Origin of the sequence: Sphaerisporangium sp. NPDC051011 (assembly GCF_040653595.1) — a bacterium.
Taxonomy (GTDB): domain Bacteria; phylum Actinomycetota; class Actinomycetes; order Streptosporangiales; family Streptosporangiaceae; genus Sphaerisporangium.
Map to the genome: position 1 here is coordinate 1 of NZ_JBFAGG010000005.1, position 115343 is coordinate 115343.

Annotated in this window: 109 protein-coding genes, 1 tRNA gene and 1 riboswitch (1 of these 111 running past the window's edge); of the genes, 36 read left to right on the plus strand and 74 right to left on the minus strand. The window is 70.5% G+C overall.

What is annotated here, in order from left to right; all coding sequences use genetic code 11:
• Positions 1-148: 148 nt before the first annotated feature.
• The 6 genes from AB0H21_RS12845 to AB0H21_RS12870 form a co-directional block, all read right to left on the minus strand.
• Positions 149-1543, minus strand: coding sequence for an FAD-dependent oxidoreductase (locus AB0H21_RS12845; RefSeq protein ID WP_358515438.1), 1395 nt, complete (start codon positions 1541-1543; stop codon positions 149-151).
• An 84-nt stretch (positions 1544-1627) separates the two neighbouring features.
• Positions 1628-2479 (minus strand): ABC transporter permease, encoded by an 852-nt coding sequence (locus AB0H21_RS12850; protein WP_358515441.1) that lies wholly within the window; start codon positions 2477-2479, stop codon positions 1628-1630.
• Positions 2476-3330, minus strand: a complete 855-nt coding sequence (locus AB0H21_RS12855) for an ABC transporter permease (protein ID WP_358515443.1) — start codon at positions 3328-3330, stop codon at positions 2476-2478. The genes AB0H21_RS12850 and AB0H21_RS12855 overlap by 4 nt, the downstream gene beginning before the upstream one ends.
• Positions 3331-3334: 4 nt before the next feature.
• Positions 3335-4591 carry a spermidine/putrescine ABC transporter substrate-binding protein gene (locus tag AB0H21_RS12860; RefSeq protein ID WP_358515446.1) on the minus strand — a complete coding sequence of 419 codons (1257 nt, stop codon included), beginning with the start codon at positions 4589-4591 and terminating at the stop codon, positions 3335-3337.
• Positions 4588-5751, minus strand: coding sequence for an ABC transporter ATP-binding protein (locus AB0H21_RS12865; RefSeq protein WP_358515449.1), 1164 nt, complete (start codon positions 5749-5751; stop codon positions 4588-4590). The genes AB0H21_RS12860 and AB0H21_RS12865 overlap by 4 nt, the downstream gene beginning before the upstream one ends.
• 62 nt (positions 5752-5813) lie before the next feature.
• The gene (locus AB0H21_RS12870) at positions 5814-7247 is read right to left on the minus strand and encodes an aminobutyraldehyde dehydrogenase (RefSeq protein ID WP_358515452.1); all 1434 of its coding nucleotides are present in this window, start codon (positions 7245-7247) and stop codon (positions 5814-5816) included.
• Positions 7248-7463: 216 nt separating this feature from the next.
• Here AB0H21_RS12870 and AB0H21_RS12875 point away from each other — a divergent pair, with 216 nt between their 5' ends.
• Positions 7464-7967, plus strand: a complete 504-nt coding sequence (locus AB0H21_RS12875) for an Lrp/AsnC family transcriptional regulator (protein ID WP_358515455.1) — start codon at positions 7464-7466, stop codon at positions 7965-7967.
• Between the two features lie 129 nt (positions 7968-8096).
• Here the strand turns inward: AB0H21_RS12875 and AB0H21_RS12880 are convergent, their stop codons facing one another.
• A complete protein-coding gene (locus tag AB0H21_RS12880; RefSeq protein ID WP_358515458.1) occupies positions 8097-9104 on the minus strand; it encodes a DivIVA domain-containing protein in 1008 nt (335 codons plus the stop codon).
• A gap of 111 nt (positions 9105-9215) precedes the next feature.
• On the opposite strand from AB0H21_RS12880, the gene AB0H21_RS12885 reads away from it, so the two are divergent.
• The 3 genes from AB0H21_RS12885 to AB0H21_RS12895 all read left to right on the plus strand — a co-directional run bounded on the left by AB0H21_RS12885 (position 9216) and on the right by AB0H21_RS12895 (position 11599).
• Positions 9216-9962: an ABC transporter ATP-binding protein gene (locus AB0H21_RS12885; protein WP_358515460.1), complete on the plus strand. Its 747-nt coding sequence runs from the start codon at positions 9216-9218 to the stop codon at positions 9960-9962.
• Positions 9959-10642, plus strand: coding sequence for a hypothetical protein (locus AB0H21_RS12890; RefSeq protein ID WP_358515463.1), 684 nt, complete (start codon positions 9959-9961; stop codon positions 10640-10642). The genes AB0H21_RS12885 and AB0H21_RS12890 overlap by 4 nt, the downstream gene beginning before the upstream one ends.
• Positions 10643-10798: 156 nt before the next feature.
• Positions 10799-11599: a methyltransferase domain-containing protein gene (locus AB0H21_RS12895; protein ID WP_358515465.1), complete on the plus strand. Its 801-nt coding sequence runs from the start codon at positions 10799-10801 to the stop codon at positions 11597-11599.
• A 75-nt stretch (positions 11600-11674) separates the two neighbouring features.
• Here the strand turns inward: AB0H21_RS12895 and rnhA are convergent, their stop codons facing one another.
• On the minus strand, positions 11675-12154 hold the full coding sequence (gene rnhA / locus AB0H21_RS12900) for a ribonuclease HI (RefSeq protein WP_358515468.1): 480 nt from the start codon (positions 12152-12154) through the stop codon (positions 11675-11677).
• 369 nt (positions 12155-12523) lie between these two features.
• Between rnhA and AB0H21_RS12905 the strand changes: the two genes are divergently transcribed.
• Positions 12524-12778, plus strand: a complete 255-nt coding sequence (locus AB0H21_RS12905; RefSeq protein WP_358515471.1) for a hypothetical protein — start codon at positions 12524-12526, stop codon at positions 12776-12778.
• Between the two features lie 35 nt (positions 12779-12813).
• On the opposite strand, the gene rlmN is transcribed toward AB0H21_RS12905, so the two are convergent.
• Entirely contained in the window at positions 12814-13917 is a 1104-nt protein-coding gene (gene rlmN, locus AB0H21_RS12910; RefSeq protein ID WP_358515474.1) for a 23S rRNA (adenine(2503)-C(2))-methyltransferase RlmN, read from the minus strand.
• A gap of 107 nt (positions 13918-14024) precedes the next feature.
• On the opposite strand from rlmN, the gene AB0H21_RS12915 reads away from it, so the two are divergent.
• The gene (locus AB0H21_RS12915; RefSeq protein ID WP_358515476.1) at positions 14025-15062 is read left to right on the plus strand and encodes a suppressor of fused domain protein; all 1038 of its coding nucleotides are present in this window, start codon (positions 14025-14027) and stop codon (positions 15060-15062) included.
• A 7-nt stretch (positions 15063-15069) separates the two neighbouring features.
• Here the strand turns inward: AB0H21_RS12915 and AB0H21_RS12920 are convergent, their stop codons facing one another.
• The 7 genes from AB0H21_RS12920 to AB0H21_RS12950 form a co-directional block, all read right to left on the minus strand.
• Complete coding sequence (locus tag AB0H21_RS12920) at positions 15070-16044, minus strand: phosphatidate cytidylyltransferase (protein ID WP_358515478.1); 975 nt, start codon at positions 16042-16044, stop codon at positions 15070-15072.
• A gap of 245 nt (positions 16045-16289) precedes the next feature.
• Positions 16290-16847 (minus strand): ribosome recycling factor, encoded by a 558-nt coding sequence (gene frr, locus AB0H21_RS12925; RefSeq protein WP_358515481.1) that lies wholly within the window; start codon positions 16845-16847, stop codon positions 16290-16292.
• Positions 16848-16856: 9 nt separating this feature from the next.
• The gene (gene pyrH / locus AB0H21_RS12930; protein WP_358516535.1) at positions 16857-17555 is read right to left on the minus strand and encodes a UMP kinase; all 699 of its coding nucleotides are present in this window, start codon (positions 17553-17555) and stop codon (positions 16857-16859) included.
• 136 nt (positions 17556-17691) lie between these two features.
• On the minus strand, positions 17692-18525 hold the full coding sequence (tsf, locus tag AB0H21_RS12935; RefSeq protein ID WP_358515484.1) for a translation elongation factor Ts: 834 nt from the start codon (positions 18523-18525) through the stop codon (positions 17692-17694).
• Between the two features lie 118 nt (positions 18526-18643).
• On the minus strand, positions 18644-19591 hold the full coding sequence (gene rpsB / locus AB0H21_RS12940; RefSeq protein ID WP_358515487.1) for a 30S ribosomal protein S2: 948 nt from the start codon (positions 19589-19591) through the stop codon (positions 18644-18646).
• Positions 19592-20023: 432 nt separating this feature from the next.
• Entirely contained in the window at positions 20024-21244 is a 1221-nt protein-coding gene (locus AB0H21_RS12945) for a CoA transferase (protein ID WP_358516537.1), read from the minus strand.
• Positions 21245-22399: 1155 nt separating this feature from the next.
• Positions 22400-22606, minus strand: a complete 207-nt coding sequence (locus AB0H21_RS12950; protein ID WP_358516564.1) for a hypothetical protein — start codon at positions 22604-22606, stop codon at positions 22400-22402.
• Between AB0H21_RS12950 and AB0H21_RS12955 the strand changes: the two genes are divergently transcribed.
• On the plus strand, positions 22532-22876 hold the full coding sequence (locus AB0H21_RS12955; RefSeq protein WP_358515490.1) for a M23 family metallopeptidase: 345 nt from the start codon (positions 22532-22534) through the stop codon (positions 22874-22876). The genes AB0H21_RS12950 and AB0H21_RS12955 overlap by 75 nt on opposite strands.
• A gap of 105 nt (positions 22877-22981) precedes the next feature.
• Here AB0H21_RS12955 and AB0H21_RS12960 read toward each other — a convergent pair whose 3' ends face one another.
• Positions 22982-23428 (minus strand): nitroreductase/quinone reductase family protein, encoded by a 447-nt coding sequence (locus AB0H21_RS12960; RefSeq protein WP_358515493.1) that lies wholly within the window; start codon positions 23426-23428, stop codon positions 22982-22984.
• Positions 23429-23508: 80 nt separating this feature from the next.
• Positions 23509-23739 (minus strand): hypothetical protein, encoded by a 231-nt coding sequence (locus tag AB0H21_RS12965; protein ID WP_358515496.1) that lies wholly within the window; start codon positions 23737-23739, stop codon positions 23509-23511.
• A 536-nt stretch (positions 23740-24275) separates the two neighbouring features.
• Between AB0H21_RS12965 and AB0H21_RS12970 the strand changes: the two genes are divergently transcribed.
• Genes AB0H21_RS12970 through dprA form a run of 3 tightly spaced genes read left to right on the plus strand, consistent with a single transcriptional unit; the run spans position 24276 to position 27697 of the window.
• Entirely contained in the window at positions 24276-24629 is a 354-nt protein-coding gene (locus AB0H21_RS12970; protein WP_358515498.1) for a YraN family protein, read from the plus strand.
• Positions 24630-26177 (plus strand): YifB family Mg chelatase-like AAA ATPase, encoded by a 1548-nt coding sequence (locus AB0H21_RS12975; protein WP_358515500.1) that lies wholly within the window; start codon positions 24630-24632, stop codon positions 26175-26177.
• The gene (gene dprA, locus AB0H21_RS12980; protein ID WP_358515503.1) at positions 26174-27697 is read left to right on the plus strand and encodes a DNA-processing protein DprA; all 1524 of its coding nucleotides are present in this window, start codon (positions 26174-26176) and stop codon (positions 27695-27697) included. The genes AB0H21_RS12975 and dprA overlap by 4 nt, the downstream gene beginning before the upstream one ends.
• A 424-nt stretch (positions 27698-28121) precedes the next feature.
• On the opposite strand, the gene AB0H21_RS12985 is transcribed toward dprA, so the two are convergent.
• The 14 genes from AB0H21_RS12985 to AB0H21_RS13050 form a co-directional block, all read right to left on the minus strand.
• Positions 28122-28445, minus strand: a complete 324-nt coding sequence (locus tag AB0H21_RS12985; RefSeq protein ID WP_030511723.1) for a DUF2469 domain-containing protein — start codon at positions 28443-28445, stop codon at positions 28122-28124.
• A gap of 39 nt (positions 28446-28484) precedes the next feature.
• Positions 28485-29180, minus strand: coding sequence for a ribonuclease HII (locus AB0H21_RS12990; RefSeq protein WP_358515508.1), 696 nt, complete (start codon positions 29178-29180; stop codon positions 28485-28487).
• A gap of 478 nt (positions 29181-29658) precedes the next feature.
• Positions 29659-30471: a signal peptidase I gene (gene lepB / locus AB0H21_RS12995; RefSeq protein WP_358515510.1), complete on the minus strand. Its 813-nt coding sequence runs from the start codon at positions 30469-30471 to the stop codon at positions 29659-29661.
• Between the two features lie 386 nt (positions 30472-30857).
• Entirely contained in the window at positions 30858-31739 is an 882-nt protein-coding gene (lepB, locus tag AB0H21_RS13000; protein ID WP_358515513.1) for a signal peptidase I, read from the minus strand.
• 225 nt (positions 31740-31964) lie between these two features.
• Complete coding sequence (gene rplS, locus AB0H21_RS13005; RefSeq protein ID WP_358515515.1) at positions 31965-32330, minus strand: 50S ribosomal protein L19; 366 nt, start codon at positions 32328-32330, stop codon at positions 31965-31967.
• Positions 32331-32497: 167 nt separating this feature from the next.
• Complete coding sequence (gene trmD, locus AB0H21_RS13010) at positions 32498-33283, minus strand: tRNA (guanosine(37)-N1)-methyltransferase TrmD (protein WP_358516539.1); 786 nt, start codon at positions 33281-33283, stop codon at positions 32498-32500.
• Positions 33284-33392: 109 nt separating this feature from the next.
• Entirely contained in the window at positions 33393-33908 is a 516-nt protein-coding gene (gene rimM, locus AB0H21_RS13015; RefSeq protein WP_358515518.1) for a ribosome maturation factor RimM, read from the minus strand.
• Positions 33909-34033: 125 nt separating this feature from the next.
• Positions 34034-34276 carry an RNA-binding protein gene (locus AB0H21_RS13020; RefSeq protein WP_114028904.1) on the minus strand — a complete coding sequence of 81 codons (243 nt, stop codon included), beginning with the start codon at positions 34274-34276 and terminating at the stop codon, positions 34034-34036.
• Between the two features lies 1 nt (position 34277).
• A complete protein-coding gene (gene rpsP / locus AB0H21_RS13025) occupies positions 34278-34742 on the minus strand; it encodes a 30S ribosomal protein S16 (protein ID WP_358515521.1) in 465 nt (154 codons plus the stop codon).
• A gap of 348 nt (positions 34743-35090) precedes the next feature.
• Positions 35091-36647 carry a signal recognition particle protein gene (gene ffh, locus AB0H21_RS13030; protein ID WP_358515524.1) on the minus strand — a complete coding sequence of 519 codons (1557 nt, stop codon included), beginning with the start codon at positions 36645-36647 and terminating at the stop codon, positions 35091-35093.
• A gap of 118 nt (positions 36648-36765) precedes the next feature.
• A complete protein-coding gene (locus AB0H21_RS13035) occupies positions 36766-37326 on the minus strand; it encodes an ATP/GTP-binding protein (RefSeq protein WP_358515527.1) in 561 nt (186 codons plus the stop codon).
• A 10-nt stretch (positions 37327-37336) separates the two neighbouring features.
• Positions 37337-37720 (minus strand): DUF742 domain-containing protein, encoded by a 384-nt coding sequence (locus AB0H21_RS13040; RefSeq protein ID WP_114029192.1) that lies wholly within the window; start codon positions 37718-37720, stop codon positions 37337-37339.
• Positions 37721-37725: 5 nt separating this feature from the next.
• Positions 37726-38139 carry a roadblock/LC7 domain-containing protein gene (locus AB0H21_RS13045; RefSeq protein ID WP_204070212.1) on the minus strand — a complete coding sequence of 138 codons (414 nt, stop codon included), beginning with the start codon at positions 38137-38139 and terminating at the stop codon, positions 37726-37728.
• Positions 38140-38144: 5 nt separating this feature from the next.
• Complete coding sequence (locus tag AB0H21_RS13050; protein WP_358515529.1) at positions 38145-41276, minus strand: nitrate- and nitrite sensing domain-containing protein; 3132 nt, start codon at positions 41274-41276, stop codon at positions 38145-38147.
• 433 nt (positions 41277-41709) lie between these two features.
• Between AB0H21_RS13050 and AB0H21_RS13055 the strand changes: the two genes are divergently transcribed.
• From AB0H21_RS13055 to AB0H21_RS13075, 5 genes are read left to right on the plus strand one after another with little or no spacing between them, the layout of a single operon-like run.
• Complete coding sequence (locus tag AB0H21_RS13055) at positions 41710-42690, plus strand: ABC transporter substrate-binding protein (protein WP_358515532.1); 981 nt, start codon at positions 41710-41712, stop codon at positions 42688-42690.
• Complete coding sequence (locus AB0H21_RS13060) at positions 42687-43463, plus strand: ABC transporter permease subunit (protein WP_358515535.1); 777 nt, start codon at positions 42687-42689, stop codon at positions 43461-43463. The genes AB0H21_RS13055 and AB0H21_RS13060 overlap by 4 nt, the downstream gene beginning before the upstream one ends.
• Positions 43460-44305 (plus strand): ABC transporter permease, encoded by an 846-nt coding sequence (locus AB0H21_RS13065; RefSeq protein WP_358515537.1) that lies wholly within the window; start codon positions 43460-43462, stop codon positions 44303-44305. The genes AB0H21_RS13060 and AB0H21_RS13065 overlap by 4 nt, the downstream gene beginning before the upstream one ends.
• Positions 44306-44321: 16 nt before the next feature.
• Complete coding sequence (locus AB0H21_RS13070; protein WP_358515539.1) at positions 44322-45116, plus strand: ABC transporter ATP-binding protein; 795 nt, start codon at positions 44322-44324, stop codon at positions 45114-45116.
• Positions 45117-45162: 46 nt separating this feature from the next.
• The gene (locus AB0H21_RS13075; protein WP_358515541.1) at positions 45163-46170 is read left to right on the plus strand and encodes a methyltransferase; all 1008 of its coding nucleotides are present in this window, start codon (positions 45163-45165) and stop codon (positions 46168-46170) included.
• A 50-nt stretch (positions 46171-46220) separates the two neighbouring features.
• On the opposite strand, the gene AB0H21_RS13080 is transcribed toward AB0H21_RS13075, so the two are convergent.
• The 6 genes from AB0H21_RS13080 to AB0H21_RS13105 form a co-directional block, all read right to left on the minus strand.
• Positions 46221-46817, minus strand: a complete 597-nt coding sequence (locus AB0H21_RS13080) for an ATP/GTP-binding protein (protein ID WP_114028915.1) — start codon at positions 46815-46817, stop codon at positions 46221-46223.
• Positions 46798-47259, minus strand: coding sequence for a DUF742 domain-containing protein (locus AB0H21_RS13085; RefSeq protein WP_358515543.1), 462 nt, complete (start codon positions 47257-47259; stop codon positions 46798-46800). Before AB0H21_RS13085 ends, AB0H21_RS13080 begins: the two co-directional genes overlap by 20 nt.
• Positions 47260-47282: 23 nt before the next feature.
• The gene (locus AB0H21_RS13090) at positions 47283-47696 is read right to left on the minus strand and encodes a roadblock/LC7 domain-containing protein (RefSeq protein ID WP_214413570.1); all 414 of its coding nucleotides are present in this window, start codon (positions 47694-47696) and stop codon (positions 47283-47285) included.
• Between the two features lie 5 nt (positions 47697-47701).
• Entirely contained in the window at positions 47702-50752 is a 3051-nt protein-coding gene (locus tag AB0H21_RS13095; RefSeq protein ID WP_358515546.1) for a nitrate- and nitrite sensing domain-containing protein, read from the minus strand.
• A gap of 326 nt (positions 50753-51078) precedes the next feature.
• Complete coding sequence (locus AB0H21_RS13100) at positions 51079-52500, minus strand: aminobutyraldehyde dehydrogenase (protein WP_358515548.1); 1422 nt, start codon at positions 52498-52500, stop codon at positions 51079-51081.
• A 119-nt stretch (positions 52501-52619) separates the two neighbouring features.
• On the minus strand, positions 52620-53912 hold the full coding sequence (locus AB0H21_RS13105; protein ID WP_358515551.1) for a glycosyltransferase: 1293 nt from the start codon (positions 53910-53912) through the stop codon (positions 52620-52622).
• Between the two features lie 134 nt (positions 53913-54046).
• Between AB0H21_RS13105 and AB0H21_RS13110 the strand changes: the two genes are divergently transcribed.
• Positions 54047-54661, plus strand: a complete 615-nt coding sequence (locus tag AB0H21_RS13110) for a TetR family transcriptional regulator (RefSeq protein WP_358515561.1) — start codon at positions 54047-54049, stop codon at positions 54659-54661.
• 47 nt (positions 54662-54708) lie between these two features.
• Here the strand turns inward: AB0H21_RS13110 and AB0H21_RS13115 are convergent, their stop codons facing one another.
• Genes AB0H21_RS13115 through AB0H21_RS13130 form a run of 4 tightly spaced genes read right to left on the minus strand, consistent with a single transcriptional unit; the run spans position 54709 to position 58662 of the window.
• Positions 54709-55773: an ABC transporter ATP-binding protein gene (locus AB0H21_RS13115; protein ID WP_358515564.1), complete on the minus strand. Its 1065-nt coding sequence runs from the start codon at positions 55771-55773 to the stop codon at positions 54709-54711.
• On the minus strand, positions 55770-56543 hold the full coding sequence (locus AB0H21_RS13120; RefSeq protein ID WP_358515567.1) for an ABC transporter permease: 774 nt from the start codon (positions 56541-56543) through the stop codon (positions 55770-55772). The genes AB0H21_RS13115 and AB0H21_RS13120 overlap by 4 nt, the downstream gene beginning before the upstream one ends.
• Entirely contained in the window at positions 56536-57486 is a 951-nt protein-coding gene (locus AB0H21_RS13125) for an ABC transporter permease (protein ID WP_358515570.1), read from the minus strand. The genes AB0H21_RS13120 and AB0H21_RS13125 overlap by 8 nt, the downstream gene beginning before the upstream one ends.
• Before the next feature lie 33 nt (positions 57487-57519).
• Positions 57520-58662, minus strand: coding sequence for a spermidine/putrescine ABC transporter substrate-binding protein (locus tag AB0H21_RS13130; RefSeq protein WP_358515573.1), 1143 nt, complete (start codon positions 58660-58662; stop codon positions 57520-57522).
• 209 nt (positions 58663-58871) lie between these two features.
• On the opposite strand from AB0H21_RS13130, the gene AB0H21_RS13135 reads away from it, so the two are divergent.
• Both AB0H21_RS13135 and AB0H21_RS13140 read left to right on the plus strand, forming a co-directional pair.
• On the plus strand, positions 58872-59945 hold the full coding sequence (locus AB0H21_RS13135; protein WP_358515576.1) for a hypothetical protein: 1074 nt from the start codon (positions 58872-58874) through the stop codon (positions 59943-59945).
• Positions 59942-60919 (plus strand): iron dicitrate transport regulator FecR, encoded by a 978-nt coding sequence (locus tag AB0H21_RS13140; RefSeq protein ID WP_358515579.1) that lies wholly within the window; start codon positions 59942-59944, stop codon positions 60917-60919. The genes AB0H21_RS13135 and AB0H21_RS13140 overlap by 4 nt, the downstream gene beginning before the upstream one ends.
• Before the next feature lie 75 nt (positions 60920-60994).
• Here the strand turns inward: AB0H21_RS13140 and AB0H21_RS13145 are convergent, their stop codons facing one another.
• From AB0H21_RS13145 to AB0H21_RS13195, 11 genes are all read right to left on the minus strand, one after another.
• Entirely contained in the window at positions 60995-61585 is a 591-nt protein-coding gene (locus AB0H21_RS13145) for an ATP/GTP-binding protein (protein ID WP_358515581.1), read from the minus strand.
• Entirely contained in the window at positions 61566-61925 is a 360-nt protein-coding gene (locus AB0H21_RS13150) for a DUF742 domain-containing protein (protein WP_114028927.1), read from the minus strand. Before AB0H21_RS13150 ends, AB0H21_RS13145 begins: the two co-directional genes overlap by 20 nt.
• The gene (locus AB0H21_RS13155) at positions 61925-62338 is read right to left on the minus strand and encodes a roadblock/LC7 domain-containing protein (protein WP_358516541.1); all 414 of its coding nucleotides are present in this window, start codon (positions 62336-62338) and stop codon (positions 61925-61927) included. Before AB0H21_RS13155 ends, AB0H21_RS13150 begins: the two co-directional genes overlap by 1 nt.
• Positions 62339-62343: 5 nt before the next feature.
• The gene (locus AB0H21_RS13160) at positions 62344-65469 is read right to left on the minus strand and encodes a nitrate- and nitrite sensing domain-containing protein (RefSeq protein WP_358515584.1); all 3126 of its coding nucleotides are present in this window, start codon (positions 65467-65469) and stop codon (positions 62344-62346) included.
• A gap of 174 nt (positions 65470-65643) precedes the next feature.
• Positions 65644-68001, minus strand: coding sequence for a [protein-PII] uridylyltransferase (locus tag AB0H21_RS13165; RefSeq protein ID WP_358515586.1), 2358 nt, complete (start codon positions 67999-68001; stop codon positions 65644-65646).
• Positions 68002-68008: 7 nt separating this feature from the next.
• Complete coding sequence (locus AB0H21_RS13170; RefSeq protein WP_358515589.1) at positions 68009-68347, minus strand: P-II family nitrogen regulator; 339 nt, start codon at positions 68345-68347, stop codon at positions 68009-68011.
• Entirely contained in the window at positions 68344-69657 is a 1314-nt protein-coding gene (locus AB0H21_RS13175) for an ammonium transporter (RefSeq protein WP_358515590.1), read from the minus strand. The genes AB0H21_RS13170 and AB0H21_RS13175 overlap by 4 nt, the downstream gene beginning before the upstream one ends.
• 367 nt (positions 69658-70024) lie before the next feature.
• Positions 70025-70966, minus strand: coding sequence for a sigma-70 family RNA polymerase sigma factor (locus AB0H21_RS13180; protein WP_358515593.1), 942 nt, complete (start codon positions 70964-70966; stop codon positions 70025-70027).
• Between the two features lie 245 nt (positions 70967-71211).
• Positions 71212-72561 carry a formimidoylglutamate deiminase gene (locus AB0H21_RS13185; protein WP_358515596.1) on the minus strand — a complete coding sequence of 450 codons (1350 nt, stop codon included), beginning with the start codon at positions 72559-72561 and terminating at the stop codon, positions 71212-71214.
• A gap of 100 nt (positions 72562-72661) precedes the next feature.
• The gene (locus AB0H21_RS13190) at positions 72662-73357 is read right to left on the minus strand and encodes an SDR family oxidoreductase (RefSeq protein ID WP_358515599.1); all 696 of its coding nucleotides are present in this window, start codon (positions 73355-73357) and stop codon (positions 72662-72664) included.
• Between the two features lie 253 nt (positions 73358-73610).
• Positions 73611-74501: a MurR/RpiR family transcriptional regulator gene (locus tag AB0H21_RS13195; RefSeq protein ID WP_358515602.1), complete on the minus strand. Its 891-nt coding sequence runs from the start codon at positions 74499-74501 to the stop codon at positions 73611-73613.
• A gap of 446 nt (positions 74502-74947) precedes the next feature.
• Between AB0H21_RS13195 and AB0H21_RS13200 the strand changes: the two genes are divergently transcribed.
• On the plus strand, positions 74948-76678 hold the full coding sequence (locus tag AB0H21_RS13200) for an ABC transporter ATP-binding protein (protein WP_358515604.1): 1731 nt from the start codon (positions 74948-74950) through the stop codon (positions 76676-76678).
• A 21-nt stretch (positions 76679-76699) separates the two neighbouring features.
• On the opposite strand, the gene AB0H21_RS13205 is transcribed toward AB0H21_RS13200, so the two are convergent.
• The 3 genes from AB0H21_RS13205 to AB0H21_RS13215 all read right to left on the minus strand — a co-directional run bounded on the left by AB0H21_RS13205 (position 76700) and on the right by AB0H21_RS13215 (position 79076).
• On the minus strand, positions 76700-76906 hold the full coding sequence (locus AB0H21_RS13205) for a hypothetical protein (RefSeq protein ID WP_358515607.1): 207 nt from the start codon (positions 76904-76906) through the stop codon (positions 76700-76702).
• Between the two features lie 179 nt (positions 76907-77085).
• Positions 77086-77820, minus strand: coding sequence for a MerR family transcriptional regulator (locus AB0H21_RS13210; protein ID WP_358515610.1), 735 nt, complete (start codon positions 77818-77820; stop codon positions 77086-77088).
• A 2-nt stretch (positions 77821-77822) separates the two neighbouring features.
• On the minus strand, positions 77823-79076 hold the full coding sequence (locus tag AB0H21_RS13215; protein ID WP_358515613.1) for an MFS transporter: 1254 nt from the start codon (positions 79074-79076) through the stop codon (positions 77823-77825).
• Between the two features lie 144 nt (positions 79077-79220).
• Here AB0H21_RS13215 and AB0H21_RS13220 point away from each other — a divergent pair, with 144 nt between their 5' ends.
• Together AB0H21_RS13220 and AB0H21_RS13225 are read left to right on the plus strand one after the other, a co-directional pair.
• Positions 79221-79493, plus strand: a complete 273-nt coding sequence (locus AB0H21_RS13220; RefSeq protein ID WP_358515616.1) for a hypothetical protein — start codon at positions 79221-79223, stop codon at positions 79491-79493.
• 10 nt (positions 79494-79503) lie between these two features.
• On the plus strand, positions 79504-80172 hold the full coding sequence (locus AB0H21_RS13225; RefSeq protein ID WP_358515618.1) for an alpha/beta hydrolase: 669 nt from the start codon (positions 79504-79506) through the stop codon (positions 80170-80172).
• A 53-nt stretch (positions 80173-80225) separates the two neighbouring features.
• Here the strand turns inward: AB0H21_RS13225 and AB0H21_RS13230 are convergent, their stop codons facing one another.
• The 3 genes from AB0H21_RS13230 to AB0H21_RS13240 form a co-directional block, all read right to left on the minus strand.
• Positions 80226-80351 carry a hypothetical protein gene (locus tag AB0H21_RS13230; protein WP_358516565.1) on the minus strand — a complete coding sequence of 42 codons (126 nt, stop codon included), beginning with the start codon at positions 80349-80351 and terminating at the stop codon, positions 80226-80228.
• On the minus strand, positions 80312-81109 hold the full coding sequence (locus tag AB0H21_RS13235; protein ID WP_358515621.1) for a hypothetical protein: 798 nt from the start codon (positions 81107-81109) through the stop codon (positions 80312-80314). The genes AB0H21_RS13230 and AB0H21_RS13235 overlap by 40 nt, the downstream gene beginning before the upstream one ends.
• Positions 81110-81231: 122 nt before the next feature.
• On the minus strand, positions 81232-81957 hold the full coding sequence (locus AB0H21_RS13240; RefSeq protein WP_358515623.1) for an FCD domain-containing protein: 726 nt from the start codon (positions 81955-81957) through the stop codon (positions 81232-81234).
• Positions 81958-82106: 149 nt separating this feature from the next.
• Between AB0H21_RS13240 and AB0H21_RS13245 the strand changes: the two genes are divergently transcribed.
• The 7 genes from AB0H21_RS13245 (at position 82107) to AB0H21_RS13275 (ending at position 89643) form a co-directional block, all read left to right on the plus strand.
• Positions 82107-83453, plus strand: coding sequence for a glutamine synthetase family protein (locus AB0H21_RS13245; protein WP_358515625.1), 1347 nt, complete (start codon positions 82107-82109; stop codon positions 83451-83453).
• A 1-nt stretch (position 83454) separates the two neighbouring features.
• Positions 83455-84798, plus strand: a complete 1344-nt coding sequence (locus AB0H21_RS13250; protein WP_358515628.1) for an aldehyde dehydrogenase family protein — start codon at positions 83455-83457, stop codon at positions 84796-84798.
• Positions 84799-84863: 65 nt separating this feature from the next.
• Positions 84864-85628, plus strand: coding sequence for a 3-oxoacyl-ACP reductase (locus AB0H21_RS13255; RefSeq protein WP_358515631.1), 765 nt, complete (start codon positions 84864-84866; stop codon positions 85626-85628).
• Positions 85629-85637: 9 nt separating this feature from the next.
• Entirely contained in the window at positions 85638-86333 is a 696-nt protein-coding gene (locus AB0H21_RS13260) for a gamma-glutamyl-gamma-aminobutyrate hydrolase family protein (RefSeq protein ID WP_358515633.1), read from the plus strand.
• A gap of 81 nt (positions 86334-86414) precedes the next feature.
• Positions 86415-86512, plus strand: a riboswitch (glycine riboswitch).
• A gap of 134 nt (positions 86513-86646) precedes the next feature.
• Positions 86647-87738 carry a glycine cleavage system aminomethyltransferase GcvT gene (gcvT, locus tag AB0H21_RS13265; protein WP_358515636.1) on the plus strand — a complete coding sequence of 364 codons (1092 nt, stop codon included), beginning with the start codon at positions 86647-86649 and terminating at the stop codon, positions 87736-87738.
• Positions 87735-88124, plus strand: a complete 390-nt coding sequence (gcvH, locus tag AB0H21_RS13270) for a glycine cleavage system protein GcvH (RefSeq protein WP_358515639.1) — start codon at positions 87735-87737, stop codon at positions 88122-88124. Before gcvT ends, gcvH begins: the two co-directional genes overlap by 4 nt.
• A 142-nt stretch (positions 88125-88266) precedes the next feature.
• Positions 88267-89643, plus strand: a complete 1377-nt coding sequence (locus AB0H21_RS13275) for an L-serine ammonia-lyase (RefSeq protein ID WP_358515642.1) — start codon at positions 88267-88269, stop codon at positions 89641-89643.
• On the opposite strand, the gene AB0H21_RS13280 is transcribed toward AB0H21_RS13275, so the two are convergent.
• From AB0H21_RS13280 to AB0H21_RS13300, 5 genes are all read right to left on the minus strand, one after another.
• Complete coding sequence (locus AB0H21_RS13280) at positions 89630-91234, minus strand: integrase (RefSeq protein WP_358515644.1); 1605 nt, start codon at positions 91232-91234, stop codon at positions 89630-89632. The genes AB0H21_RS13275 and AB0H21_RS13280 overlap by 14 nt on opposite strands.
• 627 nt (positions 91235-91861) lie before the next feature.
• Entirely contained in the window at positions 91862-92104 is a 243-nt protein-coding gene (locus AB0H21_RS13285; protein WP_358515647.1) for a DUF397 domain-containing protein, read from the minus strand.
• On the minus strand, positions 92094-92291 hold the full coding sequence (locus tag AB0H21_RS13290) for a DUF397 domain-containing protein (RefSeq protein ID WP_358515650.1): 198 nt from the start codon (positions 92289-92291) through the stop codon (positions 92094-92096). The genes AB0H21_RS13285 and AB0H21_RS13290 overlap by 11 nt, the downstream gene beginning before the upstream one ends.
• Complete coding sequence (locus AB0H21_RS13295; RefSeq protein ID WP_358516543.1) at positions 92281-93087, minus strand: helix-turn-helix transcriptional regulator; 807 nt, start codon at positions 93085-93087, stop codon at positions 92281-92283. The genes AB0H21_RS13290 and AB0H21_RS13295 overlap by 11 nt, the downstream gene beginning before the upstream one ends.
• Before the next feature lie 438 nt (positions 93088-93525).
• Positions 93526-94209, minus strand: coding sequence for a hypothetical protein (locus tag AB0H21_RS13300; RefSeq protein WP_358515653.1), 684 nt, complete (start codon positions 94207-94209; stop codon positions 93526-93528).
• Positions 94210-94388: 179 nt separating this feature from the next.
• Between AB0H21_RS13300 and AB0H21_RS13305 the strand changes: the two genes are divergently transcribed.
• Together AB0H21_RS13305 and AB0H21_RS13310 are read left to right on the plus strand one after the other, a co-directional pair.
• A complete protein-coding gene (locus tag AB0H21_RS13305) occupies positions 94389-95918 on the plus strand; it encodes a hypothetical protein (RefSeq protein WP_358515656.1) in 1530 nt (509 codons plus the stop codon).
• Between the two features lie 112 nt (positions 95919-96030).
• Complete coding sequence (locus AB0H21_RS13310) at positions 96031-97218, plus strand: amino acid deaminase/aldolase (RefSeq protein ID WP_358515659.1); 1188 nt, start codon at positions 96031-96033, stop codon at positions 97216-97218.
• A gap of 33 nt (positions 97219-97251) precedes the next feature.
• On the opposite strand, the gene AB0H21_RS13315 is transcribed toward AB0H21_RS13310, so the two are convergent.
• From AB0H21_RS13315 to AB0H21_RS13345, 7 genes are all read right to left on the minus strand, one after another.
• Complete coding sequence (locus tag AB0H21_RS13315; RefSeq protein WP_358515662.1) at positions 97252-98430, minus strand: LLM class flavin-dependent oxidoreductase; 1179 nt, start codon at positions 98428-98430, stop codon at positions 97252-97254.
• Entirely contained in the window at positions 98427-99782 is a 1356-nt protein-coding gene (locus tag AB0H21_RS13320) for an NtaA/DmoA family FMN-dependent monooxygenase (protein ID WP_358515665.1), read from the minus strand. The genes AB0H21_RS13315 and AB0H21_RS13320 overlap by 4 nt, the downstream gene beginning before the upstream one ends.
• A 108-nt stretch (positions 99783-99890) precedes the next feature.
• On the minus strand, positions 99891-101528 hold the full coding sequence (locus tag AB0H21_RS13325; RefSeq protein ID WP_358515668.1) for an ABC transporter substrate-binding protein: 1638 nt from the start codon (positions 101526-101528) through the stop codon (positions 99891-99893).
• A gap of 35 nt (positions 101529-101563) precedes the next feature.
• Entirely contained in the window at positions 101564-103297 is a 1734-nt protein-coding gene (locus AB0H21_RS13330; protein ID WP_358515671.1) for an ABC transporter ATP-binding protein, read from the minus strand.
• Positions 103294-104211 (minus strand): ABC transporter permease, encoded by a 918-nt coding sequence (locus AB0H21_RS13335; protein WP_358515674.1) that lies wholly within the window; start codon positions 104209-104211, stop codon positions 103294-103296. Before AB0H21_RS13335 ends, AB0H21_RS13330 begins: the two co-directional genes overlap by 4 nt.
• A 10-nt stretch (positions 104212-104221) precedes the next feature.
• Positions 104222-105166, minus strand: coding sequence for an ABC transporter permease (locus AB0H21_RS13340; RefSeq protein WP_358515677.1), 945 nt, complete (start codon positions 105164-105166; stop codon positions 104222-104224).
• Positions 105167-105363: 197 nt separating this feature from the next.
• Complete coding sequence (locus AB0H21_RS13345) at positions 105364-105693, minus strand: DUF3618 domain-containing protein (protein WP_358515680.1); 330 nt, start codon at positions 105691-105693, stop codon at positions 105364-105366.
• Positions 105694-105842: 149 nt separating this feature from the next.
• Here AB0H21_RS13345 and bcp point away from each other — a divergent pair, with 149 nt between their 5' ends.
• The 6 genes from bcp (at position 105843) to AB0H21_RS13375 (ending at position 112141) form a co-directional block, all read left to right on the plus strand.
• Positions 105843-106316, plus strand: a complete 474-nt coding sequence (gene bcp, locus AB0H21_RS13350) for a thioredoxin-dependent thiol peroxidase (RefSeq protein WP_358515683.1) — start codon at positions 105843-105845, stop codon at positions 106314-106316.
• A gap of 53 nt (positions 106317-106369) precedes the next feature.
• Positions 106370-106442: transfer RNA gene (locus AB0H21_RS13355), tRNA-Leu, on the plus strand.
• 340 nt (positions 106443-106782) lie between these two features.
• Entirely contained in the window at positions 106783-107964 is a 1182-nt protein-coding gene (locus AB0H21_RS13360) for a sensor histidine kinase (RefSeq protein ID WP_358515686.1), read from the plus strand.
• A 60-nt stretch (positions 107965-108024) separates the two neighbouring features.
• Positions 108025-108705 (plus strand): response regulator transcription factor, encoded by a 681-nt coding sequence (locus AB0H21_RS13365; protein ID WP_358515689.1) that lies wholly within the window; start codon positions 108025-108027, stop codon positions 108703-108705.
• A 162-nt stretch (positions 108706-108867) separates the two neighbouring features.
• Positions 108868-109629, plus strand: coding sequence for an ABC transporter ATP-binding protein (locus tag AB0H21_RS13370; RefSeq protein ID WP_358515692.1), 762 nt, complete (start codon positions 108868-108870; stop codon positions 109627-109629).
• A 1-nt stretch (position 109630) separates the two neighbouring features.
• Positions 109631-112141, plus strand: a complete 2511-nt coding sequence (locus AB0H21_RS13375) for an FtsX-like permease family protein (protein ID WP_358515695.1) — start codon at positions 109631-109633, stop codon at positions 112139-112141.
• Between the two features lie 120 nt (positions 112142-112261).
• Here AB0H21_RS13375 and AB0H21_RS13380 read toward each other — a convergent pair whose 3' ends face one another.
• The 3 genes from AB0H21_RS13380 to AB0H21_RS13390 form a co-directional block, all read right to left on the minus strand.
• Entirely contained in the window at positions 112262-112540 is a 279-nt protein-coding gene (locus tag AB0H21_RS13380; protein ID WP_358515698.1) for a hypothetical protein, read from the minus strand.
• A gap of 43 nt (positions 112541-112583) precedes the next feature.
• Positions 112584-113486 carry a toxin glutamine deamidase domain-containing protein gene (locus tag AB0H21_RS13385; protein ID WP_358515701.1) on the minus strand — a complete coding sequence of 301 codons (903 nt, stop codon included), beginning with the start codon at positions 113484-113486 and terminating at the stop codon, positions 112584-112586.
• Positions 113487-113702: 216 nt separating this feature from the next.
• Positions 113703-115343, minus strand: partial view of a molybdopterin-dependent oxidoreductase gene (locus tag AB0H21_RS13390; RefSeq protein ID WP_358515704.1) — the 3' portion only. It continues 72 nt past the right edge of the window; the window shows 1641 of its 1713 coding nt (coding positions 73-1713); its start codon lies off the right edge, out of view; it ends in the stop codon at positions 113703-113705.

Genomic DNA, 115343 nt, shown 5'->3' on the forward strand with positions numbered 1-115343 from the left:
GCGAAGCTGGGGGAGCTGGTGGGCGGGCACCCGGCGCTGGTGCGCCCTCGCGGGCAAGGGATCGTTCCTCACCCTTGCCCGCGAGGACTCCAGAACACCGCCGCGCCCCGAACAGCACTTATGACCGCGCCTCCGGCACGGCGGGTTCTCAGGAGTCGAAGCCGAGTCCCAGCCGGTCGAGCGTGCGCAGCCACAGGTTGCGCCGCCCCTGGTGGGCGTCCGCCTGGGCGATCGACCACCGGGTGAGCTGGATGACGCCCGAGCGGATCGGCTCCGGCGGGAACGGTATCGGCTTCTCGCGCACCATGCGCAGCTCGGTGCGCTCGGTCGGCTCACCCTCCAGCAGGTCCAGCATGACGTTGGCGCCGAACCGCGTCGCGCCCACGCCCATCCCGGTGTACCCGACCGCGTAGGCGAGCCGCCCCTTGTGCGCCGTGCCGAAGAACGCGCTGAAGCGGCTGCAGGTGTCGATCACCCCGCCCCAGCGGTGCGTGAACCGCACTCCGGCGAGCTGGGGGAAGGTGGTGTAGAAGTGCGCGGCCAGGGTCGCGAACGTCGCGTCCCTCTGCTCGTACTCCTGCCTGACCCTGCCCCCGTTGAAGTACACCGCGTCGTACCCGCCCCACAGGATACGGTTGTCCGTGGTGAGCCGGTAGTAGTGGAACTGGTTCCCGCCGTCGCCGACGCCCTGCCGGTTGTGCCAGCCCACCGACGCGAGCTGCTCCGGCGTGAGCGGCTCGGTCATCAGCGCGTAGTCGTACACCGGAACCAGGAAGTTGCGCAGCCGTCCGAGCAAGGGCGGGAACACCCCCGTGCCGAGCGCGACCCGGGCCGCCCGCACGCCACCGTGCGGGGTGATCAGCTCCATGGTCGTGCCGTCGTCGCGCAGCGAGCGCACCGGGCTGCGCTCGTAGATGCGGACGCCCAGCGACAGGCATGCCTCGCGCAGCCCCCACGCCAGGCGGGCCGGGTCCAGCATCGCGCAGCCGTCCCGCTCCCACTGCCCTCCGACGTAGGTCGGCGAGTCGACCTCGGCGCGGACCTGCTCGGCGTTGAGCAGGCGCATGTCCAGGCCGAGCTCGCGGGCGATGCCGGTCTCCTCCGCCATCGCGTCGAGCTGCCACGGCTCGGTGGCCACGTGCAGCTCGCCGGTGCGCTCGAACGCGCAGTCGATGCCGTACTTGGCGACCGTCCCCTCGATCTCGTCGAGGTTCTCCGCGCCCAGGCGAACGAGCGTGGAGACCTCGCGGGGCCAGCGGCTGAGGCCGTTGCCGAGCCCGTGGGTGAGGCTCGCGACGCAGAAGCCTCCGTTACGGCCGGAGGCCGCCCAGCCGACGCGCCTGCCCTCCAGCAGGACGACGTCGAGCGAGGGGTCGCGTTCCTTGGCCATCAAGGCCGCCCAGAGGCCGGAGAAGCCGCCGCCGACCACGGCCAGGTCGGCGGTCGTGCTGTCGAAGAGCCGCGGTAGCGGCTCGGGTTTGTCCGGACTGTCCAACCAGTACGGCTTACGCTCCGCGTCAGCCAGTGCTTTCAGCGGATCCACACATTTCACGTCCCAACGAACAGCGTCGTTTTTCCCTGGGCCGGGAACGCCGTGTTCCCGGTGCCAGGCGGGTGTTTCCCGTCTCTAGGTGCGGCGGCGCGAGGTCAGGGTGTTGATGACCGCGATGACCACGCCCACCGCGAAGATGAGGGTGCCAAGGATATTGACCTGCGGGGGCACGCCGATGCGGACCGCGCCGTAGATCCACAGGGGGAAGGTGATCGTCGCCCCGCTGGTGAACTGCGTGATGACGAAGTCGTCGATCGACAGGGCGAAGGCGAGCAGCGCGCCGGAGACCACGCCCGGCAGGATCATCGGGAACGTGACCCGCCAGAACGTGATCCAGGCGGAGGCGCCGAGGTCGCGCGCGGCCTCCTCCACCGACCCGTCCAGGCCGACCACGCGCGCCCGCACGGTCACCGCGACGAACGACACCGAGAACAGCACGTGCGCCAGCACGATCGTCGCGTACCCCGTCTGCACGCCGAGGCTGATGAACAGCGACAGCAGCGAGGCGCCCATGACCAGTTCGGGCGAGGAGATCGCGGCGAACATCACCAGGTTGGTCGGCCCCTGCCCGCGGAAGCGGTAGCGGCCGAGGGCGATGCCCATCAACGTGCCGAGCACGGTGGTGATGAGCGTGGCCAGCAGCGCGATGCTGATCGAGTTCGTGACGGCGGTTGTCAGGTCGGGGTAGTCCCCGAGCCGGCCCCACCACTTGAAGGTGAACCCCTGCCAGCTCACGTTCGACTTGCTCTTGGTGTCGTTGAAGCCGAACGCGATCATCACCGCGATGGGCGCGAACAGCCAGAGCAGGACGAGCCACGTGTAGCCGTACAGCAGCCGGTCGCCCCACCGGGCGCGCGGGCGCCTCGGCACGCCCACGTGCGCCTGCCGTGCCTCGGCGGGCAGGGCCGGGCTGAGTGAACCGCTCATCGCGCCGCCGCCTCCAAGACGTTCTCGGTGCCGAGGGCCTTGGCGTAGGCGAAGATGCCGATGAGCATCGCCGCCATGAGGATGAACGACAGCGCCGCGCCAGCCGGATAGTCGTTGTTCACGAGGTACTCCGTCTGGATGATGTTACCGATCATCGTATTCGCCGGGCCGCCCAGGATCGAGGCGTTCACGTAGTCCGCCGTCATCGGGACGAATGTCATCAGGACGCCCGCGAACACCCCGGGCAGCGACAGCGGCAGCACGATCCTGAGGAACGAGTCGCGGCGCGTCGCGTACAGGTCCTGGGCCGCCTCGACGACCCGCGGGTCCACGCGCTCCAGCGCCACGTAGATCGGCAGCACCATGAACGGCAGGTAGTTGTACGTCAGCCCGCCGATCACCGCCACCGTCGTCTGCAGCACGTGGAAGTCCGCGGGCAGCAGCCCGGCGTCCTTCAGCGGCTGAAGCAGGATGCCGTCGTCGGCGAGCAGGAACTTCCACGACACCGTCCGCAGCACGAACGAGACGAAGAACGGCAGCAGCACCAGCAGCAGGTACGTCGACTTGCGCGCGCCCGCCTTGAAGGCGATCCAGTAGGCCACCGGGTAGGCGAGCAGGATGGTGAGCACCGTCCCCGCCAGCCCGTACCCGGCCGAGCGCAGGAACTGCGTCTTGTACTCGCCGAGCGCGTCGCCGAAGTTCGCCAGGTGGAAGGTCTGGACGAAGCCGTTGACGACGTCGCCCTCCTGGGTGGAGACCGACGCCATGAAGACCAGCGGCACCACCAGGAAGCACAGCAGCCAGAGCCCGCCCGGGAGGATCAGCAGGTACGGCGCGATCTTCTGTCTCATGGCGTCAGCCCTGCGTGATCGGCTGGAAAATCCCCTCGAAGGCCTTCTCCTCGGCCGTGGTCAGGGACTTGTAGGAGCGCAGCCTGGCCATGTCGGACTCGGCGGGGAAGATCAACGGGCTGGTGGCGGCCATCTCCAGGGCCTTCTTGTCGTCCCCGCTCGCCTTGGCGGCGTCGGCCTTGATGATCTCCTGCGCCGAGGGCACGGGGGTGATGTAGGTGATGTACTCGGCCAGGTGCGCGGCGATCTCGGGCTTGTAGACGTAGTCCATCATCGCCAGCGCGTCGACCGGGTTCTGCGCGGTCTTGGGGATGCACATGTTGTCGGTCCAGATCGTCGCGCCCTCCTTGGGGACGACGAACTTGAGGTCCTGACCCTCGGCGTTCTGCTGGTAGATGTCGCCGGACCAGGCCATACACATCCAGATGTCCCCGCGGACCAGCGCGTCCACGTAGTCGTTCTCGTAGTACTTGCGGACGAGACCGGCGTCGCGCTGCTGCTGGAGCTTCTGCCCGGCCTTCTCCCAGTCGGCCTGCACGGACTTGTCCGGGTCGATGCCCAGCGCGAACAACGCGAAGTTCGCGATCTCCTGGGTGTCGATCATCATGCCGACCTTGCCCTTGTACTTGGGGTTCCACAGCTCCTCGATGCTGGTGATGTCCCCGTCGACGTACTTCGGGTTGTACGCGATGCCCGTCAGGCCCGACTGCCAGGGCACGGTGTAGGTGTTGCCCGGGTCGTAGGACGGGTTCTTGTACTTGGCCCCCACGTTGGCGTTGAACGTCGGCAGCTTGGAGTGGTCGAGCGGGACCAGGTAGCCGAGCGCCATGGCCCGGCCGAGGTGGATGCCGTTCGTGATCACCATCATGTCGAAGCCGATGTCCTGCCCGGCGGCGAGCTGCGGCTGGATCTTGCCGAACCAGGTGGAGTTGTCCTGGATGGCCTCCTGGTAGGTCACCTGGATGCCGGTGTCCTTGGTGAACGCCTCCAGGGTCGGGTAGGAGTTCCCCTTCTTCTCCATGTACAGCGGCCAGTTGGCCCACCGCAGGACGCCGTTCTTCTTCTTGTCCGCCCAGTACCCGGCGGCGGCGCTCGCTTTCGGAGGCTCGACCTTCTTCCCCTGGACTCCGCACGCGGCCAGGCCCAGCGCGGCGGCGGACAGCCCTCCGAGGCGCAGCGCGTCACGGCGGGTGAGGGAGGATCGGGTGCGGCTCTGCGTCAGGCCGCGCAGGAACGCGAGATCACGTGGAGGGCTGGTCATGAGGTGGTTCGACTTCCAATCGCGTACGAGTGCTGCGGCTGCCATGACAACCAGACGGATTCACCGCGCTCCGCCGTGATGCTGCTGTCCCGGGCGTTCTGCTCGAACACCGTGAATTCTGCACCGCTCGAAAGGTTGACGGCGTAGCTGTTGTAGGTGCCGAGATAGACCACCTCGGACACGACGCCGCGCACCGCGCTGACGTCCGCGGCCGGCTCCTCGCGGGAGATCCGGATCTTCTCCGGGCGGACGGTGACCTCCACCTGGCCGCCCTCGCGGGTCTGGCCGCCGACCGGCACCAGCACGCGCTCACCCTCGGCGACGCGGATCACGGCAGTGCCTCCGCTGACGTGGTCGGCCGTGCCGCTGAGCAGGTTGGACGTCCCGATGAAACCGGCGACGAACGTGGTCGCCGGGCGCTCGTAGATCTCCCTCGGCCCCGCGAGCTGCTCGACCAGGCCGTCGTTCATGACGGCGATACGGTCGCTCATGGTGAGCGCCTCGTTCTGGTCGTGGGTCACGTACACGAAGGTGATGCCGACCTCGCGCTGGATGCGCTTGAGCTCCATCTGCATGGCCTGGCGCAGCTTGAGGTCGAGGGCGCCGAGCGGCTCGTCCAGCAGCAGGGCCCGGGGGTTGTTCACCAGGGCGCGGGCGAGCGCCACGCGCTGCTGCTGGCCGCCCGACATCTGCCGGGGCCGGCGGTTCTCGCGGCCGGTGAGGTCGACGATCTCCAGCATCTCGCCGACCCGCCGCTTGATCTCCTGCTCGGGGACGCGCTTGCGCCGGAGCCCGAAGGCGACGTTCTCCCACACGTTCATGTGCGGGAACAGCGCGTAGGACTGGAACACCATGTTCACGTCGCGCTTGTTGGGCGGCACGTTGGTGACGTCCTGCCCGTGCAGGCGTACGGTCCCCCGGGACGGGTCCTCGAACCCGGCGATCATCCGCATGGTGGTGGTCTTGCCGCAGCCCGACGGTCCGAGCATGGAGAAGAACTCTCCCTCGGCGATCGACAGGCTCACGCCCTTGACCGCCTGCACGACCTCACCGTGCGCGTGGTACTCCTTGACGACTCCGTCGAGTTCGATGGCGGGCACCGGGGAGATGTCGGAGGCGGCCGGAGCGGCCGCCTCCTTGCCCGCCTGGATATCGGTCATTCCAGGCTATCCCTCATCTGAAATCTGAATCCGTGCACCGATACGGCGCGCGGGGCAGGTGGTCATTCACCGATGTAGTGCATGACGTGCTTCACGCGGCTGTAGTCGTGCAGGCTGAAGACCGACAGGTCCTTGCCGTAGCCCGAGTGCTTGAAGCCGCCGTGGGGCATCTCCGAGACGAACGGGATGTGGGTGTTCACCCAGACCACGCCGAAGTCCAGCCGCCGGGACAGGCGCATCGCCCGCCCGTGGTCGGACGTCCACACCGACGCCGACAGGCCGTACTTCACGTCGTTGGCCTTGGCGAGCGCGTCGGCCTCGTCGCTGAACGTCTGGATCGTGATGACCGGGCCGAACACCTCGGTCTGCACCATCTCGTCGTCCTGCCGCAGGCCGTCCACGACGGTCGGCTCGAACAGGTAACCCTTCTCCCCGATGCGCCTGCCCCCGGTGAGGACCTTCGCGTGGCCGGGGACGCGCTCCAGGAACCCCTCGACGCGGGCGAGGTGGGCGGCGTTGTTGAGCGGGCCGTAGTACGCGTCCTCGTCGCCGTAGAGGCCGGTCTTGGTGGCCGCGGCCGCCTCGGCCAGGGCCGCCGCGAACGGCTCGTGGATGCTCTCGTGGACCAGCACGCGGCAGGCCGCCGTGCAGTCCTGGCCGGCGTTGTAGAGGCCCGCGCCCGCGATGGCCTCGGCCACGGCGGCGACGTCCTTGACGTCCTCGAAGACGACGACGGGCGCCTTGCCGCCGAGCTCCAGGTGCACGCGCTTCACGTCGTCGGCCGCGGACCGCGCGACCTGCACGCCCGCGCCCACCGAGCCCGTGATCGCGACCATCGACGCGGACGGGTGGCCCACGACCAGGGCGCCGGTCTCGCGGTCCCCGGCGACGACGTTGAAAACGCCCGCGGGGAGGACCTCGCCGACGATCTCGGCCATCTTCAGGGTCGAGACCGGCGTGGTGTCGGACGGCTTGAGCACCACCGTGTTGCCCGCGGCGAGCGCCGGGGCGATCTTCCATACCGCCATCATCAGCGGGTAGTTCCACGGGGTGACCTGCCCGATCACGCCGATCGGCTCGTGGCGGATCACCGAGGTGTGGTCGGCCAGGAACTCGGCCGAGCTCGGGCCCTCCAGGGTGCGCACGGCGCCCGCGAAGAAGCGGAAGTGGTCGGCGGCGGGCGGGATCTCGTCCTCGGCCATGCGCGCCCGCGGCTTGCCGGTGTTGAGGCACTCCGCCTCGACGAGCTCCTCGGCCCGTGCTTCTATGGCGTCGGCGATCTTCAACAAGTACCCGGCACGCTCACCCGGCGTCGTCTGCCCCCACGACTCGAACGCGGCGACCGCCGCGGCGTAGGCTGCGTCAACGTCCTCCTGACCGGAGACCGGCGCCTGAAGGTAGGCCTCCCCCGTGCTCGGATCGATCACATCGGAAAACCGACCGCTCTTGGCATCCACGAGCTCGCCATTGATGAAGTTCTGGAGACGGGTGGTCAAAGCTCGACCTCCTCGTGAGTGGGCTGAGTTGTCGCGACTCTGACAGAGGTCGGACGCCACGACAAGGGATTTCGTCGCGAATATATCAAATTGCTACGAAATCGCTTGACAGGGCGCGGTGAGCTGACAACATGTCGCACCAGGACGGCAACATCATCGGAACGGCCACGTAATCAGCTTGCTGTAGCCGTCCGGTCGCAGGGAGGACGCACGGAGATGACCACGCCGCCGAAAGCGCGACGGGACAACAACCACAACGACGCCAGGCCGGGGCCCGTGGTTCTGGACGATATCTCCAAGCGCATCATCGAGGAACTCCAGGAGGACGGGCGCAAGCCCTACGCCGCCATCGGCAAGGCCGTCGGACTGTCGGAGGCCGCCGTGCGCCAGCGCGTCCAGCGGCTCCTCGACGCCGGGGTGATGCAGATCGTCGCCGTGACCGACCCGCTCACCCTCGGCTTCCCCCGCCAGGCGATGATCGGCATCAAGTGCGAGGGCGACCTGGAGACGGTGGCCGACAACCTGTCGTCCATCGACGAGATCGACTACGTCGTGCTCACCGCGGGATCGCTGGACATCATGGTCGAGGTCGTCTGCGAGGGCGACTCCCACCTGCTGGAGATCCTCGGCAAGATCCGCGCCATCCCCACCGTCCGTGCCACCGAGACGTTCGTCTACCTCAAGCTCCGCAAGCAGTCCTACTCCTGGGGCACCCGCTGACCTCCTTCCTCCAAGCGCCTCGCGGTGGCCCGGGTCACCCCGCTGACCTGCCCTGACGCCTTCGCCGGCCAGGCTACCCGGCCCGCGAGACGGCTCGGACGCGCGGCGGCCCGGGACGCCCGGCCGGCCTCAGACGCGCTGCGCCCGCTCTGCCGTCAGGACGTCGCGGCGGTCCAGGATGTCGGCCACCTCGGCGAGGAAGGCGTCCACCTGGGGCACCGCGTACCCTGCCCTGAACAGGACCGTCGCGAACCTGGCCGCCCTGACCTGGTCCCCCGTGAGCGGAAGATCGGTCGTGCCGCGCAGGGTGGCCACCACGCGGTCCAGGAAGATGTCGACCTGGCCCTCGTGGTATCCCGCTCCGAAGCGTCCCCGGCGGAAGAGCATCCGCTCGACCTTCGCCGCCTGGGCCTCCAGCCAGGCCGCGGCGAGCGCCTCGTCGGCCGACGGCGCCTCCTCGGCCGACTGGCCGACGTGGAGGCTCCGCACGGCCTCCGGCTCCGGAGGGCCGTACCCGGCGCGCGCCGGGGTCCAGGGCACCCGCTCGTTGCGTCCCAGGGGATCCCAGGCGCCCGCCACGGGCGCGACGACGTCCTGCGGGTGGAGCGGCCTGCCCTCGGCGGCGGCGATCCGCCGGCCTCCTCCCTCTGAGCGCACCGCGGGCATCCCGGGCAGCGTCGGGGCCTCCTCCTCTTCTTCGTCCGGTTCGTCCGTCAGCCCCGCGCTCGTCCCGCCGTAGGCGAGTTCGGACGCGGGCACCGGCGCGGCGTGGAACGTCTGCCCTCCCGGGTACCGGCGAGGCTCCGGGATGCCGGGCAACCTGGCCAGGCCGCCATCGCCGGGCCCTGCCGTCGCCGCCGTCGTCATGGCGGTCCCGGCGGCCCCGGCGGTCATCGCGGGACGAAAGGGCAAGGTCTCCACGGCCACCACGAAGGCGTCCAGCGCGTAGTCGACCGCCATCTCGTTGTAGCCGCCGCGTTTGGCGCCGAAGCCCGCCATGCGGATCTCGTCCGCCGTCACCGGAGGGCCCTCCAGCGCGCCCCGGCCCAGGGTCGCCTCGATCCGCCGGATGAGAGCATCGACCTGCCCGGGGTCGTATCCGGTGCGTAACGCAAGTACACGTGGAAAGCGGTTCAAACCGCGTCCTCCCGGTTCACAGCCCCCGCATACGTATCCTCTTTACCATTCTTATTGGATGACTTAAGGAAATCCAGGCAGTCAGCCCTAGGGGAGTAAGCTTCCTGATCTATGCGGCTCGCGAACCTCTCATTCCGCTACGCCCGCCGCGCCCCCTGGGTGCTCCACGACGTGCGTCTCGACCTGCCGCCCGGCACGGTCGCCGAAGTCACCGGCCGCAACGGCGCCGGCAAATCGACCCTCCTGAGACTCCTCGCCGGCACGACGCGCCCGACCCGGGGCACGATCGCCGACCGCCCGCCGATCGTCGGATACGCGCCCGAGATCTTTCCCGTGGGCCAGCCGTTCACGGTCGCCGCCTACCTCGCCCACATGGCCGCCGTCCGGGGCGTGTCCACGTCCGCCGTCGCGCCGTGGGCCGAGCGCCTCGGCATGACATCCCTGCTGGACATTCCGCTCGGCGACCTCTCCAAGGGGAGCGCGCACAAGGTGGGGCTCGCGCAGGCCCTCCTCGCGCCGCCCGGCCTGCTGGTCATGGACGAGCCCTTCTCCGGCCTGGACGCGCAGACCCGCGCCGAACTGCCCAGGATCATCGAGGAGGTCGCCGCCGCCGGGGGCATCGTCGTCGTCAGCGATCACCAGAGCGGCCTGGCGGACCACCCCGGCCTCACCCGCCTCGCCGTCGAGAACAACACCGTCCGCCTCATCGCGCCCACCGACCGCGCCCTGACCGATATTTCCGATATATCAGGCAAAGCCGTGATCGAGGTCCTGGTGGAAGCGGACGAGGCGGACACGGTGGCCCAGAAACTGCGCGCCGACGGCTACGACGCCCACATCCGAGGAGTGCCAGGATGAAGCCGACCTTGATGCTCGCGCGGTTCAAGACCGCCGCGTACCTGCGCTCCCACCGGATCGTCCAGCCGTTCGTGGGACTGCTGGCCATCCTGATCATCCTGTACTCGACGCGCGTCCTGGCCGGCCACGAGCTCTCCTCGTACGGCGACTCCGCCGCCCTGCTGGTCCCGGTCTTCGCCTGGGCGGCGCGGGGCCTGCTCGATACCGAGCCGGACGTCCAGCGCCTCCTCTCGGTGACGGCCTCCGGACGTCCCGGCCGCGAGGTGACGGCCGGCCTGCTCGCCTCGGCCGCGGTGAACGCCGTCCTCGCCTGCCTGGCCGTCCTCGCCCCCCTCGGCATCGGCTTCGCCGTCACGCCGGGCGGGGCGGTGGTGGCCGGCGGGCTGGCCCTGCACGTCCTCTCCCTGCTCACCGGCACCGCCCTGGGCGCGCTGTCCAGCCGCCCGATCCTGCGCGACCAGGCGACGTCCACGCTCGTCATGCTCGGCGCCTACGTCGCGATGCTCCTGATCAGCCTGGCCCCCGTCACGTGGCTGACCGTCCCGCTGATCAGCTGGATGCGCGACGCCGGGCGACCGGCCTTCCTGACCTCCGCCCTCCCCGGCCTCGCCGCCATCACCCTCGCGTGGTGCACGCTGGCCTTCCTCACGTACACCTACCTACGCCGCACCCGCCCGTAGCCCTTCCTTCCGAGACCGCCTCCTCGCCGGGACGTCCCGTCGCGAGGGGGCGGCGCCGTTTCGGCTTGGTCATCTCGAAATGCGAGACATACTCGCTCGTATCGTGGACACCAGCGTAGGCTGGCAGCGGTTCGGATCCCAGAGGAGTTGATCGGCATGTCCGCCGTCTACACGCACGGTCACCACGAGTCGGTGCTGCGCTCGCACACCTGGCGCACGGCCGCCAACTCGGCCGCGTACCTGCTGCCGCACCTGCGGTCCGGAATGTCCCTGCTCGACGTCGGGTGCGGGCCGGGGACGATCACGGCCGATCTGGCGGAGGTGGTGGCTCCGGGGCAGGTCACGGGGATCGACACCGCCGAAGGAGTCCTGGCGCAGGCCAGGGACGTCGCGGCGGGGCGTGGGCTGCGGAACGTCGTCTACGAGGCCGGGGACGTGTACCGGCTGGAGTACCCGGAGGGGTCGTTCGACATCGTCCACGCCCACCAGGTGTTGCAGCACGTCGCCGACCCGGTCGGCGCGCTGGTCGCGATGCGGCGCGTCTGCAGGCCCGGCGGCATCGTCGCCGCGCGCGACTCCGACTACGCCACCTTCACCTGGTATCCGCAGGTGCCCGCCCTGGACGAGTGGCAGGACCTGTACCACCGGGTGGCGCGCGCCAACGGGGGCGAGCCCGACGCGGGCCGTCGCCTGCTGTCCTGGGCTCGCCAGGCCGGGTTCAGCGACATCACCGCCTCCGGCGCGGTGTGGTGTTTCGCCACCCCGGCCGACCGCGCGTGGTGGAGCGGCCTGTGGGCCGAGCGCATCACGTCCTCGGCCATGGCCGAGCAGATCGTCTCGTACGGCTTCGCCACCCGCCCCGATCTGGAGCGCATCGCGGACGGCTGGCGCGCGTGGGGAGCGTCCGACGACGGCTGGTTCACCGTCCTGCACGGAGAAATCATCTGCCGAGCCTGACGGACCACACGGCCCCCGACCCTCAGCCGGGGCCGCCGGCTGTCACCAATGCAATGACTCGTACAGCTGATCCGCTCACCTGGAGGCGTTAAGGACCTGCTCGAGGCCGCGGCGCGCGAGGGCATCGGCGCGTTCGTTCTCGGGGTGGCCCGCGTGGCCCTTGACCCAGAGCCACTCGACGGTGTGCCGAGCGGCCGCCACGTCGAGGCGTTGCCAGAGGTCCATATTCTTGACCGGCTGCCTGCCGGCCGTCTGCCAACCGTTGCGCTTCCAGCCGTGTAGCCACTGGGTGATGCCATTGCGGACATATGTGCTGTCGGTGTGCAGGCGGACGGTAACCGGCCGGGTGAGGATCTCCAGGGCCATGATGGCGGCCATGAGTTCCATGCGGTTGTTGGTCGTACCGACCTCACCGCCGTAGATCTCCTTCTCTGTGTGGCGGTAGCGCAACACCGCCCCCCAGCCGCCTGGGCCCGGGTTACCCCTACACGCGCCGTCGGTGTATATGTCCACGACCCGACCGGCCACCTGCTCCTGGCCCTCCACAGCCGGCACGTCCTCCTACTCCATCGGTCTCGCGGTCAGCGCCTGTCATGCCATTATGCGGCCTGAACATGAGTCAAGGGCCGCCTCACACTGCCCCTTGCCGCTCGAGAAGAAATCGCGTTCGAGTATCCGGACGACCCTATAGACATTCATCTCAATCAGTGACCAACAACTCGCATCTGCGGCACGTCGACCAAAAGGGTAATACGACTATACGACCACAGTTCATCCGCAAAGCCGCAAATGGTGAACAATTATATGGATACACAAATCTAGGCACACGGCAAAGCAGGCTCAAATTATGTTTTCTCTGCCGAGCCAGTCGACCGTGCAATAACTTTGGGAGCCGAACGCCCTCTCCCCAGGCAGGAGGCCTCCATGGACAGCCCCGACGGGCGTGTGCTGATCATTGTGATCGTCGCGACGATTCTGTTCGTCGTGGGTCGTAATTTCCAGCGGACCGTGGACACCTGGGCGGGCTGGGGCAAAGCCATCCAAACCGCCAAAGAGGCCGCGGACAAAATCCCCGGAGCGAAATCCTCGGCCTGGGCGGCGGTGCGGCGCATGATTTTCATCGGCGCGGTGACGCTGGCCCTTCTGGCCCTGATCGTCAACGCCTTCAGATACATCTGAGGCCGGCACCTCCGCGATCGGATGTGCCGGCCAGGCTAGGACTCCGGGGTGGCGGCGGCGAGCTGGCCGCAGGCGCCGTCGATCTCGCGGCCGCGCGTGTCACGGACGGTGACGGCGACGCCGTGGGACTCCAGGCGACGGACGAACGCGCGCTCGTCCTCGGGCCGCGAGGCGGTCCACTTCGAGCCCGGGGTCGGGTTGAGCGGGATCAGGTTGACGTGGACGAGCTTGCCCTTGAGCAGGCGGCCCAGCAGGTCGGCCCGCCACTCGTGGTCGTTGATGTCCTTGATCAGGGCGTATTCGATGGAGACGCGGCGCTTGGTGATGGCCGCGTAGTTCCAGGCCGCGTCCAGGACCTCGGCGACCTTCCAGCGGGTGTTGACCGGCACCAGCGTGTCGCGCAGCTCGTCGTCGGGGGCGTGCAGGGAGACGGCGAGCGTCACGGGCAGCCCTTCGTTCGCGAGCTTCTCGATCGCCGGGACGAGCCCGACCGTCGAGACCGTGACCCCCCGGGCGGAGATGCCGAGCCCCTCGGGGGCGGGTTCGGTGATGCGCCGGACGGCGCCGATGACCGCCTTGTAGTTGGCGAGCGGCTCCCCCATGCCCATGAAGACGATGTTGCTCACCCGCCCCGGACCTCCGGGCACCTCATCGCGGGCCAGCGCGCGGGCGCCCGCGACGACCTGCTCGACGATCTCGGCGGTCGACATGTTCCGGGTCAGCCCGGCCTGTCCCGTGGCGCAGAAGGGGCAGTTCATGCCGCATCCTGCCTGGGAGGACACGCATATGGTCACCCGGTCGGGATAGCGCATCAGGACCGACTCGACCAGGGCGCCGTCGAAGAGCTTCCACAGGGTCTTCCGGGTCGTGCCGCCGTCGCAGGTGATCTCTCTGACCGAGGTGAGCAGGCCGGGCATCAGGCTCGTCACGAGGCGGTCGCGGGACGCGGCGGGGAGGTCGGTCATGTGCGCCGGGTCGGTGGTGAGCCGCTCGAAGTAGTGCCGCGAGAGCTGCTCGGCGCGGAACGGCTTCTCCCCCAGCTCGGCGACGGCCGTACGCCGCTCGGCCATCGTCAGGTCAGCGAGGTGGCGGGATGGTTTCGCACGCCGGGGGGCGACAAAGGTTAGCTCGGCGGACATGTCCTTCTCTTAACAGTTTGCCGGAAGCTGCACTACACAGCCCCTTGTTGTGATCTATTGCGATCCACGGCCGAACGGGAGACGTACACCGGAAAGGCGGATAGGCGTTGGGCACCACCGATGTCGTCCTCACCGACACCAGCCCTTATGGCAGTCGCATGGTGACCGTCGAGTACGAGGGGGCGTCCTCGGTAGCTTACCTGCGCGGCGCCGACGGCGGGATCCACGGCGCCGTGTGGCTCGCCAACCATGGACAGGCGCCACCCTTCGTCGACATGGACCAGATCGGCCGGGGCCACGCTCCCGTCATGCCCGTGGCCAACACGCGCCTCCCGGAGGGCACAGCGCCGTTCACGGCCGCCGAACTGGAGGTGCTCTGGTTCGAGGAGGGCGACGGGGCGGCCCTGTTTCGCAACGGCGATCTCCTGGCGGTCATTCCCGGCTGGGCGGACCTGGAGCGCGGAATGCCCGGATACGCCAGGGACGCGGTCGGCGAGTCCCCGTTCGCGTGGTCCCTGGACGAGGCCCTGGAGGGGCTGGCGCCGCGGATCGCCAAGGCCCGTTCGTACTGGGAATGGCGGCACGGCGACGGCGCGTGGCAGTCGTTCCAGCAGTTCGTCATGAGCCACCTGGACACGCGGGTCGGCCCGCCGGCGCGGTACTGGGACATCGGCGGGGACCGGCTCCCCACCGTGGGCATCACCGAGCGCCCGCAGAACGGCTACACGGTGCTGTCGACGGTCGGGATGAGCTGCCAGCGCATGCCGACCGTGGAGCAGTACATCGACCGGCCCGACGCCTACGCCCGCATCGAACTGGCCATCGCCACCCGGGGAGAGCCCGCGGAGGCGGCTCAGGTGTTCCTGTGGCTGGCGCGGTACCCGTGGCACTCGATCACCTGGCTCGGGCATGGCCACACCGCCCGCTGGTACGGCGCCCCGGCGACCTTCCCGCTCGGCCGCGGCTACGAGGGCGTGCTGATGCTGGACACCATCCCCGGGCTGCCCGATCTGTCGGGGTTCACGTTCGGGGGCGACGAGGTGCGCTGGCTCTGGCTGATCCCGCTGACCGACCACGAACTGCGGATCGCCGCCGAACGCGGGCACGAGGCCCTGTCGCTGTCGTTGCCCGGGCGGATCCTCTGAAGCCCTCTCAGCCCGGCAGGAAGGCCGCCAGGAGCAGCCAGATCGGGACGAGCGTCGCGAGCAGGGAGTCCAGGCGGTCCATCAGGCCGCCGTGCCCGGGGAGCAGGCTGCCCATGTCCTTGATGCCGAGATCGCGCTTGATGACCGACTCGACCAGGTCGCCGAGGGTGGCGCACACGGCCGCAACGACACCGATGATCGCGCCCTGCCAGTACTGGCCGTCGAGCAGGAACCGCATCAAAAGCGACCCGCAGATCACACAGGCGAGGATGGACCCCGCGAAACCCTCCCAGGTCTTCTTCGGGCTGATGATCGACATCTTGTGCCTGCCGAACAGGATGCCCGCGAAGTAGCCGCCGATGTCGCTGGACACCGTGACGGCGATGAAGAGCACCACGCGGTCGGCACCGTCCGGCTTGGCCAGCATCAGCGGCACGAACCCGGCGATCAGGGAGGGGTACACCGAGGTAAGGACGCTTCCCGCGGCGTCCCTGACGTAGCCGTCCACGCCCTTGAACATCCGCTCGCAGAGCATGATCAGCACGGTGATCGTGAACGCGCCCAGCAACCAGATCGGGCCGCCCCAGTACGCCCCGGCGAGCATCGCGGCCAGGCCCGTCAACTGGAGCTTCAGCGGCACCTGGATGTCCCGCACGCCGAACGCGCGGATCATCTCCACCACGCCGATGCCGACGGCCGCGCCGATCACCAGGAGGAAAAGGGCCTTCTGCGTGTAGAGGGTGCCGAGGACGGCGGCCCCCAGCGCTAGGCCCACGCCGATCGCAGCCGGGAGGTTGCGGCCCGTACGAATGCCGTTCGGCTTTCCGGCCGCCGGGACCGGGCCGTGGTCCCCAGGGTCGCCCACTCCATCGTCGTGGGCGGTGCCGTTGGCCTGCGCCCGCACGAGCCCCGCCGGGCCGGAAGCCCCGATGTCGCCGCCTCCCGCGGAGGAGGTGTCGGCGCCCCCCTCAGGGCCTTCCACACGGCCGCCTGGAGCCGCGGGCGGACGCGCCCCGGACCGCCGACCTGGTGCCGGCCCGGTACCGTCCGCCGTCGTACCTTCCACAGTTTCCCACCCTCGTACCGCCGGCCACGCTCGACGGCCCACTACGCCTGGCCCGCCGCGACGGCGGGGAGGGAGCGCGATGGGCCCGGCGCGGCGAGGCGCCCCACCCGCGGCAGGCACCGGAGTGGCAGCGCCCCTACCTGACCGTGGCTGATGCGCGCTCAGACCTCGAGCAGCTCGGCTTCCTTGTGCTTGAGAAGCTCGTCGATCTTGGCGACGTGCTTGTGCGTGAGGTCGTCGAGCTCCTTCTCGGCGCGGCGGACCTCGTCCTCGCCCGCCTCGCCGTCCTTGACCATCTTGTCGAGGGTCTCCTTGGCGTGGCGGCGGATGTTGCGCACCGAGACCCTGCTGCTCTCGGCCTTGTTCCGCGCGACCTTGATGTACTCGCGGCGGCGCTCCTCCGACAGCTCGGGGAACACCACGCGGATCACCGCGCCGTCGTTGCCGGGGTTCACCCCGAGGTCGCTGTCACGGATGGCCTTCTCGATGGCGCCCATCGAGCCCTTGTCGTAGGGCTGGATGATGACCATGCGGGCTTCGGGGACGTGGAACGAGGCCAGTTGCTGCACCGGCGTCGGAGACCCGTAGTAGTCAACATTGATCTTGTTGAACATCGACGGGCTGACCCGGCCGGTGCGGATCGCCGCGAAGTCCTCCTTGGCGACCGCGACCGCCTTGTCCATCTTCTCCTCGGCTTCGAAGAGGGTTTCGTCGATCACAGCGGCTCCCTATTTCCCTGCCGGACTCACCAGCGTGCCGATCTTTTCACCGCGGACCGCCCGCAGGATGTTGCCCTCGCCCATGAGGTCGAAGACCACGATGGGCAGGCCGTTGTCCATGCACAGGCTGATCGCCGTGGCATCCATCACCCCGAGGCCCCGCGTGAGGACCTCGCTGTACTCGAGCTGGTCGAAGCGGACGGCGTCGGGGTTCTTTCGGGGATCGGAATCGTAGACCCCGTCGACCTGGGTGCCCTTGAGCAGCGCCTCGGCACCGATCTCCAGCGCGCGCTGGGCGGCGCAGGTGTCGGTGGAGAAGAACGGCGAGCCGAGGCCCGCACCGAAGATCACCACACGCCCCTTCTCCAGGTGGCGGATCGCCCGCCGGGGCAGGAAGGGCTCGGCGACCTGCTGCATCGTGATCGCGGTCTGGACGCGGGTCTCGATGCCCCGCTTCTCCAGAAAGTCCTGCAGGGCGAGACAGTTGATGACCGTGCCCAGCATGCCCATGTAGTCGGCGCGGGCGCGTTCCATGCCGCGCTCGGACAGCGCGGCGCCGCGGAACATGTTGCCGCCGCCGACGACGACGGCGACCTGGACGCCCTCGCGCACCGCCTCGGCGACCGAGTCGGCGAGCTTGGCGACCACCACGGGGTCGATTCCGAGCGGCTCGGCGCCCGCGAACGCCTCACCGGACAGTTTCAGCATGACGCGCTTCCAGCGAAGCGGCCAGTTGTACGACTTGAACGACGAAGCCGCCGACGTAGCGGGTCGTTGGTTCTCCTGCACGGCGGCGGCCTCCTCGTTGACGGTTCTCAGCTGGTCAGCTTCCTTTGGGCTAAGCCTATGCCTGACCGACCTTGTAGCGGGCGAAGGCCAGGACCTTCACACCCGCCTCAGACGCGTACTTGCCGATCGTCTTCTTGGGGTCCTTGACGAACGACTGCTCGACCAGCGTGAAGTCCTTGTACCAGCCGTTGATGCGGCCGTCGACGATCTTGGCGATCGCGGCCTCCGGCTTGCCTTCCTCGCGGGTCATCTGCTCGAAGACCGTGCGCTCCTTCTCGACCACGTCGGCCGGGACGGCGTTCGGGCTGAGGTACTTCGGAGCCATCGCCGCGGTGTGCTGGGCGATGTCCTTGGCGACGTCGGCGTTCGAGCCGTCGAGCTGGATCAGCACGCCCACGGCCGGGGGAAGCTGCGGGTCGGTCTTGTGCATGTAGGACACGATGTAGCCGCCGTCCAGCACCGTGAACCGGCGGATCTCGATCTTCTCGCCCAGGGCCGCGTTGGCCTCGTCGAGGTGCTCCTTGACGCTCTTGCCGTCGATCTCGGAGTCGAGCAGCGCCGGCACGTCGGACGGCCGGGCGGCGAGGATGTGGCCGACGACGAGGGCGGCCAACTCCTGGAAGCGCTCGCCCTTGGCGACGAAGTCCGTCTCGCAGTTCAGCTCAAGGAGGGCGGCGAGGGAGTCGCCCTCGTGCTTGACGGCGATCAGGCCGTTGGAGGCGGTGCGCGTCTCGCGCTTGCCGACGTCCTTGGCGCCCTTGACGCGAAGGAAGTCGACGGCCTTGTCGAAGTCGCCGTCCGACTCCTCCAGGGCCTTCTTACAGTCCATCATTCCGGCGGCGGTGAGCTCACGAAGCCGCTTGACGTCGGCCATGTTCACGGAAGCCATTGTCTTTTCCTCGTCGAGATGTCGTCGTGGATCGGGTGGGTGCGCCGCGTCAGGCACACCCACCCGGAAGGAGCCTTGCCGGCCGGGCGGACGATTCCCGCACGACCTGAGGCGAGACTCAGCCCTGCTGGTCGGTGCCCTCGGCGGGCGCGGCGGCCTCGGCGGCGGCCTCCTGCACCGGAGCCTCGGCGGCGGCCTCCTGCGCCGGAGCCTCGGGGGCCTCGGCGGCGGCCTCCTGCGCCGGAGCCTCGGCGGCGGGCGCGGCGTCCTGAGCGGTGGCTTCCTCGTCCGAGCGCGCGAGCAGCTCGCGCTCCCACTCGGCCAGCGGCTCGGCGGCGGCACCGGACGGCTTGTCGTCACCGCGCGTCGCACCGGCACGGGCCATCAGGCCGTCGGCGACCGCGTCGGCGATCACGCGGGTGAGCAGGCTGACGGCGCGGATCGCGTCGTCGTTGCCCGGGATCGGGTAGTCGACCTCGTCGGGGTCGCAGTTGGTGTCGAGGATCGCGACGACCGGGATGCTCAGCTTGCGGGCCTCGCTGATCCCGATGTGCTCCTTCTTGGTGTCGACGACCCACACCGCGCTGGGGACGCGGGACATGTCGCGGATGCCGCCGAGGGTGCGCTCGAGCTTGTCCTTCTCGCGGCGGCGCATCAGGAGCTCCTTCTTGGTGAGCCCGGAGCCTGCCACGTTGTCGAAGTCGAGCTCCTCGAGCTCCTTCAGACGCTGAAGCCTCTTGTGGACGGTGGAGAAGTTGGTGAGCATGCCACCCAGCCAGCGCTGGTTGACGTACGGCATGCCGACCCGCGCGGCCTGCTCGGCGATGGCCTCCTGGGCCTGCTTCTTGGTGCCGATGAACAGGATGGTGCCGCCGTGGGCGACCGTCTCCTTGACGAAGTCGTAGGCGCGGTCGATGTAGGACAGCGACTTCTGCAGGTCGATGATGTAGATGCCGTTGCGCTCCGTGAGGATGAAGCGCTTCATCTTCGGGTTCCAGCGACGGGTCTGGTGCCCGAAGTGAACACCGCTCTCGAGCATCTGCCGCATGGTGACGACGGGGGCCATGTGTATGGTCCTCCTGGGTAGAGCGCCGTTGAAGACGCGTGTCTCGGTTGTGCGCGAAGGCCTGCGGCCTTCGCCCTGACGCCCTGAGTCGTCCTATCCGGGTCGGCGACCCGGACCGAGAGGACGATTCGCCTGTGGGCGTGCGAAGTCGGCCCGCCTGACGAGCCATCAAAAAGTGTACCCGGAACCCGACCTCCCCCCGGCCACGCGAACGCCCGCCCTCCCCCACCCGGCCACCCGCCGACACCCTCCTTGAGCTCCCTCCGCACCAAGCCCCCCTCTAAGATCACCACCCTCCGTAGCGATCATCACCCCCGGAGTGACGCCCTCACCGATCAGGCCTCAGCACGGCCGCACCTCACCGGATCCCGACCGAAGACGATCACAGCCCGCGAGAGGATTCCGTCCGGCGGTCGCTCGCTGCGGGGTGGGTCACCACCATGCGGGCGGGTGCTCACCACGGCCGGGGGGCGGCGAGGTCCAGCGTGGCCTGAGGTCGCCGATGACACCTGGCGCGCGGACATAGGTCAGCCGTCCCTGCGGGGTGTGCATCGTCTCCAGAAGGTCCGACGCGTCGGGCTCGGCGACGTCCCGGCCGTCCACGCGGCCCAGCCCGTCCAGCCATTGGGCGACGCGGGCGAGGGCCAGCTCCACATGCCACGAGCCGCCCTCGGAACGGCGGCGCTGGAGGCCGGCCAGAGCTCCGAGCGCGGCGAGCCAGCCCGTGGCGTGGTCCAGGACCTGGGCGGGCAGCGGGACGGGGCGGTCGCCGTCCCCGCCCTCGTGGGCGATTCCGGTCGCCATCTGCACCAGGCTGTCGAAGCCGCGCCGTCCTGCCCACGGGCCGCGCGTCCCGTAAGCGGATATGTCGACACATACGATGCCGGGCCTGATAGCGGCGAGGTCGTCCGGGCCGAACCCCAGCGCGGCCAGCGCCCCTGGCCGGTACGCCTGAATGAGGACGTCCGCTCCGGCGACGAGTTCCCTGAACGTGGCGGCTCCCTCGCGCGTCCGAAGGTCGATCTCACACGATCGCTTGCCGAGTGCCGTGCTCACGACCAGCCCCGGTACCTCAGGCAGATGCGCGGCGCCCACTCGGAGCACGTCGGCCCCGTAGGCGGCGAGCGCGCGGCTCGCCACAGGCCCGGCGATCACCCTCGTCAGATCGAGCACCCGAACCCCTCCGAGCGGCCCCCCACCCACCCCCGCGGGCGCGACGTCTGCCCCAGGCTCGGTATCCGCCCCGAGGCCGGTGTCTGTTCCGGGCAGACCGGGGGCGGCCCGTGAACCGTGATCGTCCATGCGTCCGATCGCCATCAGCGGCGTGTCCGCCACGGCGGCACTCTGTGGGTGGGCCTTCCACTCGGCACGGCTCCGCATCGCGGCCGCGCAACCCCCCGCCTCGGTGACCGCCTCCTCCACGTCCAGCGCCGTCCGGCCGGCGCACGCCTCGGCGACCGCCGCTTCGTCCGCGTCGAGGGGAAGTCCGAGCGCACGCAACGCGGCATCCCGGTGGTGGTCGAAATTACAGTGCAGACGGGCCCACCCGTCAGCCGTGCGGTAGTCCCCCGACAACGGCGCCCACATAGCCGCCACCTCACCGCCCACCCGGAAGTACCGCTCGTCCCGGAAGGCGATCGCCGCCTCCCGCATGTCCACGGTCACCTTCCCCGCCCGATCACGACGCCGCGCTGCGGCCACGGTCGGCCCAGGGCCGAAGGGCCTGTCACCCGGCCCCGACGCCGGGGATCCACCCATCGCGCTTGGATGAGGAGAGCCGCCCGTCATGCCTGGCTCCGCAGGCCGACCGGTCATACCTGGGCCCGCAGTTACATCACCTGGGGCCGGACGGGCGCCTGTTCCGCCTGGGTCCCGACAACTGCCTGCCACGCCTGGGCCCAGGGGCCCGTGAGCCGCCTCTGGGCCGCGAGGTCCGTCCGACGGGCCTGTGTTCGGGGATCCGTCGGCGGCGTTCGCCCCGGACGGCGAGCCGTCCGGACTTCCCCCAGATCGCCAGAACAACGAGACGGCCGCCGTCACGGCGCCGACCGTGGCGGCTGCCGCCGTCCCCACCCGGAACACGGAGGGCAGAACCGGATCCTCACCGGTCACCTCGACGGCCGGAAGATCGAGACCAACTCCCGCGCCCAGATCCCGGACGATCTCGGCGATGGCCTTTCCAACACCCCGCCCCGCCATCCCGGCGCCCTCCATGCCCCTCCCCACCTTCGCCTTCCCTGCCGCCCGGACGCTTCTGGTCATCCACAACCGGGCGCGCGTTTCGCCGCACGAGTCCGAGTCGTTCGCGTCCGTCCTCAGGACTTGTCCACAGAATCGCGTTCGACCCGTCTACGCACCGGCCCTATGCGTCAGTGTGCTCGTGTGCCTCAGGTCTCAATTCGCCTCACGGCGGTGTTCCTCGTCACGGTCACCGTTGCCGTGGCGGCCACGGCGGGCCTTCCATGCCTGGCGTCCGCCGTTCCGGCCGTGGCCGCCGTCCCTCGGCATGGTCATGAAGCCGAGGCTGTCATGGGTAGCGCATCGGTGCCGCCACCGCCCCGCCCCGTCATCGGACACCGCCCCCGAGAGGTGACAGAGCCGGATTCAGGTGCCCGTTCCCCGTCCACCCCCGCCACGCCGGGCCGTTCACCAGCCTCTCTGATCACGCCGGACGGTTCACCTCCCCCTCTGGCCGCGCCGCGCCGTTCGCCATTCCAAATGGCCTCGCCGGGCCGTTCGCCATCCAGCTCAAGCACGCCGGACCAGGGCGTTCAAGCTCGTCCGGCGCACGCCGTCGGCCCAGCGCCTTCAGAGCGGCCCCGCTGGCGGCTGCCGCTCGACGTCCCCTACCGGCGGGCCCTGCGTCGCTTCTCCCCACCGGCCCAGCCGTGGTACGCGGGTCATCGCGGGGTCGACCTCGACGCGAGGCCAGGGCAGCAGGTGAGAGCGGCCGGTGACGGCATCGTCGGGTACGCGGATCCCCTCGCGGGCCGTGGCGTCGTGATGATCATCCACGCTGAGGGCCTACGAACGACCTACCTGCCGGTTCGCGCCTCGGTCCGGCGCGGGCAGGTCGTGCGCCTCGGCGACGTCATCGGCTCGGTGGAGCCGGGCAACGGCCACTGCCCCACCTCATGCCTCCACTGGGGCCTGATCAACCGGACCCGCTACCTGGACGCTCTTCTCCTGATCGGCCTCGGCCAGGTACGCCTCCTGCCAAGGTGGTCACCCTCTCCTGGTCCCGACGCGACACCCCTGGCAGATCCGCCGCTCGGACCGCCATAACGCCGTGAGCGGCCACGACTCCAGGAGCCGCTCACCACGGCCCGGTGATGACGGGCGAGCGCGTGTAGATGTCTGCGGAGGGTGATCAGTCCGTGTAGCTGACGCTCAGTCCGTGTACTCGACGATGACGAGAGGGATTTCGCGTTCGGTTCGCGTCTGATGGTCCGCGACGCCGGGGTTGGCCGCCTGGAGGACGGCGAACAGACGCTCACGCTCCGCCCCTTGGGCAGTCGTGGCCACGCCCTGGAAGGTCTTCAGCACACCGGCGTCGGTCCTCAGCTCGATGGTCACATGGGGGTTGGCGACCAGATTGTGGTACCAAGCCGGGTGCGACGGAGCCGCCATGGCGGACGCCCAGAGGACGATACGGCCAGGGCCGTCGGTCAGGAAGCCCAGGGGCGTCGTGCGTGACCGACCGGTGCGGGCGCCGGTGGTGGTGAGCAGAACCAGCGGCACGTCCTTGAGCATGTCGTTCTTGACCTGCCCGTTCCCGGACCGGAACTCCTCGATGATCGAACGGTTGAAGGCCAGTTGGTCGTGCGGTGTCGACATCGGATGCCCCCTGAGGTCTTGATCGCTCCAGGCCCCACGCTACTCGCTCCCCGGATTTTCACTGGCAGGCGGCCGGCTGTTCACGAACCGCCGGCCACGCGTCGGCCACAGGACGTGCAGGCCCGCACGCTCGGCGTCCGTCCCGCCGCGCCTGCGACGATCAGCTTGCCGCTCTGGGGGACGAGCACCCCGTCCGCCTCGCGGTCCAGCAGCGCCGTGCGAGCCGCCCGTTCGGAGGTGTATCCGGTGACCGCGAAGGCCCCGGGCCTGGCCTTGGCGACCGCCGCCTCGACAGTATCCACGTAGGTCAAGCTCCGCCCCTCTGCCGCTGGCATTGGTGCCGATCCCCGAGCGCGCGGCCGATGATCACTCGTGCGAGCCCACGCCGGCGCCTAGGGATGGCCGAGCGGCGACCAGCGCACCGACGAGTCCGCCAACGACCGCGATGCGCATGCTCGTCCCCCTCATCCCAACCATGGCGTGAAGGTCCACGAAGATCCCTCGGCGCGCCACGCGTGCAGGTCATGGGTCAGCCCCGCACCTCACGGCCAGTCGACCACGCCCGTCGGCCTGGCGGCCGTTCTCCCACGTCAGCGCATCAGAACAACCTGTTGACGTACTGAACTACCTGCCCGCCATCGCGGTTATCCACAGCTCGGCGGGGCTCCGCCCGTCCGTGCGTTCTCCTCCCTCCCCAGACCGGAACGCTGAGCTGCAGGGATGCCATGACTGCCCCTTCCGTCCTCCCCTCGAATCCGAACGCGACTCGGTCCGTTGTCCCCAGAACCCGGTTCTACGGCCGGCGCGGCGGGCGAAGTGCGCGAAAGTCGCTGCCGGAGGTGGTCACATGGCCGCGGCACATGAGCTCGGAAGGTACGGCGAGCAACTCGCCGCCGATTATCTACGGGCAGCCGGTTTCAAGATCATTGATCGCAACTGGTCCTGCCATGAGGGGGAGATCGACATCCTCGCCCGTGACGGATCCGCCCTGGTGGTCGTGGAGGTCAAGACTCGGTCGGGCAGGAGCCACGGCACCGCGTTCGAGGCCGTGACCCCGGCGAAGCTGGCGCGCCTGCGCACTCTGGCAGCCCGCTGGCTCAACGGCCAGACCGAATGGTTCTCCGCCATCCGCATCGACGTGGTGGCGCTGGAGCGCTTCGCCGGCGAGTTCTCGATCCGGCATGATCGGGGGGTTTCGTAAATGACCGTCGCCCGCACGCGCTGTGTCGCGCTGGTCGGCGTCAGTGGTCACGTCGTCGAGGTCGAGGCCGATGTGGGTCAGGGCATCGCCGGCGTCAGCCTGATCGGCATGCTGGACACGGCGCTGAGCGAGGCCCGTGACCGTGTCCGTTCGGCCATCGTCAACAGCAGGTTCGCCTGGCCCGACGCCCGGGTCACGATCAGCCTGTTCCCTGCCAGCCTCCCCAAACGGGGCAGCCTTTTCGATCTCGCGATCGCAGTCGCGCTGCTGGGCGCGGCCGGCCTCGTCCCCCGGCAACCGATCTCCCGGCCGTTCTTTCTCGGAGAGCTCGGGCTGGACGGAACGGTGAAGCCGGTCCGCGGCATCCTGCCCGCCGTGATGGCCGCGGCGGAGGCCGGTGCCGGTTGCGTTGTCGTGCCGATCGCGAACGCCGCCGAAGCCGGGCTCGTGCCAGGCGTGGACGTCGTGCCGATCCTCACGCTCGCCGAGCTGGTCGAGTGGCTGCGCAATGGCGATCCGATGAGCAAGCCGACTCCGGCGGGCGCGGGCGACCCGATGGCGTCGACGGATTCACTTCCTCCTGGCGATTCTCCGCTCGATCTGGCGGACGTCGCCGGCCAGGCCACGGCGCGGCGTGCGCTGGAGGTCTGCGCCGCGGGGGGCCACAACCTCTGGATGCTGGGACCGCCCGGCACAGGGAAGACCATGCTGGCCGAGCGGCTCCCCACGCTCCTGCCCCCTCTGGACCGTGACCAGGCACTGGAGATCACGGCGATCCATTCGGTAGCCGGCGCCCTTCCCGCCGGGCGGCCGTTGCTGACGCGGCCACCGTTCATGGCCCCCCACCACACGGCCACGATCGCCGCCATCGTGGGAGGCGGAAGCGGGGTGATCCGGCCGGGGGCCGTCTCGCTCGCGCACCGCGGGGTTCTGTTCCTCGACGAGGCGCCCGAGTTCCCGGCACGGGTGCTCGACTCGCTGCGGCAACCCGTGGAGTCCGGCAAGGTGATCGTCGCCAGGGCGGCGGGAACGGTGTGCTTTCCGGCCCGTTTCATGCTTGTGCTCGCCGCCAACCCCTGTCCCTGCGCCCAGTCGTCCACTCCCGAGCACCCCTGCCAGTGCACACCCACCCAGCGGCGGCGTTACCTGGCTCGCCTGTCCGGGCCGCTGGTGGACCGCATCGACGTCAAGGTCCGCCTCGCGCGCTCCACCCGGCGCGAACTGCTGGCGGACCGGCAGTTCATCGAGCCCAGCGCCGTCGTGGCCGAGAGAGTGGCGCTGGCACGGGAACGCACGCTCAAGCGGCTGGCCGGAACACCGTGGCGGTGCAACGCCGAGATCCCCACAGCGTCCCTGCACGCTGACTTCCGGCTGCCCGCATCCGCGATGGCGCCCCTCTATCGCTGTCTCGACACCGGCGAGCTCAGTGCCCGGGGCCTGGACCGGGTGATCCGTGTCGCCTGGACCCTCGCGGACCTCATTGGCAAGGACAAACCTGACATCGCCGAGAGCACCACCGCCCTCGGCCTGTGGCTGGGGGCCGAATGAACACCACACCATTCCCCGACGAGACCCACCCGGACCGCCGGAACCGCACCCCCGCGGCGCCGCCGACGGCGACCGCGAGTACCGCTCCTGAGAATCCGGCCGGCTGCGCGGCGCTGGACGATTCGGCCGGCGCGCATGGGCCTGCCCAGGATGTGCAGGCCCAGGCTGAAGGCAGCACGAAATCCGATCAGAGCACAGAGGCGGTGCCCAACGCCCGCGGCGCGCCGGCACCCGACGACCACGCCGCGAGCGCACCCGACCAGCGTGCCGTGACGGTGTCCGATGGTCTTGTGGTGGCCGGCCGTGCGGTGACCGATGCGGTCGAGCGGAAGGCCGTCGCGAACCCGGGCGATCTTCAGTGGGACGCGGTGCGGCTGGCCCGAGTCACGTTAATGCGTGTGGCGGACGCCGGAGACGCGGTGATGGGCCGCCTCGTCGCCGCGTACGGGCCTGAGGGCGCGCTCGGCCAGGTACGGCGTGGTCACCTTGATCCGAGCTTCGTCGAAGAGTTGACCCGCGAGCGAGGCCGCACACCGGACATCGCCCGCATGCTGAGTGGATGGCGGGCGCGGCTCCTGGTCGCCGACCCGGTGGCCGACCTCACCGAGGGGCAGGACCTGGGTGCCCGTCTGATCGTGCCGGGTGATCTCGAATGGCCCACCCAACTGGACGACCTGGGTCCGGAGAAGCCTTTCGGGCTGTGGCTCCACGGCGACGCGGATCTCCGCTTCTCGTGTCTTCGGTCGGTGGCCGTGGTCGGCTCCAGGGCCGCCACCCCGTATGGCACCCATGTGGCGGCGGAGTTCGGCGCCGATCTCAGCGAAGGAGGGTGGACCGTCATCTCCGGTGGTGCCCACGGAGTGGACGCGGCGGCGCATCGAGGAGCCCTGGCCGGCGAGGCCCGGACGATCGCCGTGCTGGCCTGTGGCACGGACATCGCCTACCCCGCCGCCAATCAGGATCTTTTCGCGGCCATCCGGGCCAGGGGCGTGGTGGTCAGCGAGTCGCCCATGGGCGTCCGCCCGACACGGCTGCGCTTTCTCGTCCGCAACCGGCTGATCGCCGCACTGTCCCGGGGAACGGTCGTCGTCGAGGCGGCCGTGCGCAGCGGAGCCCTCAACACGGCGAGCCACGCCGTCGCCCTTCGGCGTCACCTGGCCGCCGTGCCCGGCCCGGTGACCTCAGAGAACTCCACCGGCTGCCATCGGTTGATCCGCCGGGCGGAAGCGGTCTGCGTGACGTCGGCGCGGGAGGTCATCGAGCTGGTCGGGGCGATCGGAGACGATCTCGCGCCGGAGCCCAGAGGCCCGGTCCTCGCCAGGGACGCCCTGGATGAGGACACCCGCAAGGTCCTGGAAGCGGTCCCCGCGCGCGGAGGAACCGGTCCCGCGACCATCGCCCTCGATGCCGGGCTCGACCTGATGACCACTCTGGCCTGTCTGGGAGGCCTGGCCGCCGCAGGCTACGTCGAACGCGCCCCCCGAGGTTGGCGTCTCCGAAGATCAACGCCCGCCCCATGACCCAGCGCCTCCGAAGACCAAACCCCCACCCATGACCCATTAATCCATTCCCCCGGCGAGCCCGCTCCGACGACTTGCCGTGCGTCGGGTGCTGGGGACGAAGCTCGGGTCGTCGGGGCGTGGCGCGGGTGCCGGTGACTGCCGCCGGTGCCGCGCAGGCAAGGGAGAGGGTAGAAGCGAGCGACCCGTACCCGGTGCTACCCGGTGACCGTGCCACTCGAGGCCGTGAGTTGATGTGCGTGAGTTGATGTTCGGGGCCGGGGGCACCGATGTGCGTTACCGGTGTCCTGCGGGTGGGTTACCGGCTGGTGCGGCCTGGTGGGGGGTGAGTTGCCGGTGCAGGCGTGTGGTGCCGGTGTTTGGGGTGCCGGATTGGTGTAGTGATGCCTGCTGTGGGCCTGCGAGTCGGGTGTGGGCCTGCGCGTCAGCTGGAGAAGCCTTCCTTGGGCATTTCCAGGTCGGGCTTGGCCAGTTCTTCTACGTTGACGTCCTTGAAGGTGACGACACGGACGTTCTTGACGAACCTGGCAGGGCGGTACATGTCCCACACCCAGGCGTCCTGCATCTTCACGTCGAAGAAGACATCACCGTTCTCGGCGGTGCGCACGTCGAGATCGACGGAGTTGGTCAGGTAGAAGCGCCGCTCGGTCTCGACGACATAGGTGAACAGGCCCACCACATCGCGGTACTCCCGGTAGAGCTGCAACTCCATCTCGGTCTCGTATTTCTCGAGATCCTCTGCGCTCATCCCGGCCCTCCACTTTCCTTCCTCCCCCGGTGCGGCCGCTCAGGCGACACCGGCCCCCATTTCATTCTCGCCTATCCCGGCCCCCGCTCCGGACCGCGCCACCGTGTTCACGGTTACGAATGAGAACCGATGATGCGGGCTGGGTCCATGGGCCGCCAGAGCGCGACGGTGCCCCGCCGTCACGTACCCCTTGTGGTCGGCGAAGCCGTACTGAGGGTAGAGGTCGTCCAGCGAGGTCATCATGCGGTCTCTCGTCACCTTGGCGACGATGGACGCCGCGGCCACGCACGCCGAGACCTGGTCTCCCTTCCACACCGCCAGCGACGGGGCGGGCAGGCCAGGAACCGGGAACCCGTCGATCAGAACGTACCCGAGATCGCACTGAAGACCTGCGACGGCCCGCCGCATCCCCGCGATGTTGCACTTGTGCAGGCCGCGCGCGTCGATCTCCTCCGGCGGGATCGTCACCACCTTCACCGAGCGCGCGGTCGCCATGATGCGTTCGTGAAGCTCCTCACGCCGGGCGGGGGTCAGCGCCTTGGAGTCGGCCAGGCCGTCGATCTCGGCGCGCAGGACCACGGCCGCGACCACGAGCGGCCCGGCGCAGGCCCCGCGGCCCGCCTCGTCGACACCGGCGATGGGCGACAGTCCCCGCCGTGCGAGCGCACGCTCATATCCGTACAGACCAGAATCGCGGCGTACGATGCTGGGGCGCGGACGGTAGAGAACAGTCATAAGCCAAGCGGCACGGAACCCCGCCGCGAAGGGATCAACCCGCGGGACGGTCGGACCCCCCGGCCGGTGAACGGCGATGCGAGCACGACCATGGGCCAAGCCTACGCCCGAAACGGCTACGGAGGTACGCTATCGCCCCTTTGAGAACCTCCCCGGCCCCCTCTCTGCCCGGCCTGCACGCGCAGCCACCAGGGAGAACGGCCAAGACCGGCGCGCCTGAGGGCGAGATCCCTCCGGCTACGTCAACTGCACGACCTTCCATCCCACGCCACGTCGAGGCCATGGCCGTGCCGGGACGACGCGAGGTGGGGGCACAGATTGGCGCCGCCATGCGACCGGCTCGACACATGTCCGTTGACACTCCACCTCCGGCCTGAAGTGAAGACCGGGGCACCGCGGACGATCCTGGGAGCACGGGATAGGGATGCGGGCGGCCACGCGCCCGGTCTGCGCGGCCTATCCGGACCCTTCGTACGCGCTAGCGGATCTTGGTGAAGGTTTCCGGGACCGGCAGCGTCGTCAGGCGGGAGAACGGCCAGTACACCGCGAAGGCCCTGCCGATGACATCGCTGGTGGCGATCGTCCCGTGGGAGCCGTTCTTCATGAAGGCGCGGGAGTCCTCCGAGGCGGCGCGGTGGTCACCCATGAGCCACAGACGGCCCTTGGGCACGGTGACGTCGAACTTCTCCTGCGACGGGAAGTCCTGTGGGTTGAGGTACGACTCCTCGTCGAGGGGGACGCCGTTCACCGTGATCCGGTTCTGGGCGTCACAGCACTTCACATGGTCGCCCCCGATACCGATGACCCGCTTGATCGTGGTGGCGCCGTCCCAGCCCTTGAAGACGACGACCTCGCCGCGCCCGAGATCCCCCGTGAGACGGTTGACGATCACCCTGTCGTTGATGAGCAGCGTGTTCTCCATGGACTCCGACGGGATGAAGAACGAGTCCAGGACGAAGACGCGCACCAGCAACGCGACGACGACCCCTCCGAGCACGAGCAGCACGGACTCCCGCCACCCCGACTTCTTGCTCCTCGCGCCGGACTTGGCGGCCTCGGGCTCGTCGGACGACGGCGCATCCGAGCCGGACGCCGATCCCGGACGCTCCTCCGCCACCGGCTCCACGTGGTCCTCCGCGCCGAAGGCAGCGCCCGGCCCAGAGGCCGCGGTGCCGTTCGAGCCACTGAAGTCAGGCGCGGAGGCGGCAGAGCTGGACGAGCCGGGCGCATCGGCACCGCCGGGGTCAGGAGTACCGGGGTCGGGCTCGGGCTTGTGCTCTGTGACGCTCATCGGAACTTTGGGGCGGATTCCCGGTGAGGCGCCGGGAGAGGTTCACGGCCCCGTCTCCTTCAAATCTCTCGGGGATGGACGGACGGCTCCGCGCCTCTCGGGCGTGGAGGAACGTTTCGCACTCACTGCACGGAACAACGGTTCCGAATCATAGGGGTGGAAAGGGTGCCGAATGTCCGAAGTCACCAGAAACACCCCCGCATCGAGCCTGTGGCCGGCCCAAGGGTCTCCCCAACCGACTCCTCACCAGGAGAACACGCACACCTCTTGATCAGCCCACCCCCAACACCCTCGGCGAAGGCAGCGTCACAGCCGGGACGGCTTGCCAGGTCTGGCCGCCGAGCAGCACGACGTGGATGAGGTGGCGGCGGGACGTGGGGTGGGGGTTAGAGGGTGGTGGGGAGTTTGGGGTTGGTCAGGTAGCGGCGGCGGAAGGCTACCAGGGGGAAGGCGCCGGCGAAGCCGAGAAGCAGAGGGGACGAGGACTCGGCGAAGGCCACGGCCTTGAGGGCGGGTTGGGTGAAGGTGTCCGGGATCGGGAGGGTGGTCGCGCGGCCGAAGGGCCAGACGATGACGAAGGCCCGCCCGACGACGCTGTCCTTCGGGATGGCGCCGCCGCCCGGGTCGCCCTGGTGGGACCGCGAGTCCAGGGACACGGAGCGGTGGTCGCCCATCACCCACAGGCGGTCCTTCTCGACCTTGATCTCGAAGAACTTCTGGGACGGCTGGTCGTCCGGATACAGGTAGGCCTTCTCGTCGAGCGGGACGCCGTTGACCGTGATGCGCCCCTGGGGGTCACAGCACTTCACCGTGTCGCCGGGCAGGCCGATGACGCGCTTGATGTAGTCCTTCTCGCCGGGGACGACGCCGAACGCCGTGCCCACCCAGCGGAAGAAGCCGGCGACCGGGTTGGACGGCTCGGGGACGTCGATCTCACTGGCCCAGGAGTCGACGCCGGAGAAGACGACGATGTCGCCGCGCTCGATGTCACGCGTGTGGTAGACGAGCTTGTTGACCAGCACCCTGTCGTTGACGAGCAGGGTGTTCTCCATGGACTCCGAGGGGATGTAGAACGCCTGGACCACGAAGCTCTTGATGATGAGCGCCAGCAGCAGCGCCACCACGACCAGCACCGGCAGCTCGCGCCAGAACGAGCCCTTCTTTTCCTTGCCGCCCTTGGCAGCCGGCTTGGTGTCTTCCGCGACCACGTCTACCTCGTCCTCGACGGGGCGGCGCGGCCCGCCGGCCCCCTGGCCATCGCTAGTCATCGCTGTCGAGCCTAAATGATGCCCGCTCCACGCCGGGTCGCCGACTCGGCTTCACGTCCAAAGAACTGGGCACTTCCAGGGGGTTGACCTGTGAGGCCGCCGGTGGACGACGGAACGTTCCAGCTGGGGCTCCCGGCCCGGCGGGGCCGCCCGAGCAGGCCCCGGCAGAACCCCATCAAAATGGCCCGCATCCCTGGTGGGATGCGGGCCACCTGTACGTGAAGGCTACTTGCTGGTGGGCAGAGCGTCGCGCTTCTCGCGGATGCGGGCGGCCTTGCCACGCAGGTCGCGCATGTAGTAAAGCTTCGCCCTGCGGACGTCACCGCGGGTCACGACATCGATCTTCTCGATGACCGGGCTGTGCACCGGGAAGGTCCGCTCGACGCCCACGCCGTAGCTCACCTTGCGGACGGTGAACGTCTCGCGGACGCCGCTGCCCTGGCGGCGCAGGACGAAGCCCTTGAAGACCTGGATGCGGGACCGGTTGCCTTCGACGACGCGAACGTGGACCTCCAGCGTGTCGCCCGGGCGGAAGCTCGGGACGTCACTGCGTACGGCGGCCTTCTCAAGCTCCTGGATCAGCGTGTGCATGGCAGCGGTTCCTCGATTGAAGCGAGCACCCGGAGGTCCGCCCGGCCATGCGCGTAGCACGGCATCGAGGTGGACACGAGCGCTGGGCTGAATACGTCTGGGAGGCCGGGCGTCGCTCTTGCCCGAGCCAGCCGCGCATCGACCATGGACGGGCCGACGGCAGCAGTTCAGTTTGCCATATCTTCCGGCGGGAAGCGAAACGAAGCGTCGTCGAGGACCTCGCGGTCGCGCTTGTCAAGGGCTCCGGGGCCGAGGCGCGCGAGCAGTTCGGGCCTGGTGGAGGCGGTGCGGCGCAGCGCCTCGTCCCGCCGCCAGCGGGCGATGGCCCCGTGGTTGCCCGACAGCAGGATGGGCGGCACCTCGTGGCCGCGCCAGACCGGGGGCTTGGTGTAAACCGGGCCTTCCACGAGGGAGGCCATGGCGCCGGGGGCGAAGGAGTCGTCGGCGACGGAGTCGGCGTTGCCGAGCACGCCGGGCAGCAGGCGCCCGACGGCCTCGACCATGACCAGCACCGCCGCCTCGCCGCCCGCGAGCACGTAGTCGCCGATGCCGACCTCGTCGACGCGCAGGCGAGAGCCGTATTCGGCCATGACGCGGGCGTCGATGCCCTCGTAGCGGGCGGGCGCGAACAGCAGCCAGGGCTCCTTGGCGTATTCGAGCGCCACTTCCTGCGTGAACGGGCGGCCGCTGGGCGTTGGCACGATCAGGCGGGGCGGCGCGGTGGCGGCGCCGGTGATCGCGTCGATGGCCTCGCCCCACGGCTCGGGCTTCATGACCATGCCCGGCCCGCCGCCGTACGGCGTGTCGTCGACGGTGCGGTGGACGTCGTGGGTCCAGTCGCGGAGCTGGTGCACCCGGATGTCGAGGATGCCCCTCTGACGCGCCTTGCCGATCAGCGAGACGTCCAGCGGGGCGAAGTATTCGGGAAATATCGTGATGATGTCCACCCGCATGCCCGCGTCCCGCCCAGCCCCTGGGAACGGGGACAGGTCCGCCGCCACATCGGGCGTCACGTCCAGGCGCAGATCAGGCCCCTGGTCCGGGCTCGAGTCCAGGCCCATGTCAGCTCGCCTCGTTCAGGTCGAGCAGCCCGGGCGGGGCGTCCACGATGGCACGGCCGGCGGCCAGGTCGATCTCGGGCACCAGGGCCTTGACGAAGGGGACGAACACCTCGCCGCCTCCGCGCCGCACCACCAGCAGATCCTGCCCGTGATGGAGGACGTCCGTGATCTCGCCAACGGGCTCGCCCTCGACGGTGACCACGGCCAGGCCGATGAGCTGGTGGTCGTAGAACTCGTCCGGGTCCTCCGGCGGGGGGACGTCGTCGGAGTCGATCACCAGCATCGTGCCGCGTAGCGTCTCGGCGCCGTCGCGGCCGAGGACGCCCTCGAAGCCGAGCAGCAGGATGTTCTTGTGCCAGCGCGCGGTCTCGACGACCAGCGGGCCGGCGTCCGCGGGGTCGGTCGCCAGCGACGCGCCGGGGGCGAAACGCATCCCCGGGTCGTCGGTGCGCACCTCGACCGTCACCTCGCCACGGATGCCGTGCGGGCGGCCGATGCGGCCGACGACGAGCTGCACGTCGCTGCTCCTTCCAAACTCGTTCTGAACTTGAGGAGCCCGGGAGGGCGCCGCAGAATCGCGACAGGGGACCGCCCGGCTGCCGGGGGTCCCCTGTCCAGAGGGCTGGTGCCCTCTGAGCCTCGTTACCGGGCTTCGTTCAGGTCGAGCAGGTCGACCCGTACGTACTTGCCGTCGGCCAAAGCGTTCATGACGGTGCGAAGCGCCTTGGCCGTGCGGCCGCCACGGCCGATGACCTTGCCGAGGTCCTCGGGGTGAACCCGGACCTCCAAGACACGCCCGGTGCGAATGCGACGGGCGCGCACAAGAACGTCGTCGGGGTGCTCGACGATGCCCTTGACCAGATGCTCGAGGGCTTCCTCAAGCACCTCAGACCTCGCCTTCCGGCTTCTCCTCCGCGGCCGGCTCGGCCGGAGCAGCGGGGGTGTCGTCGGCCTTCACGGTCTTCTTGGCCTTGCGGGCGGTGGTGGCGTTGCCGGTGCCGGTGTCACCGGACAGCGCCTCCTTGGCCGCGGCCTCGTAGATGGCGTGACGGTCGGGCTTGGCCTCGGCGACCAGCAGAGGCGCGGGGGCGGGCTCGCCCTTGAACTTCTGCCAGTCACCGGTCAGCTTGAAGATCTTGAGGACCGGGTCGGTCGGCTGAGCGCCGACGCCGAGCCAGTACTGCGCCCGCTCGGAGTCCACCTTGATGAACGAGGGGTTCTCCTTGGGGTGGTAGAGGCCGATCTCTTCGATCGCACGGCCGTCACGCTTGGTGCGGCTGTCCGCCACCACGATGCGGTACTGCGGGTTGCGGATCATGCCGAGCCGCTTGAGCTTGATCTTGACTGCCACGGGTGTGGTCTCTCCTGGGCTTTGAGCGTGGGTGGACGGGCGTCTCGCCGAGTGGGGCACGACGGGATGACCGCCCGAGGGACAAGCGTGATCCGCGGGGGTGAGAGGGCACCCACGGCCACGGTGTTCCAACATGACATTCTGCCAGATGTTCCGACCGCTTTCCGAATCGGCGCGACCTCACACCGTGTCGGACCGCCACCCGAGCCAGACGCCCACCCAGACGCCCGCGCCAGATGCCCAACCAGACATCAGGCAGACGCCCGGCCGGAAAGCCTCAGCCGGACGCCCGAGCCGAGACACCCGAAAGGCCACGCCCGGCACACGAGCCGGGCCGCCACCGGCGGACTACCCCTGGCCGGGAAGGCGGAACTTGGACGGGTCGAAGCCGGGCGGGAGCTCCAGGCCGGGGGGCAGCTGCCCGCCGACGCCGCCCAGGCCGGCGAGCCCCGGCGGCAGCGGCTCGGAGGACCCGCCGCTCGCGGCGCCGGCCTTGCCGAGCGCGGCCTTGCGCGGGTCGCCGCTGACCCTGCGGCCCTTCTTGGCCTTCTTCTGCGCGGCCTTGCCGCCCTTGCGCCCGCCGGGCATGCCCGGGATGCCCATGCCCCCGGCGACCTGCTTCATCATCTTCTGCGCGTCGAAGAAGCGGGTGACCAGGTTGCTGACCTCGGTGACGGTGACGCCGGAGCCCCGGGCGATGCGGGCGCGGCGCGAGCCGTTGATGATCTTGGGTTCCTGGCGCTCGGCCGGGGTCATCGAGCGGATGATGGCGGCGACGCGGTCGAGGTCGCGCTCGTCGACCTGGTTGAGCTGGTCGCGCATCTGCCCCATGCCGGGCATCATGCCGAGCAGGTTCTTCAGCGGCCCCATCTTGCGGACCATCATCATCTGCTCGAGGAAGTCGTCGAGCGTGAAGCCGTCGCCGGAGACGAGCTTGCCCGCCATCTTGGCGGCTTCCTGCTCGTCGAACGTGCGCTGCGCCTGCTCGATCAGGGTGAGGATGTCACCCATGTCGAGGATGCGGCTCGCCATGCGGTCGGGGTGGAAGGCGTCGAAGTCCTCGAGCTTCTCGCCCGTGGAGGCGAACATGATGGGACGGCCGGTGATGTGCCGCACCGACAGCGCGGCACCGCCGCGGGCGTCGCCGTCGAGCTTGGTGAGCACGACGCCGTCGAACCCGACCCCGTCCATGAAGGCCTGGGCGGTGGTGACGGCGTCCTGACCGATCATCGCGTCGACGACGAACAGGACCTCGTCGGGGCTGACGGCGTCGCGGATGTCCGCGGCCTGCTTCATCAGCTCCTGGTCGATGCCGAGACGGCCGGCGGTGTCGATGATGACGATGTCGTGCTGCTGGCGCCGGGCGTGGTCGATGGAGCCGCGCGCCACGCCGACCGGGTCGCCGACGCCGTTGCCGGGCTCGGGCGCGTAGACCGGGGTGCCGGCGCGCTGCCCGACGACCTGGAGCTGCTGGACGGCGTTGGGCCGCTGGAGGTCGGCCGCGACCAGGAGCGGGGCGTGGCCCTGCTCGCGCAGCCAGCGGGCGAGCTTGCCGGCGAGCGTGGTCTTGCCCGCGCCCTGCAGGCCCGCGAGCATGATGACGGTCGGCGGGTTCTTGGCGTACCGCAGCCGCCGGGTCTCGCCGCCGAGGATCCGCACCAGCTCGTCGTTGACGATCTTGACGACCTGCTGGGCGGGGTTGAGCGCCTGGGAGACCTCGGCCCCGCGCGCGCGCTCCTTGACATGGGACACGAAGTCCTTGACGACCGGCAGGGCGACGTCGGCCTCGAGGAGCGCGATGCGGATCTCTCGACAGGTCGCGTCGATGTCGGCGTCTGACAGCCTGCCCTTTGACCTGAGGGATGAGAAGACCGATGTCAGGCGGTCGGAAAGCGTCTCGAACACGTGATGGCCAGCCTCTGTGTCACGGGTCGTCCGGGGTGAGTTGACTCGAACTCTCAGCCTATCCGCTCCTGAGGCCGGTCACGCGTACCCGGCCGCGGGGCGAGGGGCCGGGAACGCGTCAGCTCCTCCAGCCGGGCACCGAGACCCGCATCGTCAGAGCGTGCTCGACCAGGGCGATCAGCGTGCTCTTGACCGATTCCCGTTTGCGCGCGTCGGTCTTGACGATGGGGACATGCGGTCCGAGCGTGAGCGCGTCGCGCACCTCCTCGTCGGCGTACGGGTGCTGGCCTTCCCAGCCATTGAGGCCGACGACGAACGGCAGCTTGGCCTCCTCGAAGTAGTCGACCGCGGGGAAGCTGTCGGCGAGCCGCCGGGTGTCGACCAGGACGACGGCGCCGATGGCGCCGCGGACCAGGTCGTCCCACATGAACCAGAACCGGTGCTGGCCGGGCGTGCCGAAGAGATAGAGGATCAGTTCGCTGTCCAGCGACACGCGGCCGAAGTCCATCGCGACGGTCGTGGTGGCCTTGCGCGGGATGAGCCCCAGGTCGTCGATGCCGGCGCTGGCGTCGGTCATGACGGCTTCGGTGGTGAGGGGGACGATCTCGGAGACCGCCCCGACGAAGGTGGTCTTGCCGACGCCGAAGCCGCCCGCGACGACGATCTTCGTCGAGGTCAACCCGCCGCGGCTAGAGCCTGCGAAGTCCACTGAGTACCCTTTCGAGCAGGTTGAAGTCCGGCTGTCCGGCGTCCAGTTGCGGGTGGTGTAGCTGGACGAATCCTTCCGCGGCCATGTCCGAGATGAGGACCCGGGCCACGCCGAGGGGAACCCGCAGGAGCGCGGAGATCTCCGCGACGGAGCGCACCTGGCGACACAGCGTGTTGATCGCCTGGTACTCCGGAATCAAGCCGGAAATATCTTGATAAGGAGGAATCGTGGAGTGCACCAGCGTCTCCATGGCGAGGTGCGTCCGCGGTGCCGAGCGCCCGCCGGTGACCGTGAAGGGCCGGACGGGCGAAGAAGGTTCCTGTTGGTAGGGCCGTAAACCGTCCTCCCAGCCCGGACCGCCCATGGAGTTCACCGCGGCGACGACGCCTGAAGCTCGGCGCGCACGGCCGGGGTAAGCACCTGACCGGCACGCTCGACCATCAGCGTCATCTGATAGGCGACCAGGCCCATGTCGCAGTCGGGCGCGGCGAGCACGGCGAGACAGGAGCCGTCGCTGACCGACATGATCAGCAGAAGCCCCCGCTGCATCTCCACGACGGTCTGCGTGACCGCCCCGCCCTCGAAAACCCGGGAGGCGCCCTGCGTCAGGCTGATCAGACCCGCGGCCACCGCCGCGAGCTGGTCGGCCCTGTCCTTCGGGAAGCCCTCGGAATAGGCGAGTGGCAGCCCGTCGGACGACACCACCACCGTGTGGGCCACTCCCGGCACCGACCGGACGAAGTCGGTGATCAACCAGTTGACTCCGCGGGCGGCCTGGCTCAGCTCTCTCACTTGTCCTCCTTATCGCCCTGGGTGCGCCGCAGGTCCGTGTTGAACGCCACCTCGTCCTCGTTGAGTTCCCCGCGGGCGACCGCCCGGCCCTGGCGGATGCCCTGCTGGAAGCTGGACAGCCGGCTGCGCGCCCGGTCGGGCGAGAGCGCGGGCATGGCGGGGACGGGCGAGGTGGCGTTCTCGGCACCTGTCGCGGACCCGGGCACCAGATTGGCCTTCGGAACCCGCTTGGGGAGGCCCGCCGTGGTGGTCCCGTCCCGGACGGGCTCCTGCACCACGGCCGCGGCCTGCCAGCCGGCGTCGGCGGGGTTCTGCTGCCAGGCGCCGGTGTCCTTCTCCTTGTCCTGCACCGGGTCCGCGCGGCGGAACCAGGCGGACTCGACGGAAGCGAAGATCGGCAGGAACTCGTCCTCCTGTTCCATCGGGGAGGGCCGCACGGCCGGCAGGGGTCCGGTGACGGCGTCCAGGTCAGAGGTTTCGTAACGGCGGGGCCGCATACGGGTCGGCAACTCGCCGGGTCCCGTAGGAGGACCGCCGTACCCGCCCGACCCCGTGCCAGGCTCCTGCGGGTTGCCGCCCCCGAACAGGCTCGGCCCGGTGCCCGGCCCGGTGAAACCGCCGGAGCCGGTCGAGGACCCGCCGAAGGCCGACCCCGTCGAGGGACCGCCGAAGCCGGTGGGGCCCGAGACCGGCCCGAAGACGTCCGTGGCTCCCCCCGTCTCGCCGAAGCCCCCCGTACCGCCGGTGGGCGGCCCGAACGCGGACGGGCCCATCGCGTCGTCGAACGCGCCGGTCGCCGGCCCGCCGAAGGAACCGGGGCCGCCGAAGGAACCGGCGGTGCCCGGCCCGGCGAACCCGCCGCCGCCGGTGGTCGGGCCGAGGGGCCCCGTCCCGTTGGCGCCGAACGTGGCCGGGCCCGTGGGCGAGCCGAACAGCTCCCCGGCCTGGGCGTCGAACGCGCCGCCGCCCTGTGTGGCGGAGGCGAACAGGTTCTGGCCGCCGGGCTGGCCGGACGCCGGCCAGGCGGGGGCACCCGCACCCGCGAACGCCTGCCCGCCGGACGAGCCGGTCGAGCCGGACGCGGAGGAGCCGCCCGCCGGGGTCGCGGGCATGCCCATGAGCGACTCGGGCAGCAGCACCATCGCGGTCAGGCCGCCGGCGTCGTGCCTGCGGAGCTGGACGCGGATGCCGTTGCGCAGCGCGAGGCGGCCGACCACGAACAGGCCCATGCGGCGCGACACCGACACGTCCACGACCGGCGGGTTGGCCAGCCGCCAGTTGGTCTGGGCGAGTTCCTCCTGGGTCATGCCGATGCCGGCGTCCGTGACGGAGATCATCACGCCGCCGCCGTCGATGCGGTTGGCCGAGACGGTCACCCGGGTCTCGCGCGGGGAGAACGAGATGGCGTTCTCGACGAGCTCGGCGAGCAGGTGGATGACGTCGTTGACGGCCTGGCCGACGATCGAGACGCCGGTCGGGACGTGCATGGCCACACGCTCGTAGTTCTCGACCTCCGACAGCGAGGCGCGGGTGACGTCGAGCAGGGGCACGGGCTGGCTCCACCGGCGCGCGGGCTCCTGGCCCGCGAGGACCAGCAGGTTCTCACTGTTGCGCCGCATGCGGGTGGCCAGGTGGTCCAGGCGGAACAGGTCGCCGAGCCGCTTGTCGTCCTGCTCGCCCTGCTCAAGGCCGTCGATCAGGGTGATCTGCCGCTCGACCAGCGTCTGGGTCCTGCGGGAGAGGTTGACGAACATGGCGCTGACGTTGCTGCGCAGCTGGGCCTCGTCGTTCGCGAGCCTGATCGCCTCGCGGTGGACCTCGTCGAAGGCCCGGGCGACCTCACCGACCTCGTCGTTGGAGACGACACCGATGGGGGTGACCTCCGGCGGGCCCGCAGCGCCCTCCGACTCGCGCAGTTTCTGCACCATCTCGGGCAGACGGCGGCCGGCGATCTCCAGCGCGCCGCCGCGCAGGCGCCGCAGCGGGATGACGAGGGAGCGGGCCATGACGGAGGTGATGACGAGGACCAGGATCATCAGCAGGACCACCGCGCCGATGTTGATGGCGGCCTGGTTCTGCTCGGTGCGGGCCAGCTCGGCGGACTGGTCGACGATGGAACGTCCCAGCGCGCGCTGGACGTCGTGCATGCGGTCCAGCCGCTCGCTGGAGGCACCGAACCAGTAGTCCACATCGCTGGTTCCACCGCCGAGGCCGCGCAGGAACTGGCCCTGCCGGACGAGCTCCAGCGCCCGGTCGACCAGGGCCGCGGCGACGTCGATCTTGGGGCCGCTGACGGTGTCCTGGTAGAGCTGGCCCTGGGTGAGCGTGGCGCGGGAGAAGAACGCCTGCAGCTCGCTGTCCTGCCGGGCGCGCGCGGCGTCGAAGGCTTCGAGCTCGGCCGGGGAGAACTGCTGGACCGTCAGGCCGATGCTCAGAATGCCGCGCTGGCGGGAGGCCTGTTCGGCGGCACGGCTGAGGGAGGCCAGGGCGGAGGCGCTCGCGTCGAGGGTGGCGTCGGTGCTGCCGCGGCCGATCTCGTCGAACATCGTGAGCAGGTCGTCGATGGCCAGGGAGTACTTCTGGAGCGTCGGGAGCGCGGGGAGCTGGGAGTCGCTCACGGTCTTGCGCAGGGATCCGAGCTGCGCCAGCCGGTCGAGCAGCCGCTGGTAGGGCAGGCGCCCGCTGTCGCGCAGGGCCGGCTCGACGGTGGCGCGGTGGTCCTGGACGATCTGGACGAGCGCGTCGACGGCGTTCTGCTGGTCGCGCAGCAGCAGTCTGGCCTGGCTTCCGTGCCGGCCACTCGCGACGAACCGGACCGACAGGTCACGTTCCAGGTCGAGCTGGTGGGCGAGATCGCCCAGGGTGGTCACGAACTGCGCCACCGTGCGGACGCGGTCGTACTCGGCCGCGTTCTGGATCGATGTCGCCACCCGGAGACCACCGAATAGGACGGCCACCAGAGTGGGCACCAGGATGAGCGCGATGAGACGGGTGCGCACCCGCCAGTTACGCAGCGCGAGCGAGCTTCCTGCCGACTGACGCGGGGCGGCGGGGGCGTCCGGGGCGGAGGGCGATCGGTCTGCGTCCGGCTTGGCGCGGCGACCGCTCTCGATTGTTGCTGTCCTCACAGGTCGCAACCTCTCGCCAGCTGGTCTGCGTGGGGAATGGACGCACTTGACGTGTGTGACACAAGGCAAGTGACGGGCAATCGGAGCACAAGCCTACGAGCACGATCAATAGCCGCGAGTGTTTGGACCGTTCCAAGAAATTATTCAGTTCCTGGAATGCGATTCGGTCTCGCATGTCAAGCTCACGTCCGCACACCCGGTCCGATGTGGCCAGTTCGTAGTCAAAGCCGTATTTATACCGTTCCAGAGCACCAAACGCCGCCATCAACTCAGTATTACGGTCAAAGTGGACTTTCTTACGAGTTTCATGACATAGGCGGCTTTTCCGTGTTAGCGCCGATCTTCCTCCGCTAAGCTTCACGCTCGCCGTGCCGGAAACCGCTCACATGCAGGTGACACGGCACTCTTCCCCCACAACTAATAGGACACCTCAATGAGAAGCTTTAGGGGTCGTACCTTCATCGTCGGCGTGGCCGCGGCTCTCACGCTCGCGGCATGCGGCGGATCGAACACCGGTTCGAGCAATACCGGCGGCGGGCTCGAAAAGACGACGATCAACATCGGCGCGATGCCCATCGCGGACGTCGCCGGGCTCTACATCGCCAACGAACGGGGCTTCTTCAAGGAAGAGGGGCTGACCGTCAACACCAAGATCATCAAGTCGGCGGCGGAGGCGATTCCCCAACTCCACAGCGGTGCCCTCGACGTCGGCATCGGCAACTACTTCACCATCTTATCGGCTGCCGAACGGACCCAGGACAAGTTCCGTTTCGTCGCCGACATCTACCAGTCGAAGCCCGACGTCTTCCAGATCGTCGTCCCCAAGGACTCGCCGATCCAGACGGTCAAAGACCTCAAGGGCAAAAAGGTCGCCGTCGCCTCGAAAAACAGCATCGCCGAGCTGGCCGTGGCCAACTCGCTGCGCACCGCCGGGCTCGACCCCAAGAACGACGTGCAGTGGGTCCCCATCCCGTTCCCCCAGATGCCGCCGGCCCTGAAGAACGGTGACGTGGAGGCCGCCTGGCTGACCGAGCCGTTCCTCACCGGCGTCCAGCAGGAGCAGGGCGCGCGCAAGATCGTCGACACGATGACCGGCGCCATGGCCGAATTCCCGATCTGTGGCTGGGTCGCGATGGACGACTGGGCCAAGAAGTACCCCAAGACGATGGCCGCCCTCCAGCGCGGCCTGCTCAAGGGACAGCAGATCGCGGCCGCCGACCGCAAGGCGGTGGAGAAGGTGCTCCCCTCCTACACGCAGATCAAGCCCGAGGTCGCCTCGGTCATCAATCTGGGTACCTACCCGACCACGCTCACCCCGGCCCGCATCCAGCGCGTCGCCGACCTGATGCTCGAGTACGGCTACCTGACCAAGAAGATGGACGTCACCTCCCTCCTGGCCCCGCTGCCTCAATGATCCGCGCCGCCCGAGTGGCCCGCGGCGCCGCCGGCGTCGCGGTCCTGCTCATCGCCGCCGAGTTGGCCGGGCGCACGGGCCTCGTGGACCCCTCGATGGTCCCGCTGATGTCGACGGTGCTGGCCCGCGCCGCGGGGCTGGTCGCCGACCAGCAGTTCCTGGCCGACGTCTGGGGGACCCTGATCGTCTGGGCCGCCGGGCTGCTCCTCGCCGTGGCGATCGCCGTCCCCCTGGGCATGCTGCTCGGCAGCCTCCCCCGCGCCGAGACGGCCACGCGTCCCCTGGTGGAGTTCCTGCGCCCGATCCCCTCGGTCGCCCTGCTCCCGCTGATCACGCTGCTGATCCCGGACGACTCGGCCATCAAGATCACGGCGGTCGTGTACGCGGCGGCGTGGCCGTTGCTCATCAACACGATGTACGGGCTGCGCGACGTCGACCCGATCGCCAAGGAGACCCTGCGCAGCTTCGGTTTCGGGCGGTTCGCCGTGCTCGCCCGGGTCTCGCTGCCGAGCGCGGCGCCGTTCGTCCTGACGGGCGTGCGGCTCGCCGCCGCGGTCGGCCTGATCGTCGCGGTGAGCGCGGAGCTCATCACCGGCGGCACGGCGGGGCTGGGCGCCTTCATGATCCGCGCGGGTGCCGGCTTCCGCACCGACCTCGTCCTGGCGGCAACGCTGTGGGCGGGGGTTCTCGGCCTGGTGGCCAACGCTCTGCTCCTGAAGTTGCAGCGCAGGGCGTTCCGCTGGCACGCGGCGACGTCCGGGGAGGTCTCATGAGCGCCACCACCGCCCTCCCGGCCGCGGAGGGCACCAAGCGGAGGACCCGCGGGGGCCGCCTCGCCGGCCTGCTGACGCGGGTGTGGCTGATCCCGGTGGCCGTCGCCGCCTGGGAGATCGGCACCCGCCAGGCCGCGTCGACCTATTTCCCCCCGCCCTCGCAGATCGTCGCCCGCGCGTACGAGCTGTGGTTCTCCGGGCCCGCGTCGCACCTGTTCCTCACCGACGACGCGCTCGGCGACTTCCTGCCGAGCCTGGCCCGGATGTTCGGCGGGTGGGCGGCGGCCTGCGTGCTCGGCGTCGGGCTCGGGGTGGCGCTCGGACGCTCCCGCGCGCTCGCCGGGTACATCGACCCGATCGTCGAGTTCTGCAGGGCGATCCCGCCCCCGGCGCTGGTCCCGCTGTTCATCGTCATCTTCAAGCTCGGCACCGAGATGCAGGTGGCGACGATCGTCTACGGGGTGATCTGGCCCATCCTGATCAACTCCATCGACGGGGCCCGCTACGTGGGTCGTCTGCACATGGACACGGCGGAGGTCTTCGGGATGGGACGGGCCCAGCGGCTCTTCCGGATCATCCTGCCGGCGGCCGGTCCGAAGATCTTCGCCGGGCTCCGGCTCAGCGTCTCCCTGGCCGTGATCCTGATGGTGCTGTCCGAACTGGTCGGCAGCACCAACGGGATCGGCTACCAGCTCGGCACCACACAGATGAACTTCGACCTGGCCGGCATGTGGAGCGTCATCGTCCTTCTCGGCGTCCTCGGGCTCGTGTTGAACGTGTCCTTCCTCGCCGTGGAGCGGCGCGTCCTCTCCTGGCACCGGCGAGCCCGGCAGACAACCTGAGGAAGCGGGAAGCATCGTGCTCGACGTCGTCAACCTGAGGCACACCTACGGCCAGGGGCCCGCCGCCCACCACGCCCTCGGCGGCATCGACCTGAAGGTCACCGAAGGCGAGCTGGTGAGCGTGGTCGGGCCCTCCGGCTGCGGGAAGTCCACCCTGCTCCGCTCCATCGCGGGGCTCATCCAGCCCACCCACGGGCACATCCGCATCCAGGACGGCCACGTCACCGGCGCGCCGGGCGAGCTGGCCGTCGTCTTCCAGGACTACAGCCGCTCGCTGTTCCCCTGGATGACGGTCGGCGAGAACGTGGCGCTCCCGCTGCGCCGCCGGGGATTGGACCGTGCCGCCCGGCGCGCCGCCGCGGCCGAGGCGCTCGCGGAGGTCGGGCTGCCGGACGCGGCGGCGAAGTACCCGTGGGAGCTGTCGGGCGGCATGCAGCAGCGCGTGGCGATCGCGCGGGCTCTGGCGTACCGGCCCACACTGCTGCTCATGGACGAGCCCTTCGGCTCGGTGGACGCCCAGACCCGTGAGGACCTGGAGGATCTGGTGCTGAAGGTGCGAGAGCTGCACCGGATGACGATCCTGCTGATCACGCACGACATCGACGAAAGCGTGTACGTCGGGGACCGCGTCGTCGTCCTCACGAAGTCACCGGCGCGGGTCGCGGGAGAACTGGCCGTCGACCTGCCCTTCCCCCGCGACCAGATCGGCACCCGGGAGCTGCCCGCGTTCGTGCACCTGCGCGCCGAGGTCGGCCGCCTGGTGCGCGCCAAGGAGCAGCTCCCCACCTTCCATGCCTCCCAGCAGGCATGATCCCCCCGGCACCCTTCGGGGGCCGCATCTCACGACTGGAGTGCACATGACCGAGCCTTCGAGCGCCATCACCGAGATCATCGCCGGTGGCTGGCGCCTGTCGGCCCTGAAGACCATGGTCGAACTCGACTGTGCCCGCCACCTGGCCGAAGGGCCTCTGACGGTGTCCGAGCTGGCCGGGCGCTGCGGGGCGCACGCGCCCTCGCTCGGCCGGATCCTGCGGACGCTCGGCGCGGTGGGCGTGGTCAGGACCGTGGACGTCGACACCTACGCCCTCACCGAGGCCGGCGCGCTGCTCACCGAGGACGCCGAGGGGTCCATGCGCAGCGCCGTGCTGACCAACATGGACCCGGTGCTCTCCTCCGCCACCAACGAGCTGCTCACCGAGACGGTGCGCACGGGGCGGTCGGCGTTCACCGAGCGGTACGGCGTCCTGTACGACTACCTGTCCGAGCACCCCGAGCTGGCGTCGGTGTTCAACAACTTCATGACCGGCCGCGCGCTCCCCATGGCGCGGGGCGTCGCCGAGCGGTACGACTTCTCCTCGATCGGGAAGCTCGCCGACCTCGGCGGCGGGCGCGGGCACATCCTGGCGGAGGTGCTCCGGGCCAACCCTGACCTGCGGGGCCTGCTGTTCGAGCTGCCGCACGTCCTGCCGGACGCCCGCGCGGCGTTCGACGAGTGGGGCCTGACCGACCGGTGCGAGTTCGTGAGCGGCGACTTCTTCTCCGCCGCGCCGGAGGGCCCTGACGCGTACCTGATGGGCAGCGTCATCCACAACTGGGACGACGCCAACGCGCTGCGGATCCTGAAGGTGGTGCGCGCCGCGATGTCCGCCGACGCGCGCCTGCTGCTGGTGGAGATCGTCGTTCCGGACGACGACACCCCGCACTACGGCAAGGACCTCGACATCCGGATGATGGGGCTGTTCGGCCAGGGCCGCGAGCGCAGCCGCTCCGAGCACACCGTGCTGATCGAGAAGGCCGGCATGACGGTCACGGACGTGATCCCGCTGCCGTTCCACGCCAGCCTGATCGAGGCCCGGCCCATCTAGAGCCGATCCGGACCTGAACCGGCCGCCGGTGGCGGTTCCCGGCAGGGAGGTCAGCGGCCTCCCCAGCCGGGAACCGCCACCCGCATGGTCAGCGCGTGCTCGACCAGCGCGATGAGCGTGCTCTTCACCGAGTCTCGCGAGCGGGCGTCGGTCCGGACGAGCGGGATGTGCGGGGCCAGCGTCAGCGCCTCGCGGACCTCCTCGTCGGCGTGGGCGTACCGGCCGTCCCAGCCGTTGATGCCGACGACGAACGGGAGCTGGGCCTCCTCGAAGTAGTCGATCGCCGGGAAGCAGTCCGCCAGCCGCCGCGTGTCCACCAGCACGACCGCGCCGATCGCACCCCGCACCAGGTCGTCCCACATGAACCAGAACCGGTGCTGACCCGGCGTCCCGAACAGGTAAAGGATCAGATCCTGGTCCAGGGACACACGTCCGAAGTCCATCGCCACGGTCGTGGTGGTCTTGTTCGGGGTCAGCCCGAGATCGTCGATGCCGGCGCTGGCGTCGGTCATGACCGCCTCGGTCGTGAGGGGGACGATCTCCGACACCGCCCCCACGAACGTGGTCTTGCCGACGCCGAAGCCGCCCGCGACGACGATCTTCGTCGACGTGAGCGCCCCGCCGCGGCTAGAGCCTGCGAAGTCCACTGAGAACCCTTTCGAGCAGGTTGAGATCCGGCTTGCCCGTTTCGAGCTGCGGGTGGTGCACCTGGACGAGGCCCTCGGCCGCCATGTCGGCGATCACGATCCGGGCCACGCCGAGAGGCATCCGCAGCATCGCGGCGATTTCGGCGACCGACCGCACCTGACGGCACAGCGTGCTGATCGCCTGCTTCTCCGGGGTGAGCACCGACAGATCCTGGTGCGCCGACGTGGCGGAGGAGACGAGAGCCTCCATGGCCAGGGAGGTCCTCGGCGCGGTGCGCCCCCCGGTCATGGCGTAGGGCCGGACCAGCGAGCTCTGCTCCACCGGTTCCGGCGCGGGAAAGGGCGCGGCCGCGCCGGGGAACCGGCGTGGGTCCTCGATCTGCGCGTACGACGAACCGCCGCTCAGCGGGTCGCCGTCATCCGTCCAGCCACGACGTGCCATGGCGTCCTCCTGTCATCGGCCTCTCACCTGGGTTGAGACGCCTGGAGTTCGGCACGCACAGCCGGGGTAAGCACCTGACCGGCACGCTCGACCAACAACGTCATCTGATAGGCCACCAGGCCCATGTCACAGTCGGCGGCGGCGAGCACGGCGAGACAGGAGCCGTCGCTGACCGACATGATCAGCAAAAGCCCCCGCTGCATCTCCACGACGGTCTGCGTGACCGCCCCGCCCTCGAAAACCCGGGAGGCGCCCTGCGTCAGGCTGATCAGACCCGCGGCCACCGCCGCGAGCTGGTCGGCCCTGTCCTTCGGGAAGCCCTCTGAGAAGGCCAGGGGCAGTCCGTCGGCCGACACCACGACCGTGTGAGCGACGCCAGGGACGTTGTTCACGAAGTCGGTGATCAGCCAGTTGACGCCACGGGCCGCCTGGCTCAGCTCCCTCACGAGTCCTCCTTGTTGCGTTCACCGTTTCCATTAGCGGAAAGGTCGTCGTTGAGCTCGCCGCGGGCGGCGGCCCTTCCCCTGCGCACGCCCTGCTGGAAGCTCGACAGCCGGCTGCGCACCCGGTCGGGCGAGAGCGTGGGCTGCGGCGAGGCGAAGACGGACGGCCCGGGGTCGGCCGAGCCGGGGACGAGGTTGGCTTTCGGCACCCGCTTGGGCAGCCCGGAGGAGGTGATGCCTCCGAGCGAGGGGTCGCTGGCCGCCTGCGCCGCCTGCCAGCCCGCGTCACCCGGGGAGGACCAGGACCTGGCCTCGGCCGGCCGCATCGGGGCGGCGGGCTCCTCGTACGCGGCCTGCGGCGCGGCGGGGGCCGGGCCCTCCTCCCGCGGAACCGCCTCGAACGTGCTGGTGTCCTGCTCGACGACGTCGCTGCGGCGGAACCAGTCCGACTCGACGGCGGCGAAGATCGGGAGGAACTCCTCCTGCGCCTCGTCCAGCGGCGAGCTGTGGACGGCGGGCAGCGGGCCGGTGTGGTCCATGTCCGGTACGGCGCCGAACGTGCGGGCCGACCTTTCGAGCGGACCGGTCGCGGGGCCGCTGAGGCCGCCGGCGACGGGGCCCGTGCCGGGGCCGGAGCGCCCGCCGGTCGCGGGGCCCGTGTGCCCGCCGGATACGGCGGGCCACGACGCGGTGTCCTGGTCGGCCGGGTCGGGCCAGGCGGACTCGGGCTTGGCGCCGCCGGGCGGCGGGACCTCCGAGGGCCACGGCGTGTCGAGCGGCGGGTTGGGGTTGAAGTAGCGGTCGAACGGGTCCTGGTCGCCGGTCGCGTCCTTCTCGCCGCGCGGGCGCTCGAAGGGGTTGTCGAACGGGCCGGGCGCGCCGCCCTGACCGGCCGGGGTGGCGAACGGGTCGCGTCCGGGGCTCTGCGTGCGCTCGAACGGGCCGGGCTGGAAGGGACCGCGGTTGACCGGACCGGGGCCCGCGGAGATACCCGGGTCGTCGGCTCCGAACACCGGGGCGCGCATCCCGCGCGAGCCGGAGCTCTCGAAGGCGCCTGGGGTGGCGAACGGCGAGCCGCCGCCCGGCCCGCCGAACTGGCCGGTGACCGGCTCGGCGACGTCGGCGGCCGGCATGCCCGCGTACTGGGGCGCGCCCGGCGCGGACAGCAGCGACTCGGGCAGCAGCACCATCGCGGTCAGGCCGCCGGCGTCCTGCAGGCGGAGCTGCACCCGGATACTGTGGCGCAGCGCGAGGCGGCCGACCACGAACAGGCCCATGCGGCGCGACACCGACACGTCCACGACCGGCGGGTTGGCCAGCCGCCAGTTGCAGTCGGCGAGCTCGTCGGAGGTCATGCCGATGCCGCTGTCGCTGACCGAGATCATCATGCCGCCGCCGTCGATGCGGTTGCTCGACACGATGACCTTGGTCTCGCGCGGCGAGAAGGAGATGGCGTTCTCGACCAGCTCGGCGATCAGGTGGACGACGTCGTTGACGGCCTGGCCGACGATGGCCGTCCCGGACGGCACCCGCAGGTCGACCCGCTCGTAGTTCTCGACCTCCGACAGCGACGCGCGGACGATGTCGACGATCGGGACCGGCTGGCTCCACCGGCGCGCGGTCTCCTGGCCCGCGAGGACCAGCAGGTTCTCACTGTTGCGCCGCATGCGGGTGGCCAGGTGGTCGAGCTTGAACAGGTTCGCGAGACGGCCCTCGTCCTGCTCGCCCTGCTCCAGGCCGTCGATCAGGGTGAGCTGGCGCTCGACCAGCGTCTGGCTGCGCCGGGAGAGGTTGACGAACATCGCGTTGACGTTGCTGCGCAGGCGGGCCTCGTCGCCCGCCAGGCGGATCGCCTCGCGGTGGACCTCGTCGAAGGCCCGGGCGACTTCTCCCATCTCGTCGCGCGAGGTGACGCCGATGGGCACGACCTCCGCGGTCGGGGAGCTGTCGGTGCTCTCGCGCAGCCGCTGGACGGTCTCGGGGAGCCGGACGCCGGCGATCTCCAGCGCCTCGGCGCGCAGGCGGCGCAGCGGGCGGGTCAGGGAGCTCGCCACCGCGACGGTGATGATGAGGACGAGCAGCAACAGCACGATGATGACGGCGCTGGAGATCAGGACCTGGCGCTGCGCGTCCTCCTGCAGCGTCTGGCTCTGCTGCACGACCGAGCCCACGAGGCGCTCCTCGACCTTGCGCATGCGGTCGGCGACGGCCGAGAAGGAGGTGTACCACAGCGTGGTGTCATCGCGGCGGGTCTGGTCGAGGTCCTGGATCTCCTTGTACTGGCGGAGCTGGGCCAGCGCCAGGGCGCGCATCCAGTCGGCCTTGTCGACCTGCTGGCCGCGCACGGTCTCGTTGTAGAACTTGACGTCGGCGGGCGTGGCCTCGGCGAGGAAGGTCGCGGTCTCGCGCTCCTGAGCGCTCCAGGAGCCGGGGAAGCTGACGAAGTCGTCGTAGTCGAACCCGCCGCCCGTAGTCCCGCGGGTGGCGAGGCCGACGGTCATGATGCCGCGCTGGCGCGAGACCTCTTCCTTGGCGCGGCTGAGCGCGCCGAGGGCGATGCTGTCACCGAACAGGCGCTGGTCGGCGCCGGAGGTGCCGAGCTCGCTCTGCATGGAGCTGAGGACGCCGACGACCCGGCCGTACATCCCGAGCGCGGCTCGGGGGGGGACACTGGTGTCCTCGACGATTCGGGCCCTGAGACCGGGCAGGCCCTCCAGCCAGCGGCGGATCTGCTCGGCCTCGGCCCGGACACGCGCGGTGTGGGACTGGTCGAGGCTGGAGACCGCGGCGAGGACCGGCTGGCGGACCTTGTCGACGATCTCCTGCTGGGCGTGGACCTTCTTGAACCGCACCGCCCGCCGGCCTTCGGCGATGTACCAGGCCGTCAGGTCGCGTTCCTTGTCGATCTCGTGGACCAGGACGTCGATCTTCTGGACCAGAATGGCGACGTCGGTGAGGCGACGGTAGTCCGAGGAGGTCGCGGCGGCGTCGGTGAGCTGCGCGGCACCGAGGAAGACGCCGACGATCGTCGGGATGATGATGAGGGCCACGAGACGTGATCGGACACGCCAGTTCTGGAGCCGGAGCCGGCTGCCGGTCTTCGGCGTACGCGCCATGGATGGCGCCGACCGCTCCACACGGCCCTTTCGACCTGGGTTACCCCGGGGGTCTTTTGTCCTCACTGGTTTTCGCAACCTCTCACCGAGCCTGGCGTTCAGGGGGGTACGTCACGCGCGAGGCGCAGGAGACGTCCGAGACATCCATCAGGCGAGGGTAATTGGAGCACACCCTTACCAGATCGGCCAACAGCACATTCATGGACAAACATCACCAAACAAGGCGTCCAGGGGATAAATCCCCCTTTTCGCTTCCGTAACTATGCGGGGCGAAATCCTTCACGGGGCTCGGAGGACGCGTGTTTGATCATCAGGTGGCGGGTGACCGAGTACTCTTGTACCGCTTCCTGGCTCATGTCCTTGCCGAATCCGCTACCCTTGACCCCTCCGTGTGGGGCCTCCGACGCGATCGGCAGGTGATCATTGACCCAGGTCACGCCCACATCGAGGCGATGCGAGACCCGCAGCGCCCGCGCGACGTCCCGCGACCAGACCGACGACGCCAGCCCGTACGGGGTGTCGTTGGCGAGGCGCACCGCTTCATCCTCGCCCGAGAAGGGGATCACGACCAGCACAGGGCCGAAAACCTCGCCCCGCACGATTTCACTGTCCTGCGCCGCCCCCGCGACGAGCGTGGGCGGATAGTAGAAGCCCGACCCCCCGGGAACCGTCCCGCCGCACAGCACCCGCGCCCCCGCGTCCGCCGCGCGCCGCACGAAGCCGTGCACCCGCTCGCGATGGCCCGCGGAGATGAGCGGCCCGATGTCGGTCGCCGTGTCCCACGGGTCGCCGAACGCGACGCCCGCGAGCGTCTCCCGCAGCGCCTCGACCGCCTGGTCGTACACCGCGCGCTCGACGTACACGCGGGTCGCCGCCGTGCAGTCCTGCCCGGTGTTGTACGTCGCGCCCATCGCGACACCCTTGGCCATCTCCGGCAGGTCGGCGTCCCCGAACACCAGCGCGGGCGCCTTGCCGCCCAGCTCCAGGTGGACGCGCTTGAGCCCGGTGCCCGCCTCGCCGGCGGCGCCGCGCATGACGGCCCTGCCGGTGGCGGTCGAGCCGGTCACGCTGACCATGTCGACGCCCGGGTCCGTGACCAGCGCCTGCCCGACCTCGGCGTCGCCGGTGACCACGCGCAGCACGCCCTCGGGAAGGCCCGCCTTCACCGCCAGCTCCGCCAGCCGCAGCGTGGTGCCGGGCGTCTGCGGGGCGGGCTTGATCACGACGGCGTTGCCCGCGGCCAGCGCGGGGCCGACCTTCCAGATCCCCATCACCAGCGGGAAGTTCCACGGCGCGATGGACGCCACGACGCCGAGCGGGCGGCGGATGAGCACCGAGGTGTACCCCGCGCTCAGCACGCCCGCGCCGCTGCCCTCCAGCGAGCGGGCCGCGCCCGCGAAGAACCGCAGGTTGTCCGCGGCGAAGGGCAGCTCGCCGTCACGGAACACCGTCGCGGGCTTGCCGGTCTCGGCGACCTCCAGCCGGGTCAGTTCCTCGGCGTCGGACTCGACCAGGTCGGCCAGGCGCAGCAGCACGCGCGCCCGCTCCCCCGGCGTCGCGTTCGCCCAGTCCCGGTAGGCGTCCCTGGCCTCGCGTACGGCGCGCGCGACCTCGGCGGGCGGGGTGTCCTGCACCGGGGCCAGCGGTTCTCCGGTGGCCGGGTTCACGGGGGTCTTGCTCATGGTGCTCTTTCTTGTTGGCGCGGCCCTGTGGGTGTGGCCCTGTTGGTACGGCCCTGTTGGTACGGCCCTGTTGGTGTGGCCCGGTCCCGCCGCGGTGGCGGGACCGGCGGGGGTGGGGCTCAGACGGCCGTGCCGCTGGTGGCGCCGGTCGCGGTCTCCTCGATCAGGTCGGCGGCCCGGCGCAGGCCGTCGCGGCGGCGGATCTCCTCGCCCGCCTCGGCCAGGCGCACCCGCAGGGCGGTGTCCCCGAGCAGCCGGTCCAGGGCGGAGATCAGTTCCTCGTCGGTGAAGGTGTAGGTCGACAGGCGGACGCCGAGGCCGAGCTCGTGGATGCGCTGGGCGTTGTCGTACTGGTCCCAGAACAGCGGCAGCAGGATCATCGGCTTGCCGAAGTGCAGCGCCTCGGTGGTGGTGTTGTTGCCGCCGTGCGTGATGACCAGGTCCACCAGGGGCAGCACCTTGGTCTGCGGGACGACCTCGGCGCCCCACATGTTGTCCGCCAGCTTGATCTCCTCGTGCAGCGGGCCCTTGGAGACGATGTAGCGGTGCGGCGTGGTGGCCAGCACATCGATGACGCGCTGCATCAGCTCGACGTCGGCCGAGCCGAGCGAGCCGAGCGAGAAGTAGACCAGGGAGCCCTCGCCGCCCGCAAGCGACTCGGGCACCTCGAAGCTCTGGTCGGTCTCGCGCACCGAGGAGTCCAGGCGGTACCACGTGGGGCCGAGCGGCCGGGCGTCGGTGTAGTCGGCGATCTCGGGGTACACGTACAGGTTGCGGTCGCCCTCGTGGATGAACTCCAGTTCGGGCAGCGGCCGGGCGCCCTGCTCGACGACCCACTCGTTGAACGCGGTCCAGATCTCGCGGTGGGTGCGGTCGTACTCGGCGTGGAAGGCGTCCCACTCGCTCCGGTCGTCCGCGGGCAGGCCGCTGAAGACGGGCGCGACGTTCTCGCCCTTCACCTCCAGCGGGTTGCAGGAGACGATGCGCACGAACGGCTTGCCGGCGGTGAGCAACGCCGGGAAGGTGATGACGTTGTCCTCGACGATGACGTCCGGGTTCACCCGCTCGATGATCGCCCTGAGCTGCGGCTCGCAGTACTTGGCGCCGTCGATGAGCGCGTCCCAGATCGGCTTGGTGACCGTCTCCAGCTGAACGAGCGTCGACTTGCGGTACTCGGGGGCGGTGTCGCGGATGAAGTCCTTCCAGAACTGGCCCGGGTCCTGCTCCTCCTCGGCGGGCGGGGCCAGGTCGACCAGGTCCTCCTCGAAGCCCATCGCGACGAGCTTGCCCTTCCACGACGCCTCGGCCGCGAACACCACGCGGTGGCCCCGGCGACGAAGGATGTCGCCGATGCCGATGCAGTTGTTCGTCGGCCCGTAGGCGCTCTCCGGCATGAAAAGTATGGTGGCCATCAGTACTCCATCGGATTTGAAGGACGATTCAAATACGTGTGGGCGGGGTAGGTCAAACTCCAGTTTCGTATGGCCTGGAGGGGAAGAGTGGTTTTACACTCCATCTTCAACAACGGGGCACAGGGGAGGCTGGCATGAGCTCGCGCAAGAGCCGGGCGGACCGGCGGGTGGACCTCATCGAGGCCGCTCGCCGGGCGATCCTCCGCTACGGCACCCAGGGCGTGCACCTCAACCACGTTGCCGAGGAGGCCGGGCTCACGTCGGGCGCGGTGCTCTACCACTACCCCGACCTGAGCGAGCTGCTGGTCGAGGCGCACCACGCCGGCATGGAGCGGTTCTACGAGCTGCGCGTCAAGCGCGTCTCCGGCCTCAGCGACCCCGCGCAGAAGCTCGTGGTCACCATCCGGTCCGGGCTGCCGGTCGGCCCGGACGACCCGGGCGTGCGGCTGCTGAACGAACTCGGCGGCGCGGCGGCGCGCAACCGGGTGTACGCCGTGCTGCTGACCACGCTGTACGACCGGCAGGTCGCGATGTACCAGTCCATCCTCGACACGGGCGCGGCCCTCGGCGTCTTCACGCTGACGGGGGACTCCGTGGTCATCGCGCGCAACCTGGTGGCGCTGGAGGACGCGTACGGCTACCGCATCACCGCGCGCCACCCCGTGATCGGCCCCGACGAGGCGGCCGAGCTCATCCTCAGCTACGCGAGGACGGTCACCGGCAACACGCTGCGGGTCCCGCTCAACTGACACCTCAACGGGCACCTCGGCCTGCGCCCGGGCCGGGACGGCGGCGTTCACCGCGCGATCAGCACGGCGTCCGCGGCGGACCAGCCCAGCCCGACCTCGGCGCCGGCCGTCACGCGCGTCGGCCCCTGCGTCGCGACCAGCACCGGCCGTTCGTGGCCGGGCACGCGGACGGCGATGTGGGAGACGCCGCCGTAGAAGCTGACGTCGGCGACGACGCCGGACAGCACGCCCTCCGGGCCGAGCCGAACCGACTCGGGGCGGACGCCGAGCAGCGCGGGCGTCCCGGCGGTCAGGCCGCCCTGCGCGGGCAGGGTGCCGAGGCCGGACGCCGTCAGGCCCTCACCGTCTGCGACGCCCTCGAACAGGTTGTTGGCCCCGATGAACCCGGCGACGAACGGCGTGGCCGGCCGCTCGTACAGGCGCACCGGCGCGTCCACCTGCTCCACGCGTCCCGCCTGGAGCACGGCGATGCGGTCGGCGAGCGACATCGCCTCCTCCTGGTCGTGCGTGACCACGACGAAGGTGATGCCCACCTCGTGCTGCAGCCGCTTGAGTTCGAGCTGCATCTCGGCGCGGACCTTCTTGTCCAGTGCGGACAGCGGCTCGTCCAGCAGCAGCAGCCGGGGCCGCTTGACGATGGCCCTGGCCAGCGCCACCCGCTGCCGCTGGCCGCCGGAGAGCTGGTGGGGACGGCGTCCGGCCTGGTCGGTGAGGCCGACCGTCGCGAGCACCTCGGCCACGCGCGCGGAGACCTCCGCCCGGGGCACGCCCTCGCGCTCCAGCCCGTACGCGACGTTCTTGGCCACGCTCATGTGGGGGAACAGCGCGTAGGACTGGAACATCAGGTTGACCGGGCGGCGGTGGGCCGGGCGCCCGAGCAGGTCGGCGCCGTCCAGGGTGACCGCGCCGGAGTCGGGCGTCTCGAAGCCGGCGAGGATGCGCAGGAGCGTGGTCTTGCCGCACCCGCTCGGGCCGAGCAGGGCGAAGAACTCGCCCTGGCGGATGTCCAGGGTGACGTCGTCCAGCGCGACGACGTCGCCGAACCGGCGGGACACGCCCTCGATGCCCACCAGCGTCCGGGGGACGGCGGGCGCCTCGGGAACAGCACTCATCTCAGGGACTCCGTCAGTCGGGTCATCCGCTGCGCGACGATGATCACGGTGAAGCTGACCGCGAGCAGGATCGTCGCCAGCGCGTTGATCTCGGGGGTGACCCCGAAGCGGACCATCGAGTAGATCACGATGGGCAGCGTCGGCTGGGTGGGCGCGGCGGTGAAGAACGCGATCACGAACTCGTCCAGGGACAGCGTGAACGCCAGCAGCGCGCCCGCCCCGATGCCGGGGGCCAGCGCCGGGAGCGTGATGCGCGCGAAGGTGGCGAGCGGCGTCGCACCGAGGTCGCGGGAGGCCTCCTCCAGCGAGGTGTCGGCGTGGCTGAGCCGGGTGCGCACGACCGCCGCGACGAACGCCATGCCGAACACCGTGTGGGCCAGGACGATCGACCACAGGCCGAGCGTCGCCTGCACCAGGTTGTAGAACACCAGCAGGCCGATGCCGAGCACGATGTCGGGAAGCACGGCGGGCAGCAGGCCGAGCGCGTCCAGCAGCCGCGACCGCGTGTAGCGGGCCATGCCCACGGCGAGCAGCGTGCCGAGGATCGTGGACAGCACGGTCGTGCCGACGGCCACGATGAGGGTGTTGATCAGCCCCTCGCGGACCGTCTCGTCCCCGGCGAGGGTGGCGTACCACTTCAGGCTCGCGCCCTCGAAGACGTACGGCGACTTGCCGGAGTTGAACGACATCACGACCAGCACGACGATGGGCGTGTACAGGAAGACGTACGTGACCCAGAACGGCACGTAGATCAGCCGGTTCCTACCCACGGCGGCCCTCCGTCCCCCCGTAGACGCGCGACACCCAGGCCTGCAGGAACAGCAGGACGATGAGCACGGCGATCATCGCGAGCGCGAGTGTGGACCCGAAAGGATAGTCGCGGGCCTTGAGGAACTGGTCCCTGATGAGGTTGCCCACCATGATGGACCGCCCGCCGCCGAGGATCTCCGGGATCACGAAGTTGCCGAGCGAGGGGACGAAGACGAAGATGCAGCCGGTCAGGACGCCCGGCATGGTGAGGGGCAGCGTGACCGACAGGAAGGTGCGGGCGGGCCGCGCGCCGAGGTTGGCCGACGCCTCGGCGAGCTGCGGGTCCAGCCGCTCGATGGCGGCGAACAGCGGGAGGATCATCAGCGGCAGGTAGGAGTACAGAAGGCCGGTGACGATCGTGCCCTGGTTGTAGAGCAGCTCCAGCGGCTTGTCGATGATCCCGATGCCGGTGAGCGTCTCGTTCACCAGGCCCGGCCCGCTCAGCATGATCACCCAGGCGTAGACGCGGATGAGGAAGTTGGTCCAGAACGGAAGGACGACGGCGACCAGCGCGACCGTCTTCCATTTGCGGGGCAGCCGGGCGATGGCGTACGCGGTCGGATAGCCGAGGAGCAGCGCGACCAAGGTGGTCACCGCGGCGATCTTGATGGACTCGAGGACGATGTGAAGGTACAGCGGGTCGAACAGGCGGGTGAAGTTCTCGCCCGTCGCCTCGTAGATCACCCCGCCGAACCGCCCCCTGCGGAAGACGGTGTAGCTGAGGACGAGGGCCAGCGGCACCAGCAGCAGGACGATGAGGTATCCGAGCCCTGGTCCGAGGAAGGCCAGGCGCGCGCCCGCCGTCCCGAGGGCCCGTGACCGGCGCGAGGACCGGCGCGGCGGCCCACCGGCCGTGGGGCCGGTCACCGCGCCGGGTGGTGCGAGGTCGTGCTTGGCAGTCAAGGCAGCAGCCGTCTCAGTAACGTCTGGCCGTCACTACTGGTTGGCCGCGATCTCTTGGGCCAGGCGGGTGTACTTCGTCGAGGCCTCGCCGAGGTCGACGATCGACTCGCCCTGCAGCAGCTCGGCGGGGTTCATCTGGAGCGGGGTGTTCTTGGCGACCAGGTCGGCGTCGTTCTTGAAGACGAGGTCCATGGCGGCCTTGTTGGGCACCTTGTACAGGATGTTCTCGGCCACCCAGCTGTGCACCGACGGGTCCAGGATGAAGTTGATGAAGGCGTGCGCGGCCTCCTTGTTCTTGGACGTCTTCATGATGACCATGGTGTCCGACCAGAGGTCGCTGCCCTCCTTCGGCACCACGAACTTGATCTTCGGGTTGGTGGTCGGGCACCAGCCGTCCCACGCCTCCACCATCGCGGCCTCGCCCTTGTCCAGCTTGTCGCCGAACGTCGTGTCGTCGTAGGCGAGCAGCGTCTTCTTGGCCTTCAGGAGCAGGTCCTTGGCCTGGGCGAGCTGCTGGTCGTCGGTGGTGTTGATGGAGTAGCCGAGCTGCTTGAGCGCCGGCAGGGCCAGCCACCGCTCGGTGGTCATCATGGTGACCTTGCCGCGCAGGTCGGCGGGCGGGTCGAGGATGTCGTTCCAGCTCGTCGGCGGCGTCTTCACCATGTCCGTGCGGTAGCAGATGCCGGTGGTGCCCCAGGTGTAGGGGACCGCGAACTTGTTGCCCTTGTCGAAGGACAGCTGGGAGGCCTCGGGGTAGAGGTTGGCGAGGTTCGGGATCAGCTCGGGGTGGAGCGGCTCCAGCAGTCCCTGCTCGTAGAGCGCCTGAGCGTACTGGCCAGAGACGAAGGCGACGTCGATGCCGCTGTCGCCGCCCGCCGTGAGCTTGGCCATGGCCATCTCGTTGGTGTCGTGGATGGCGACCTTGACGTCGAAGCCGAGCTTGGGGTTCTGCTTGACCCGCTGGGGGAGGTCCTTCGGGCTGTAGCCCTCCCAGATCGTGATGTTCAGGGACTGCTTGGTGAGATCCGCGTTGGGGTCGAGCTGGTCGGCCGCCGCGCTGGGGGCCGCTCCGTCCGCGCTCGTCTTGCTGCTACCACCACATGCCGCGAGCGCGAGTGCAAGACCGGCGGCGAGTGCCGCGGCCGGAAGACGACGGCTGTACCGGATTCGGGACACGGCCGCTACTCCTTAGGGTTCTGGACGTTCCGTGGTACGGGGGAAGACCGCAGTGCCTGACCTTCGCACGGCAGACCAAACCAGGAGTGTTGCAGTACATATCAACATGAGCAAGACTTTTCCGGACATTGTTAGCTCGTAGTTTGGTTGCCGAGTTGAATCCGAGTTCAACAGACGCCGACGGCCTCGCGTACGCGCGATGGCCGCCCATGGCGGGGGACGGTGCGACCGCACGGCTCGTCGCGGCTCTCGCCCGCGGCGGGCGCCCCCCGGAGGGGCACGTCGTCCAGAACTTCCATCCGTTGCCGCACATCAATATCACGGCCCCCGAGCGGGGTCTCGACGTGGACCAGACCAACCGCTCGGTCATCGTGGACGAGCGGGTCGTCGTCAAGTGGCTCACCCCGCCCCTGCCGCTCCCCCAGCCCGCCCCCGAGGTCTACGCCCACCTGGCCGCCGTCGGCTTCACCGAGACCGCCCAGCCGTACGCGGCCCTGGTCGCGTGCCCGGCGGACGGGCCCGAGACGCTGGTCGCCCTCATGACCGCCTACCTGCCGGAGGCCCGGGACGGCTGGGAGTGGTGCGTGGACGAGGCCGAGGCCGGGCGCACCGCCTTCGCCGCCGACCTCGGACGGCTCGCCGCCGACCTGCACGCCGCCATGGCCACCCCCTCCGCGGCCGTCCCCTCCCCCGTCCGGCACGCCGTCCCGGGACCACTGTGGGACGACCGCGCCCGCGCGGCCCTGGACGAGGCCCTGGAGCTGACAGATGGCCCCGACGGCGCCTGGCTCGCCGCGCGGGCGGACGTCCTGCGCGACGGGGTCGCGGCGCTCGGCCGGGCGGGCGGCACCCCGCTGATCCGCATCCACGGAGACCTGCACGTCGGCCAGACCCTGCGCTGGCGCGACGGGTACGCCGTCATCGACTTCGACGGCAACCCGACGGTCACCGGCGCCGACCCGTACCAGCCCGCCGCCCGCGACCTGGCGCAACTGCGCACGAGCCTGGACCACGTCGCCCAGGTGACCGTCAAGCACCGGCGGGCCGGCCTCCCGCGCATGCTGACCTGGGCCCGCGAGGCGCGCGCGCTGCTCCTGTCGGCCTACCGCGACCGCCTGACCGCGCACGACATGTCCTGGCTGCTCGCGGAGGAACTGCTCGACCCGTTCGAGATCGAGCAGGAGTGCCGCGAGCTGATCTACGCCGCCCGCCACCTTCCCCGCTGGCGCTACGCCCCCATGGGCGTGCTGCGCGCCCGGATCCCCGCCGAGGAGGACCAGTGAACCCCGAGCTGTATCTCGCCGACCTGGAGGCCAAGCCCGCGTCGCTGGAGGGGCTGGCAGAGGCGCTGGAGGGCCTCGACCCGTTCGAGGACCTGCCCGCGGGCATCCGCAGGGTGGCGTTCCTCGGCATGGGCAGCTCCCGGTACGCGGCGGGCGTCGCGGCGCTGCGGCTGCGCGCCGCCGGGGTCGACGCCGTCGCGGAGTACGCCTCCGCCCGGCTGGGGTACCCGCCGGCGGAGGACACGCTGGTGGTGGCGATCTCCGCCACGGGCGGCAGCCGGGAGACCCTCGACGCATTGTCGCGATACCAGGACAAATCACCCACGCTCGTGCTCACCAACACGCCCGGCTCCCCGGTCACCGAGGGCGCGGGCACGGTCGCGGGCATGGTCGTGGGCACGGTCGTGGAGATGCGCGCCGGCGAGGAGCGCGGCGGGGTGTCGTGCCGCACCTTCCAGCACACGCTGGCGCTGCTGCTCGCCCTGGAGGCCCGGCTCACCGGCGTCAAGGCGGACGTCCCCGGGCTGCTACGGCGGGCCGCGGACGCCACGGCCGACCTGCTGGACCGCAGGGGGACCTGGCTCGCCGACGCGCTGGCCCTGCTCGACGGGCCGCACGGCGTCTACACGATCGCCCCGGCCGCACGGCTCTCGTCCGCCGAGCAGTCGGCGCTGATGGTGCGCGAGGGGCCGCGCCGGCCCGCGGACGCGTGCGAGACCGGCGACTGGGCGCACGTCGACGTGTACCTCACCAAGACCCTCGACTACCGGGCCATCCTGTTCCCCGGCTCGCCCTACGACGAGCAGGCGATGGACTGGGTGCGGCGGCGCGGCTCGACGGTACTGGCCGTCGGCCCGGCTCCCGAGGGCGCGCACGCCGTCAGGTACGCGGGCGACGACGACCCCGACGTGGCGCTGCTCACCGAGACGCTGGTGGCCGAGCTGGTCTCGGCGTCGTGGTGGGCGGCGGGCTGAGCCCGCGCGCGTGGTCCGGTACGGCGTTCGCCGTGCCGGACCCCTTTCCCGGTTCGCGCGGCCTGGCGTGCGGCCTCAGCTCGTGCGGCCGTACACCGACCTGAGGGTGAGCACGTACTCCACCAGCGTGATGAGGGTGGACTTCACCGCTTCCCGGGACCGGGCGTCGGTGCGCACGATGGGGATGTGCGGGGCGAGCGTGAGCGCCTCGCGGACCTCCTGCTCGGCGTGCGGGTAGTGCCCGTCCCAGCCGTTGATGCCGACGACGAACGGGAGCTGGGCCTCCTCGAAGTAGTCGATCGCCGGGAAGCAGTCCGCCAGCCGCCGCGTGTCCACCAGCACGACCGCGCCGATCGCACCCCGCACCAGGTCGTCCCACATGAACCAGAACCGGTGCTGACCGGGCGTGCCGAACAGGTACAGGATCAGATCCTGGTCCAGCGAGAGCCGGCCGAAGTCCATCGCGACCGTGGTCGTCGTCTTGTTCGGCGTCAGACCCAGGTCGTCGATGCCGGCGCTGGCGTCGGTCATGACCGCCTCGGTGGTCAGCGGGAGGATCTCCGACACCGCCCCGACGAAGGTGGTCTTGCCGACGCCGAAGCCGCCCGCGACGACGATCTTCGTCGACGTGAGCGCCCCGCCGCGGCTAGAGCCTGCGAAGTCCACTGAGAACCCTTTCGAGCAGGTTGTGGTCTGGTTGTCCCTGGTTAAGCCGCGGCAGATGCAGGCGAACCAGACCTTCGTCGGCCATGTCGGCGATCAGCACCCGGGCCACGCCGAGCGGGACCCGCAGCAGTGCGGAGATCTCCGCGACCGAACGGACGGAGTGACACATCATGATGATCGCCTCCTGCTCTGGCGTGAGCAGGGACAAATCATCACTCATTATCGGGGCCGAGGAGACCAGAGTCTCCATGGCGAGGTGGTAGCTCGGCTCGGCTCGGCCCCCGGTGACGGCGTACGGACGGAAGAGAGGCTCGTCCTCGGCCCCGTCACCCCCGAGCATCACCGGATCCTGGACGTCTGAAGCTCGGCGCGCAGGGCCGGCGTGAGCACCTGGCCCGCGCGCTCGACGAGCAACGTCATCTGGTACGCCACCAGCCCCATGTCGCACTCGGGGGACGCCAGCACCGCGAGGCAGGAGCCGTCGCTGATGGCCATGACCAGCAGGATGCCGTGCTGCATCTCGACCACCGTCTGGGTCACGCCACCGCCATCGAAGACGCGGGACGCGCCCACGGTGAGGCTCAGCAGGCCCGCCGCGACCGCGGCGAGCTGGTCGGCCCGGTCCGGCGGGAAGCCCGCCGAGTTGGCCAGCTTGAGCCCGTCGGCCGAGACCACGACCGCGTGAGCCACGCCCGGTGTCCCGCTGACGAACTCCGTGATCAGCCAGTCGAACCTGCGTGCCTCGTGACTCAGCTCAATCACGAACCCTCCTTCTCACTACGGCCACGATCGGCGCCGGGCCGATCGGTCTCGCGGTCGCGTATGTCCGCCCGGCCGCGCTGGATGCCCTGCTGGAAACGGGACATCCGGGCGCGGACGACATCGGCGGAGACGTCCGGGCGCGGCGGGACCGGTGCCGCCTGGCCCTGGGGCTGCTGCGACGGCGTCCCTCCCACCGAGCCCGGCACGAGATTGGCCTTCGGCTTCCGCTTCGGCAGCCCGGACGAGGTGATCCCGCCGAGGGCGGGGTCGTTCACCGCGTCGGCGGCCTGCCAGCCGGTGTCGGCCTCGGAACCCCATGTCCCGCCGCCCGCGGCCTGCCGCGGCGCGGGCTCGGGCGTCCGGGGCCCGTCCGCCGGCTGCGACGACGCGGATCCCTCCGCTTCCTGCGCCCGGGAGGCGGCGATCTCCTGGGTGTCGGGCCGGCGGAACCACGCCGACTCGACCGACGCGAAGATCGGCAAGTATTCGTCCCCTCGTTCCAGCGGCGACTCCGGGACGCCGGGCGCCCTGCCGCCCGCGTCCCCTGGCTCGGTGCCCGCCCATCGTCCGGCCGGGCGCGACGGATCCGGCGCGCCCCTGACCGGCCCGGTGGACGGCTCGGGAAGATCGCGAAGCGCGGACATGGACGGGTCCGTCGAGGGCCCCACGGGCCCGAAGGGAGGCCCGGCCGGCGGGGGCGGCGCCTCGAACACCCCGCGCGGCCGTACGGGGGAGGTCCCCGGACCGAGCGGTTCCAGCGGTCCGCCCGCGGGGCCGGTCGGGGCCGCGCCCGGACCTGTGCCCGAACCTGTGCCTGGACCTGTGCCCGGGCCCGCGGGGCCGGGGCGGACCGGCAGGGGGCCCGTGGGCGCGGGGTCGCCGAACCGGCCGAAACGGCCGCCCGGCGCGCCGCCCGTCCCCGGGCCGAACGCTCCCTGCGCCGGGGTGCCCTTGAACGCCACGGGCGATCCGGCGCCGTTGAACGCAGACGACGATCCTGCGCCGTTCGCCGCCGGCGCGGAGGCGCCGTCGTTGTAGCCCGGGGCCCCGGCGAACGGGCCGGTCTCCTGGGCGTCGCCGCCCTGGGGCGTCACCGGCGAGCGCCCGGCGACCATCGAGATGAGCTGCGGCGGGAAGAGCACCATGGCGATCAGCCCGGCCGCGTCGCCCCTGCGCAGCTGCACCCGGATTCCGTGGCGCAGCGCCAGCCGGCCGACCACGAACAGGCCCATGCGGCGCGACACCGACACGTCGACCACGGGCGGGTCGGCCAGCCTGCGGTTGGTGTCGGCGATCTCGTCCGGCGTCATGCCGATGCCGGAGTCGCTGACCGCCAGCAGGGCGCCGCCGCCCTCGATCAAGCTGCTCGACACGACGACGCGCGTGTTGCCCGGGGAGAACGCCAGAGCGTTCTCGACCAGTTCGGCGACCAGGTGCACGACGTCGTTGGCCGCGTGCCCGGAGACGGCCGCGCCGCGGTGGACCTTGACGTTCACCCGCTCGTAGTCCTCGACCTCCGACAGCGAGGCGCGCACGACGTCCACCAGCTTGGCGGGCCGGCTGCGCTTGCGGGCGGCCTCGTGCCCGGCGAGGACCAGCAGGTTCTCACTGTTGCGGCGCATGCGCGTGGCGAGGTGGTCGAGCTTGAACAGGTCCGCCAGCCGGCCGCCGTCCTGCTCGCCGCGCTCCAGGCCGTCGATGAGGGAGATCTGCCGCTCGACCAGCGTCTGGATGCGCCGGGAGAGGTTGACGAACATGGCGTTGACGTTGCCGCGCAGCTGCGACTCCTCGGCCGCGAGCCGCAGGGCCTGGCGGTGGACCTCGTCGAACGCGGTGGCGACCTCACCGATCTCGTCGTGCGTGCCGATGAGGATCGGCTGGATGTCGGGCGTCTCGGTGGCGTCGCCGGACTCGCGCATGCGGCGCACCACGGCGGGCAGGCGGAAACCGGCGATCTCCAGTGCCTCGGAGCGCAGCTTGCGCAGCGGCCTGACCAGCGAGCGGGCGATCAGCACGGTGGTGGCGAGGACGAGCAGGACCAGCGCGAGGATGAGCACCACGGCGATGATCGCGTTGCGCCGTTCGCCCGACTCCAGCACCGACGCGCGGGCGGCGAGCGACTCGGCGACCCGCGACTCGACCTGCCTGAGCAGGTCGATGTTCTTGGTGCTGTCGTCGAACCACTGCTTGACGGCCAGCGCGCGCCCATTGCCGTCCTTGATGGGCAGGTTGCGGCTGGCCAGGGCGATGGCCCACGACTTGGTGAGCTCGGCCCGGATGACCTGGGTGCCGCGCACGACCTGCGCGAGGTAGCGGCCGTTGTCCGCGCCGGCCTCGCCGGTGAAGGTGTTCATCGCGCTCTTCTGGCGCGACCGGGCGGCGATGAAGTCCTCGAGGGTGTCGGGGGTGAAGCGCTCGCCGCGCAGCAGGGTGCCGATGAGGGCGCCGCGCTGCTGGGACGCCTCCTCCTTGGCGTGCGCGAGGGCGCTGAGGCCGCGCGCGTCGCCGACCAGCTCGGGGTCCTCGGCGGTCTGGGTGACCTCGTCGTGCAGGCGCAGGATCGAGGCGATCACGTCGGTGTACTTGGCGGGCTGGCCGCCGGCGCGGACCACGGGCAGGCTGTCCAGGCGGTTCTCCACCTGCCTGGTCGCCTCGACGGCGCGCACGCCGTAGCCGGCGTCGACCTGCGTGAGGTCCTGCCGGACCCGGGTGATCGCGACGTCGACGGCGCGGCGCTGCTCTTCCAGCGCGGCCTTCTGCTGACGGTTCACCTGCACCCAGGTGGCCGTATCGCGTTCCAATCCCATTTCCATGGCGAGGTCGCGCAGACGCGAAGCGATCTCGGCCTCGGCGGCGATCCGCTGGTACGCGGCGACGCTGTCGATGGACGTCACGACACGCAGGGTCGCCAGCAGGACGCCGACGACCGTGGGCACGAGGATGAGAGCCGTCAGGCGGGCGGGCACGCGCCAGTTCCGCAGCGACAGCCTGGACACGCCACTCCGGCCGTGGTGGCCTCCGGAACGTCCCTGTCCGCCCGAGCGCTTGTGGCGCTTGAGGCGAGGGTCGCCCGCCGTTCCGGGCTGGAGTGTGGACTTGATCCCGGTTCTCGTCGTGCTCACCGCGCCACCCCCCACGATCTTCCATGCATGGATGACGGCATGGCTGATAATTGCGTAAGCGGGGACAATTCGACCACAAGGTCACCAATGCCGTGGCCAGAACCCATCACACCGCACGTAATTGTTATGAACCTTGCCTAAATGACCTTGAAACCCCCGACCAGGCCGCGCGCGTCAGCGCAGTGCCGCGAGGACCTGGTCGCGAACCTGCGCACGCTGCGCGGCGTCGGTAATCGGCCGCCCCGACCGGTCGACCACGTAGAAGACGTCGACAGCCTCCGCGCCGAGAGTCTCCACGCGCGCGGCGCGCACGTCAAGGTTGCATTCGCCGAAGGCACGGCCGATACGCCACAGCAGCCCCGGACGATCATGCGCGCGGACCTCGACCACCGTGGCCGTCTGCGAGGCGTCGTCCACCAGATTGACCCGTGGAGGAGCCACCGGAACCCGGGCCGGCCGCATTGACCTGGTACGACGCGCGAGCCGCTGTTCGATGTCCAGCCGCCCGGCCAGCACCAGGCGGAGATCGGCCTCCAGCGTCGCGGGGTCCGGCGGGGTGCCGTACTCGGGCACCACCGAAAATTCGATGACGGCCGTCGAGGACGCCGAGGCCGCCGAAGCGGCCCGCACGACCATGCGGTGCGCCGCCAGCACGCCCGCCGCCCGCCACAGCAGGCCCGGCCGGTCCGGCGCCACGACGGTCACCGCTCCCCCGTGCACGCGGACCGCGCCGCCACCGTGCCGGGCGAGCGAGGCCTGGCGCGGCGAGAGCGTCGGCGCGGGCGTGGGCGGCGTGCCCGACAGCACCGAACGCACCCGGCGGACCAGCTCCGACACCAGCGACGCCTTCCACGCGTTCCACGCGGCGGGCCCGGTGGCGTTGCCGTCCGCCACCGCGAGGGCGGCCAGCAGCTCAAGCACCTCGCGCGAGCCGACCGCCTCGGCGACCCGGGAGATCGTCACCGGGTCGTCCAGGTCGCGCCGGGTGGCGGTCTCCGGGAGCAGCAGGTGGTGGCGCACGACGGTGGCGAGCGTCTCGACGTCGGCGGGCGGCAGGCCCATGCGGGCGCCGATGTCCCGGGCGACGATCTCGCCGGTCGTCGAGTGGTCGCCCGGCCAGCCCTTGCCGATGTCGTGCAGCAGGGCGGAGATGAGCAGGAGGTCGGGCCGCGACACCTCGCGGGTGAACGACGCCGCGCCCGTCGCCGCCTCGATCAGGTGGCGGTCGACGGTGAAGCGGTGGACGGGGTTGCGCTGCGGGCGGTGCCGCACCCGCTCCCAGTCGGGGATGAGGCGGACGATGACGCCCGCCTGGTCGAGCTCCTCCCACACCGGGACGGCCGCGCGCCCGGCGCCGAGCAGCGCCACCAGCGCGTCACGGGCCTCGTCCGGCCAGGGCACCGGCAGGGCGGGCGACTGCGAGGCGAGCAGCGACACCGTCGCGGGCGCGATCGGCAGGCCTGCCTCGGCGGCGGCCGCCGCGGCCCTGAGCACGAGAATCGGGTCGTTCTTGGGGCTCACGCCGCGGGCGAGGACGACCTCGCCGCCGTGCTCGACCACGCCGTCGGCCAGCGGGCGGCGGCCGCGAGGGGCCGGGCCCGAGAGCAGGCGGTCGACCGTGCGCCAGGTGGAGTCGAAGGCGTGGCTGATCGTACGGCCGGCCTCGGCCAGGCGGCGCATCAGCGCCTCTGCGTCCAGCAGGCCGAGCGCGCCGGCCACGGCGTCCTGCTCCTGGAGGACCAGCCGGTCGGCGCCGCGTGCGGTGACGAGGTGGAGGCCGTGCCGGACGTCCAGCAGGAACTCGTAGGCCTCGCGGACGCGGGGGCCGGGGGCGGAGGCGACCCAGGCGGCGGCGACGGCCTGCATCGCCTGGACGTCGCGCAGACCACCACGGGAGTCCTTGACGTCGGGTTCGAGAAGGAAGGCCAGCTCACCGGAGGACTCGGCCCGCTTGTCCGCGGCCTCGCGCAACTCGGCGAGCCGCCGCTTGGAGTCGGAGCGCCATTCGGCGAGCACCGCCTCGCGGGCGGCGCGGGTGAGCTCGGGATCGCCGGTGACGTGCCGGGCCTGGATCAGGCCGAGCACCGCCTTCAGATCCTCGCGGGCGACCTTGGTGACCTCGTCCACCGTGCGCACCGAGTGGTCAAGGCCGAGCCCGGAGTCCCAGATGGGGTACCAGATGCGGTCGGCGATGCGGGCGACGTCCTCCTGGCCGTTGTGCAGGAGGACCAGGTCGAGGTCGCTGCCTGGGGCGAGTTCACCTCGCCCCAGGCTCCCTACCGCGACCAGGGCCACGCCGGTCCCCGCGTAGGGTGCGCCGGTGCCGCCCGGCGGGGCGCCGGGCCCCGGCGGTGGCGCACCGGCGCGTTCATCTGCGGAGGAGTACCCGCTCCTGGCCCCCCCGAGCCCGTTCCGGCCTTCCCGTCCGTACGACGTGGGACACGCCGTACGGAAGAGGTCGGCCAGCCAGCGGTCGATGTCGGCGGCGCGTTCCTTACGTGCCGCCGCATATGAGCGAGCGTCGCCTCTCATCATCCGGTTAGAGGGCCTCCGGTCCGCGTTCTCCCGTGCGGACCCGGACCACCGTGTCCACGGGGACGGACCAGACCTTGCCGTCACCGATCTTGCCGGTCTGGGCCGCCTTGACGATGACGTCGATGACGTCCTCGGCGTCATCCTCCTCGGCGAGGACCTCCACGCGCACCTTGGGCACCAGGTCGACCTGGTACTCGGCGCCACGGTAGACCTCGGTGTGGCCGCGCTGCCGGCCGTACCCGCTGGCCTCGCTGACCGTCATTCCCTTGATGCCGAACTGCTCCAGCGCCGCTTTGACGTCGTCGAGCTTGAAGGGCTTGATCACCGCCGTGATGAGCCTCATGCGTCTACCTTCTTCGCCACTGATGGGACAGGACCGTTCACGGAGGCGGAGACGCCCGAGGCGTGAACGGAGCCGAGGTCGTAGCCGGTCTCGGCGTGGGTGGTGATGTCGATGCCGGTGACCTCGTCCTCTTCGGTGACCCGGAAGCCCATCGTCTTGTCGATGATCTTGCCGATGATCCACGCGAGGACGAACGAATAGACGCCGACCACCACCGGCCCGAGGATCTGGCGTCCGAGCTGGGTCAGGCCCCCACCGTAGAACAGGCCCTCGGCCTGCGGGTCGAGGAACGGGTACGCGGCGAAGAACCCGAGCGAGATCGCGCCGATCGCGCCGCCGACCAGGTGGACGCCGACCACGTCGAGGGAGTCGTCGAAGCCGAGCCTGTACTTCAGGCCGACGGCGTAGGCGCAGACGGCACCGGCGATGGCGCCGATGACGATCGCCGCCCACGGGTCGACGAAACCACAGGCCGGGGTGATGGCGACCAGACCCGCGACCGCGCCGGAGGCGACGCCGAGGGTGGTGGAGTGCCCGTCACGGATCTTCTCGACGAGGATCCAGGCGCCGGCCGCGACCGCGGTGGCGATCTGGGTGTTCATGAACGCGAGGCCCGCGGTGCCGTCGACGGCGAGCTCCGAGCCGGCGTTGAACCCGAACCAGCCGAACCACAGGAGGCCCACGCCGAGCAGCACGAGCGTCAGGTTGTGCGGCCGCATCGGGTCCTTGCGCCAGCCGCTGCGCTTGCCGAGCACCAAGGCCAGTGCCAGGCCCGCCGCACCGGCGTTGACGTGGACGACCGTGCCGCCCGCGAAGTCCTCGATGCCGAGCTGGCTGAGCCAGCCGCCGCCCCAGACCCAGTGGGCGACGGGGAAGTAGACGATGGTCGCCCAGATGACCGAGAAGACCACCCAGGCGCCGAACTTGGCGCGGTCGGCGATGGCGCCGCTGATCAGGGCCACGGTGATGATGGCGAAGGTCAGCTGGAAGGCGGAGAACACCAGGCTCGGCATTCCGGTGCCGTCGTCCTTGGTGGCGGTGTCGACGAGGCTCTGCAGGCCGATCTCCTTGAGCCCGCCGATGAACTTGTTCAGCGTCTCGTTGCCGTTGGTACCGAAGGCGAAGGCATGCCCGTAGATGGTCCAGGCGATGGTCACGGTGATGATGCTGACGAATGACATCATCATCATGTTCAGGACGCTCTTGGCCCTGGTCATGCCTCCGTAGAAGAACGCGAGGCCCGGAGTCATCAGCAGCACCAATGCGGTGGCCGCGAGCATCCAGGCTGTAGTGCCGCTATCGATCTTCATTCGATGCGACCCTCCTTACAAATGGCGTGTGGCCGATTTCTCCCGCAGTGGGCGCTCCAGGGCTTCATTGACCGGCTGCGCACTGACGTTGGCCGAAAGCGTGTTCTTCCGCCGTTTCAGGTCTCGACCAGGCGTGTTTCACGTACGTGAAACTCGCGGACATGAGGTTTCGGCCAGGTTTCGGAGGGTGGGACGATCAATATCGGCATGTCCCAAACTGCACGCCGCTCAGCAGCGTGCAGGACCGCGGGGCCGGCGCCCTGGCGCCACCACCTGCGGGCATGCGGCGGCCACCCCGAAGGGCCGACCAGCCGAAAATGGCGAATAGGGGCCGAAAATCACACGCAACCCGTGTCGGCCCCAGGCGCTACGCCGCCGTCTGCGCCAGCTTCCTGAGCCGGGCCAGAGCGTCACGCTCGATGCGGCGTGCCCGGTCACGGCCGATGCCGTACTTCTCACCGACCTCGGTGAGGGTGTGCTCCCGCCCGTCGACCAGGCCGTAACGCCACCGCAACATCTCGCGGGTCTGGCCCTCCAGGCCGAGCAGCCAGTCCTCCAGGCGCTCGCGCTCCAGCGTGTCCATCGCCTGCTGCTCGGGGTTCGCCCAGGTGTCGTCGGCGATCATGTCGCCGAGCTCGGTCTCGTCCTCGTCGCCGACGCCGAGCTGCAGCGACACCGGGTCGGAGGCCCAGCGGCGCAGCTCGCGGACCCGCTCGATGGGCAGATCGAGGACGGCGGCGAGGTCGGAGTCGGTCGGCTCGGCGTCGAGCTCGGCCATCATGTCGCGGCGGACCCGCATCAGGCGGGTCATCTGCTCCCCCGCGTGGGTCGGCAGGCGCACGGGCCTCGCCTGCTCGTGGATCGCGCGGCCCACGGACTGGCGGATCCACCAGGTGGCGTAGGTGGAGAACTTGTAGCCCCTGCGGTAGTCGAACTTCTCGACGGCCCTGACCAGGCCGAGGTTGCCCTCCTGCACCAGGTCGATGAGCGGCATCCCCCGCCCGGAGTACTTGCGCGCGACGGCGACGACCAGCCGCAGGTTCGCCTGGATGAACTCGTCCTTGGCGCGACGCCCCGACACCGCGACCCGCTCGAGTTCCTCGTCCGTGGCGTCCGACGCCTTGGGTTCGGGCAGCCCGCTGTCCAGGAGCTGCTCGGCGAACAGGCCCGCCTCGATGCGCTTGGCGAGCTCGACCTCCTGCTCCGCGCTGAGAAGCGGCACACGCCCGATCTCGGCCAGGTAGGTGCCGAGAAGATCCCTGTCGGCGACCTGCTGTTCCTGCGTCCGATTCCCCGTCGGCATCGCCATTACGCTGGCACCTCGTCTCGCCACGCCCGCCGTATGTGCGGATCGGAGGGCGCCCCGCGGCAGCGCGACGTCCTCTCCCCCTCTTCTGCCTCGACCAACGAACAGTCCACGGCAAAGATTCCCTAAAGGGATACGACCGGAGAATGGTTTTAGACGTCATCCTCAGGGATGAGACCGGGCGCGAGAACATCCGCGAAAAGGCAGTTGAAAGCGCGAAATCGCCTTTGACGTGAAGCCGCGGAAGATCAGCCGCGGATGGCCGAGATGGCGTCCGCGAGCAGCGTGCCGACGTCGCCGAGCACGTGGCCGCCCTCCACGACCACCCGCCTGCCGCCGGACACCACCGAGTGGACGTCGGCGGCCGTGGCCCCGAACACCACGCGCTCCAGCGCCGACTCGGCGCCCACCCCGGCGGTGCGCACCGAGTCCAGGCGCACGGACACCAGGTCCGCCCAGGCGCCGGGCACGATGAAGCCCGCGTCGGGGTGGCCGAGGGACGCCTGCCCGACCATGGTGGCCGTCTGGAGCAACTCATCGGCCGTCCAGTGCCCGCGCTGCCCCGTGACCAGGCGCTCGTCCAGCTCGACGGCCCGCGCCTCCTCCAGCAGGTCGATCACCGCGTTGCTGTCGGTGCCGACGGTGACCGGCGAGCCCGCGTCGCGCAGCCGGCGCGCCGGGCCGATGCCGTCGGCGAGGTCCCGCTCGGTGGTCGGGCACAGGCAGACGTGGGTGGACGACCCGCCGAGCAGGGCCACGTCCACGTCGGTCAGGTGGGTGGCGTGGACGGCGGTCGTGCGCGGCCCGAGCACCCCGTGCTCGTACAGGACCTGCACGGGGGTCGCGCAGTAGGTGCTCACGCAGTGCTCGTTCTCGGTGCGCCGCTCGGACACCTGCGTGTGCAGCGGCGCCGCCCTGCGGTGGCCGAAGTCCGCCACCACGGGCATCTGCTCGGGCGGGCACGCGCGCACCGAGTGAACGGCGGCGCCGATCACGACGTCCTCCGTCTTGAGGTACTCCCCCGCCAGGTCGTCGACGCGCTCGGCCCAGCGGTGGGCGTCGCCGTCGCCGAAGCGGAGCTGTGTGCCGTCCAGGGGCGCGCCGATGCCGGCGGTGACGTAGCAGGCGTCCAGCAGCGTGATGCGGATGCCGGCGTCCCTGGCGCCCTCGATGAGCGCGTGGCCCATGGCGTTGGGGTCGTCGTAGTGCTTTCCGCCCTCGCCGTGGTGCAGGTAGTGGAACTCGCCGACGCCGGTGATCCCCGCCAGGGCCATCTCGGCGAAGGTCGCGCGGGCGAGGGCGAGGTAGGAGTCGGGGTCCAGGGAGGCGGCGACGGCGTACATGCGCTCGCGCCAGTCCCGGAAGCTCACCGCGCCGGCCTCGGCCCGGCCGCGCAGGGCGCGGTGGAAGACATGCGAGTGGGCGTTGGCGAGGCCGGGCAACGTGAGCCCCGCCAGCCGGATCGCACCCTTGGGCGCCACGGCGACTCCGGGCACGACATCGGCGAACCGGCTGCCCACGACCCGGACGACCACGCCCTCGACGGCCTCCCCGGGGTGCAGCCAGGCCAGCTCGCACCAGTAGGTGACGTCGGACACTCCCTCAATCTCTCAGGGGAAAGGTCAAGGTAACCCCTGCTGGAGGAATGGATTCGTCCGGATCGGCGCGTCGCCGCCGGCCGTGCGGGCCGCCGTGCCGTCAGGCGGTCGACCGCGCGGCCGGGCGGACCACGATCTCGGTGAAATGCGCGTCCCGCGACGCCGTCACCGCCGTGACCACCGCGCGGGCCACCGACGCGGCGTCCAGGTACTTCTCGGGCTCGTAGGCGCCGCCCTCCTGCTCGCGCACGCTGCGCTGCAGGGCGGTGTCCACCCGGCCGGGGAAGACGCTGGTGACCCGCACGCCGTCGCCCTCCTCCTCCTGGCGCAGGGCGTCGGCGAAGGCCCGCAGCGCGAACTTCGTCGCCGCGTACGCCGCCCAGCCCGGGTTCACCCGCAGGCCCGATCCCGAGTTGATGAGCACGACCTGCCCCCGGGAGGCGCGCAGCGCGGGCAGCAGCAGGCGGGTGAGGTTCGCCACCGCGATGACGTTCACCTCGAACGACTCCCGCCACTGCTGCGCGGGCACGTCGGCCACCCGGCCGAGGTGGGCGATGCCCGCGCTGTGGACCAGCACGTCCAGCCGGTCGATGCCGGCCACCGCCTCGGCGACCGCGCGCTCGTCGGTCAGCTCGACCGCCCACGGGCGGGCGCCGAGCTCGTCGCAGATCGCGTGCAGGGTGGTGCTCTCGCGCCCGCCGAGGATCAGCCCGTGCGTGGGGGCCAGCTCGCGGGCGACGGCCGCGCCCACGCCTCGCGACCCTCCGGTGATCAAGGCGATGGGTCGCGCGTCCATGCACGCCAGCCTAGTGGGCGCGCACCGGCAGGATCATCGGCGCGCCCCGCCGCATCGACGAAACCGTGATCCTCGCCGGTCTTCAGTTGCGCGCGCGACTGGAATGGCTGGACCAGGCCATCAAAAGGCAGAAAAGGATGATTTGCCGTGATTTAAGTATTCGACCTCCACCTGGAGGAGGTCACGACAATCAGACTCCCCCATGAGAGAAAAGCAGTCGTGACGCCGGGCGGGCGCGTACGGCCGGGTCGCGTCAGGGCTCCAGGAACACGCCCATCTCGTCGGCCATCCGGTCGTGCTCGTCCAGCCGGGCCTGGGTGCGCAGCGGCGCCGCCTCGGCCATCGCCTCCAGCAGGAGCATCGCGACGGCCAGCGGCGCCGCGTGCGAGTCGCACACCGCCCGCCTGCGCACCGGCGCGGGCAGCACGACGTCCGCCGGGAAGGGCACGTCCATGCGGTCGGCGATCACCGCCGTGCGGAAGCCCAGCTTGGCGGCGTACTGCAGCGCGTGCACGACTTCGGCGGGATAGCGGGGCAGGACGACGGCCAGCAGCCACTCCGACCCGGCACGGCGCGCGGCGTGCAGGCCGTCGGTCAGCTCCGAACCGCCGTGCACCAGCGGCCGCACGTCCGGGTGGATGCGCCGCGCGTAGTACCCGAACGTCGCGACGAGCCCCGACGACACGCGCAGGCCGAGCACGGGCAGCGGCTCGCACGCCGCCAGGGCCCTGCCCAGCTCCTCGATGCGGTACGAGAGGCCGTCCGCCGGCACGCCCGCGCCGCCGTGACCCGAGGCCAGCCGGTCGCGCACGGCCGTCAGGTCGCGGATCTCGTTGTCGATCATCTCGCGCAGGAACCGGGCGCCGCCGGCGTCGGCGTCCCGGGGGACGTGGCCGTTCTCGGGCGGCCCGTCACCGGTCACCACGAGAGGACGCAGCGCGTGGCGGAACTCGGGGTACCCGGCGAAGCCCAGCGCCATCGCGAAACGGGTCACCGACGGCTGGCTCACCCCCGCCCGCTCGGCCAGCTCGACGCTCGACAGGAAGACCGCGTCAGGCAGATGCTCGCTCAGGTAATGCGCGATGCGCCGTTGAACCGGGGACAGCCGCCTCCCCCGCACCAGCCGTTCGAGCCCTTCCGCCACGTCCACCTCCAGCCCCGGGGCGCCAGCCCCGTGAACAGACCCCCGTGCCCGGCCCCCGCGTTCGCACGCATCCGCGAGCGACAACGCACCGAGCCGCCATCCTCATCCGTGCTCATGGCGCGTCCTCGCCGCGCGAGGGCGCCCTTGAGCCGGCGATCCCTCGCGCCACCTGGTCGCGCGGGACCAGAGAGCCTCCCGTTCGCGTGTGTGATCCCCCGATCACCACGTGCCCTGAATAGGGGCATTCATGCGGTGTACCCGAAGCGTACCGGGAGGTGGGCATGGGTGCCGCGAATCTCGTCCTGGCCGTGCGATCATGGGGCGTTAAGCCCGATATATGCGGATATTCAGCGAAAGCAACGAGGACGCAACCCGCCACGGGAACGCGACACTACGCGTCTCGCGTTCGACTGATCGTGAAATCCCCCTTGTCCCAGCCCGGTTCCGTGCGGTTGCTTCTCTCCCACGTTCGTCCCTTCACGCGGACGCTCGTCCTCGGCGGCGTGCTCGGCCTGCTGGGCAGTGCCGCCGGGCTCGCCACGCCGCTCGTCGCCAAGAACGTGATCGACGCGTTCGGCCAGAACGTTTCACTCGCCGGCCCGGTCATCATGCTCAGCGCGCTCGTCGTCCTCGGCGCCGGCATCTCCGCGCTGGGCGGGTACGTGCTGGAACGCACAGCCGAGAGCGTGGTGCTGAGCGCGCGGCTGCGACTGATCCGGCGCATGCTGCGGCTGCGCGTGCCCGACGTGGACCGGCTGGAACCGGGCGACCTGCAGTCCCGCGTCACCGCCGACACGACCCTGCTGCGCGCGGTGTGCACGTCGGGCCTGACCAACGGCGTGACGGCGGTGTTCACGCTCGCCGGGTGCATCACGCTCATGGCGGTCATGGACGGCTTCCTGCTGCTGGTCACGCTCGCCGTCCTGGCGGTCGTCGGAGGCGTCAACATCTTCCTGCTGCCGCACATCCGCCGCGCCACCAACGCCGCGCAGGTCGCGCTCGGCGAGGTGGGCTCGGCGCTCGACCGCTCGCTCCAGGCGTTCCGCACGGTCAAGGCGTCCGGCGCGGAGGAGCGCGAGACGGCCACCGTGGAGGACGCCGCCACGACGGCCTGGCGGCGCGGGCTCAGCGCGGCGGGCTGGAGCGCGGCCGCCGGCACCACGACGTGGCTCGCCGTCCAGCTCGCCTTCCTGGCCGTACTTGGCGCCGGCGGCGTCCGCGTGTCGAACGGCCTGCTGGAGGTCTCCTCGCTGATCGCGTTCCTGTTGTACCTCTTCTATCTGACCTCGCCGATCGCCGAGCTCGTCCAGGCGGCGGTGCAGCTCCAGTCCGGGCTGGCGGTGATCCCCCGGCTGCGCGAGGTCGAGGATCTGCCCGCCGAGCCGTCCGGCCCGGCCGAGGCGCCGATCCCGATCGGATCCGGCCCCGCGGGCGTGACACTGGCCGGCGTGGACTTCCGGTACGGCGACGACCGCCCGCAGGCCCTGCGCGGGGTGACCTTCGAGATCCCCGCCGGGGGCATGACCGCGCTGGTCGGGCCGTCGGGCGCCGGCAAATCGACGATCTTCGCGTTGCTGGAGCGGTTCTACGAGCCGACGGCCGGGAGCATCGTGACCGACGGGCGCGACATCCGCGACCTGCCCCTCGGCGCGTGGCGCTCCTCCCTGGGGTACGTCGAGCAGGACGCGCCGGTGTTGTCCGGAAGCCTGCGGCAGAACATCGTGTTCGCCGCGCCCGAGGCCACCGAGGAGGAGGTGGCCGAGGTCGTCCGGCGCACGCGGCTGGAGGACCTCGTGCGCAGGCTGCCCGAGGGCCTGGAGACGGCGGTCGGCCACCGGGGGCAGATGCTGTCCGGCGGGGAGCGCCAGCGCGTGGCCATCGCCCGCGCGCTGCTGCGCAGGCCGAGGCTGCTCCTGCTGGACGAGGCGACGTCCCAGCTCGACGCCGTCAACGAGATGCGGCTACGCGACGTGATCAACGAGGTCGCGGGCACGACCACGGTGCTGGTGATCGCCCACCGGCTGTCCACGGTGACGTCGGCGGACCGCATCGTCGTCCTGGAGGGCGGCCGGGTCCGCGCCGTGGGCACCCACCGCGAGCTGCTCACGCGGGACGACCTGTACCGCGAGCTCGCCACCACCCAGTTCGTGGCGAGCACCGAGGCCCTTCCCGGCTGAGGCTCGCCATCCCGCCCCTGCTCAGGGGGCGATTCCCTCGTCGCGGGCATGGCCGGCGAAGATCGTCGGCCGGCTTTTCCCTTTCGGACCTATCCGGTGCCCCGGCGGCCCCGGATAGGGGATGAGGATCCCGGCCGGACCAAGGGCGGGGCAATTTGCCACCACCGCAGGGAACTGCACGGCGATGTCGATTCGGCACCGCCGTAGGCGCACCAGAATCTGGTACACCGCGAGAACGTTCTTCCCTGATGGGACGGTGGGGCCGAATCGGCACCACCGCAGTTCACGCCCGGTGAACGTTTCCCCAGGTCTCGCGGTCCCGCCGGATCGGCGGCACCGTCACCGCCGATCCCGAGAAACCCCAGATCGTGCGGTGCCGCCACCGTGGCGGGACCGGACATGATGTCTCACTCGGCGCTGTGGGCGAGGTGTTCGCCGATGAGCCGCATGGTGCGCCGCTGTGCGGGATTCATGCCCTCCGTTACGAGGACTGTCAGCGAGTCGGTGTTCATCTGCTCACTAGGGCTGTCGGGGAAGTCTGGGAACGCCTTGTAGTGGGTGGAGAGGAACGCGCGGATCGTGGCGGTCGCACGGTCAACAAGAGAGTCGATCTCGTCTTCAGAGGCGTCGGCGGGTAGTTCCTGGAGCGCGGTGTTGACGTGGAGGAGTTCCTCGGGTGCATTTTTCAGGGCTTTGACGAAAGTGAGCGTGTCTTCCTTCGGCATCAGGTGAGTAAGAACGATTGCGACGTTGCGCGAGGCGGGATCGCCTCCGAGTGCCTCCATGGCCAGCAGCGCTTCGGGCGACAGATCGGGTGAGACCCCGAGACTGATCAGCTCATCGACCTCGGATCGGATGCGCTCAAGGTCGGCGATTCTGGTGTCGAGTTCCGCGCGTAATCCGCGCAGGGATTCCTGACCATCCTCTTCGGAATCAAGCATCCGAGCGACGTCGTCGAGGGTGAACCCGAGGCCAGTGAGGCGGGCGATGCGCAGCGCGAGTACGAGGTGGCGGGCGGTGTACTGCTTGTACCCATTCGCGAGCCGTTCAGGTTCGGGCAGGAGCCCGATGTCATGCCAGTGACGGATCGAGCGTAGCGTGACGCCAGCGAGGACCGCAAGTTGCCTGGTACTCCACGCCACGATCAGCCCTCCTTCGCTTCCACTGCTACATCAATTGTGTCCAACGACCGGAACGCGGGGGCGCACAGCGCGATGACGACGGTCACCACGATCACGGCCACGATCCCGATGCCCGCCGTCACGAGCCCGAACCCGGAAGCGATTGCAGCGATGGGAGCCGAGGTGAGGGCGGGTGCCGCAAGCATGAGAGCGTTCTGTGCACCGAGCACACGTCCGCGCATCTGATCCGGAGTCGCCTCGATGGTCGCCACCCCCAGCACCGCAGACATGGGGCCGCTGGTCAGACCGATGAACACGGCAGCCGCCAGCACCATCCAGGGCGCTGCCATCACGCCGATCACAGTGAACCCGATGCCAATGCCAACCATCCCGATCACGAACCAGGCACGGCGCGACACCTTCCCCGCAGTCGCCGCATACACGCCCGCGCTGAGAAGGCCACCGAGCGCGATACCGGTCGCGGCGAACCCACTGAGCTCGGGCAGGTTCTCGCTCGTGAAGTAGGCGGGCATGATCGTCGCCTGCAACGCCGCGATCACCGCGACGAACACCGCCGACAGCAGGCTCGCACCCAGCACCAACCTGTGCCAGAGCAGGAACCGCCACCCGGTCGCCAGGTCAGCGAACACCCCGCGAACACCGGCCTCCGCGGTGCGCGCATCGGTCGCGGTGATCTCTCCCGCGCGGGACGACATCGCGGACGACAGCAACGCCGCGGCAAGACTCATTCCGGCGGTGATGAACAACGCGGCAGAACTCACACCGACCAGCCACACCAGCAACCCACCCAGGCCAGGCCCGATCAGCATCAGCGCGCCCGACAGCGACTCGCGGACACCCACCAGCCGGTCCAGTGCGCCCGGCTTACCACCGTCGAGTTGGACGAGGCGGGGAAGCAGCGTCTCCCGCGCCGTCATCCCCGGCATGTCTCCGAACGAGCCGATCACACCCAGCACGATGAACCACGTCAGGCTCAACCCCCACAACGCATCCACAACCGGGACCGCGGCAACCGACGCCGCGGACAACACATCGCTGACAATCGACACCGTCCGCCGGTTCACCCGATCAACGACCACCCCCGCCAGCACCCCCACAACCGCCGCAACCGCAGCAGTCACCGAGGCAAGAACTCCGGCGGCGAGGATGTCACCGGTCTTCGCGAGCACCAGCAACGGGAACAACACCGACGCGATCCCATTCCCCAACAGCGACAGACTGTACGACCCCAGATAAACCCATGTACTTCGACTCATGAACCGATCACAAACTATGCCGCCACGGCACAGTCAAGTCAGAAGCCGAAAGCACCCAGTGAACACGAGTAAAGCGATTCCGACCACGGCGAGGCGTCCGGGTCTGGCACGTCCAGGTCCGGGTCCGGGTCCGGGTCCGGGGACGTGGCCGCCACGAGCGGCGGGGACGACGCGCGGTCGCCGGGCGGGGCTTCGTCCGGTCCGCCCGGCATCGGAGGCTCCGCGGCGCCGGGAATCGGCGGGCCGCTCGGGGATCTCGGCATGGCCGCGACCCTCACCGCCGTCGGCCTGCTGCTCGTCAGGCTCTCCTCCCGTCTCGACCGCCTGGCGACCGTCCACGCAGCCTGGGCGGGGCCTTCTGACGCCCGCCGCCCCTGCGACGTCGGCGAAGTGGGGAGATCCGCCGGGCGCCCGTAAGATCACGGGCATGAGGCCAACGCTGATCTGGATCCACGGGGGCGCGTGGATGCGGCGGCACGCGAGCGAGCGGTCGCGCGAGATCCTGTCCGCCCAGGGGCTCCACGTGGTGACGGCCACGCACCGGCTGAGCGACGAGGCCATCTGGCCCGCGCAACTGGACGATGTCCGGGAGGCCGCCCGCGCGGCCCGCGCCGAGCGGCCGGACGCGCCGCTGCTGGTGGGCGGCAGGTCCTCGGGCGGCCACCTGGCCCTCCAGCTCGGGTTGCGCGGCATCGACGCCCCCGACGACGTGGCCGGCGTCATCGCCGTCAGCCCGCCGGTGGACCCGCTCGCCGCCGACTGGCCCGAGTCCCGCGCCGCGGGCAGCCCGTGGTCGCGCCTGCTCGGCCACGTCCCCACCCCGCTGGACGACGTGACCGCCGACGCGACCCCCGCCAACCACGTGGGCAACGGCGTGCCGGTGCTGCTCCTCCACGGCGCCGACGACACGACCGTCCCCCCGACCCAGGCGCTGGACCTGGCGGGCGCCCTCCTGGCCTCCGGCCACCCCGTCACGACGTACCTCAGGAGCGGCGACCACGACCTCGACCTGGAGCGGGACGACGTCCGCCAGGTGATCGCGGCCTTCCTCTCCGTCCCGGCCCTGACCGCGGCACGGGACCCCGCCGTCTCCTGACGCCCGTGGTCGCGAGACGGACGTCAGGCGCAGTTGGGGGCGTGAGGGGTCGGTCAGGAGCGGACGTACTTCGCGCGGATCTCGCAGGCGGTCTGCTCGATCTGGTCCTCGATCGGCAGGAGCCGGGCCTTACCGCAGGTCAGCGGCGGCGTGTGGTCGAGTGCTCGCCGGTGTTCCAAGCCGAGGGCAGGTCGTGGCGGCCGGACACGAACTCCTGCACGGCGATCTTGACCTTGATCACCGGCCTGCGCCAGCGGTTCTCCCGGTGGACGGCCTTGGCCATCTTGGACGGGCTCGGCCGACGCGAGCCGGGGGCGAAGAGCCAGCGCGCCCACGGCGAGCCGGGACGCGCCAGCCGTACCGCGCCGACGATCAGGAGGATCGGCACGAACAAGCCCGCGAGGCCGGTCCAGATCTTGCCTTTTATGAGGGTGACGACGGCGAGCACGAGGTTGCCGACGAGGAACAGGACGGCCGTCCACCTGCCGGCGGGGGACGGGTCGGGCTCCTCCCAGCCGAGGGGTCGCATGCCGAGCAGTAGGAGCACCGTCACGGCGACGGCGACGAAGACGGCGTCGACCGAGGTGCGCCCTTCCTCCGTCCAGTAGACGTCGCGCAGGTGCAGGATCAGCGCGAACTCGTCCAGGACGAGGGCTGCGCCGACCCCGAAGACGGCCGCCGTCAGCGCGTACCAGCCCGGGGAGTAGCCGGCGACGACCAGCCCGGCGACCCCGCCGAGGATCATCAGCACGACGCCGAACACGACGTGGTGGACGTGGACGTCGCCCACGCTGACGTTGCGGAACCAGCCCACCTTCGCGCGGATGAGCCGGACGTTCACGCGCGTGAACAGGAACGTGACGATCAGCGCCACCAGGAAGCAGAAGAGCGGCAGCCGCCCTGTGTCGATGATCCGTTCCTGGAACCAGATTCCCACGATCACCCCCCATTACCGATGCTACGGCCCCCATTCGGGTGATCCCCGCGTTTCGCGGGCGCCGATCGTTTCCGTACGGAACGTCGCATCCCGGAGGCCGGGCTCCAGGAACGCGTGGAATGTCAGGCCAGGAACGCCCGCAGCAGCGCCGCCGTCCCGTCCAGGTGCTCGGTGACGGCCCTGCGCGCGGCCTCCGGGTTCCCGGCGAGGATCGCGGCGACGATGGCGGCGTGCTGCGCGGCGGCGTGGTCGATGTTCGGCCCGAGCACCGGGATGGCGTTGAGCAGGTCGGTCACCCGCAGCCGCGCGTCCGCGCACGCCGCCGCCAGCAGCGCCGACCCGGTCAGCTCGGCGATCGACAGGTGGAAGGCCGTGTCCAGGCGCCGGTAGTCGGCGGGCGCGGCGTCGTTGACGTCCGCGAGCCGCCGTCTCAACGTGGCCCGCTGCTCGTCGGTGAGGATTGAGGTCGCCAGGACCTGCGCGGCGCCGCACTCGACGGCCATGCGGAAGATCAGCGCGTCCTCCAGCTCGTACGGGCCCATCGCGTTGACGGCGCGGCGCAGGTCGCCGTGGCCGCCGGCGAGCGGGGGCTCGTAGACGACGAACGCCCCGCCGTAGCGGCCGCGCCGCACGTCCAGGTACCCGGCCTCCTGGAGGGAGCGAATCGCCTCGCGCAGCGTGACGCGGCTGATGCCGAGCTGGACGGCCAGCTCCCGCTCGGGGGGAAGCTTGTCGCCGGAGGGGACCACGCCGAGCTTGATCGCCTGGAGCAGTCGCTCGACGGTCTCCTCGAACGCGTTGCCCGCCCGGACGGGACGAAGGAGCGCGACGAGCTGCGGCTCCCCCATCACGACCTCCCTGTTCCCGATGCTGTTCCCCCTTCAATGGGTCGAGATTAGTCCAATTGAAGCCTCGGGTCGCCGAAACCGTTGACGCGGGGCCGCCGCTGGTGCTTGCATGCCTCCAATGGTCTGTTTCCAGACTTTTGGAGGGCGCGGTGCTCACCGTCGACCAACTGCGCGAGGACGTCTCCGCCGGCCGGGTGGACACGGTGCTCCTGGCCATCGTCGACATGCAGGGACGCCTCCAGGGCAAGCGGCTGTCCGCGCGGTACTTCCTGGAGGAGGTGCTGGAGCACGCCGCCGAGGGCTGTAACTACCTGCTCGCCGTGGACGTCGACATGAACACCGTGGGCGGCTACGGCATGTCGTCATGGGAACGCGGCTACGGCGACTTCGTGATGAAGCCGGACCTGTCCACCCTGCGCCGGGTGCCCTGGCAGGAGGGCACGGTCCTGCTGATGGCGGACGTCCTCTGGGAGGACGGCACCGACGTCGTCGCCTCGCCGCGCCAGATCCTGCGCGCCCAGCTCGCGCGGCTGGCCGAGCGCGGCTGGAAGGCGTACGTCGGCACCGAGCTGGAGTTCGTCGTCTACACCGACACCTACGAGAGCGCCTGGTCGAAGGCGTACCGCGACCTCACCCCGGCCAACCAGTACAACGTGGACTACTCGCTGCTCGGCGGCGCCCGGGTCGAGCCGCTGCTGCGCCGCATCCGGCTCGGCATGGAGGGCGCGGGCATGTACGTCGAGTCCGCCAAGGGCGAGTGCAACTTCGGCCAGCACGAGATCGCCTTCCGGTTCGACGAGGCCCTCGCCACCTGCGACAACCACTCGATCTACAAGAACGGCGCCAAGGAGATCGCGGCCCAGGACGGCATGTCGCTCACCTTCATGGCCAAGCCGAACCACCGCGAGGGCAACTCCTGCCACATCCACATCTCGCTGCGGACCGCCGAGGGCGCGCCGGTCATGGCGGGCGGCGGCGCGCACGGCCTGTCCACGATCGGCGAGCACTTCATCGCGGGCCAGCTCGCCGCGCTGCGCGAGTTCACGCTGCTCTACGCGCCCAACATCAACTCATACAAGCGGTACGTTCCCGGCAGCTTCGCCCCGACGGCGGTCAAGTGGGGCGTGGACAACCGCACCTGCGCCCTGCGCCTGGTCGGGCACGGCCCCTCGCTGCGCGTGGAGAACCGCGTGCCGGGCGGCGACGTCAACCCCTACCTGGCGGTATCGGCGCTGGTCGCGGCCGGGTTGCACGGCATCGACAACGGGCTGCCGCTGGAAGAGGCGTACGGCGGGAACGCCTACACGGCGGGCGCCGACACCGTGCCCACGACGCTTCGCGACGCCCTCGCCCTGTGGGAGTCTTCGAAGATCGCCAAGGCCGCGCTCGGCGAGGAGGTCGTCGAGCACTACGCGAACAACGCCCGCGTCGAACTGGCCGCCTTCGACGCGGCCGTCACCGACTGGGAACTGTTCCGGGGATTCGAGCGGATGTGAAATGAAGATCGTCAACCCTGCCACCGAGGAAGTCCTCGCCGACGTCGAGCTCGCGGACGCCGCCGAGATCGACCGCGCGGTGGAGCGGGCGCGCGCGGCGTTCCCGGCCTGGCGCGACGTCGCGCCCGGGGACCGCGCCCGGCTGCTGCGGCGCTTCGCCGACCTCGTGGACGCCCACGGCGAGGAGCTGGCCCGCCTGGAGCTGGCCAACTCCGGGCACCCGATCGGCAACGCCCGCTGGGAGGCGGGCAACGTCCGCGACGTGCTGCACTTCTACGCGGGCGCGCCCGAGCGCAACCACGGCAAGCAGATCCCGGTGCCCGGCGGGGTGGACATCACGTTCGCCGAGCCGCTCGGCGTCGTCGGGGTCATCGTGCCCTGGAACTTCCCGATGGTGATCATGACGTGGGGGGTCGCCCCCGCGCTCGCGGCCGGCAACACGGTCATCGTGAAGCCCGCCGAGTGGACTCCGCTGACGGCTTTGAGGCTCGCCGATCTGGCCCTCGAAGCCGGCCTCCCCGAGGGGGTGCTCCAGGTTCTGCCTGGAGCAGGGGAGGTCGCGGGGGCCCGCCTGGCCGAGCATCCCGGCGTGAACAAGATCGTGTTCACCGGATCGACCGAGGTCGGCAGGATCATCGCCGCGAGCGCCGCGCGGACCGTCAAGCGGCTCACCCTGGAGCTAGGCGGCAAGAACGCCAACGTCGTCTTCGCCGACGCCGACATCGAACGGGCCGCCGCCACCGCGCCCGGAGCCGTCTTCGACAACAGCGGCCAGGACTGCTGCGCCCGCTCGCGCATCCTCGTGCAGCGCCCGGTCCTGGACGAGTTCCTCGACCGGCTCGGCGCGGCCGTCACGTCCCTCACCGTCGGCGACCCGCTCGACCCCGGCACCGACCTCGGGCCGCTGATCAGCGCCGAGCACCGCGCGCGCGTGGCGTCGTTCGTCACCGGCACACCGCGCTTCCAGGGGACCCGCCCTGCGGGCAAGGGTTTCTGGTTCCCGCCGACCGTGCTCACCCACGAGTCGCTGGACGAGCGCGCGTTCACCGAGGAGATCTTCGGGCCGGTCGTCAGCGTCGTCCCGTTCGACGACGAGGCCGACGCCGTGCGCATCGCCAACGACACCGTGTACGGCCTGTCCGGGTCGATCTGGACGCGGGACGTCGGGCGGGCGCTGCGCGTGGCCCGCGCGATCGAGGCGGGCAACCTGTCGGTGAACTCCCACTCCTCCGTGCGGTACTGGACGCCGTTCGGCGGCTTCAAGCAGTCGGGCCTCGGCCGCGAGCTCGGCCCCGACGCGCTGGCCGCGTTCACCGAGACCAAGAACGTCTTCATAGCCCACTGAGCCCACTGATCCACCGATCGCGGGCGAGCACCACCGATTTTCCAGGCACCGAGGAGATATTCACCATGCAACGTCTGCGTGACCGCGTCGCCGTGATCACGGGAGCGGCCGGCGGCATCGGCCTCGCCACCGCCCGCCGCTTCGCCGAGGAGGGCGCGAAGGTCGTCTGCGCCGACGTCGACGAGGTGGCCGGCGCCAAGGCGGCCGACGAGGTGGGCGGCCTGTTCGTCCGGTGCGACGTCACCAGCGAGGATGACGTCAGCCGCATGTTCGAGACGGCCTTCGAGACCTACGGCAGCGTGGACATCGCGTTCAACAACGCGGGCATCTCCCCGCCCGACGACGACTCGATCCTGACGACCGGCATCGACGCGTGGCGCCGCGTCCAGGACGTCAACCTGACCAGCGTGTACCTGTGCTGCAAGCACGCGATCCCGTACATGCGGCGGCAGGGCAAGGGCTCGATCATCAACACCGCGTCGTTCGTGGCGGTCATGGGCTCGGCGACGTCCCAGATCTCCTACACCGCGTCCAAGGGCGGCGTGCTCGCCATGTCGCGCGAGCTGGGCGTCCAGTTCGCCCGCGAGGGCATCCGGGTCAACGCGCTGTGCCCGGGGCCGGTCAACACCCCGCTGCTCCAGGAGCTGTTCGCCAAGGACCCCGAGCGTGCCCAGCGGCGCCTCGTGCACATCCCGCTCGGGCGGTTCGCCGAGGCGTCCGAGATCGCCGCCGCCGTGGCGTTCCTGGCCTCGGACGACGCGAGCTTCATCACCGGCGCCGAGTTCCTGGTGGACGGCGGCATCTCCGGCGCCTACGTCACCCCGCTGTAGGGCTTCGCGATGTCACGGCCCGTCATCGGGATCACCTGTTACGTCGAGCCGGCCGCGTTCACCGTGTGGGAGACGCGGGCGGCGCTGCTGCCGTACGACTACGTCGACCAGGTCGTCCGGGCCGGGGGCCAGCCGGTGCTGCTGCCCCCGGCGGGCGACCCGGCGCCGCTGGTCGAGCTGCTCGACGGGCTGATCGTGGCGGGCGGCGGGGACGTCGATCCGGGGCGGTACGGGGAGGAACCGGCGGAACACACCGGCTACGTCCGGAAATTTCGGGATGAGGCTGAGTTTGGGCTGGTCGGTGCCGCTCTGAAGGCCGAACTGCCGTTCCTGGGCATCTGCCGGGGCCTCCAGGTCCTGAACGTCCACCTCGGCGGCGCCCTCCACCAGCACCTGCCCCACGTGACCGGCCACAGCGCCCACGCCCCCGTCCCCGGCCGCTACGGCCAGATGCCCGTACGCCCGGAGCCGGGCACCAGGCTCGCCGAGATCCTCGGCACCGGCCCCGTCGACACCGCCCACTACCACCACCAGGCGGCAGCCCGCCTCGGCGAGGGCCTGATCGTCACCGCCACCGCCGAGGACGGCACCGTCGAGGCCGTCGAACTCCCCGGCCACCCGTTCACGCTCGCCGTCCAATGGCACCCGGAGACCGGCGATGACAACACCCTCTTCCACGCCCTCATCACCGCCGCCGCCACCTAGCCCACCCTGACCGGGGAGGGAGTGGCCGCCGCTGGGCATGGACAGGAGGGCAGGCATTGGTAGGGTGGGCGAGAACACCGATGATCCCGTGCGGGAGAGAGTCCTGACATCCGGTCAGGACCCCTGAAGGAGCAAGTCCTCCCCGCGAACCTCACAAGGCAAAGGACCGCGCGGGCAAGGTGATCTCTGGAAAGCAGGCCTCCTCCGGGGGCCTCGCCGAAGGTGAAAGTCCGGCAAAACCCGGGCGAAACTCTCAGGCACCGATGACAGAGGGGGAGGATGCTCTCATCCAACCCTGTCTGAGGTGCGCATCATGTCCAGACCCACACCGCTCCGCGAGGTGCACGCGACCCTCGGCGCGACGCTCACCGACTTCGCCGGCTGGCTGATGCCGTTGCGCTACGGCAGCGAATCCGCCGAACACAACGCGGTGCGCACGGCCGCCGGCCTCTTCGACCTCTCCCACATGGGCGAGATCTTCGTCACGGGCCCGCAGGCGGGCGAGGCGCTGGACCACGCGCTGGTCGGCAATCTGTCCGCGCTGGAACCCGGCCGCGCCCGGTACACCATGATCTGTGCCCCCGACGGCGGCGTCCTGGACGACCTGATCGTCTACCGCCTGGCGGGCGAGGAGTTCATGGTCGTCGCCAACGCCTCCAACTACGCGCGCGTCGCCGCCGAGCTGACCGAGCGCTCCACGGACTTCGACACCGAGGTCGACGACCGCTCCGACCAGTACGCGCTGATCGCCGTCCAGGGCCCCCGCGCCCAGGAGATCCTCGCCACGCTCACCGACGCCGACCTCCCCTCGCTGAAGTACTACGCGGGCCTGCCCGGCACGGTCGCCGGCGCCGAGGCCCTGATCGCCCGCACCGGCTACACCGGCGAGGACGGCTTCGAGCTCTTCGTCGCCGCCGCCGACGCCGTCCCCCTCTGGCAGGAACTCACCAAGGCGGGCGACGCGTACGGGCTGCGCCCCGCCGGCCTGTCCGCCCGGGACACGCTCCGGCTCGAAGCCGGCATGCCGCTGTACGGCAACGAGCTGAACGCCGGGCTCACCCCCTTCGACGCGGGCCTCGGCCGCGTCGTGAGGTTCGACAAGCCCGGCGACTTCGTCGGCCGCGCGGCCCTGTCGCCGCTGAAGGACATCCCGCCGCGCCGCCGCCTCACCGGGCTCGTCGCGCGGGGCCGCCGAGTGCCGCGCCACGGATATCCCGTGGTGCTGCTGACGGACGGCACCGTCGTTGGAGAGGTCACCAGCGGCGCGCCCTCGCAGTCCCTCGGCAAGCCGATCGCGATGGCCTACGTGGACACCAACGTGTCCGAGGGGCTCGCGGTCGACATCCGTGGTAGCCATGAACCGGTCGACGTGGTTGACCTGCCTTTTTACCGGAGGAGCAAGTGAGCAGCATTCCCGAGGAGCTCAGCTACACCAAGGAGCACGAGTGGGTCGCCGGTCTGGACGACGGCCTCACCGTGACCGTGGGCATCACGGCGTACGCCGCCGAGTCGCTGGGTGACGTCGTCTACGTCCAGCTCCCCGAAGCGGGCGCGACGATCGAGGCGGGCGACGCCGTCGGCGAGGTCGAGTCGACCAAGTCGGTCAGCGACATCTACGCGCCGGTCAGCGGCGAGATCGTCGAGGTCAACCAGACCGTCGTGGACGACCCGTCCCTCGTCAACTCCGACCCGTACGGCGAGGGCTGGCTGTTCCGCGTGCGCATCGAAGGCGCCCCGGAGGAGCTGCTCACCGCCGAGGAGTACACGACCGTCACCACGGCCGAGTCCTGACGCTCCTCTCCCCTGCCGTACCCGTACCCCGGTCGTGCGGGCTCCGGCCCCGGCTCCGGCGAGCCACCGCTCGCCGGAGCGCCCTTCCCCTCCTTCACCTCATCCGAACTTCACCGCACACGTTCCGAAGGGCGGAAGATCAATGGCGATCAGCGTCTTCGACCTGTTCAAGATCGGCATAGGCCCGTCGAGCTCGCACACCGGCGGCCCGATGGCCGCCGCCCACAAGTTCGCCCGCGGCCTTCAGCGGGACGGTCTGCTGGAGAAGACCGCGCGCGTCAAGGTCATCCTGTACGGCTCGCTCGGCCTGACCGGCAAGGGCCACGGCAGCGACAAGGCGGTCCTGCTCGGCCTGTCCGGCGAGAAGCCCGAGCTCGTGGACGTCGACACCGTCGACGAACGCCTCGCCCGGATGCGCGCCTCCGGCACCCTGCGGCTGTTCGGCGCCCAGGAGATCCCCTTCGTCGTCGGCGAGCACTGCGTGTTCGAACGCAAGATCTCGCTGCCCCACCACCCGAACGGCATGCGCTTCACCGCCTTCTCCCCCGAGGGCGAGACGCTGCGCGAGAAGATCTACTACTCGGTGGGCGGCGGGTTCGTCGTCGACGAGAACGCCACCGGCGCCGACCGCATCAAACCGGACGACACCGAGCTCCCCTACCCGTTCCTCACCGCGGCCGAGCTGCTGAAGCAGTGCGCCGAGAGCGGGCTGTCCATCTCCGGGCTGATGATGGAGAACGAGAAGGCGTTCGGCCGTACGGAGGCCGAGATCCGGGCGGGGCTGCTCAACCTGTGGCGGGTCATGTCCGAGTGCGTGCGGCGCGGCACCACCAAGGAGGGCGTGCTGCCGGGCGGCCTTAAGGTCAAGCGGCGGGCCAATCAGATGCTGCGGCGACTCCAGAGCGAAAGCCCCGAGAAGGACCCCCTCCAGACCATGGACTGGGTCACACTGTTCGCCCTCGCCGTCAACGAGGAGAACGCCGCCGGAGGCCGCATCGTCACCGCCCCGACCAACGGCGCCGCCGGCATCATCCCCGCCGTGCTGACGTACTACGACCGGTTCGTCCCGGGCGCCGACGAGGACGGCGTGATCCGCTTTCTCCTCACCGCCGGGGCCATCGGCGTCCTGTTCAAGGAGAACGCCTCGATCTCCGGCGCCGAGGTCGGCTGCCAGGGGGAGGTCGGCTCGGCGTGCTCCATGGCCGCCGCCGGCCTGACCGAGGCCCTCGGCGGCACGCCCGAGCAGGTCGAGAACGCCGCCGAGATCGGCATCGAACACAACCTCGGCCTCACCTGCGACCCCATCGGCGGCCTGGTGCAGATTCCCTGCATCGAGCGCAACGCGGTCGCCTCCATCAAGGCCATCACCGCCGCCCGAATCGCCATGCGCGGCGACGGCCGCCACTTCGTCAGCCTGGACAAGGCCATCAAGACAATGCGCGACACCGGCCGCGACATGCTCGACAAATACAAGGAAACCAGCCGCGGCGGCCTCGCGGTCAACGTCATCGAATGCTGACCTGTCCCCCCTCAAGAACCGGCTCAAGAAGATCGACGACAGACAGCCCGGTCTCACCCCCCACAAGCCGCAAGGCGACCTCCGCACGAGCCGCGAGATCGAGGGGGGCAAGCCCCTCGGCTTGATTGGCGTGGACAATACGGTCAAGCCCCGCGCCGACCAGAGGCGCGGCAGTGCGGAGTGAGGCCTGCAGGGCGACTCCCTGTATCGCCCCGCCATGCAGGACGATGTTGCGGGTACGGTACAGCCGACGCAGAGCGATGCGGTAGGTCCCCATGACCTCGCCCAGCACACGACGGGGGTCCGCGAGCAAGGCTGCCATTCGCGTAGCGGCCGGACTGTCACTGTGCTTGGTTCGAGCACCCGAGAAGTCCAGAACCGTAACATCCGACGCGACCAAGGCTTCGGCCACGCACCGAGCGCGCTCTCGGTTTCTCGTACAGGCGGCGATGCGCTCAGCAAGATCATCTGGCTTGGGCGGCTTGTGGTGGTGAGCCAGCGCGGTGAGTTCAGCCCTTGGCCAGGAGCACGCGATGATCGCCGCGAGACGGTCGGCGGCGACGGCCTTGCCGGATCGCTCCATCTCTTTCGGGTCGTCAGGATGAGTGAGTAACGCCTCGATGGCGGCCCAGGCTCCGGCCACCGCAGGCCCGAGCGGCCCCTGGTTGACCGGTGCCGCCAATTCGAGGACATCGTCGATGCGGCTGCGCACGCCCTCAACCTGGTACAAGTGACCTTCATTGACGAGAGTCAGAAGGTCGGCGCTGCGCGCAGGAGGGTCGAAGCGGATCGGAACGGGATGCCCGGCGACCCATATGTATGGGTGTGGGATGATCCCACCCCGATGTCGGCGCAAGAACAATGAACGAGCAACCATTCGTTCGACCTTTTGCCGAGCCTGTGCGGCCGCCCCGTATGCATCCAGCGCAGTGAGGCGATAAAGAAAGCCTCCCCCAGGCCGCATACCAGAGGCGTCGTACCCGTGTTCGCGCAACCAAGCGATCACGTCACCTTTGGACATCCAGTTGACCAGGGGTTCGGCGAGTTCACGGTGCGGGACCCCAGATAGGGCGATGAGCACGACAAACGGCCTCGGATGCGCTCGTGCAAGCTCTGCCGCACTGTCAGCGATCTCACGGGTGTCCACATGGTTGTTGTAAAGCCCAGTGGCCCACGCCAGTAGGTGACGCGTGCTGTATCCAAGATCCAGCAGGTGCGCGGCCACCGTGCGGGAAAATCGCTCCGGTCCAGGCCGGCCAGGTAGGACGGCGGCCTCGGCCCACCGCTCCAGGTAGCCCCAGCGAGCGTGTTCGATGATCTCACGCAACCGCCGTCGGGCCGGGCTCGGATCAGGAAGCGGCACGCTGAGCAGGTCGGTGATCTCCTTCCGCAGATCACGCTCGCCCAGACCTCGGTCTGGACCGATGAGCGCGCGCAGTTCAGCGCGCTGCCAGTCGCAGGAGGCCGGGGAGAGAACGCCTTGGGCCTGCCATGTCCCCACTTCCCATAGTTCTTCCAGTGCCAGCAACGACCCAACATCCCAAAGTCTGCGGGCCCAAGGCGTGCCATCGTCCTTGAAGAAGTCGATCATGCGTGCCAGAGCATGGCGCGCGTAAGGCTCATTGGTTCCAGGGGGTGACGAACTCAACACGGTGAGTACCGTAGCCGATCCCTGTGACACGTGCTAACCTGTTGAGCAGACTTAGAGGGGCACCCGCCAGCCATGGCCGCTGCCCCTTTTTTATTATGCGGCTTTTATTATGCGGCGCCCCTCTCGACCAGGCAGGCCACAAGCATCCGCCCTCCCGCCATCGACGGAGCACTTGATCGGGTGGGCTCACCTGGATCGACCATGACGAAGCTGCACAGGTGGGGACACTCACCGCGACCACAATTATTTCTGCTCCGCCGCCTAACTGGCGTCTAGCGCTGGACTTGCATGGCTAGCAGGACGAACTTGCACTGGATTGTGCTATATCAGACCGCACCTACCGCCGACAAATTCCAGTTCCCTATGATCGCCGTACGGTATCCTTTACACGCACCGAGGGATGACCGCCATTTGATCGATGGCCATCGTCCCTTTCTTCTGTCTCCCCGGAGACGTCCGCATTTGCCTGGCCAGGCTGTGGCGTACCTTGGGGGACCCACGCAGCCGGCTGGGCTCCCCAAGGACGGGTTTACGAGTTGGATCGCGAACGACCTGCAGTCGACGGCGTCAGATCTCGGCTTGCCTTATGCCGCGCAGGAATGCAGACCATTCGACAGGAGAGAAGGTCAGGGGCGGGGCGGTCGGGATCTTGCTGTCCCTTACGGCGATGAGGCCGGGGATGTTCGAAGCCACCTCGACGCACTGGCCGGAGTCACTGCTGTAGCTGCTCGTGCACCAGTGCGCACCCCGAAGGTCAGGCGCCATTCGGATCACCACTTCCTCGATGAGTCCTATGAGATCAGATCTCATCAGCTTGGAGGCCGCGCAGGAATGTGGTCCACTCGCCGGGAGTGAGGGTCAGGGCCGGGCTGGTTGGGGCCTTGCTGTCCCTTACGGCGATGAGGCCGGGGATGTTCGAGGCCACCTCGACGCACTCGCCCGCGTCACCGCTGAAGCTGCTCTTACGCCACTGTGCGTCCCGAAGGTCAGGCGCCAATTCGGTTCACCGCTTCCTCTATGAGTCGGAGTGACTGCTTGAACGGTACGGCTTCGGCCCTGATTGCGTCATACTTCCGGATCAAGTCGGCGATCAGGGCTCGGTCGTCGAACGTACGCCCGACGGGTTGGGCATCCGCGTACGCGGCGTAACAGGACCCGTTCCGTTCAGCGATGATGAACCCGCCCATGAGCCCACAGTGAGGCCGAGCAGCGTAGGGCACGAGCTGGATCGTCACCTGGGGATGTTGGGCGATCTCCAGCAGGTGGCTTAGCTGCTCACGCATGATCTCCGCACTGCCGATGTGGTCGCGGATCACATCCTCGTCGATGACCACATTGAGCGCGGGAGCCTGATCACGATGCAGGATCGCCTGCCGCTGCATCCGATTCGCGACTCGTTCCTCGACCTCCTCGTTGGAGATGCCGGGCCAGGTCGAGAGAATCTCCCGTGCGTATGCCTGAGTCTGCAGCAGCCCGGGAACGACCAAGGGCTGCCACGTCCGAAGGCTCGTGGCGTCCTCTTCTTCCTCCAGCCAGGGGCGGAGGTACTCGGGGGCCTTGTGCCAGGTTGTGGCCATGTACAGCCTGAGCATGGTGCCTTCCAGGGAGAAGGCCTTGTCGCAGAGCTCCGCGAACTGCTTCGACGGGGGCCGTTTGGCTCTCTCGATCATGTTGATCATGGAGTCTGAGTAGCCGAGCCGCCTGGCCAGTTGCCGTTGGCTCATGTTGGCCGCCTGACGGTGGCGGCGTAGCTCGAAGGCGAAAAGGGCTCGTGGGGACTCGTGCGGGTCCATCTCTTTGTCGGGGGACAAAAGTGCACCTACCCATCCATGTGTGATCGTTTTAATGAGATCGCTTCGCGCACCTAACGGATTCGTTCACTGGAGCTGTGAGCACAGACTGCTTTCAATTCGCCACTGATCGTAGCCACGCTTTGGCACGCTTGCAGGGCGAAGTTCGGAAGTCTTCGGCGAATTCTTCGTCCGGGCGCAAAAGAAGGAAGGGCGGTGCAGGAGGGAGCGACCATCAATCGACAGAAGACGACGGCGGGAAAGTCGTAGAAACACGTCGGCCCTCGGCGGGGTTCCGCCGAGGGCCTTTGGCTATTTCGTTTTCGGCGCCCGTCGGCGCCGTTTTTGCGTCCGTGGAATTAGTCGGCGGAGGTCGTCGAGAGCCGTTGGCCTTCGCCACGAAAGTCATTCGTGGACGCGCCGCGGTACGCGGCCGGGTGCTCACCAACGTCCGACGGCGGCCGGCACGTCCGCGGGGGCCGGTGCCGCGACGGCGCGGGTGCGCCACAGTTCCACGCCGAGCCAGAGCGCGCCGAGCGCGGTGAGTACGCCGTGGGCGATGCGGAGGGTGCCCGTGCCGAAGAACTGCGGGAGGAACAGGGCGAAGGCGGCGGCAAGCGGGACGGCGCTCCAGCGGGCCAGGACGCCCGAGCGCCAGACGGCGACGGCGGCCATCACGACGCCCACGCCGAGGAGCACGAGCCCGGCGCCGAACATGGTGACCGCCACGGGCTGGAACCGGAACTCCTCGACCAGTGCCATCAACGACAGGTCGCCCTGCGCGACGACCCGCCGGGCGATCACGTACAGGCCGAAGTCCTCGGCGCCGTAGTACGGCAGGGTGAGGCCGGTGCCGATCATCGTCACCACGAGGGCGTGCAGGCTGCGGCGGTGGCCGAGCACGAGGTGGACGCCCAGCAGTCCAAGCGTGAGCAGGATGAAGCCGATCATGGCGAACAGGTGGGACGCGACCCAGGCCGAGGAGCCGATCGCCTCGGCCCCGGACACGGATGACTCATCCGAGTAGGGACGAACGACCGGATACAGAAAGAACAGGGCACCGGCCACCACGAGGGCGGCGGCTCCGAAGCGGACGCGGGGGGCGGCGGGGGTGGCGGTGTTCATGAGTGGTTCCCATCGAAACGGGGAGCAATCAAGTTCGACGCTCCTCTTTGAGAGCAATGCTCTCCCTTAAGAACGCCGATGTCAATCGAGTTCCCCGCTCTGGAGACTCACGGGCCGCCGTGCCTCGTGGCGGGGCGGGCTAGCATGTAGAGCCCGTTGTCCCCCCGAGGAGGTTCGCGGTGTTGTCGGGTGCGGCTTCCCGTGCGGCCGGGTCGTCGGCTGAGGTGGAGACCGGCGCTCCGGCGGAGCCGTCGTCCGGGCGGGCACGCGGGGGCTTCGGTACGTTCGCCCGCGCGCACTGGGTGTTCCTGCTCGCGGTGATCGCCGGGGCGGCGCTGAGGCTGGTCGCCGTGCTCGGGTACCGGCCGGCGCTGTGGTTCTGGGCCGACTCGTTCGTGTACGTCAACGCGGCGCTCGACCCGCGGCCGCTGGAGTCACGGCCGTCCGGCTATTCGCTCTTCCTGTGGGCGCTCCGCCCGTTTCACGACTTCACCGCCGTCATCGTGGTCCAGCACCTGCTCGGCCTGGCCATGGCGGTCTGCGTGTACGCGCTGCTGCGCCGCCGGGCCCGGCTCCCCGGCTGGGGGGCGACGCTCGCCGCCGTCCCGGTGCTGTTCGACGTGCACATGGTGCAGCTCGAACATCTGGTGATGGCCGACCTGCTGTTCACGTTCCTGGTGACGGCGGCGGTGACCGTCCTGCTGTGGAGGCCGAGGCCGACGGTCTGGACGGCCGTCGGCGCGGGCCTGCTCCTCATGGCCGCCACGCTCACCCGGACGGTGGGGCTGCCCGTCCTGGTCGTCGTGCTCGTGGCCATGGTGATCGCGCGCGCGGGGCTGCGGGCCGTGCTTGCGACCGCGCTGGCCGCCGCCGTGGGCATCGGCGGGTACGCCGTCTGGTTCCACGGCACGTACGGGAGCTACGGTCTCGGCCAGAGCAACGTGTGGCTGTGGGCGCGCACGATGAGCTTCGCGGACTGCGCGAAGATCAGGCCGGCCGGCGAGGAGAAGATCCTCTGCCCGGCGGAGCCGGTGTCCGCGCGTCCGGCTCCCCCGGTCTACATCTGGGACGGCGGCTCGCCGCTCGCCAAGGTGAAGAAGGACGCCGACCGCGAGCGGCTCGCGGGGGCGTTCTCGAAGGACGCTATCCTGGCGCAGCCGTTCGATTTCCTGCTCACCGGCGTCCGGGACGCCTTGTGGAGCTTCGAATGGACACGCCGGATGTATCCGACGCCCGGCCCGCAGAGCGCGTACGTCTTCCCCGACTCCGTGAAGCCGTTCACGGACAAGATCGCGTCCTCCGGCCGCACCGCGCCCCAGCTCACGACCGCCTACCAGGGCCACAGCGCGGACACCGTCGCGGCCGAGCCCTACGCCGGATGGCTGCGCGCCTACCAACAGCAGGGCTACGTCCGGGGGCCGCTGCTGGCGCTGATCCTGCTGGCGGGCCTGGCCGGGGTGGTCGTCCGGTGGCGGCGGCTGGGCGGTCCGGTGCTGCTGCCCTGGGCGGTCGCGGTGTCGCTGCTCGTGCTCCCGCCGCTGATCGCCGCGTTCGACCACCGCTACGTCGTGCCGGTCCTGCCGGTGGCCTGCCTCGCCGCGGGCCTCGCCTTCGCCCGTCGCACGCCCGGCGAGGCGAGCCCGGCCACGTCCCCGCGGGCCCGGCACCGGCGGCGTGGCGGCGATGCCGAGCCGCGCGCGGAGCTGTGAGCGGGTACGCTGGGTCGCCCGCGGACAGCCGGGTGTCGGGGATCATGCGGAGGTGTGACAACCTCATAACATGACCTGGGCTCACCTAATCCGGCCTGCCTAGACTCCGGTCATGGACGAACGCCGGCGTTACGATCGCGCCACCGCCGATCTGGAGCCCCCGTTCGCGATCCTGGACATGGACGCCCTGCGGGCGAACGCCGCCGCCATGGCCCGCCGGGCGGGCGGGAAGCCGATCCGCCTGGCGAGCAAGTCGATCCGCTGCCGGGCCGTCCTGCGGCACGTCCTGGACATGGACGGCTACGCGGGCGTCATGGCCTTCACGCTGCCCGAGGCCCTGTGGCTGGCCGCGGAGGGGTTCACCGACATCCTGGTGGCCTACCCGACCGCCGACCGGAAGGCGCTGGCCGAACTGGCGGGCGACGCGCGGGCCGCCGCCGAGATCACGGTGATGATCGACCGCGTGGAGCACCTGGACTTCATCGACGCGGCGGTGGACAGCGTCCGCACGCGCCACGAAATCCGGATATGTCTGGACATCGATGCGGGGTTCCACGCACTCGGCGGCCGATTCCGGGCGGGCGTCCTGCGCTCACCGGTCAGAGAGCCCGGCCAGGCCGCCGACCTGGCCGCCGCGACCGCCAAGCGCCCGGGGTTCCGGCTGGCCGGCCTCATGGCGTACGAGGCGCAGATCGCAGGCGTCGGTGACCGCGTGCCCGGCCCGTACGGACGGATGGTGCGGCTGATGCAGGCATGGTCCCAGCACGAGCTGACCGTCCGCAGGGGCCGCGTCGTCCGGGCCGTCCGGCAGATCGCCGACCTGGAGTTCGTCAACGGCGGCGGCACCGGCTCGCTGGAGAAGACGACCCGGGAGAAGGCCGTCACCGAGATCGCGGCGGGGTCGGGCCTGTACCACCCGCGGCTGTTCGACTTCTACCGCGGCTTCACCGGACGCCCGGCCGCGCTGTTCGCGCTTCCGGTGGTCCGCAGGCCCGCGCCGGGCGTCGTCACCGTCCTCGGCGGCGGCTACCACGCCTCCGGCTCCCCCGGCGCGTCCCGCCTGCCGCAGCCGTACCTGCCGGCCGGGCTGCGCTACGACGCCAGGGAGGGCGCGGGCGAGGTGCAGACGCCGCTGCTCGGGCGGGCGGCCCGCGACCTGCGGATCGGCGACCGCGTGTGGTTCCGCCACGCCAAGGCGGGCGAGCTGTGCGAGCGCTTCGACGCGCTGCACCTGGTCGAGGGCGACCGCGTCGTCGAGACGGTGCCGACGTACCGGGGCGAGGGCCGCACGTTCCTGTGACCCGAACGGCCCGGGCCCACGGCAGAGGTGATCTCAGGTGGTCGCCGCCGCGTAGCGGTTGGACGGGCGGGGCAGGCCCAGGCGGGCGCGCAGGCCCGTCTCCTCGTACGCGCCGCGGAACACTCCCCGTGCCTGAAGGACCGGGACCAGGCCCCGGGTGATCGCCGTAAGGTCGCGGGGAAGCACGCCGGGCCGCAGGCGATAGCCGTCCAGGCCCGCGTCCCGCCAGTCCAGCAGCAGGTCCGCGAGCCGGTCAGGGGCGCCGGTGAAGATCAGGGCGTCCGAGTCCAGCGCGGCCCCGTCCAGGTCGTCCAGGCGCGCCTTCCGGTCGGCCGCGTCCTCGCCGAGGAAGGTCACCAGGTCGGCGAAGATCTTCAGCGGGGCCCCGGTGCGCCCCACGCGGTCCTCCGCCGCCCGCACCCGCGCGACGATGTCCGCGGCGCCGTCCCGGTCGTGCGGGGTCACGTACACGACGTCGGACGCCCGGGCGGCGAACTCGTAGGGCAGCGTGTCGTGGGCGAGCGAGGTGACCAGGGGCTGCCCCTGCGGGGAGCGCGGGGTGATCGACGGGCCCTTGACGCTGAACCGCTCGCCCTGGAAGTCGATGTAGTGCAACTTGTCCCGGTCGATGAACCGGCCGGTCGCGACGTCGCGGATCTCGGCGTCGTCCTCCCAGCTGTCCCACAGCCGGCGGACGACCTCGACCGCGTCCGCGGCCTCGCCGAACAGGTCGCGGACCACGCTGGACGCGGCGATGTCGCCGAGCTCCACGGGCGGGATCACGCGGCGCCCGAAGTTCCCGGCCTCGTCCACGCGGACGGACACCCGGGGCCGCCAGCCCGCCCGGCCTTGGCTGATGTGGTCGAGCGAGCCGATGCCGATCGCGACGTGGAACGGCTCGGTGTGGGTGGTGACGGTGGTCGGCACCAGGCCGATGTGCGAGGTCAGCGGCGCGACGTTCGCCGCGGTGAGCACGGCGTCGAGCCTCCCGCGCACCTGGTCCGAGCGGTCGTCCGCCTCCAGGAACCGCGACGACTGGAGGCTGAGGCCGTCCTCGAAGGTCACGAAGTCCAGCAGGCCGCGCTCGGCCTCCTGGACCAGGCCGGCCCAGTAGCGGGCGGTGAACAGCCGGTCCGGGGTCGCGTCCTCGGCCCGCCAGGCCGCCGGGTGCCATCCGGCGCCCTCCAGGGCGACCGCCAGGTGCAGTGTCATGCCGTCTCCTTAGAGGTACGAGGGGCCAGGCCGAGGTGGTCGCGCAGGGCCGGCCCGGAGTAGTCGGCGCGGAAGACGCCCTTCTCCTGCAGCAGGGGGACCACCTTGTCCACCAGGTCGTCCAGGCCGGTGGGCGTGAGGTGCGGGACGAAGATGAACCCGTCGGCGGCGTCGGTCTGCACGAACGTGTCGATCTCGTCGGCGACGGCCTGGGGGGTGCCGATGAAGGTCTGCGGGGCGGCCAGCTCGATCACGAGCTCGCGGATGGACAGGTTCTTCTCCTCGGCCAGGGCCCGCCACTTCGCCACGACCGCGCCCCGGTCGCGGCGGAACTGCGCGCGTCCCTTGGACACGCCCTCGTCCAGGTCCGGATCGATGTCGGGGAGCGGGCCGTCGGGGTCGTAACCGGACAGGTCGCGGCCCCAGTAGCCCTCGATGAAGGAGATCGCGGTCTGCGGGCTCACCTGCGCCCGCCGGATCTCGGCGGCCCGCTCGTGCGCCTCGGCGTCGGTGTCGCCGAGCACGTACGTCACCGCCGGGAGGATCTTCAGGTCCTCGTGGCGCCGGCCGTACGCGGCGAGCCTGCGCTTGACGTCGGCGTAGAACGCCCGGCCCTCCTCCAGCTTGCTGTGCCTGCTGAAGATCACGTCGGCGGCGGAGGCGGCGAACTCGCGGCCCTCGTCGGAGTCCCCCGCCTGGATGATCACCGGGTGGCCCTGCGGAGGGCGCGGGGTGTTGAACCGGCCGGAGATGTCGAAATGCCGCCCTTGGTGCCTGAACGGGGTGATGCCGCCCTCGCGGACGAACGCGCCGGAGGCGGCGTCGGCGGCCACCGCGTCGGCCGCCCAGGTGTCCCACAGCTCGCGGGCGGTCTCCAGGAACTCGGCGGCCCGGGTGTACCGGTCGGCCTCGGCCAGGAAGCCGCCGCGGCGGAAGTTCTCCCCGGTGAAGGCGTCGAAGCTGGTCACGACGTTCCACGCGGCCCGCCCGCCGCTCAGGTGGTCCAGCGAGGCCAGCCGCCGCGCCACCTCGTACGGCTCGTTGAACGTGGAGTTGACCGTCGCGGCGAGCCCGAGGTGGGTGGTGACGGCGGCCAGGGCCGACAGGACGGTGAGCGACTCGGGGCGGCCCACGACGTCCAGGTCGTGGATCTTGCCCTTCATCTCGCGCAGCCGCAGCCCCTCGGCGAGGAAGAAGAAGTCGAACTTGCCGCGCTCGGCCGTCCTGGCGAGGTGCCGGAAGGAGTCGAAGTCGATCTGGCTGGCCGAGCGCGGGTCGGACCAGACGGTGGTGTTGTTGACGCCGGGGAAGTGCGCGGCGAGGTGGATCTGCTTGGTTCCAGGGTCGGTCACGAGGTCCTCCTGGTCGGGGGTCCGGTGGAGATGCGGTCCGGGGGGTCCGGGCACGGTCTGGACGGGTCCGGGCACGGCCTGGGCGGGTCTGGGCGCCCGCCGCCTGGGCTAGCCGACCCAGGCGTCGTTGAGCTGCTGAAGCCGGGAGTCGGCGCCGAGCGTGATGCCGTGGGCCTTGGACGACAGCGCCAAGATCGTGGTGAGCTCGAAGACGGGGATCGAGTGGGCCCGCTCGACGATCAGCTTTTGCGCCTGCTGGATGTGGCCGGCGCGCTTGGCGGGGTCCGCCGTCGCCTGCTGTCCGAGCAGCGCGTCCTCCAGCTCGGCGTCGTCGATGCGGTAGTAGTTGTTGCCCGCGGTGGAGTAGTTGGTGCGCAGGACGTCGCCGTCGGCGCGGCTGAGGTTGCCCCAGGCCAGGTCGAACGTGCCCTTGGCGTAGACCTGGAGCAGCTCGGGCACGGTGTAGGTCTGAAGCTCCAGCTTGACCCCGACCTTGGTGAGCTGCTGCTGGATCAGTTCCAGCGCCGACTGGTTGGGGCCGAAGTTCGAGAGCCAGGTGGTGACGAGGCTGAGCTTCTCGCCGCCCTTCTCGCGGACGCCGTCGGCGCCGGGCGTCCACCCGGCCTCGTCGAGCAGCTTCTTGGCGGCCTCGGGGTCGTAGGCGAGCGCGCCGCCCAGGTCCGTCCAGTCCGGGGTCGTCCTGGCCAGGATGCTGGTCGCGACGGCGAAGTCCGGGGTGAGGACGGTGTCGCGCACCTCCTGGGCGTTGATCGCCTTGGCCAGCGCCTGGCGGACCCGGACGTCCTTGAGCTTGGGCCTGGACTCGTTGGGCGTGAGGCTGAAGACGTTGCCGGGGTTCGGGCGCACCACCAGGGTGTAGCCGCCACTGCGCAGCACCTGGACGTTCTGCGGCGGGACGGTGCCGATGGCGGCGATCTGCCCCGACTGCAGCGCGCCGGTCCGCACCCCGGCCTCTGGGATGATCTTGAAGGCCACGGAGTCCAGATAGGCGTCGCCCTGGTGCTTGCGATCGGCCGGCGCCCAGGCGTACCCGGTGCGCTTCTTCAGCACGACCTCGGAGTTCTTGGTGTAGTGGTCGAGGGTGAACGGGCCCGTGCCCACCAGGTTGGCCGTGTCCCGCTCCTCGACCGGCTTGGCCAGGGTGGACGGCCCGAGCAGGCCGAGCGCGGCGGTGGAGCTGGCCTGCAGGAACGCGGCGTTCGGCGTGGTGAACTCGACCTTCGCCGTCAGCTTGTCCACGACCTCGGTGGCCTTGTAGCCGGTGAAATAGATGATCGACGAGGGGGCCTTGGCGCCCGCCTTGACGATGTCGTCGAAGTTGTCCTTCACGGACTGCGCAGTGAGCGGGGTGCCGTCCGAGAAGGTGACACCGTCGCGCAGCGTGAACGTGAACGTCTTGGCGTCCGCGCTCGCCTCCCACTTGGTGGCCAGCCAGGGGATCAGCTTGCCGGTGGCGGGATCCTGCTCGGTCAGGGAGTCGACGAGCTGCCGCGAGACGTACAGGGCGTCGTTGCCGGCGCCCGCGCCGCGCGGGTTGATGCTGATCGGGTCGGTGCTCAGGCCGAAGGTGAGGGTGCCTCCCGAGCGCGGGGCGCCGCCGCCCGCCGTGCTCGTCTCCGCCGTGCCGGCCTGCCCGCAGGCGGCCAGCGCCAGCGGAGCGGCGGCCAGCCATGCCACGGGCGCGAGCACGCGCCCGCGCCGCGCCGGACGATATGAATGCTTCATCGACATTGCTCCTGAAGTGGGTGTTTCGCCGTTGCTCATCGGCGGTGGCCGGGGATCGCGTCCAGCAGTTCCCGCGTGTAGTCCTGCCGGGGACGTGTGAAGACGTCGTCCGCGTCGCCCTGCTCGATCAGGCGTCCGCCGCGCATGACGCCGACCTGGTGCGCGACCTGCCGCACCACCGCGAGGTCGTGAGAGATGAAGAGGTAGCTGACGCCCAGGTCCGTCTGGAGGCCGACGAGCAGGTCGAGGATCTGCGCCTGGATCGACACGTCCAGCGCGGACACCGGCTCGTCACAGACGACCAGCTCGGGGTTGACCGCCAGGGCCCGCGCGATGGCCACCCGCTGGCGCTGCCCGCCGGACAGCTCGGCGGGACGGCGGCGCAGCACCGCGGCGGGCAGGGCGACGACGTCGAGCAGCTCGGCCGCGCGCCGCCGCCGCTGCCGGCGGGTGCCGAGGCCGAACGACACCAGCGGATCCTCAATGATCCGCTCGACGCTCAGCCGCGGGTTCAGCGACGCGTACGGGTTCTGGTAGACGACCTGGATCCGCCGCCGCAGCGCCCGCAGACGCCCGCCGCGCAGCCGGGTGATGTCCTCGCCGTCGAAGACGATGCGCCCCTCGGTGGGGTCGGCCAGGCGCAGCAGCAGGCGGGCCGTCGTCGACTTGCCCGAGCCGGACTCCCCCACGAGCCCGTACGTCCGGCCGCGGCGGATGGCGAGGCCGACGCCGTCCACGGCCCGCGTCCTCCCGCCGCCGAGCGGCAGCGGGTACTCCTTGACCAGGCCGTCGGCCGACATCAGCACGTCGTCCTGGCCGGAGGCGGGAACCGGGGACTCCGCCGGGACGCGCTCGGCGAACGGGTCGCCGGTCACGCCCGTCGTCCGGGCCCGTCCGGACCCGCTCCGCGCGGCGCGCACGGCCAGCAGCGTCGGGCGCGCGGTGGCGAGGCTCGGCGCCGCGGCGAGCAGGGCTCGCGTGTAGGGCTCGCGAGGATCGGTGAGGATCCGTTCGGGCACGCCCTCCTCCACGACCCGCCCCTCGCGCATCACCACGACGCGGTCGGCCCGGTCGGCGGCGATGCCGAGGTCGTGGGTGACGAGCAGCACGCCCATGCCCGTCTCGCGGGACAGGTGCTCGATGTGGTCGAGGATGTGCCGCTGCACGGTCACGTCGAGGGCGCTGGTCGGCTCGTCCGCGATCATCAGGCGCGGGCGCGCGGCGACGGCGATCGCGATCAGCACCCGCTGGCGCATGCCGCCGGAAAGCTCGTGCGGATACTGCCGGGCCCTGGCCTCCGGGTCGGGAAGGCCCGCGCGGCGCAGCGCCTCGACCGCCTCGACCGCGGCGTCGCGCCTGTTCGCCAGGTCGTGGACGATCAGTACCTCGGCGACCTGGCTGCCGATCGGCTTGACGGGGTTGAGGGACACGGTCGGGTCCTGGGGGACCAGCCCGATGTCGCGGCCGCGCACGGCGCGCATGCGGCGCTCCCCCAGCCGGAGAAGGTCGGTCCCGCCAAACAGGATCTCCCCGCCGCCGATCACGGCGTTGGACGCCTGAAGGCCGGCGACGGCGTGCGCGGTCGTCGACTTGCCGCACCCGGACTCGCCCACGAGCGCGACCGTCTCGCCCAGCCCGACGGTGAGGCTCACCGAGCGGACCGCGTGCACCGATCCCCCGGCGACTCCCCCGGCGACGCGGTAGCCGACCGACAGGTCGCGGATCCGCAGGAGCGGCTCGCTCCCGTTCGCGGCGCCGGCTCCGGTCATCGGCGGTGCCTCCATTCCCCGTCCAGCATCCGGGAGATCCGGTTCGCGGCCAGGACGGTCGCCGCGATGGTCAGGCCGGGCATCGTCGTCATCCACCAGGCGACGGCGAGGTAGTCGCGGCCGCTCGCGATCAGCGAGCCCCACTCCGGCGTCGGGGGCCGGGCGCCGTAGCCGAGAAAGCTCAGCGCCGAGACCGACAGGATGGACGTGCCGAACTCCAGCGCGGCCAGGACGAGCACCGGGCCGGAGGAGTTCGGCAGCACGTGCCGGACCAGCACCCGGGTCCAGCGCGCGCCCCCGGCGTGCGCTGCCTCGACGTAGAGGCTGTGCCGCACCCGGAGCACCTCCGAGCGCATGACGCGGGCGCAGCTCGCCACGCTCGCCACCCCCACGGCGACCGCCACGTTGACGGTGCCGAACCCGAGCGCGGTGACCAGCGCCAGCGACAGCAGCAGGCCGGGGATGGCCAGCAGTACGTCGACCACGCGCATGATCACGTCGTCGGCCCACCCGCGCAGGAAGCCGCTCAGCAGGCCGAGCACGGACCCGGCCACCAGGCCGACGAGCACCGCGATCAGGGTCGCCTGGAGCGACAGCCCGGCGCCGTGCACCACGCGCGCGTACAGGTCGCGGCCGAGCTCGTCGGTGCCGAGCGGGTGCGCCGCGGACGGGGCGGCCAGCTTGTCGGCCGGGGTCGCGGCCAGCGGGTCGGCGGAGGTGAGCAGTCCGGGCGCGAAGGCGGCGAGCAGCACGAGCGCGGCCCAGCAGGCCGCGGCCACGAGGCCGGGACGCCTGACGAGGAAGGCCAGGACCTCGCGCGCCCTGTCGCGGCCCGGCGCGGCGGCGGCCGTGGCCGGCCGGTCCCCGGCGCCCGCCTCGGCGCTCGGCGGGAAGACACTGGTCAGATCGGTCATGGACGCCCCCTCATGACGCCGTCGCGGACGGGCGGGCGATGCGCGGGTCCAGCAGGGGATAGACGAGGTCGACGGCGAGGTTGACCAGGACGAACACCAGCGCGGCGAACACCACCAGGCCCTGGACGACCGGGATGTCCTGCGTGGTCACGGCCAGCGCGGTCACGCGCCCGAGGCCGGTCCGGGAGAAGACGGTCTCGGTGACCACCGCGCCGGCCAGCAGGTTGCCGACGACCAGGCCGGCCACCGTCAGCGCGGGCAGGGCCGCGTTGCGGACCGCGTGGCGGAAGTGGATGCGCGGCCGGCCCGCCCCCTTGGCCCTGGCCGTCTCGATGTACGGCTCGCGCAGGGTGGCGCTCATGCTCTTGGCCAGGAGCTGCGCGATGGTCGCGGCCGAGGGCAGGGCGAGGGTGACGGCGGGGAGGACGACGCTGGCGAAGCCCTCGTTGCCGACCACCGGGAACAGCCCGAGCTTGAACGAGAACACCTGGAGCAGGAGCAGCCCGAACCAGAACGACGGGATCGCCACGCCGAGGGGCGGCAGGCTCAGCAGGGTCTGCCGCAGCCATCCCCACGACACGTAGGTGGCCAGCAGCGCCAGGCCTGCCCCGAACACGACGGCCAGCAGCAGGCCCAGCCCCGCGATCTGCGCGGTCGCGGGCAGCGCGTCGGCGATCATGGTCTGCACCGGCTGGTGGCTCTGCACGGACCTACCGAAATCACCGCGTACCACCTGCCCGAGCCGGACGAAGTACTGCACTGTCACCGGCCGGTCCAGCCCGTACTCGTGCCGCAGCGCGTCAAGCTGCTCGGGGGTGATGTCACGTCCCGCCTCAGTGCCGGCCAGGACGGACACCGGGTCGCCGGGCAGCATGTAGAGGATCACGAAGGAGACCGTGTACGCCGCCCAGAGCACGAAGAGCGCCTGCGCCACTCTGCGCGCGAAGAACTTCACTCGTCCCCCTCAGAGGATGCGACGCATGGGCGGAAATTCCCACTTATCCTACCGGGAGGATAGGAAAAGACCCACGGCGCGGTCAAGGGATCGAATGAAGGCATACGTCAGAGCCGCCGTCGCCCCGGCGGGGCGACGGCGGCTCTACGCCCGGAAAGGGCGGGAAAGGGCTAGGGCTGGGCCAGGGAGGGACCCGGTCAGGCGCGGCGGCGGCGCCACATCGCGATGGCGGCGCCGACGATCACCACGGCGCCCACGCCGATCAGCACGGGGGCGAGGCTTCGCGCCGGAGTGTCGTCCTGCCAGGCGTCCTCACCGTAGGCACCGGAGGTCCGCGCGGGGCCCAGTCCGACCACGTCGCGGGCCGTCGCGATCAACTGCTCGGCGTTGGACCTGACCTTGGCCACGCCGCGCTCGGCGACGCGCTTGGGGCTGACCCGCTCCACGATGGCGTCCACGGTGACAGCCAGCTCCGCCCGGGTGCGCTCGATCTGTCGTTCGAGCGCCTCGGGATCGGTGTCCGCCATGACGATCCCCTTCTCTACGTCCCGGACGAGCCGCGCGCGACGCCGGCTCGCCACCGTGCCGGGCGGACGGTCCGCCGCGGCGTTCGAACGCTCAGTCTGTCAGGTCCGGCGTTCCCCCGGCACTGGGGGCGTGCCGGTAGGTTGTTCCCGTGACACAGACGAGACTCGAGCCCGGCGACGCCGCACCAGACTTCATCCTGCCCGACGCCGAGGGCGCCGACATCGGCCTGAAGTCGTTCCGCGGCAAGCGGGTCATCCTCTACTTCTACCCCGCCGCGATGACGCCCGGGTGCACGAAGCAGGCGTGCGACTTCCGTGACAGCCTGGACGGGCTGACCGCGGCCGGTTTCGTCGTGCTCGGCGTGTCCAAGGACTCCCCGCAGAAGCTGGCGAAGTTCACCGAGCGCGACGCGCTGACGTTCCCGCTGCTGTCCGACCCCGACCTGGCCGTCCACCAGGCGTACGGCGCGTACGGTGAGAAGACGATGTACGGGAAGACGACGGTCGGGGTGCTGCGCTCGACGTTCGTCATCGACGCCGAGGGGAAGATCGAGAAGGCGCTCTACAATGTGAAGGCGACGGGCCATGTCGCGCGCCTGCGGAAAGAGCTCGGCGTCGGTTAATGAGTACGGCCGCCGCCCCGCGCTCAACTATTATGGCGCAAGCCCTAAAGTCCGGGGTCGTAGCCCAATGGCAGAGGCACAGGTTTTAGGTACCTGCCAGTGTGGGTTCGAATCCCACCGACCCCACTCGCCGGCCGGGCCCGAACGCAGGAGAGCCGCCTCCACCTGAGTGGAGGCGGCCCGGCCGTGTCAGCCCGCTGGGCATGGGGCGTCTGGCGTCGGTAGGGTGAAATGCTCAGGGTCCTCCGGGTCGCGTGACTCATCCCCCCTGCCACGCGACCCGTCGTCTTTGTTCCCCGGCATCGCAATCTCCCTTTACTCACCCGAAGGTGGCTCCCACAGACAACTATCCACTAAGCCCCGTAAGCACGATGTAAGCCTGTTTGTCCCGTACGACCAGGGTCGTAGGACCAGATCCATCTCCAGATGGAAAGCAGGTGAACAGCGCGAACATAGGGTTGGTGGCGTGTTCGGAAGACTGCGCGCGCTGGGAGCCCGCCACATCAGGCTGGCGGACGCCGTCCTCCTCGTCCCGTTGTACCTCCTGATCGTGGTGTCGGCCCTGCCCTACGAGGGCGGCCCGGGCTTGGACGGCAGCTGGCGGCTCGACGTCCCCGCCTATTTCGCCTTGTCCTGCCTGCTCGTCATCCCGCTGTTCTGGCGCCGCCACCACCCCGTGCACACCTTCGCCGCCATCGCCCTCGTCAGCTTCGGGCAATGGCTCCTGCACATCGATCCGGTTTCCGCAAACCTCACCGTGCTCGTGGCGATGTACGGCGTCGCGTCCAGGTGCGCCCTGCGCTGGGCGATCCCCGCCGGGCTCGTCGCCGAGCTCGGCGTCGGCCTCGTCGTGGTGCGCTCGAGCGTCCTCCAGCTTCCCGGCCTCATCACCGGTTCGATGCTCGTGGTCGCCACCTGGGTCGGCGGCATCTACGCCAGCACCCGCCGCCGCTACCTGGAGAGCCTGGAGGAACGGGCCGCGCGCGCCGAGCACGAGCGCGACCAGCAGGCCCGCATCGCCACCGCCGCCGAGCGGGCACGCATCGCCCGCGAACTGCACGACGTCGTGGCGCACAACGTCAGCGTGATGATCGTCCAGGCGGACGGCGCGAGCTACACCCTCGACACCGACCCCGAGAAGGCGCGCCACGCCGTCCAGACCATCTCCAGCACCGGACGCCAGGCCCTCGCCGAGATGCGCCGCCTCGTCGGCGTGCTCCGGCAGGACGACGCCCAGGTCGAGGAGTACGCGCCCCAGCCGGGCGTCGCCGAGCTGGACGAGCTGATGGCGCAGGTCAGGCGGTCGGGGTTACCCGTCGAGTTCACGGTCAGGGGCACCTGCCGCGACCTGCCCGAAGGAGAGCAGCTCGTGATCTACCGCATCGTCCAGGAAGCCCTCACCAACGCCCTCAAACACGGCGGACCGGGCGCCCGCGCCACCGTCGACATGGAGTACGGTGCCCGGGAGGTCCTCCTGCGGGTGACCGACGACGGGCGAGGCGCGGCGGCGCTCCCGAGCGCCGACGGGCACGGGCTGATCGGCATGCGCGAGCGCGTCGCGATGTACGACGGCAGCGTCCACGCCTCGCCGCGTCCCGGAGGCGGGTTCCAGGTCGCCGTGCGGCTGCCCGTGAGCAGGGCCGCGTGAGCCGGGCCGCGCGGGGGAGCATGGGCGGGGCAGCGTGAGACTTCCGGAGGGTGGGGCGGCGTGAACATCAAGGTGGTGCTGGTCGACGACCAGGCGCTGGTCCGCGCCGGGTTCCGCATGGTCCTGGACGCGCAGCCGGACATCGACGTCGTCGGAGAGGCCGCCGACGGGGCCGCGGCGGTGGAGCTGCTCGGCTCGGTCGCGGCCGACGTCGTCCTCATGGACGTGCGCATGCCCGGCGTGGACGGCGTCGAGGCCACGCGGCTCATCACGGCCCGGCCGGGCGCGCCGAAGGTGCTCATCCTGACGACGTTCGACCTGGACGAGTACGCCTTCGCCGCGCTCAAGGCCGGCGCCTCGGGGTTCCTGCTCAAGGACGTTCCCCCGTCCGACCTGATCAGCGCGATCCGCTCCGTGCACGCCGGCGACGCCGTGGTGGCGCCCAGCACGACCCGGCGGCTGCTGGAGCGCTTCACCGCCCACCTGCCCGGCCGCACGGGCCCCGAGCCCGAGGCCCTGGGCAAGCTCACCGCCCGCGAGCGGGAGGTCCTGATCATGGTCGGGCGCGGCATGTCCAACTCCGAGATCGCCGACCACCTCTCCCTGGCCGAGGCCACCGTCAAGACCCACCTCGGCCGCATCCTCACCAAACTCGGCGTCCGCGACCGCGCCCAAGCCGTCGTCTACACCTACGAGACGGGGCTGATCACACCTTTCGGATCCCATCAGCCGAAAGGTTGAGGCGGCCCTACCTCACTGGTCGCATCGGCCTCGGAGCCCCCCTCCAGGGGCGTATCCGAAGTCCGTTCCCAAGGGTCATGTAAGGCGGCCTTCGCGGCCATAGCGTTGATCTCGCGGGCAATCACCGCAGATCACCGGCTTAACCGCTTGAAGGAGCACGATGTGACCATCACCGGACAGGATGCCGTCCGCCGGGCCGCCCCCGCTGCCGTCGTCGCCAGGGGCGTGACGAAGGTCTACGGCCAGGGCGACGCCGCCGTGCACGCGCTGCGCGGCGTGGACGTCGGGTTCGCGACCGGCGCGTTCACCGCGATCATGGGTCCGTCGGGCTCCGGCAAGTCGACGCTGATGCACTGCCTGGCCGGGCTCGACACCGTGACCGCGGGCGAGGTGCGCGTCGGCGACGTCGACATCACGAAGCTGAACGACAAGCAGCTCACGTTGCTGCGCCGCGAGCGGGTGGGCTTCATCTTCCAGGCGTTCAACCTGCTGCCGACGCTGACCGCCGAGCAGAACATCCGCCTGCCGCTGGACATCGCGGGCCGCCAGGCCGACCAGGACCTGTTCGACGTGGTCATCCGCACCGTCGGGCTCGCCGACCGGCTGAAGCACAGGCCGAGCGAGCTGTCGGGCGGCCAGCAGCAGCGCGTCGCGGTGGCGCGGGCGCTGATCAGCAAGCCGGACGTCATCTTCGCCGACGAGCCGACCGGGAACCTGGACTCGCGCAGCGGCGCCGAGGTGCTGTCGTTCCTGCGGACGTCCGTGCGCGAGCTGGGCCAGACCATCGTCATGGTGACCCACGACCCCGTCGCCGCGTCCTACGCCGACCGCGTGGTGTTCCTCCGGGACGGCGTGCTGGTGACCGAGCTGACGCACCCCTCGCCGCAGAGCGTGCTGGACACGCTGCTGAAGCTGGAGGGCTGAGGTGCTGAAGACCACGCTGGCGGGGCTGCGGGCGCACAAGCTGCGGCTCCTGCTCACCTCCCTGGCCATCACCCTCGGCGTAGGGTTCATCGCGGGCACGTTCGTGCTGACCGACACCATCCAGGCGAGCTTCACCCAGAAGATGGCCGCGTCCGCCGACAAGGTGGACGTCGCGGTGCTCCTGTCCCCGGACGCGTCGGCCCCGCTCACCGCCGCGGACCTGGACAAGGTGCGCAAGGCGACCGGGGTGGCCGAGGCGCAGGGCATCGTCCAGGGGGAGGCGCCGCTGATTGGCAAGGACGGGAAGGCCGTCGGCGACTTCCCGACGGCGGGCGTCTCCATCGTCACCGGCAGGCTCGGCCGCACGGAGGTCACCTCCGGTGCCGCACCGGCCGCCGCGGACCAGGCCGTCCTCGACAAGGACACGGCCAAGACCCGGGGCTTCGCGATCGGGGACACCGTCCAGGTGCTGGACCACGCCGGGAAGCGGCACGCCTTCCGCGTGGTCGGCCTGTTCGACGCGGGCGTCGACCAGCGGATCGCCTACACCGGCGCCGTCGGGTTCACCACGGCGACCGCGCAGGCGATGACGGGCCAGAAGGGCTTCCGCGAGATCGACGTGGCCGCCACGCCCGGCGTCACGCCGCAGGCCCTGAAGAAGGCGGTCTCGTCGGCGCTCGGCGGCGCGGACCACAAGATCCAGACCGGGGACGAGCTCGCCGACGAGCTGGCCAAGGCCAACGGCGCCAACATTCAGTTCATCACCCTGGGCCTGCTGATGTTCGGGGTCGTCGCGATGCTCGTGGCGGCGCTGGTCATCTACAACACGTTCAACATCCTGGTCGCCCAGCGCACCCGCGAGATGGCGCTGCTGCGCTGCATCGGCGCCACGCGCAAGCAGGTCTTCGGCTCGGTCCTGCTGGAGTCCGCGGTGGTCGGGGTCATCGCCTCGCTGCTCGGCCTGGCGGTGGGGTACGGCCTCGGCTGGGGGGCGATCGCCGTGGCCGGCGCGATGGGGCAGGACCTGCCCGCGGCCGCCGTCTCGCTCGCGCCCCGCACGATCGCGGTCGCGCTCGCCATCGGCGTGGTCGTCACCGTCGGCGCGGCGCTGCTGCCCGCCCGTACGGCCACCAGGGTCGCCCCCATCGCGGCGCTGCGCACCCAGACCGGCGAGCAGACGTTCAGGGCCGGCGTCCTGCGGATGGTCTTCGCGGCGCTCTTCCTGCTCGCCGGCGTGGGCGCCACGGCCGCGGGGGTCATGGCCGCCCCGGGACAAGAGGCGCTGTTCATCGTCATGGCGGGCGGCGTGCTCACGTTCTGCGCGGTGCTGATCCTCGGCCCGGTCATCGTCCGGCCGCTGAGCGCGTTCGCGGGCTGGCTGCCCGCCAAGCTGTCCGGCGTGCCCGGCAGGCTCGCCGTGGACAACTCGCGGCGCAACCCCAAGCGGTCCGCCACCACGACGGTCGCGCTGACGATCGGCGTCACGCTCATGACGCTGATCTCGGTCATCACCGCCACCACCCGCGCGACGGTCACGGCCCAGCTCGACGCGCAGTTCCCCGTCGACTACACGGTCATGTCCCAGGGCTCGTTCCAGCGCTCCGACGGCCCGGCGGGCGTGCCGAGGGAACTCGCCGCCGGCCTGCGCGCCCGGCCCGAGCTGGCGTCCGTGGTGCAGATCCGCCAGGGCGAGGCGCGCGTGGGCCGCACCCCCTACCGGGTCGGCACGTACGACGGGCCGTACAAGGTGGTGACGCAGAAGGGGTCCATCGAGGGGTTCACCGGGAGGACCGCCATCGTCGGGACCGCCGTCGCCAAGGAGCTCGGCGCGCAGCCGGGCGGCACGCTCGCGCTCTCCATCCCGAAGTCGGGGACCGTGAAGGTCAAGGTCATCGCGATCTTCGACGACTCCGCGCAGCTGCCCGAAATCACCGTGCCCCCGGCCACCTTCGAGAAATGGTTCGGCCACGTCAACGACGACCAGGTGCTCGTCAACGCCAAGGACGGCGTCGCCGCCGGGGTGGCCAGGAAGGCCGTCGAGGACGCGACCCAGGCCTATCCGGCCGCGAAGGTCGTCAGCTCGACCGAGATCAGGGGCCAGTTCGACGACGTGCTGAACACGATGCTGATGGTCATCACCGGCCTGCTCGGCCTGGCGATCCTCATCTCGCTGCTCGGCATCGCCAACACGCTGAGCCTGTCGGTGTACGAGCGGACGCGGGAGTCGGCGCTGCTGCGTGCCCTCGGCCTGACCCGGCCGCAGCTGCGGCGCATGCTGTCGCTGGAGGCGCTGATCCTCGGGCTGATCGGGGCGATCGTCGGGGTCGTCCTCGGTGGAGCGTTCGGCTGGGCCGCCACGCAGACGCTGGTGAAGGACGTGCTCTTCCGGCTACCGGTCACGCAGGTGCTGCTCTTCATCGCACTCTCCGGAGTCGCCGGCGTCCTCGCGGCGCTGCTGCCCGGACGCAGGGCGGCCCGCGCGTCCATCGTCGGCTCCCTGGCGAGCGACTGACACACGACGCCCGCCGCGGACGGGATCGGGACGGATCTCGCCGATGACGCGCCACGAGCGGTGCCGTCATCACCTGGCCGGGACATCCCTCGCATGTGGGGCGATGTCCCGGCCACCGCGTCATCTGGGGCGGTGTCCCGGCCACTGCTCCGCCACGGCCTCCGGGGTCAGCAGCGGACGGATCGACAGCTCGCCGGTCACCTTGTCGATGACGACGCAGCCGCCTCCGGCGACGTCCGGCAGGACGCTCGGGTCCTCGGGCTCTGGGGCCTTCGGCCAGGCGACATATCCGCCCTCGAACGCGTGCAGCCCGACCTCGGTGGCCTGCCCCGCGGGAAGCGGCCCGTTGAAGTACTCCTCGGCCAGCGCCCGCGCCCGCTCCGCCGACAACTCACTCACCGGAGCCTCCCCACGCCGCCTCCCCGAATGGCTCCCGAATGGCTCACAGCCGCCTCCCCCGGCGGTCCGTGACGACGCAGAAGACGCCCGTGACCGGACCTCGGGGCGCGTCCACGGACGTGTGACCGCGTTGCGCGTCCACCCACACCACCGCGCCCGCCGAGTTGACCGCGTTCCACGCGTGCGCGCCTCCCGAGGGCCAGCGCGTGACCAGCACGGCCGACGCGCCGTGCCCGCCCGTGCGCAGCCGCTGGGCGATCGCCGTGTACGCGCGGCGGCCCTGCCCGACGTACTCGAAACGGTGCCCCAGCCACCGCTCGGCCCGCGCCACGCCGCCCGCCTCACCGGTCAGCGAGGGCCTGCCCAGCCGGTCGTACTCGGGCAGGCGCGGGGCCGCGACCATCGGCTCGCCGTGCCAGGTGGAGATCACCGCCAGCGCGCAGTCGAGGGCGTTGGTCGCCCGGAACGGGTCTTCGCCGGGCCCCTCCCCGTTGACCAGGCGGATCCAGGCGCCGCGCGGGTCGGGGAAACGGGCTCCCGGGGGGAGCACCTGGCACAGGTCCCGCTGGAGCTGCGGGTCCGGCCAGGCGAGCCCGCCCGGCGTCCCGTAGGGCCTGCACGTGTCCAGCCGAGGCGGCCTGCCCGGCATGTCGAACCAGTCCTCGACCGGCCCCGGCCACGGCGGGGGCGGCGCCTCGGCCGCGAGGACCTCCTCGCGGGCCGGGGTCGCGTGCCACGTCCCGGAGTCGTGGGCGGGCATCGCGTGCCACGTCCCGGAGTCGTGGGTGGCGACCGGCGCGGGACGCCACTCGCCGGTGTGTGCCTCGGCGGCCAGCTCGTAGTCGCGCCAGCGGACGCCGTCGGCCGTGACGACCGGGTTGTACCTCACCACCGTGGAACGTCCCCGGAACGTCCTCGGCGCGCCGTCATGCCTGGATCCGGACATGGTCTCCCCCAACCCCCGTACCCCCGGACAGACGTCGATCGTAGGGCCGCGTCTCGGCGGGGGACGGCCGATTCGGGAATTCACCTGGGGCCACCGGTCTCCCCTGTACCGAGTCCCCTTCGGCTGCGAAGCCATATCAAGCGGAGATCAACCCTGCCCCTGCCGCAGCCAGTACGCCCGGAAGGTGCGGCGCATGCGCGCGCCCCTCGGGTGAGCTCACTTCACCACGACGAGGATGGAGTGCCAGCCCGTCGCGCCGTCCGGGATGACCGGGGCGTAGTCGGGCGTCTGGGTGTAGCCGGTGGCGTCGGTGGCGCGAACCTCGATCGTGTGCTCGCCGGGAGTGGCGTCCCAGCCGTCCACGACCCACTGCCGCCAGGTGTCGATGCCCGGCACCTCGGCGAGGCGCGCCTGCCGCCACGGGCCCTTGTCGACGCGCACCTCGACCGCGTCGATGCCCTTGTGCTGCGCCCAGGCCACACCGGCGATCCGCGTCCGGCCCGCGCGGATGGTGGAGCCGCCCCGGGGCAGGTCGATGCGGGACTCCGTCTTGATCGGGCCCTTGGGCGCCCAGCCGCGCTCGGTCCAGTACGCCTCCTCCTGGTCGTAGCGGCCGACCTTGATCTCGGTGATCCACTTCGTCGCCGAGACGTAGCCGTACAGGCCGGGGACGACCTGGCGCACCGGGAAGCCGTGCGCGAGGGGAAGGGGCTCGCCGTTCATGGCGATGGCGAGCAGCGCGTCACGGCCGTCCATCACGACGTCCACGGGGGTGCCGGACGTCCAGCCGTCGGTGGACGTCGACAGCAGCATGTCGGCGCCGGACTGGACACCCGCCTCGCGCAGTATGTCGGCCAGGCTCGCGCCGAGCCAGCGGGCGTTGCCGACGTACGGGCCGCCGACGTCGTTGGAGACGCAGGTCAGCGTCACGTCGGCCTCCCTCAGCGGGCGCCTCAGGAGCTGGTCGTAGGTCAGCTCGACGGGCCGGTCCACCATGCCGTGGATCTTCAGCTTCCACGTCTTGGGGTCGACCTGCGGGAGGACCAGCGCGGTGTCGATGCGGTAGAAGTCCCGGTTCGGGGTGATGAAGGGGGAAAGGTCCTTCAGTCGCAGGTCGGCGCCCACCGGGATCGGCCCGAGCGGCTTCGCGGGCCTGGGCAGCGCGATCTTGGCCCGTTCGGCGCCGACTTCCAGGCGCCCGGCCAGTCCCCGTCCCGCCAGCCCGGCGACCCCCGCGACGGCGACGCCCGCGACGACGCCGGTGAGCAGGCCGCGCCGGTCGAACTCGTGCGGCCGGCCGCCCGCGCGCATGACGGCGGGGTACCGCGCCCGGTCGACGTCGCCGTGGCCCGCGACCCGATGTCCGCCGTCGCCCGTGGCGTCCTCGCCACCGTGAGCCCCGGCGTCCTCGCCACCGTGAGCGCCCTCACCACTGTCGCGCACGGCGGCGTCCTGGTCCAGGCCGGCGTAGTGGCCGGGCGGCCAGGCGCGGCGGACGATGAGGCGCAGCGCCCAGGCCCCGACGGCCGCGCCGAGGACCGACGGGACGGCGTCCAGCGACCCCGCGTCCGGCCGGGTGGACGCCGCGACCGCGCCGACCAGCCCGAAGACGAGCAGCCCGGCCGTCGCGAGCCCGGGCCGGCGGCGGGCGAGCAGGCCGAGCCCGGCCGCGACGAGCGCGAGCACCACCACGATGCCGCCGATGAGCACGACCTTGTCGTTCGTGCCGAACGTGCGGATCGCCCAGTCCTTCAGGGCCTGCGGGGTGCGGTCGACCGTCGCGTCGCCGACCGCGATGACCGGCGCCGCGCCCGGGTCGATCAGCCCGGCGGCGAGCTGGCCGACTCCGAGCGCCAC

Excerpts from the sequence above, each read along its gene's own strand:
- AB0H21_RS13110 (WP_358515561.1), top strand. The coding sequence starts at position 54,047 with ATGAGCTCGCGCAAGAGCCGGGCGGACCGGCGGGTGGACCTCATCGAG.
- AB0H21_RS13040 (WP_114029192.1), bottom strand. The coding sequence starts at position 37,720 with ATGGGCGGTCCGGGCTGGGAGGACGGTTTACGGCCCTACCAACAGGAA.
- AB0H21_RS13300 (WP_358515653.1), bottom strand. The coding sequence starts at position 94,209 with ATGAACACCGCCACCCCCGCCGCCCCCCGCGTCCGCTTCGGAGCCGCC.
- AB0H21_RS12850 (WP_358515441.1), bottom strand. The coding sequence starts at position 2,479 with ATGAGCGGTTCACTCAGCCCGGCCCTGCCCGCCGAGGCACGGCAGGCG.
- gcvT (WP_358515636.1), top strand. The coding sequence starts at position 86,647 with ATGTCCAGACCCACACCGCTCCGCGAGGTGCACGCGACCCTCGGCGCG.
- AB0H21_RS13180 (WP_358515593.1), bottom strand. The coding sequence starts at position 70,966 with ATGGCGATGCCGACGGGGAATCGGACGCAGGAACAGCAGGTCGCCGAC.
- rlmN (WP_358515474.1), bottom strand. The coding sequence starts at position 13,917 with ATGTCCGCCGAGCTAACCTTTGTCGCCCCCCGGCGTGCGAAACCATCC.
- trmD (WP_358516539.1), bottom strand. The coding sequence starts at position 33,283 with ATGCGGGTGGACATCATCACGATATTTCCCGAATACTTCGCCCCGCTG.
- AB0H21_RS12895 (WP_358515465.1), top strand. The coding sequence starts at position 10,799 with ATGTCCGCCGTCTACACGCACGGTCACCACGAGTCGGTGCTGCGCTCG.
- AB0H21_RS13175 (WP_358515590.1), bottom strand. The coding sequence starts at position 69,657 with ATGAAGATCGATAGCGGCACTACAGCCTGGATGCTCGCGGCCACCGCA.
- AB0H21_RS12970 (WP_358515498.1), top strand. The coding sequence starts at position 24,276 with ATGGCCGCGGCACATGAGCTCGGAAGGTACGGCGAGCAACTCGCCGCC.
- AB0H21_RS13335 (WP_358515674.1), bottom strand. The coding sequence starts at position 104,211 with ATGACCGATCTGACCAGTGTCTTCCCGCCGAGCGCCGAGGCGGGCGCC.
- rplS (WP_358515515.1), bottom strand. The coding sequence starts at position 32,330 with ATGCACACGCTGATCCAGGAGCTTGAGAAGGCCGCCGTACGCAGTGAC.
- AB0H21_RS13055 (WP_358515532.1), top strand. The coding sequence starts at position 41,710 with ATGAGAAGCTTTAGGGGTCGTACCTTCATCGTCGGCGTGGCCGCGGCT.
- AB0H21_RS12990 (WP_358515508.1), bottom strand. The coding sequence starts at position 29,180 with ATGACTGTTCTCTACCGTCCGCGCCCCAGCATCGTACGCCGCGATTCT.
- AB0H21_RS13225 (WP_358515618.1), top strand. The coding sequence starts at position 79,504 with ATGAGGCCAACGCTGATCTGGATCCACGGGGGCGCGTGGATGCGGCGG.
- AB0H21_RS12860 (WP_358515446.1), bottom strand. The coding sequence starts at position 4,591 with ATGACCAGCCCTCCACGTGATCTCGCGTTCCTGCGCGGCCTGACGCAG.
- AB0H21_RS12905 (WP_358515471.1), top strand. The coding sequence starts at position 12,524 with ATGGACAGCCCCGACGGGCGTGTGCTGATCATTGTGATCGTCGCGACG.
- AB0H21_RS13105 (WP_358515551.1), bottom strand. The coding sequence starts at position 53,912 with ATGGCCACCATACTTTTCATGCCGGAGAGCGCCTACGGGCCGACGAAC.
- AB0H21_RS13260 (WP_358515633.1), top strand. The coding sequence starts at position 85,638 with ATGTCACGGCCCGTCATCGGGATCACCTGTTACGTCGAGCCGGCCGCG.
- AB0H21_RS13115 (WP_358515564.1), bottom strand. The coding sequence starts at position 55,773 with ATGAGTGCTGTTCCCGAGGCGCCCGCCGTCCCCCGGACGCTGGTGGGC.
- AB0H21_RS13250 (WP_358515628.1), top strand. The coding sequence starts at position 83,455 with ATGAAGATCGTCAACCCTGCCACCGAGGAAGTCCTCGCCGACGTCGAG.
- AB0H21_RS13280 (WP_358515644.1), bottom strand. The coding sequence starts at position 91,234 with ATGATCGACTTCTTCAAGGACGATGGCACGCCTTGGGCCCGCAGACTT.
- AB0H21_RS13240 (WP_358515623.1), bottom strand. The coding sequence starts at position 81,957 with ATGGGGGAGCCGCAGCTCGTCGCGCTCCTTCGTCCCGTCCGGGCGGGC.
- AB0H21_RS13310 (WP_358515659.1), top strand. The coding sequence starts at position 96,031 with ATGGACGAACGCCGGCGTTACGATCGCGCCACCGCCGATCTGGAGCCC.
- AB0H21_RS12890 (WP_358515463.1), top strand. The coding sequence starts at position 9,959 with ATGAAGCCGACCTTGATGCTCGCGCGGTTCAAGACCGCCGCGTACCTG.
- AB0H21_RS12985 (WP_030511723.1), bottom strand. The coding sequence starts at position 28,445 with ATGAGCGCAGAGGATCTCGAGAAATACGAGACCGAGATGGAGTTGCAG.
- AB0H21_RS13190 (WP_358515599.1), bottom strand. The coding sequence starts at position 73,357 with ATGGACGCGCGACCCATCGCCTTGATCACCGGAGGGTCGCGAGGCGTG.
- AB0H21_RS13315 (WP_358515662.1), bottom strand. The coding sequence starts at position 98,430 with ATGACACTGCACCTGGCGGTCGCCCTGGAGGGCGCCGGATGGCACCCG.
- AB0H21_RS12875 (WP_358515455.1), top strand. The coding sequence starts at position 7,464 with ATGACCACGCCGCCGAAAGCGCGACGGGACAACAACCACAACGACGCC.
- AB0H21_RS13085 (WP_358515543.1), bottom strand. The coding sequence starts at position 47,259 with ATGGCACGTCGTGGCTGGACGGATGACGGCGACCCGCTGAGCGGCGGT.
- AB0H21_RS13285 (WP_358515647.1), bottom strand. The coding sequence starts at position 92,104 with ATGAGATCTGATCTCATAGGACTCATCGAGGAAGTGGTGATCCGAATG.
- lepB (WP_358515510.1), bottom strand. The coding sequence starts at position 30,471 with ATGAGCGTCACAGAGCACAAGCCCGAGCCCGACCCCGGTACTCCTGAC.
- AB0H21_RS13135 (WP_358515576.1), top strand. The coding sequence starts at position 58,872 with ATGGCGGGGGACGGTGCGACCGCACGGCTCGTCGCGGCTCTCGCCCGC.
- AB0H21_RS13325 (WP_358515668.1), bottom strand. The coding sequence starts at position 101,528 with ATGAAGCATTCATATCGTCCGGCGCGGCGCGGGCGCGTGCTCGCGCCC.
- AB0H21_RS12885 (WP_358515460.1), top strand. The coding sequence starts at position 9,216 with ATGCGGCTCGCGAACCTCTCATTCCGCTACGCCCGCCGCGCCCCCTGG.
- AB0H21_RS13170 (WP_358515589.1), bottom strand. The coding sequence starts at position 68,347 with ATGAGGCTCATCACGGCGGTGATCAAGCCCTTCAAGCTCGACGACGTC.
- AB0H21_RS13295 (WP_358516543.1), bottom strand. The coding sequence starts at position 93,087 with ATGGACCCGCACGAGTCCCCACGAGCCCTTTTCGCCTTCGAGCTACGC.
- AB0H21_RS13075 (WP_358515541.1), top strand. The coding sequence starts at position 45,163 with ATGACCGAGCCTTCGAGCGCCATCACCGAGATCATCGCCGGTGGCTGG.
- AB0H21_RS13165 (WP_358515586.1), bottom strand. The coding sequence starts at position 68,001 with ATGAGAGGCGACGCTCGCTCATATGCGGCGGCACGTAAGGAACGCGCC.
- dprA (WP_358515503.1), top strand. The coding sequence starts at position 26,174 with ATGAACACCACACCATTCCCCGACGAGACCCACCCGGACCGCCGGAAC.
- AB0H21_RS12855 (WP_358515443.1), bottom strand. The coding sequence starts at position 3,330 with ATGAGACAGAAGATCGCGCCGTACCTGCTGATCCTCCCGGGCGGGCTC.
- AB0H21_RS13385 (WP_358515701.1), bottom strand. The coding sequence starts at position 113,486 with ATGTCCGGATCCAGGCATGACGGCGCGCCGAGGACGTTCCGGGGACGT.
- AB0H21_RS12945 (WP_358516537.1), bottom strand. The coding sequence starts at position 21,244 with ATGCGGGAGGCGGCGATCGCCTTCCGGGACGAGCGGTACTTCCGGGTG.
- rpsB (WP_358515487.1), bottom strand. The coding sequence starts at position 19,591 with ATGGCCCCCGTCGTCACCATGCGGCAGATGCTCGAGAGCGGTGTTCAC.
- tsf (WP_358515484.1), bottom strand. The coding sequence starts at position 18,525 with ATGGCTTCCGTGAACATGGCCGACGTCAAGCGGCTTCGTGAGCTCACC.
- AB0H21_RS13345 (WP_358515680.1), bottom strand. The coding sequence starts at position 105,693 with ATGGCGGACACCGATCCCGAGGCGCTCGAACGACAGATCGAGCGCACC.
- AB0H21_RS13330 (WP_358515671.1), bottom strand. The coding sequence starts at position 103,297 with ATGACCGGAGCCGGCGCCGCGAACGGGAGCGAGCCGCTCCTGCGGATC.
- AB0H21_RS13255 (WP_358515631.1), top strand. The coding sequence starts at position 84,864 with ATGCAACGTCTGCGTGACCGCGTCGCCGTGATCACGGGAGCGGCCGGC.
- pyrH (WP_358516535.1), bottom strand. The coding sequence starts at position 17,555 with ATGCTGAAACTGTCCGGTGAGGCGTTCGCGGGCGCCGAGCCGCTCGGA.
- AB0H21_RS12960 (WP_358515493.1), bottom strand. The coding sequence starts at position 23,428 with ATGTCGACACCGCACGACCAACTGGCCTTCAACCGTTCGATCATCGAG.
- AB0H21_RS13060 (WP_358515535.1), top strand. The coding sequence starts at position 42,687 with ATGATCCGCGCCGCCCGAGTGGCCCGCGGCGCCGCCGGCGTCGCGGTC.
- AB0H21_RS13100 (WP_358515548.1), bottom strand. The coding sequence starts at position 52,500 with ATGAGCAAGACCCCCGTGAACCCGGCCACCGGAGAACCGCTGGCCCCG.
- AB0H21_RS13275 (WP_358515642.1), top strand. The coding sequence starts at position 88,267 with ATGGCGATCAGCGTCTTCGACCTGTTCAAGATCGGCATAGGCCCGTCG.
- AB0H21_RS12975 (WP_358515500.1), top strand. The coding sequence starts at position 24,630 with ATGACCGTCGCCCGCACGCGCTGTGTCGCGCTGGTCGGCGTCAGTGGT.
- AB0H21_RS13215 (WP_358515613.1), bottom strand. The coding sequence starts at position 79,076 with ATGAGTCGAAGTACATGGGTTTATCTGGGGTCGTACAGTCTGTCGCTG.
- lepB (WP_358515513.1), bottom strand. The coding sequence starts at position 31,739 with ATGACTAGCGATGGCCAGGGGGCCGGCGGGCCGCGCCGCCCCGTCGAG.
- AB0H21_RS13065 (WP_358515537.1), top strand. The coding sequence starts at position 43,460 with ATGAGCGCCACCACCGCCCTCCCGGCCGCGGAGGGCACCAAGCGGAGG.
- AB0H21_RS13150 (WP_114028927.1), bottom strand. The coding sequence starts at position 61,925 with ATGCTCGGGGGTGACGGGGCCGAGGACGAGCCTCTCTTCCGTCCGTAC.
- AB0H21_RS12865 (WP_358515449.1), bottom strand. The coding sequence starts at position 5,751 with ATGACCGATATCCAGGCGGGCAAGGAGGCGGCCGCTCCGGCCGCCTCC.